The sequence below is a fragment of the Heyndrickxia sp. MSNUG genome (genome assembly GCF_049532715.1).
Lineage (GTDB): Bacteria > Bacillota > Bacilli > Bacillales > Cytobacillaceae > Mesobacillus.
On sequence record NZ_CP150978.1, the window covers coordinates 57,672 to 173,014 of the forward strand.

Genomic DNA, 115,343 nt, shown 5'->3' on the forward strand with positions numbered 1-115,343 from the left:
GAATCAGAAAATATTGAAGAAAGACTGGTGGATGAGTATCTTTCACTTGTACGTCTTTCGAATGTTGATGTTAAAGAACGAAAAATAACCGTGAGTGAAGGAAATTACTTCTTGCGTAAAGAATAACTCTATTAAAAAGGGTCTTTTCGAAAAAAGACCTTTAATAATAAGATGGGGTGACAATATGAATATTGTACAAACTTCAAATGCGCCAGCCGCAATTGGCCCTTATTCCCAAGGTGTTGTAGTGAACAATCTGTTTTTCAGTTCTGGCCAGATTCCATTGACGGCAGAAGGTGTAATGGTTGAAGGGGATATACAGGCCCAGGCACATCAGGTCTTTAAAAATCTGACAGCTGTACTGGAGGCTGCAGGAGCATCCTTGGAGACCGTTGTAAAAGCAACTGTATTTATTAAGAATATGGATGAATTTGCTCAATTGAATGAAGTTTATGGGGAGTATTTCAGTGTTCATAAGCCTGCACGTTCGACAGTAGAGGTAGCAAGACTTCCGAAAGATGCATTAGTAGAGATTGAAGTAATCGCGCTCGTTAAATAACGAGCGTGTTTTTTTTGTTCTTATTTAACGGAATTAACAGGAGGCTGTGTTAACTGAATATTGATATTCATAGCCTGTTGATTGGATTGGAAGGCGCGAAGACTCCTCCGAAAATGCTAACGCATTTCCATCGTGCGTGGGCGGATTCGAGGAAGCTATTCAATGTCCTGCGGGCGCAGCTGGACAGGTGAGACCCCGCAGGAGCGAAGCGACGAGGAGGCTCAGCGCCAGCCCCGCGGAAAGCGAAGCGCCTGGAACGAAAATCAACAGCCTTTTTAACAGAGATGAAAATAAAAGGTCAATAGCCAAAAAAGCCTATTTTATCTTGAAAAAATAGAGTGATAGGGCTTTCAATAAGAAAATGTTCATGAATTTGCCCTATTTTTTAAAAAAAATTTTCTGAATAAAGAAGGAGTTTTGAATTCATTGTGGAATTATTTAACTAGAATTTTATCTATTTGTAAAGGTGGTGAACAGAATGGAAGTAACTGACGTAAGATTACGCCGCGTTAATACAGATGGACGGATGAGAGCAATCGCTTCCATCACGCTTGACAACGAGTTTGTTGTCCATGATATCAGGGTGATTGATGGAAACAACGGCCTATTTGTTGCAATGCCAAGTAAACGTACTCCTGATGGCGAGTTCCGTGATATCGCGCATCCGATCAATTCGGGCACACGCGGAAAAATTCAGGAAGCTGTATTGGCAGAATACCACCGTTTAGGTGAACTAGAAGTTGAATTCGAAGAAGCTGGAGCTTCCTAGAAATAGAACGCAAGACACCAAGAGCCTGCTGCATAAGTAGGGCTCTTTTTTATTTCCCCGCATTTGATCCCCTATAAACCCATTTTTCAGCAGAATGAAACAGTTTTTCAAGAAAAACTGCCCCCGGTATAAATGACAAATAATTGTACTTGCTCTTCTATTCTTGAAATACCCGGCTATTTAAGATATATTCGTAATGGATAAAAAGGTAAAATTGGAGGCCTGCTAATGTCTAATCGTTATGCAATCATCTTAGCGGCCGGTCAGGGTACTAGAATGAAGTCCAAGCTTTACAAAGTACTTCACCCTGTATGCGGCAAGCCAATGGTACAGCATGTTATTGACCAGGTGAAAAGTCTTAATATAAACGAAATCGTGACGATTGTCGGCCACGGTGCTGAAAAGGTAAAAGAACAGCTTGGCCATGACAGCCAATACGCGCTGCAAGCAGAACAGCTTGGAACAGCTCATGCTGTCCTTCAATCTGAAGGCATGCTTGCGGACAAAGAAGGTGTGACGATTGTTGTCTGCGGAGACACACCGCTGATTAAAGCAGAGACAATGGAAGCACTATTCAAGCGTCATGAAGAGACGAAGGCTAAAGCCACGATCCTGACAGCTAGAGCGGAAGATCCAACTGGATATGGCCGCATTGTCAGAAATGGCGATGGTTTTGTTGAAAAAATCGTTGAGCATAAGGACGCGACTGAGCAAGAAAGAAGCATCAATGAAATCAACACAGGTACTTATTGCTTCGATAACAAGTTATTGTTTGAGACGATCCATAAGGTATCAAATGATAATGTCCAGGGAGAATACTATCTTCCGGATGTAATCGAAATTTTGAAGAACCAGGGCGAGATTGTATCTGCTTATGTTACGGACAGCTTTGCTGAAACGCTTGGTGTTAATGACCGTGTTGCGCTCGCTGAAGCTGAAGGTACGATGAAAAAGCGAATCAATGAGTTCCATATGCGCAATGGTGTTTCATTCATTGACCCTGATAACACGTATATCGGCCCGGATGTGGAAATTGGCCGGGATACTGTCATTTATCCTGGGACAACGATTTCAGGTAAAACAGTGATCGGATCCGAATGCCAGCTTGGACCAAATAGTGAAATTAGCGACTGTGAAATTGGAAACAATACAGTTATTCGTCAGTCAGCGGCTTTCAACAGTAAAATTGGTTCAGAGGTCAACATTGGACCATTTGCTCATATCAGACCAGATTCCGATATACATGATGAAGTGAAAATCGGTAATTTTGTTGAGATTAAAAAAGCGGTATTCGGTCGCGGAAGCAAGGCTTCACACTTAAGCTACATTGGAGATGCTGAGGTTGGCGCGGATGTGAACATCGGCTGCGGATCAATTACGGTTAACTATGACGGCAAGAACAAATTCTTGACTAAGATCGAAGACGGCGTCTTCATTGGCTGCAATTCGAATCTTGTTGCACCAGTTACGATTGGAAAAGGCGCTTATGTTGCAGCAGGATCAACAATCACTGAGGATGTTCCAGGTGAAGCACTTGCACTGGCACGAGCGCGTCAAGTCAACAAAGAAGATTATGTAGGGAAAATGAACGTAAAGAAATAAGTCTTGGAGGTCCACAATGTCAAACCAGTATCTAGACCCAAATTTAAAGGTTTTTTCACTTAATTCAAATGTTGAGCTTGCCGAGGAAATCGCAAAGGTAATTGGAGTAGAGTTAGGAAAATGCTCTGTTTCCCAATTCAGCGATGGAGAAATCCAGATTAACATCGAAGAAAGTATCCGTGGCTGTGACGTATATGTCATCCAGTCTACGAGTTCACCTGTAAATGAAAACATCATGGAATTGCTGATCATGATCGATGCGTTGAAACGTGCTTCTGCGAAAACAATCAATATCGTTATGCCTTACTATGGCTATGCACGCCAAGACCGTAAAGCTCGTGCACGTGAACCAATCACTGCTAAGCTTGTAGCAAACCTGCTTGAAACAGCAGGCGCTACACGCGTCATTACGCTGGATCTTCACGCACCACAGATTCAAGGTTTCTTTGATATTCCGATTGACCATTTAATGGGTGTACCTATTCTTGCGGACCACTTCAAGAGCAAGGAATTAAATGGCGATATCGTTATTGTCTCTCCTGACCATGGCGGTGTAACTCGTGCAAGAAAAATGGCGGAAAGACTGAAAGCGCCAATCGCAATCATCGATAAGCGCCGTCCGAAGCCAAATGTCGCAGAAGTTATGAACATCGTTGGTAATATCGAGGGTAAGGTAGCCATCCTGATTGACGATATCATTGATACAGCAGGAACCATTACACTGGCAGCCAATGCATTAGTGGAAAATGGCGCGCAGGAAGTTTATGCATGCTGTACACACCCTGTATTATCAGGACCTGCGATTGAACGAATCCAAAACTCCAAGATAAAAGAACTGGTTGTGACAAATACAATCGCGCTTCCAGAAGAAAAGCGCATTGAAAAAATCTATGAGCTATCTGTTGCACCACTGATTGGCGAAGCGATTATCCGCGTCCATGAAGAGCAGTCAGTAAGCACACTGTTTGATTAATTTTACAGGGACAAAACAGGCTTGCCTTAGGGCAAGCCTAATCCTGTTTTTACTTGAAAGCTTCTGGTAATAGAAAGTTAAACGTTTAGACCTTCCTATTTTGGGGCATTTTTTATATAGACAAAACTTATTGAATAGGAAGGGGACAAAACCATGGGTGCAGTATTGAAAGCAACTGAACGCACAGGTTCTAATGGTTCTAATCTAAGACGTTTACGCCAGGAGGGCAACATTCCGGCAGTCGTGTATGGAAGGAATTCAGAAAGCAAACCGATTTATATAAACAGCATTGAATTTCTTAAGACGATCCGCGAAAATGGGAAAAATGGCGTGATTTCACTTGATGTTGGCGGCAGCCAGCATGATGTCATGCTGACGGATTACCAGCAGGACCATATCAAAAATGAGGTCCTCCATGCTGATTTCCTTACAGTGGATAAGAGTTCGAAGGTAAATGCGAGTGTTAGAATCAATCTCGTCGGGGATGCTGCAGGTGTGAAAGATGGCGGCGTTATGCAGCAGCCTGTGCATGAAGTGAACATTACTTCGACTCCTGGAAGCATTCCTCCATCCATAGATGTCGATGTGACCAAGCTTCAGGTAGGAGAGAACCTCACAATTGCGGATATCAAAACTGGAAATTATGAAATAAACGATGATGAAAACACTGTACTAGTTTCCATCCTTCCTCCGAAACAGGAAGAAGAAATTAATTCTGGAGAAGAACAAGAGCCAGGACAACCTGAAAATGAAGAAGGAAGAGAAACAGAAGCTAGCGAATAATAATACAGTAGGTAATGGACGTAGCCTGAAGAGGTTACGTCTTTTACGGTTGTTAAAATAGAGTCGTCTAACCAAGGCGTAACTGGAGGAGGATGGGAAGTGCTTAATTTGCGTTCTCTTTTTAGGGTGTTACGCTTTGCTGATAAGGGGTGTGAAACAAGAATGAAATTGTTTGTGGGTTTAGGGAATCCAGGGAAACAATATGATAAAACAAGGCATAATATAGGATTTGAAGTGATCGACGAGCTTTCGAAAAGGTGGAACATTCCTTTGGATCAGGCGAAGCACAAAGGGATTTATGGAAAGGGTTTTGCAGGCGGGGAAAAGGTAATCCTTTTAAAGCCACTAACATATATGAACCTTTCTGGAGAATCCATCAGGGCTGTCATGGATTTCTATGACATAGATATGGACGATTTAGTCGTTATTTATGATGATCTTGATATGCCAACGGGCAGGATTCGCTTAAGGCAAAAAGGCAGCGCTGGAGGCCATAATGGAATTAAGTCGACGATTGCCCATACAGGCACGCAGGAATTCAACCGCATCAGAGTGGGCATCAGCCGGCCTCAGAACGGTATGGCGGTGACAGACTGGGTGCTCGGACGTTTTACTAGTGAAGAGCAGGATCAAATGCAAGAGGCGGTCGTCAAATCGGCTGATGCATGTGAAGAATGGATGAAAAAGCCGTTTTTAGAAGTGATGAATACTTTTAACCGTTAGGCTTTTAGTAGGAATTCAAGCTGAATGGCGAATAACAATTATGCGCAACCATCCATTTAGTAATATAATTTATAAAAGGAAGCATACAATAGGCTAAATGCATAAGTTCCTCGCAAAGGGTCAATAATGATAATGACTTAATTTGGGAGGGACGGGCATGGCTATACATTATCAATGCCGCCATTGCGGAACGAATATCGGCTCGCTGGACAGGATGTCTGTCCACAGCGAAAGCCTTGGCTTGCATAAGCTTACCGATGAAGAACGGCAGGAGATGGTTTCTTACGCAGGCAATGGCGACATCCATATAAAATCGATCTGTGAAGATTGTCAGGAAGCGCTGGAACGAAATCCAGACTTCCATCAACATGACTATTTAATTCACTGACAAGCTTTGGATTTCTCATCCAAAGCATTTTTCTGTTTATATATCAGCATTGAAAAACTAGTAATTGCGTTAAATATCGCAACGTTAAAATGTAATTTAAAAGGCTGTTTTCTAAAAGATTGTTGTTTTTTTGGATTGTTATAAAAGCAACAAAGTATACGAAAACAATTTTTTAAAAAGAGAGGGAGAGGTTTGGATGCAGGGGCTAAAAGCTTTATTTAGTCATCAGGATGATGTCCAATCTGTTATTTCCGGAATGGATGCGGGGCTTAGGGAACAGCTTGTCGCCGGTCTGTCCGGTTCGGCAAGGACTGTCTTTTTAGCGGCAATATACGAACAGACAAAACGCCCCGTCCTGGTAGTGACGCATAATCTATTGCAGGCGCAAAAATTATACGATGATCTTGTTAACTTAGTAGGGGAAGATGAAGTCTATCTTTATCCGGCAAATGAATTGATTGCCGCAGAAATCAGTATCTCAAGCCCTGAGCTTAAAGCACAGCGGATAGAGGCTTTGAATCATTGGAGCAAAAAGAAATCAGGTATGGTCATCGTTCCAATGGCAGGCTTAAGAAAAGTATTGCCGCCAAAACAATTATGGTCAAAGTTCCAGATGACGTTCAAACTCGGGGAAGAAATCGACCTCGATGATGTACTCAATCGCTTTGTAAGCATGGGCTACACCAGAGCAGGAATGGTATCAGCACCAGGTGAGTTCAGTGTCAGGGGCGGAATCATTGATATATACCCGCTGACTTCCGCTGACCCAATCAGGATTGAGCTGTTTGATGCGGAGGTTGATTCGATCAGGACGTTTTCTCTCGAAGATCAGCGTTCAAAGGAAAAAATGAAATCGGTTTTAATTGGACCAGCGACAGAAATCCCACTGGAAAATGAACAGCTGGACCGACTCATTACAGGTATAGAAGCTGGCCTTTCAAACAGCCTGAAAAAGCTGAAGGATGATAAGGCTAAGACACTTATGGCACAGAACATCGGCTATGAACTTGAGCAGCTAAGAAATGGGCAGAAACCGGATCAAGTTTTCAAGTACTTATCGGTCGCTTATGAGAAGCCTCAAAGTTTAATAGATTACTTGCCATCAGGCGGCTTTCTGTTTGTGGATGAAATAAGCAGGGTGCAGGAAATGAATGAATCACTGAACAAGGAGGAAGCGGAATGGTACACGAGCCTTCTTGGAGAAGGGCAAATCATCCATGATCTTAAGATTTCACACCATCTTCCTGAACTGCTGAGCAAATCTGCGAATCCGATTGTTTATTTATCCTTGTTTTTAAGGCATGTTCCTAACACAAGCCCGCAAAATATCATTAACATCTCGTGCAAACCTATGCAAAGCTTCCACGGGCAAATGCATGTACTGAAGGCTGAAATTGATCGCTGGCGCAAAGGGAATTATGCGGTGATTTGCCTTGGTCCGGATGATGAGAGAGTCAAAAAGCTTGAGCGGGTGCTCGAGGATTATGAAATAGATGCGGTCAGGTCTAATAGCAAGCAGGAAATACTGCCGGGAAAAGTCCAAATAATCCAGGGCAGCCTGAATACGGGTTTTGAGTTCCCAATCCAGAAGATTGCGTTGATTACGGAAGAGGAACTCTTTAATAAAAAGACGAAAAAAGCTCCAAGGAGACAAAAGCTTTCAAATGCAGAGCGGATTAAAAGCTACTCTGAATTGAAGGTTGGCGACTATGTTGTCCATGTGAACCATGGAATCGGAAAATATTTGGGCATTGAAACGCTCGTAATAAACGGGGTGCATAAGGATTATCTGCATATTCGCTATCATGGAACAGATAAATTGTATGTGCCTGTCGAGCAAATTGATCTTGTACAGAAATATGTAGGATCTGAAGGCAAAGAGCCGAAGATTTACAAGCTGGGCGGCAGCGACTGGAAACGGGTTAAGAGCAAGGTTCAATCGTCTGTCCAGGATATTGCAGACGACCTCATCAAGCTGTATGCGGAACGAGAATCAAGCGTAGGCCATGCATTCTCTCCAGACGGTGAAATGCAGCGTGACTTTGAATCCTCCTTCCCATATCAGGAGACCGAGGATCAAATCCGTTCCATCCATGAAATCAAGCTGGATATGGAACGTGAACGGCCAATGGACCGCCTCCTATGCGGAGATGTCGGCTATGGTAAAACAGAAGTCGCAATCAGGGCGGCCTTCAAGGCAATTGCCGATGGCAAACAAGTAGCATTCCTTGTTCCAACAACGATCCTGGCACAACAGCATTATGAAACCTTAAGAGAAAGATATCAGGATTTCCCGATTAATATTGGCTTGCTGAGCAGGTTCAGGACAAGGAAACAGCAGACAGAAACAATCAAAGGCTTAAAGGCCGGAAGTGTTGATATTGTCGTTGGGACCCATCGATTATTATCGAAGGAAATTACCTACAGGGATCTTGGTCTTTTGATCATCGATGAAGAGCAGCGGTTCGGGGTAACGCATAAAGAGAAGATCAAGCAGCTAAAAACAAATGTAGATGTACTGACCTTGACTGCGACACCAATTCCAAGGACGCTGCATATGTCGATGCTAGGTGTCAGGGATTTATCAGTCATTGAGACACCGCCTGAAAACCGCTTCCCTGTCCAGACGTATGTGATGGAATACAACGGAGGACTTGTACGCGAAGCGATAGAACGTGAGCTTGCGAGGGACGGACAAGTATATTTCCTTTATAACCGGGTTGAGGACATCGAACGGAAAGCTGAAGAAATTTCCATGCTTGTTCCCGATGCAAGAGTTACCTTTGCGCACGGAAGAATGTCGGAAAATGAGCTGGAATCTGTCATGCTTGGATTCCTGGAAGGTGAGTTTGACGTTCTTGTGAGTACAACAATCATCGAAACAGGCGTTGATATTCCGAACGTGAACACACTGCTTGTCTATGATGCCGATAAAATGGGCTTATCCCAGCTATATCAGCTTAGAGGAAGGGTAGGGCGTTCGAACAGGGTCGCTTATGCCTATTTTACCTACCGCAAAGATAAGGTGCTTACTGAAGTTGCCGAAAAACGCCTTCAGGCGATTAAGGAGTTCACTGAGCTTGGGTCAGGTTTCAAAATTGCGATGCGCGACTTGTCGATCCGCGGAGCGGGAAATCTGCTAGGGGCTCAACAGCATGGCTTTATCGACTCAGTCGGTTTTGATTTATATTCGCAAATGCTTAAGGAAGCAATCGAAGAACGGAAGCCGGAGAAGGAGCAAGTGCGCAGGCCTTCCATCGAGATCGATCTTGAGCTGGATGCCTATATCCCTGACAGCTACATTTCTGATGGCCACCAAAAAATCGAAATGTATAAACGTTTCCGCGGAATCGATACTCTGAAGGATATCGAGGAATTAAAAGAAGAAATCATTGACAGGTATGGCGATTACCCTGAAGAGGTCGAAGCTTTGTTCAAGGTTGCCGAACTGAAGGTGTATGCAATAACTGCCGGTGTGGAATCAATAAAACAAGCTAAGCAGGATGTAAATATACTTTTAACAGAAGAAGGAAGCAGCAGGATTGACGGACAGAAAGTCTTTAAGGTCAGCAGCCAATACCGGAATGCTGTAGGGCTCGGAATGGAAGGCAAAAAGCTTAAGATGGTCATCCATACGAAACTCATCAAAAACGATCGCTGGTTTGATATTACTTTTGAAATGGTGAAGGGACTGCACGACTCCCAAAAAGAACAAGAGAACTCAGTATCGTAATCTTAGGGAAAAAACCTTGTAACGAAAATGTAAAACTGGAAAGTGTTTCAAAAAAGTAAGACAAGGGTAATTTTTGTTTATACGCTTTTGTTAGCTGGAAGGTTTATCCGTTTTTGGCATCTTTATCACTTCAGAGAAAATATTTTTAGAAGTGTATAGAACTTTCCATATGAAAGATACTAAGTTCAAACTTGGTAAGGATGATTAATAAAGGTTTAAATTGTCATTACCAAACAAAATAATCATCAGATGAAAGTGAGGCAACGTTGGATGAAAGCAACTGGTATTGTTCGTCGAATCGATGATTTAGGTCGTGTCGTCATTCCTAAAGAAATAAGAAGAACGCTGCGTATTCGTGAAGGAGATCCACTAGAAATTTTCGTGGACCGCGATGGTGAAGTCATCTTAAAGAAATATTCTCCAATCAGCGAGTTAAGCGATTTTGCAAAGGAATATGCAGAAGCGCTATATGACAGCTTAGGCAACCCGGTACTAATCTGCGATCGTGATACTTATATCGCATTGGCCGGAGGTTCAAAGAAAGACTACTTAAACAAAAACATCAGTGAACTTGTCGAAAAGACGATGGAAGACCGCAATTCCACTTTAGTAAACCAGCAAGCAAACATTGCGCTTGTTGAGGGCAATGAAGAACCTGTGTCGTCTTATACAATTGGGCCAATCATTGCGAACGGTGATCCGATCGGAGCCGTTATCATTTTCACTAAAGAGGGCTCACTAGGAGATGTTGAACAAAAAGCAGTTGAAACAGCTGCTGGCTTCCTGGCGAGACAGATGGAATCATAATCTAGATTCTGATATTGAACCGAAATTTTATCATTCCTTAAAGGGCAGCTGCCAAAGCTGCCCCTTTTCTTTTGGTTACATTTAATCTTAATCATACCGCGCAAGGCGCATCATTCACCTTATGTTATAATACTTTTTGATAATGGAATTGGAAGGAGATGGGCGATGAAGCCCGTTACAGATTCAAAAGATTTGGTTAAGGGAGCCATGATTTTGACATTGGCAGCCCTGGTTACAAAGATATTAAGCGCGATATACCGTGTCCCGTTTCAAAATATCGTCGGGGACATCGGTTTTTATATTTATCAGCAAGTCTATCCTTTTTATGGGATTGTCATGGTTTTATCTACATATGGTTTTCCTGTTGTCATTTCCAAGCTGTATACCGAGCAGCAGGCAAAGGGGAACAGCGGCCGGGCTGACAGGATGCTGGCAGTATCGTTTTTATTTTTAGGACTTGTAGGACTGCTGCTTTTTTCATTTTTTTACTTTGGTTCTGACTGGATTGCTGGAAAAATCGGTGATGCTGAGCTCGGTTTGCTGTTTAAGGTTGTATCAGTCCCATTCCTGATTTTCCCGGTTACATCCGTGTTCAGGGGTTATTTCCAGGGCAAGGGAAATATGGTGCCTACCGCTGTTTCTCAGGTATCTGAACAATTGATCCGTGTTGCAACGATCCTGATCCTGTCCGCATTGTTCATACAGCAAGGATACTCCTTATATGTTGCCGGAGCCGGTGCAGTATTCGGTTCGGTTACTGGGGGATTGATTTCGGCTGTTGTGCTGAGTTCCTTTTATCTAAAAAATAGGACAGATCATCCATTTAAACACTATCAGGCAAAGACTCTTTTGGCGGATTCGGCCTGGGTGATAAAAGCTCTGGTTGTACAGGGTTTTGCGATTAGCATTAGTGGCATGCTGTTAATATTGTTCCAGCTTGCAGACTCACTGAATATGTATACCTCCCTGCTGGAAATGGGTTTGGCAGGAGACGAGGCAAAATCGGCTAAAGGCATCTTTGACAGGGGCCAGCCTCTGATTCAGCTTGGTACAGTTGTGGCAACCTCGATGTCCTTGAGCCTTGTTCCGGCGATTTCAGCGGAAAAATTAAGGAATCGCACAGATGTGATCCTGCAGAAAATAAGACTTGCTCTTCAGACCAGTCTGCTTTTCGGGGCTGGTGCGGCCGCGGGGTTGTTCAGTATTATCGTCCCCGTCAACATCATGCTGTTTGAGAATGCTGAGGGCTCAAATGTCCTTGGAGTACTGAGTTTAATGATTCTGTTGGGATCGGTGATTTTAACGATTACCAGCATTCTACAAGGGCTTAATAAAACGATTTTTCCAGCGGTCGTTATTCTGGCTGGCTTTGGATTGAAATACGGCCTGAACATTATTTTTATCCCGAGAACAGGTGTGATGGGAGCTGCTTATGCCACGTTATTGGCCATGCTGATCATCTTGGTTATACTCGTGGCCCGGCTGAGAGCTGAAATGGGCAAACCGGTCCTATCCTTTGCATTTGTGGCAAAAATCCTTTTTTCCTCGGCTGTCATGAGTATTTTCCTTTATTTTTATTTGCAGATAACCGATTTTCTTTATCAATTTGTTGAACCAGACAGACTGGCTGCCATTTTCCAGGGGTTAAGCGCAGTTTTATTGGGGGCACTCGTGTATTTCATTGTTTTAATCAAAACAAAGGCTTTAAATGAAGAGGAATTATTGACCTTGCCGTTTGGCAGCAGGCTGGTTCAGCTATTTTTAAATAAGACAGGAGGCAGCAGGAAATGACAAAAAAGATTTCGATCATAGGGCTTGGCGCTGGTGACTTAGATCAGCTCCCCCTTGGAGTATATAAAAGATTAAAGCAGGAAAAAAACCTCTTTTTGAGGACAAAAGAACACCCGGTAGTGATAGAGCTTGAGCAGGAAGGGTTAGAATTTCAATCTTTTGATTCAGTCTATGAGAAACACGATCATTTTGCAGATGTGTATGAGGAAATTACTGAAGCCTTGCTTGCTGAAGCGGAAAAAGGACCAGTGACCTATGCTGTTCCGGGACATCCCCTGATTGCAGAGCGGACTGTTCAGCTTTTACTAGAAAGAGGGCCTGAAAGAAATACGGAAATCGAGATTGGCGGGGGACAGAGCTTCCTTGATGCCATGTTCCAGGCGCTGGCCATTGATCCGATTGAGGGATTCCAGCTGCTTGACGGTACAGAGCTGTCAAAGGAATCGCTGCTGTTGAATAGCCATACGATTATTGGACAGGTCTATGATTCCTTTGTAGCATCAGAGGTCAAGCTAACCCTCATGGAAAAATTGCCGGATGAATACGAAGTTTATATTGTGACAGCTGCAGGCAGCAAGGACGAAGTGATCAGGAAAGTGCCGTTATATGAAATGGACAGGGAAATGGAGTTGAGCAATTTAACCTCTGTTTATGTACCTCCTGTAGAAGAGGAACAGATTTTATACAAGGATTTTTCAAAGCTTCGTGGAATTATATCAATATTAAGGGGGCCGAACGGCTGTCCTTGGGATAAGAAGCAGACACATCAGTCTCTTAAAAAATATTTGATTGAAGAGGCGTATGAATTGATCGAGGCAATTGATAACGATGATATTGACCATATGATCGAAGAGCTCGGTGATGTGCTGCTGCAGGTCATGCTTCATGCCCAGATTGGCGAAGATGAAGGCTACTTCACCATTGAGGATGTCATTGAAGGTGTATCAGCGAAAATGGTCCGCAGACATCCACACGTTTTTGGCGATAAAACGGCTGAAAATGAAGAAGAAGTCATGAAAAATTGGCAGGAGATCAAGGAGCAGGAAAAGGGCGGTGCGGTAAAGTCTTTGCTTGAGGGTGCAGGCAAGGGTCTTCCAAATCTGCTGAAAGCATATGAGCTGCAAAAGGAAGCGGCCAAGGTAGGTTTTGACTGGGAAACTGTCGCGCCAATCCTTGATAAAGTGAAAGAAGAAATCGAGGAGCTTTCAGAGGAAATCATCCAAAAAGGCCAGCAGGAGGATATCCAGCTGGAATACGGGGATCTGCTGTTTGCGCTTGTCAATTTTGCGAGGCATTATGACATTAATCCGGAAGAGGCTTTATTCAAGGCAAATCAAAAGTTCATACGCCGTTTTGCCTACATCGAGAAAAGAGCCGAAGAAAACGGCAAATCAGTAAACAGCTATTCTCTAGAAGAACTTGATTCTTTTTGGAATGAAGCAAAGAAACAAGGTTTATAAAGGTAAATCGAACCAATAACGAAAAAGGGGTTTAGATACGATGAGGCTGGATAAATTTTTAAAAGTGTCAAGATTGATTAAAAGAAGAACATTGGCGAAGGAAGTGTCTGATCAGGGAAGGATTTCTGTTAATGGTGTTCCTGCCAAGGCGAGCACGAATGTAAAAGCGGGCGATGAGCTGGCAATCCGTTTTGGACAAAAGGTCGTTTCTGTAAAGATTGACCGCATACAGGAAACGTCCCGCAAGGATGAAGCCGCTGAGATGTATACGATGCTGGGCGAAGAAAGAATTCCGGGTGACGACGAAGAGTAAACCATGAATCGCCTGAAGGCTTGTTCTATTATCACTCTCTAAATCATAAACATGTACAAAAGTGCATTATGCGATTGTGAGGGGTAATGATGAGCCAATATTATGAAACAAACCAGACAAAAAGCAATTTGCCAGACCATGATTTAGTCATGAGAGGCAGGCGGACACTGGAGATTACAGGAGTAAAGCAAGTAGAAAGCTTCGATAATGAAGAGTTTTTATTAGAAACTGTAATGGGATTCCTGGCGATTAAAGGCCAGAACCTCCAGATGAAGAACCTGGATGTCGACAAGGGAATTGTATCAATCAAAGGAAAAATCTTTGACCTGGTCTATCTTGATGACCAGCATGGGGAGAAAGCTAAAGGCTTCTTTAGCAAGTTATTCCGATGACGCTGTCTACCCAATTTTTGACGATGCTCGCCATGATTGGGATGGGCAGCTTATTCGGAGCTTCACTTGATACGCATAACCGATTTTTAAAAAGGTCAAAGCGTAAGTCATGGATCGTCTTTATCAATGACATTCTATTTTGGCTATTGCAAGGGTTGTCGATTTTTTATATTTTGTTTTCCGTGAATATGGGGGAATTGCGCTTTTATATCTTCCTTGCTTTACTGTGTGGCTTTGCAGCGTACCAGAGCCTGTTTAAAAAGATCTATCTGAAGGTGCTGGAACGGGCTATTTCCATCACAATCAGTGTTTATGTGTTTTTTGTGAAGGCAATCCGATTGCTGATCATACGGCCTCTGCAGTTTCTGGCCGCAACCGTTTTATCGCTGCTGATCTTGGCGGGAAGAGGCCTTTATGCTCTTGTAAAATGGCTTCTTGCCGTTTTATTATGGGTGTTGAAACTCCTCTGGAAACCGATACAGTTACTTTTCTTACTTTTTTGGAAACTTTTGCCGAAAAAGATTAAAAAAAGCGTCGAGAAGTTATATAATAAATTGGCAGGATTTCTAATCCTAGTAAAGAATTATTCTATAATGCCGATAAAATGGTTGAAGAAATTTAAAAAATAATTGTAAGGAGGACTGCGGGGAATGAGTGTCATCAGGAAACGGAATATATCTAAGATTGAAAACCAGTATGTGCAGCAGCGTGAAATAGCAGGGATTGCGGAAAGCAGGAAGCGAAAGCTGCTATTCAGGCGCCTCGCGGTCTTTGCCCTTTTCGCATCAGTAATCTCTTATTTAATGATCTCGACTTTCATTTCACAGTCTGCCTCACTTGAAAATAAGAAGGCAGAAAAAGAACATCTTGAGAAGAAATTGGCAAGCTTGGAAAAGAAGCAAGAGATCCTTGATGAAGAAATAGTCAAGCTTAATGACGATGAATACATAGCTAAGCTTGCTCGCAAAGAATATTTCTTATCGGAAAAAAATGAAATTATCTTCAACCTTCCTAAAGATAAAAAGGACTCCCAAGATTCGCCTTATTGACACTCTTTTTTTATATTCTGTATAATATATAGTAAGTTTGATTTTTTATATCTTTAAGGAGGCAAAACTTTTTTATGTCAATCGAAGTAGGCAGCAAGCTACAGGGTAAAGTAACAGGTATTACAAATTTCGGGGCGTTTGTGGAACTGCCAGGCGGCTCAACTGGACTCGTCCATATCAGTGAGGTAGCTGACAATTATGTCAAGGACATCAATGACCACCTCAAAGTAGGCGACCAGGTTGAAGTGAAAGTCATCAATGTTGAAAAAGACGGCAAAATTGGTTTATCTATTAAGAAGGCAGTAGACAGGCCAGAAAGACCTGAAAGACCTGCAAGACCAGAAAGATCTGAATCAAGGCCGTACACTCAACGTCCGCGTGGTGGAAGACCAAACGACAATCGGAACGCCCGTCCTGAAAATTTCGAAACAAAAATGGCGAAATTTTTAAAGGACAGTGAAGACCGTCTTTCTACTCTAAAACGTGCAACTGAATCTAAGCGCGGTGGAAGAGGAGCTAGAAGAGGTTAACTTGCTGCTAAGTGAACATATATAAATAGCAGGTAATTGCTATATCAAGACAAGTCTTTCGGGGCTTGTCTTTTTTATTTTTGTAGGCTGTGTGTTAAATAATACTCCTGGTACTCGCGCTCCTTGCTTCCAGTGAAATGGCAAACGTAGAAATTATGAATGATTTTGTAGAGAAAATCCTTAGTACCGTAGAAATTATTAAGATAAACGTAGAGATTGAGCCATTTTTCGTAGAATTAATTCAAATTTCGTAGAGATTATTTTAATTTACGAAATGATCTATCTAATTCGGCAAGAGCTAACTCTACTTTTCGAAGGAGAACAATTTAATTTGCAAAGTGATCATTCAAATTGCGAAAAGATGGGAGAAATTAGACTTTCATACAGTCTGTTTTTACAGATTCAGTATAAATCTCTATTTATTTATAGCAATAGATAACAAAAAAACTCGCTCCCTTATAAAAAGGAACGAGTTTTTTACATTGGATGACCCCTACGGGATTCGAACCCGTGTTACCGCCGTGAAAGGGCGGTGTCTTAACCGCTTGACCAAGGGGCCGAAATTTAATTTGGTTTCTTCAAATGTCCAGCTTCGGCTCCTAGCTCCTCGAGTCGCTTCGGTCCGGCCGATGAAGTCAAAGAACGACTTCACCTGCCGGCCCTCCAGCGCTTGTCGGAGCTAAGCAGTCGCCTACGCTTTTCTTTAGTAGCGGCGGAGGGGATCGAACCCCCGACCTTACGGGTATGAACCGTACGCTCTAGCCAGCTGAGCTACACCGCCATGATTGTGTGTTTTGAGGCACAAGAAATATAATACATAGATATTAAAATAGTGTCAATGGATTTTTAAAAGAAAAGTAGAAAATATTGATAGGAAAATATTAGGGCGATGTGCTTATGGGTGTGGTTATATTAGGCCGTAGGCAGGAGAATAACGAGTTTATTCGAGGAAAAGCATTGTTTACGGGGAAATGAGTCGAACGAAACTTTTATGCTTGTCCTTGTTTTTGACAAACTTCTGTATGGCTCCCTTTTATAATAATTTGCAACGATAAAAAAACGGGGAGTGTATTTAATGCAAAAGGTAGAAAGGAACATGATGGAACCGATCAGTGAAGTTCATCTCGAGGAATCACGATTCAGGTTTGCGAAAGGCATGGCGAAGCTGCAATCCAAAATCGAAAACCTTTTTCTGAAAAAAGGGTATATATTTCTGTTTATTGGATTTTTGCTTGGCAGGGCCTTGATACTTGCACAGTTGACCCCTTTTAGCCTTCCATTTTTTGCTGCCGTTTATTTGATCCGGAAAGATCGTGCGCCAATCGCGTTGTTTGGTCTGGTGGCTGGTGCGGCGACTTTATCACTCGGTGCTGCGGTTTTTACCTTTAGTTCGGTATTCTTATTTTTGCTGATCTACCGATTGACGAAAAAATGGATCCATAATGACCTGAAGGTTTTGCCTTTTTATATATTTTCTACTATTTTGATAGGCAAAATGTTAAAAGCTCTTATTTTATCCGGTCATATTACTATTTATGAAGGAATGATGGCTGGTGTCGAAGCCGGCTTGAGCCTTGTATTAACCTTCATCTTTCTGCAAAGCATTCCATTAATGACAATCAGCAAACGGAAACAATCCCTAAAAACAGAAGAAATTGTTTGTTTGATCATTATGCTGGCCTCCGTCATGACAGGAACAATTGGCTGGACAGTTTATGATATGTCAGTAGAACACGTTATGTCTCGCTATTTAGTCCTGATCTTTTCCTTTGTTGCCGGGGCAACGGTTGGATCAACGGTGGGCGTCGTGACCGGATTGATTTTCAGCCTTGCGAACGTTTCGAGCTTTTACCATATGAGCCTGCTTGCATTCTCAGGATTATTAGGCGGTCTTTTAAAAGAAGGGAAAAAGCCTGGTGTAGCATTGGGATTATTCATTGCAACAATGCTGATTGGCATGTATGGCGAAGGTGGCGGTGCACTTAGCAAAACAGTGATGGAATCGGCTTCGGCTGTCCTCTTGTTTTTACTGACTCCCCAATCTCTTACTTCCAGAATAGCAAAATACATCCCTGGCACGCCCGAGTATTCAGCAGAGCAGCAGCAATACATGAGAAAGATGAGAGATGTAACAGCACAGCGGGTAGTCCAGTTTTCGAATGTATTTGAAGCACTTTCTAAAAGCTTCTCAAACTTGCAGGTACAGGATGAAACGACCGAGACAGACCGCGATATGGATTATTTCTTAAGCAATGTAACGGAAAAAACATGCCAGACCTGCTTTAAGAAAGACCATTGCTGGACAAGGAACTTTAATACAACCTATGACTATATGAGCGAAATTATGCAGGAGATGGACCAAAATTCAGGCGTCGTCCCACAAAAACTTTCCCGTGAATGGGACAAGCATTGTACGCGTTCAAAAAAGGTAATGGAAATCATGCAGCAGCAGCTGACCTATTATCAGGCAAACAGGAAGCTTAAGAAACAGGTACAGGAAAGCAGGAGACTGGTGGCGGATCAATTGTTAGGAGTATCCGAGGTAATGGGGGATTTCGCGAAGGAAATCCAGCGTGAGCGCGAAAACCACTCCAAACAGGAGGAACAGATCCTTGAAGCGCTTCAGGAATTTGGCATCCATATTGAGCATGTTGAAATTTACAGCCTTGAACAGGGGAATGTCGATATCGACATGACGATCCCGTATTGCCAGGGGCACGGCGAGTGCGAAAAACTGATTGCGCCTATGCTGTCAGATATCCTTAAAGAAAATATCGTAGTTAATTCAGAAGAGTGCTCGACTTTTCCAAACGGCTTTTGTCATGTGACATTCCGCTCTGCTAAAGCTTTTACTGTTTTAACAGGAGTGGCACATGCGGCAAAGGATGGCGACCTTGTATCTGGTGACAGCTATTCGACGATCGAGCTTAGCGGCGGAAAATATGCCATCGCGATCAGTGATGGAATGGGCAATGGAGAAAGAGCGCATTCAGAGAGCAGGGATACATTGCTATTATTGCAGCAAATCCTGCAGTCTGGTATTGAGGAGAAGGTAGCGATAAAATCGGTAAATTCGATTTTATCGCTCAGGACGACAGATGAAATCTTTTCAACTCTTGACCTTGTGATGGTCGATCTGCAAAATGCATCAGCGCGGTTCCTGAAGATAGGTTCGACACCAAGCTTCATCAAGCGGGGCGGTAAAATTATGAAAGTCCAGGCCAGCAATCTTCCGATGGGCATCCTGCAGGAGTTTGAAGTGGACGTAGTCGGTGAGCAGCTAAAGGCCGGGGATTTGCTGATCATGATGAGCGATGGCGTCTTTGAAGGGCCGAAGCATGTCGAGAATTATGATTTGTGGATGAAACGGAAAATCAATGAACTCCAGACTGATGACCCTCAGGCGATTGCTGATTTGATCATGGAAGAAGTGATCCGATCCCGCGGAGGTTCGATTGAGGACGACATGACGGTAGTTGTAGCGAAAATCGATCACAATATTCCTAAATGGGCCTCGATACCCGTGTCGAATTATCAAAAAAGAGCATAACTGCTATTTTGAGCATTAACCTGGTCTTTTATGTATATTTCCTTCTCGCCTCGTCGACAATGGTAACAAATTTATCTATGAGAGGAGATTATCATGAAGACAGGTACAATCAGGCAAATATTGCTTATAACTGATGGCTGTTCAAACCAGGGGGAAGATCCAATCGCGATGTCTGCTCTGGCAAAGGAACAGGGGATTACCGTTAATGTGATTGGTGTTATGGAGCAGGATGTGATAGATGACCAGGGCATGAAAGAAATAGAAGGGATCGCCCTCTCCGGCGGTGGTGTAAGCCAAATCGTTTACTCACAGCAGCTTTCGCAGACGGTACAGATGGTAACAAGGAAAGCGATGACCCAGACTCTCCAGGGAGTTGTAAACAAGGAACTTCAGCAAATATTGGGCGGAGGAAGAACGGTCGAAGATCTTCCGCCTGAAAAGCGCGGTGAAGTCATGGAGGTTGTGGATGAATTAGGAGAGACTGTCGAACTCGAAGTGTTGATTCTTGTCGATACGAGTGCGAGCATGAAGCATAAGCTGCCGACAGTAAAAGAAGCCTTGCTGGACCTGAGTTTAAGCCTTAATGCACGTTCGGGAGACAATCGTTTCTCAGTTTTTGTATTTCCCGGGAAAAGAAATGATGTCGAAAAATTGCTGGATTGGACTCCAAAGCTCGAATCCCTTACCAGCATATTTGCCAAACTGACCACTGGAGGAATTACACCAACAGGACCAGCGCTAAATGAAGCACTTTCTTATTTTAATAAAAAAAGATCTTTAAGGAGCCTTCTGTCCCGTGATGATGAATCCTTCTTTGAAGAATCTGTGTAAAGTCATTCCCGGAACGATCATCCAGGGGAAATGGCATCACAATCGATATACGATTATTAAGGAACTTGGTTTTGGAGCAAATGGGATCGTCTATCTAGCAAGGCACAACAATACACAAGTCGCACTTAAAATGAGTGACAACGGCATGTCGATCACATCAGAGGTCAATGTGTTAAAATCTTTTGCCAAGGTCCAGGGATCTGCCCTCGGACCTTCTTTGCTGGATGTAGATGATTGGGAGCGGCCGGGGAAGTTCGTCAGCTTCTATGTAATGGAGTTTATCAAGGGGCCAGATTTCCTTGCGTTCCTGCAGCAGAAGGGATCTGACTGGAAAGAAGTCATGATCCTGCAGCTATTGGCGGACCTGCAGGTTTTGCATGAAAACGGCTGGGTGTTTGGAGACTTGAAGCCAGACAATTTAATAGTTACAGGACCGCCAGCGAGAATTCGCTGTATCGATGTGGGAGGAACGACTTTGCAAGGGCGGTCTATCAAAGAGTTCACCGAATTCTTTGATAGGGGGTATTGGGGGTTAGGAAGCCGGAAAGCAGATCCGTGCTATGACCTTTTCGCCGTGGGGATGATTATGGTCAATACAGCCTACCCAAAAAGGTTTACCAAAACAACCGGCGGACTGAACGAAATCATGGGCAAGGTAAAGCAAAGCCCTGAGCTGAAGAGGTATGAAAATGTAATAGCCAACGCATTGACTGGCAAATACCAATCAGCACGGCAGATGAGGGAAGAAATCTTACAACTCAGGCAGCCGAAAGCGGATTCCAGAAGCAGTCGATATCAGCAAAAGACATCTACAGCAAACCAGGGTCCACAAACAAAAACAAGTACAAAGAAAAGTCATCATACGAACACGAATATTCCTCCTGTGAACGCAACAGCACTTCAGCAAACACGCAAAGGCTATAACAAGAAAAAGAAGAAATCTTCAGCGTTAGAAACACTGACAATTATCATCATTATATCGGTCCTGTATTTTATTTATATTTATAGCCAGATTACATAGATTTTTTGAAACCTTTCACCGTTCTGTACGTAGATAAGGAATAGTTTCCGTTCTTATGCGCTTTAGTTTTTGATAATAAAGGTGTAAAAGTGTTAAGCTGAAAAAGTCAATTAGAAGATTAATGGGTTGCCGGCATGGGTATAGACTTAAACCGGCGATACCTGTAAGGAAGTACTGAGATGATTGAATCGAAGGTTAATGCTTTTCTGGAAAGGCATTGTTTTCAGCTGCATAATAAAGCGATTGCTGTAGGGATTTCCGGTGGACCTGACTCACTCGCCCTGCTTCATTACTTGTGGACGCAGCGCGTGAAATGGTCTTTGGAAATCGTTGCGGTCCATGTAGACCATATGTTCCGAGGGGAAGAATCCTATCAGGATGCCCTGTTTGTAAAGGACTTTTGTGAGGAACATGGAATTTCCTTCGAAATGAAAAGGGTGGATGTTCCTGCGTATATCCAGAAGACAGGAATGAGCTCCCAACAGGCAGCACGCGAATGCCGCTACCAATTTTTCGAGGAAGTGATGGAAAAGCATCATCTGCAATATCTTGCATTGGGACACCATGGCGATGACCAGGTTGAAACAGTGTTGATGAGACTGACACGAGGCAGTTCCGGAAAAGCCCGGGCCGGAATACCTTTTTCGCGTGGATTTGGCAAAAGGCAGATTTTCCGTCCTTTTCTCTGTTTAACGAAAGAGGAGCTTGAAGAGTATTGCAGGATGAATCATCTTGAACCGAGAATAGATCCAAGCAACGCAAAGGAATACTACAGCAGGAACCGCTTCAGAAAAAGTGTTTTGCCATTTTTAAAGGAAGAGAATCCGGCTGTACATGAGCACTTTCAGCGTTTTAGTGAAGAATTGCAGATGGATGAAGAATATCTTGTTGAATTAACAAAGGAAAAATTGAATAAAGTAATGAAGAAAGAGGACAGTGGAATAACAATTGATATTAGTTCATTTGAGCGAATGCCAATGCCTTTACAAAGAAGAGGGATTAAACTAATATTAAATTATCTCTACAAAGATCGACCTGCTTCTCTTTCCGCTATACATATTGAAAAGATTTTTTCAATAATTCGCAATCCCCATCCATCAGGAACTCTTGATTTCCCCAGCGGTTTAAGAATCATACGATCGTATGGAAATTGCCACTTTCAATTGAATCCACCTGAAAGGCATAATTATTGTTTCGAACTATTTGGAACAGATAACGTGATATTGCCGAACGGTGATGTGATTGAGGCTCAATTGCTCAATGATGTTTCGGGTGTAGATGCTTCCATGAATCGTTTTATCATTGACATGGAGCAATCAGGCATTCCGCTGATCATTCGAAACAGGCAGAATGGCGACCGGATGACATTGAAAGGGATGGCGGGTTCAAAGAAGGTTAAGGATATTTTTATCGATTTGAAAATTCCTTTGGCTCAAAGAGATGAGTGGCCGATTGTGACAGATCGCGAAGGCAGGATTCTTTGGCTTCCGGGCCTGAAAAAATCCAGCCACGAAGCATGTGAAAAAGGAAACACGTTATTACTATTAACTTATATAAAGCAATGATATCTTCCAGGGGGCACAATAATCATGAAAAATGATATTGAAAAAGTACTTTTTACAGAAGAAGAACTTCAGGAACAAACGAAAAAGCTGGCGGCTCAGTTAACTGAGGAATACAAAGACCGCTTTCCGCTGGCAATCGGCGTCCTTAAAGGGGCAATGCCTTTTATGGGGGATTTGCTGAAGCGAATCGATGCATATCTTGAAATGGATTTCATGGATGTATCTAGCTACGGCAACTCAACTGTATCATCTGGTGAGGTAAAGATCCTGAAGGATTTGGATACATCAGTTGAAGGAAGAGACATCCTGATCATCGAAGACATCATCGACAGTGGCTTGACGCTAAGTTACCTGGTTGAACTTTTCCGATACCGTAAGGCGAAGACCATCAAGATCGTCACTCTATTGGATAAACCAACAGGAAGAAAAGCGGATATTCAGGCAGATTATGTTGGATTCATCGTCCCTGATGAGTTCGTAGTCGGATATGGCCTTGATTATGCTGAAAAATACCGCAACCTGCCATACATCGGAGTATTGAAGCCGGAAGTCTATACAAAATAAACGGTTACAAGGCTTGCTGAGAAATAGACGTTTTCAAAACAACTAAATATTCTGAATGTCAATTTCTTGTATTAGCAATATTTACTATGATACTATTTAATATAGTTTGTCTACCGTGGGAGGAGGTAAGGGATGAATCGGATCTTCCGTAATACCATCTTTTATTTATTGATATTTTTAGTCATTATTGGGGTAGTAAGTTTCTTTAATGGAAACAACGAACCAACTGAACAAATCACTTACGATAAATTCATACAGCAGTTGGAAGCAGGTAATGTCGATGGGAAGTTATCATTGCAGCCTGAACGCGGTGTGTATGAGGTAAGAGGCCAGCTTAAGGGTCAAAAAGAAGGTCAAGGCTTCATCACGTATGTATGGAACAATCCAGAAACATTAAACCGAATTGAGCAAGCAGCTGCTAACGCTGATGTGGAAATCAAGCCGGCCAAGGAAACAAGTGGATGGGTAACATTCTTTACATCGATTATTCCTTTCATCATTATTTTTATCCTGTTCTTCTTCTTATTGAACCAGGCGCAGGGCGGCGGCAGCCGAGTGATGAATTTCGGAAAAAGCAAAGCCAAGCTTTACAATGAAGAGAAGAAGAAAGTCCGCTTTAAAGATGTTGCGGGTGCAGATGAAGAAAAGCAAGAACTGGTCGAGGTTGTTGAGTTCCTGAAAGACCCTCGTAAGTTCGCTGAACTTGGAGCGCGCATACCAAAAGGTGTTCTTTTGGTCGGACCTCCGGGTACAGGTAAAACATTGCTTGCACGTGCTGTTGCAGGGGAAGCGGGAGTACCATTCTTCTCCATCAGTGGTTCCGACTTTGTTGAAATGTTTGTCGGTGTCGGTGCATCGCGTGTCCGTGATCTATTTGAAACAGCTAAAAAGAATGCTCCATGTATCATATTCATAGATGAAATCGATGCTGTAGGCCGCCAGCGTGGCGCTGGTCTTGGCGGAGGGCACGATGAGCGTGAACAGACGCTCAACCAGCTTCTTGTAGAAATGGACGGTTTCGGTGCAAATGAAGGAATCATCATTGTCGCCGCTACTAACCGCCCTGACATTCTGGATCCGGCATTACTGCGTCCAGGACGTTTTGACCGCCAGATTACAGTTGACCGTCCGGATGTAACCGGCCGTGAAGCTGTCCTGAAGGTACATGCAAGAAACAAGCCGCTTGATGAGTCAGTAAACCTTAAGAGTATTGCTGCAAGAACTCCTGGTTTCTCTGGAGCGGACCTTGAAAATTTATTAAATGAAGCTGCACTTGTTGCAGCCCGCAGAAACAAAAAGAAAATTGACATGCTCGATCTTGACGAAGCGACAGACCGTGTCATTGCCGGTCCTGCAAAGAAGAGCCGTGTCATTTCCAAAAAAGAAAGAAATATTGTTGCTTTCCATGAAGCGGGCCATACAGTGATTGGGGTTGTCCTTGATGAAGCTGAAATGGTACACAAGGTAACGATTGTTCCTCGAGGACAGGCGGGCGGCTACGCTGTCATGCTCCCTAAGGAAGACCGTTACTTTATGACAAAGCCAGAGCTTCTTGATAAAATCACAGGATTACTTGGCGGCCGGGTTGCTGAAGAAATCGTCTTTGGCGAAGTCAGCACTGGTGCACACAATGACTTCCAGCGTGCTACTGGCATCGCACGGAAAATGGTGACTGAATTCGGTATGAGCGACAAGCTTGGACCATTACAGTTTGGCCAGGCACAGGGTCAGGTTTTCCTTGGCCGTGACTTGAATAATGAGCAAAACTATTCTGATGCGATTGCATACGAAATCGATCTTGAAATTCAGAGCATCATTAAAGGATGTTATCAAAGAGCGAAAGACCTTCTTACAGAGCATCGCGACAAACTGGATTTGATTGCGAATACTTTGCTAGAGATTGAAACTCTCGATGCTGATCAAATCAAGAACTTGGTTGACCACGGACGTCTCCCTGACCGCAATGTCAGCATTGCGAAGGATGATATGAAGGTGACAATCAACACGAAAAAAGAGGAAATGCCAGCAATCGAAGAGACTGACAAGAACATTGACTCAGTCCTGGAAGATCCAAAGGCAATCGACGAAGAACGAAAAGAATAGATTTCCTGAAACAGGCGCTCTTTACGGAATGCCTGTTTTTTTATGGAGTAAAGAATTGAACAATTATGAAATGCAGAAGTTTAAGTAATACTTCAAACATAACTGATAATTTTTTAATAGGCTCTGTTATAGCTAAATGTTAATTGTTAAACTCTGTTGATTGTAGTGGAAGGCGCGTAGACTCCTCCGAAAATGCTAACGCATTTCCATCGTGCGTGGGCAGATTCGAGGAAGCTTTTCAGTGTCCAGCGGGCGCAGCTGGTCAGGTGAGACCCCGCAGGAGCGAAGCGACGAGGAGGCTCAGCGCCAGCCCCGCGGAAAGCGAAGCGCCTGGAACGAAAATCAACAGCCTAGTTTTACAGAGCCTTTTAATAAATCAAGATATGTAAAGGCTAAACATTATTTTTAAACCTGTTGTTTGGAGCGGAAATCAACAGTTCAGGTTAACAGGGCCCAAAAACAATGTCAGTTTACTTTATTTAGTTGTTTTTTGTTGATTATGTTATGATATTTTCAGTATGGATTCAGATAAACTATTAATAAGTTGGTGAATAGCTTGATTTTTGTTTTTGATGTCGGAAATACAAATATCGTGTTAGGTGTATATGATCAGGAAGAGTTAAAACACCATTGGAGAATAGAAACGAACCGCCACAGAACAGAAGATGAATTTGGCATGATCGTCAAAAATCTTTTCGACCATGTTCAGCTTTCTTTTTCAGATATAGATGGGATTATCATTTCTTCAGTTGTTCCGCCAATCATGTTCTCACTTGAGAGAATGTGCCAAAAGTACTTCCATATAAAGCCTTTGGTTGTCGGCCCTGGCATAAAAACGGGTCTCGACATAAAATATGAAAACCCGCGTGAAGTGGGAGCTGACCGGATTGTCAATGCTGTTGCCGCCATCCATGAATATGGAAGTCCGCTGATTATTGTTGATTTCGGCACAGCGACAACTTACTGTTACATCAATGAACATAATCAATATATGGGCGGTGCGATTGCTCCTGGAATCGGCATTTCTACAGAGGCACTATATTCGAGAGCCGCAAAGCTGCCGCGAATTGAAATCAGCAGGCCTGACGATGTCATCGGCAAAAACACTGTTTCAGCGATGCAAGCAGGGATTCTCTATGGATATGTTGGTCAGGTAGAGGGAATAGTTAAACGGATGAAAGACAAAAGTGCAGTCCCTCCTAAAGTAGTCGCTACGGGCGGCCTGGCGAACCTGATTGCCCAGGAATCAAATGTAATTGAAATTGTGGATCCATTTTTAACATTAAAGGGACTGCAGCTAATTTATAAACGCAATATGGAAAACCCAAAAACCATTTAAATGAGTATACAGCATGAAGGGGGTAGAAAAATGAACGATTATTTAGTAAAGGCTCTTGCCTTTGACGGGCAAATTAGAGCATATGCAGTGAAAAGCACGGAGACAGTTGGGGAGGCACAGCGCCGCCATTATACATGGCCAGTTGCCTCAGCGGCGCTTGGACGTACGATGACTGCAGGTCTCATGATGGGTGCAATGCTCAAGGGTGATGATAAATTAACCATTAAGATTGCTGGTGGAGGACCTCTGGGACCGATCCTTGTTGATAGTAATGCACGCGGGGAAGTTAGAGGGTATGTAACAAATCCACATGTCCACTTTGATTTGAATGAGCATGGAAAGCTTGATGTAAGAAGAGGTGTCGGCACTGACGGGACCCTCTCGGTTGTAAAAGATATTGGAATGCGTGACTATTTTACTGGTCAGGTGCCTTTGGTTTCCGGTGAGTTAGGAGAGGATTTCACTTATTATTTCGTGACATCCGAACAAGTACCTTCTTCCGTTGGCGTCGGAGTTCTAGTCAATCCTGATAACTCTATTAAAGCGGCTGGCGGGTTTATCATTCAATTGATGCCTGGTACAAGTGATGAGACCATTACGTATATCGAAAACAGATTAAAGGAAATTCCTCCAGTTTCTAAATTGATTGATAAGGGATTATCTCCTGAAGAATTGCTAGAGGAACTATTAGGAAAAGAAAATGTTAAGGTGCTTGAAACATCTCCGGTGTCATTTGAGTGCAACTGTTCTAAAGAGCGTTTCCATAATGCGTTGATCAGTCTCGGATCTGAAGAACTCAGGGACATGATCGAAACAGACGGACAGGCGGAAGCGCACTGCCATTTCTGTAATGAAAAATACTTATATACAAAAGAAGAGTTGGAAGAGATGGAGAAAGAAGCAAAATAAGCAAGTTCTGGGGGAAGAGAATTGGAGAAAAAGCAGCTTTGGTATATCATTGCCGGGTTAGCCATGTTGAACGTTATTACTCTCGTGCTGCTGCTGTTCAAGCCTGCCTTCCTGGAAGGGAATAAAGAGACGGTTGCGGAGATTGGCAATAAAACGATTTCCCGGCAAGAATGGCTTACTGAACTAGAAGAAAGATATGGGGAAGAAACGCTAAGGGATCTTGTGGATCAGGAAGTCGTCCTGCAAATGGCTGATGATTACAAGATTAAGGTCTCTGACAAGGCCATCGAGCGGGAACTGAATATATACAAAGCGATGTACTCTTCAGCAGAAAATGAACCAAAGAGCGAAGAGAAATGGAAACAGCAAATTAAATACAGCCTCTTGCTGGAAGAGCTTTTAACAAAGGATGTAAAAGTATCCGAAGAAGATATGAAGGCATTCTATGAACAAAATAAAAGCCTGTTTGATCTTCCTGCATCCTACCATGTTTCACAAATCGTAGTCGAAACGAAAAAAGAAGCAGATGCGGCTGTGAAGGAATTAAAGGATGGCTCCAGTTTTGATGTGCTTGCAATGGAGCGGTCCGTTGATGAGTTTTCTGCAAACCAGGGCGGCGATATCGGGTTTATCAATGAAGAGGATGAACGAGTTGATCCTCAAGTCGTTGAAGCAGCCAAAACGCTGAAACCGAAAAAGTGGACAGGCCCTGTGAAGCTTGAAAACGGCTACGCAATTGTTTATCTTCACGAGAAGCTTGAAGGGAAAAAATACGACTTCAAGGAAGTGAAGAATCAAATCCGCAGGCAGATGGCACTTGAACAAATGGATATCCCTGTTTCGGCAAGGGCTTTTTGGAATGAAGCGGAAGTCAGCTGGTTTTATGGTGACAGTGAGAAGCAATAAGATGATGGGCACTGGTTTTATAGACCGGTGCTTTTCTTTTAAGATAAGCAAATACAAAAATTCACTTCGGGAAATGTCCAGCTCCAGCGCATTTCTTTAGGAATGGTTTAGAGCAATTTGAAATAGGATAGTTTAAAAAGGATGGGCAGAAGACTGATTTTGTTTTTTGTCGAAGCAAACTGTTTGACATAGGCCTAAAGAGTTGGTAAATTTTAATAAAACCAATTAAAATAGTCGGAATAAAGTAAAAAATAGGGGTGGGTAAAATGGTACGCATTGCAAATTCAATAACAGAGCTTGTCGGCCAGACACCAATTGTGAAATTAAACAGACTTGTTGATGAACAAAGCGCCGATGTTTACTTGAAGTTAGAATATATGAATCCTGGAAGCAGTGTAAAAGACCGTATCGCTCTTGCGATGATTGAAGATGCTGAAGCGAAAGGCTTGCTGAAGCAGGGGGATACAATCATCGAACCTACTAGCGGAAATACAGGAATCGGCCTGGCGATGGTGGCTGCAGCGAAAGGTTATAAAGCGATTCTTGTCATGCCGGAAACGATGAGCATGGAACGCAGGAATTTGCTTCGCGCGTATGGAGCCGAACTTGTATTGACTCCTGGTCCAGAAGGTATGGGCGGTGCGATCCGAAAAGCAGAGGAATTGTCTAAAGAACATGGCTATTACGTTCCGCAGCAATTTGAAAATGCTGCAAATCCTTCCATTCATGAAAGAACAACCGGCCCTGAGATTGCGGAGCAGATGGGTGACCAGCTCGATGCCTTCATATCAGGAATTGGAACAGGCGGAACGATTACCGGTGCAGGAAAAGTTCTTCGTGAAAAATACAAGGACATTAAAATCATCGCGGTTGAGCCTGCTGACTCACCGGTTTTATCAGGTGGAAAACCTGGACCTCATAAAATTCAAGGAATCGGTGCAGGCTTCATTCCAGGTGTCCTTGACACAACTGTTTACGATGAAATCATTAAGGTAGAGAATGAGCAGGCATTTGAATACGCCCGCCGTGCGGCAAAGGAAGAAGGCGTCCTTGGCGGAATATCCTCTGGAGCAGCCATCTATGCAGCTTTAGAAACGGCGAAAAAGCTTGGCAAGGGAAAGAAAGTACTCGCAATCATCCCAAGTAATGGAGAGCGCTACCTGAGCACACCGCTTTATCAATTCGAAGAATAAATTTTTTTAAAAGAGGCAGGCATAAAAGCTTGTCTCTTTTTTATGGAATGATGGGCAAAGCTATAAGTAAAAGTAAATTGTTATTTAATGTAGATTGACTCCATTTAATTATGCGATTTCGTCTAAAAATCCCTTCAATTTTTATCATTAAAAAATGAAAGCGGGCTCTCCATCATGTATGATGGAAAAAGAGAAAAAAGTAGGAGTGAAGAGCTTGCCGCGCTATAGCATTCGATCATTAACAATTCCGTATTCAGCTTCACGTTTTTTTCATCAATATGATTATATTGCAAAGCAATACAAAGAGCATATTATCCTGGAAAGTGGAAGGGGCGGCCGTTATAGCATCTCTGCCTTCGATCCGAAGATTATTTTTTCGGGAAAAAATAATAGATTGACGGTCACAAAGGATGGAGCTTCAGTTGAGTTTGAGGGAAATCCTCTTGAATTAATGAAGAGTCAAATGGAAGAATATCAGGTTCCGAAAATAGATGGACTTCCGGATTTTCAGGGTGGAGCGATTGGCTACCTTAGCTATGACTATGCCCGTTATATTGAAAAATTACCGTCATTGGCCAAGGACGATTCTGGGATTCCTGAAGTGTATTTTCAACTTTTCCATGAGTGGTTCGTGTTTGATCATCAGACTGAGCAGCTGTGGCTGATGGCGCTTGCTGATGCAGGTTTGGAGGAACAGGCAGAGGACAAGCTATCTGAATGGAAGCAGAGATGGGAAGCAGAATGCCCTGCACTAGCAGAAACGGTATATAAGCCTGTTAACGGCAACTTGGAAGTTTCGATGGATGAGGCTGAATTCATAGAGGCGGTTGAGAGGGTCCAGCAGTATATCTCTCAGGGGGATGTCTTCCAGGTGAATCTGTCAGTAAGGCAATCAAAGCCGATTGAAATGGAAGCGATGGAGGTTTACAGGCAGCTGCGCATCCTGAATCCTTCGCCGTATATGGGCTATCTTCATACGCCAGATTTTCAGCTCGTAAGCGGTTCGCCTGAACTTTTAGCAAAAATAAAAGGGTCAGAAGTCAGCACAAGACCGATCGCTGGTACAAGATCAAGAGGCAGGACGGATGAAGAGGATCTTCTGCTTGCCAATGAATTGATCAACCATGAAAAAGAGCGCGCCGAACATGTCATGCTTGTGGACCTTGAGCGGAATGATCTTGGCAGGGTATGCAAGTATGGGACCGTTGAAGTCAATGAATTCATGGCGATTGAAAAGTACTCCCATGTCATGCACATCGTTTCGAATGTGAGAGGAGAACTTGCTGAAGGGGAAGACTGGTTTGGCGTCGTCAATGCGGTATTCCCAGGCGGGACAATTACCGGAGCTCCAAAGGTGCGGACGATGGAAATCATTGAGGAACTTGAGCCGGTTAGACGCGGACCATATACGGGATCGCTTGGCTGGGTCGGTTTTAACGGCAATATGGAATTGAACATCATCATCAGGACGATGCTTGTCAAGGATGGAAAGGCCCATGTCCAGGCGGGGGCTGGTGTCGTAATTGACTCCATCCCAGCAAATGAGTATAAGGAATCCTTAAAGAAAGCCATCGCGCTTTGGAAGGCGAAAGAGCTCGCGGAGGGTGAAGCATGATTTTAATGATCGATAATTATGATTCGTTCACATACAATCTTGTTCAGTATTTAGGTGAGATGGGTGAGGAGCTTAAGGTCATCCGCAATGACCAGACTTCGATTAAAGGAATTGAGGAATTGAATCCTCAGTTTCTGATGATCTCACCGGGGCCGTGCAGCCCTAATGAGGCGGGCATCAGCCTTGAAGCGATTGAAAATTTTGCTGGGAAGACGCCGATTTTCGGTGTATGCCTAGGCCATCAATCGATTGCTCAGGTATTTGGCGGAGATGTTGTCCGTGCGGAAAGGCTTATGCATGGGAAAACTTCCATGGTTCATCATGATGGCAAGACGATTTTTGCTGGACTGGAAAACCCTTTCCCTGCAGCAAGGTACCATTCACTGATTGTAAAAAAAGACAGCCTTCCTGATTGCCTTGAAGTATCGGCATGGACAGAGGAAGGCGAAATCATGGCCATCCGCCATAAAACACTTCCGGTTGAGGGAGTCCAGTTCCATCCTGAGTCCATTTTGACTACATCAGGAAAGCAGCTGCTCAGGAATTTCATCTCGATTTACAAATCAGCGCAAATGGAAGTCAAATTGTAATGTATGTCTATATCAATGGGCAATATGCCAAAAAGGAAGAAGTCGTGATTTCTCCTTTTGATCATGGATTTTTATACGGCCTTGGAGTCTTTGAAACCTTTCGCATCTACAATGGCCATCCGTTTTTACTGGATGACCATCTGAAGCGGCTGAATGCAGGCATGAAGATGCTTAATATCGATGCAGCTTTTAACCGTAAGGAAGTTATTAAGATCATAAATGAGCTTTTAGCCAAAAATGGTTACACCCACGCTTACATCCGTTTTAATGTATCCGCAGGCAATGGGGAAATCGGCTTGCAGACGGAGAGCTATTCTGAGCCAAATATCCTTATGTTTTCAAAACCTCTTCCTCCTCTAAATGGGATGACAGAGAAAAAGGCAGTGATTTTAGAAATAAAACGGAACACCCCCGAGGGCGGGGAGAGACTTAAATCCCATCATTATCTGAACAATGTGCTCGCAAAGCGGGAAATTGGCAGCGCCCCTGATATGGAAGGTATTTTTCTGACGCAAGATGGCTTTTTGTCAGAGGGGATTGTTTCGAATGTATTTTGGTACAACGATGGCATCCTGTTCACTCCGGCCATTGAGACAGGCATTTTAAACGGAATCACCCGCAGGTTCGTCATTGCGCTGGCCCGTGAGGCGGGTCTCACTGTTCGTGAAGGCTTTTACAAACAGGAAGAAGCAGAAAACGCCGAGGAAATGTTTTTAACAAATTCAATCCAGGAAATCGTCCCTGTTACCCGTTTTTTCGGAACGGATTATCCGGGAAGAGAAGGGAACATTGTGAAAATCCTATATAAATACTATGAAGCTCATCGCGAAACGCTTTGGAGCAGAACACAGTTGGGAGGGCCCGCGAATGACTAAAGAACAATCAACCTTGATAAAAGCAGGACGGTATGCTCTGGATTATGCCAATAAGACGTTAATCATGGGAATCCTGAACGTGACTCCGGATTCTTTTTCAGACGGCGGCAAGTATAACCACATAGAAAATGCCGTACAGCACGCAAGGCAGATGATAGAGGATGGAGCGGATCTTTTAGATATCGGCGGGGAATCAACAAGGCCCGGATATGAACGTATTTCAGATGCGGAGGAGATATCGAGAGTAGTGCCTGCGATTGAGGCGATCACACAGGAACTTCACATCCCTATATCAATAGATACGTATAAATCAGAAGTTGCTAAAAAAGCAGTTGATGCTGGAGCAGTCATCATCAATGATATTTGGGGAGCGAAGGCTGACCCGGAAATAGCCGATGTAGCTGCTGAAACTGGCGTGCCAATCATTTTGATGCATAACAGGAACGACCGGGATTATTCGTATTTTATCAGAGATGTTTTGAATGACTTATACGAAAGCATCACGATTGCCAAAAAAGCCGGTGTGAAGGATGAACAAATCATCCTGGATCCCGGAATCGGATTTGCGAAGGACCTGGCAGAAAACCTTGAAATGATGCGCCATCTTGATACGCTCGTTTCACTCGGTTATCCTGTGCTGCTCGGAACTTCAAAAAAATCGATGATCGGCGGAGTGCTCGATCTTCCCGTTTCAGAAAGAATGGAAGGTACAGGAGCAACGGTTTGCTTCGGAATCCAGCAGGGCTGCCAGATCATAAGGATTCACGATGTGAAGGAAATGTCCCGCACGGCCAAAATGATGGATGCTCTAATGGGGAAGGGTGATTTCAATGGATAAGATTCATGTAAACCAAATGGAGTTTTACGGCTACCATGGTGTTTTTCCAGAGGAAACAAAACTGGGCCAGCGTTTTGGCGTTGATTTATCAGTGGAGATGGACCTGTCGAAAGCCGGGGAGAGTGATAATCTTGAGGATTCTGTCAATTATGGCGAGCTCTATCAGGTATGCAAGGGTATTGTTGAAGGTGAACCATATAAATTAGTCGAAGCAGTTGCTGAAAAAATCGCCAGTGCGATTCTTGATCGCTTTTCGGCCGTTGAAGCTTGCCATGTTAAGGTAATCAAACCGGATCCGCCAATTCCTGGCCATTATAAATCAGTTGCAGTTGAAATCACAAGGAGCAGATAAGAGTGGAAAATCAGGCGTATATAGCATTGGGGTCCAATATGGGTGACCGGTATGAATATTTGAAAAAAGCTATTCTCCTCCTTGAAGGCCACGAAGAAATCTCTGTGGTAAATACTTCTTCCATATATGAAACAGATCCGGTAGGCTTCACGGACCAGGATCAATTTTTAAATATGGCTGTCAAAGTTTCTACCAACTTACATCCGTATGAGCTGCTGGATGTATGCTTGAAAATAGAAGAAAAACTTGGCAGGAAAAGGGAAATCCGTTGGGGTCCACGAACATTGGACCTTGACATTTTGCTGTATAATCAAGAAAATATTGAAACAGAGAAGCTTACAATTCCGCACCCTCGGATGGACGAACGCGCGTTTGTAATCCTTCCTTTGATAGAAATGAACCCAACCATCATGCTTCCCACAATGGAGAAGCCTCTGGAAACCTGTTTACAAAGTATACCTGATAAAGAAGGAGTACGAATATGGAAGCAGAAAAATGGGGAAGACGTATTCGCGCTTATCGAAAACTGAAGGGTTTTACGCAAGAAAGCTTCGCAAAAGAGCTGGGGATATCAGTTTCGATCATAGGTGAAATCGAACGAGGCAACAGGATGCCTGATGACAGCTTGATCGGTAAAATAGCGGAATTCCTTGATGTCACTCTAGATGAATTAAGCCCGCAGTAATGTTTATATAAATTATTCAAGGTGATTTAAGGAGAGGTACCATGCTTAAGATTGGTGATATTGAAATGAAGAACCAGGTCGTCCTTGCACCAATGGCTGGCGTCTGCAACTCTGCATTCCGCCTTACAGTCAAAGAATTTGGCGCGGGATTGGTATGTGCCGAAATGGTTAGTGATAAAGGAATCGTTTCAAAAAATGATAGAACATTGGATATGTTATATATAGATGAGCGTGAGAAGCCTCTTAGCCTTCAGATTTTCGGCGGTGAGAAGGATACACTTGTCCAGGCGGCGCAATACGTGGATAAGAATACAAATGCGGATATCATTGATATCAACATGGGCTGTCCTGTTCCGAAAATCACTAAGTGTGACGCAGGCGCTAAATGGCTGCTCGACCCTAACAAGATTTATGAAATGGTATCTGCTGTAGTGGATGCTGTTGAAAAACCAGTTACCGTTAAGATGCGTATGGGCTGGGATGAGGATCACATTTTTGCTATACAAAATGCTCAGGCAGTTGAACGTGCTGGAGGTAAAGCGGTAGCTCTTCACGGACGTACAAGGGTGCAAATGTATGAAGGACATGCAAACTGGGATATCATTCGTGATGTAAAGCAGGCAGTGAATATTCCTGTTATCGGCAACGGTGATGTTCAAACACCTCAGGATGCGAAAAGAATGCTTGATGAAACAGGAGTAGACGGCGTCATGATCGGCCGCGCGGCACTCGGAAATCCATGGATGATTTACCGTACTGTTAAATTCCTGGAAACAGGCGAATTGATGGGTGAGCCAACTGCTCGCGAGAAAATCGATGTAAGCATCCTTCACCTTGACCGCTTGATTGCGTTGAAGAATGAACATATCGCTGTTCGTGAAATGCGCAAGCACGCTGCTTGGTACTTAAAGGGCATTCGCGGCAACGGTACAGTCCGCAACCAGGTCAATGAATGCAGCACGAGAGACGAGCTTGTTGGCGTGCTGACAAACTTCGCTGATGAAGTAGAAGCTGCTAGCGAGGAAAATGCTCACCAGGTTGGATAAAAATTGACATTCCAAACCACATTTCCTATAATACCTTTATTAATGCAACTGCCAGTGGATAAGACTGGCAGTTTTTATTCTATTTAGCACATTTTTTATCATTCCTATGGAAAACTGTAGGGATTTTGAGATTTTTAATGTCTGAATCGGATAGTTTGTGTAAAATAATAAAAGTATCCATTCAAACTTACTTAGGATTACATAATAAATTTATTTATATATTGGAGTGAAAGCGACATGAGTCATGAAGAATTGAATGACCAGCTCAGAGTCAGAAGAGACAAGATGAATTCATTGCGTGAAAAGGGCATGGATCCATTCGGTAAACGTTTCGAGCGCTCGCACCTGACTGACCAGCTGATCAGCGAATTTGGGGAATTAGAAAAAGAAGAAATCGAAGCTAAGAATGTTTCGGTAAAAATAGCTGGACGGATCATGACTAAGCGCGGCAAAGGAAAAGCGGGCTTCGCTCATTTACAGGACCTTACTGGCCAAATCCAGATTTACATTCGCCAGGATGCAGTAGGAGAAGAGCAATACGAGATTTTCGACACAGCTGACCTTGGTGATATCGTCGGCGTGGAGGGAACTCTTTTCAAAACAAAGGTTGGCGAGCTTTCTATTAAAGCTGCAAACTTTATCTTCTTGTCAAAGGCGTTACGTCCGCTTCCAGAAAAATTCCACGGACTTAAGGACGTAGAGCAGCGCTACCGTCAGCGCTACCTTGACCTGATCACAAGCAATGAAAGCAAAACGACTTTCATCAACCGCAGCCGCATCATCCAATCAATGCGCCGTTATTTAGATGGACAAGGCTATCTTGAAGTTGAAACGCCTCTAATGCATTCTATTGCCGGCGGAGCTTCTGCACGTCCATTCGTCACTCACCATAACGCACTGGATATGCAGCTTTACATGCGTATCGCAATCGAACTTCACCTTAAGCGCCTGATTGTGGGCGGCCTTGAAAAGGTTTATGAAATCGGCCGAGTATTCAGGAATGAAGGGATTTCGACAAGACACAATCCTGAATTCACGATGCTTGAGCTATATGAAGCTTACGCTGACTGGCGTGATATCATGTCCCTTACTGAGAACATGGTTGCCCATATCGCACAGGATGTACTAGGAACAACAACAATCCAATATGGCGAATATGAAATTGACCTTAAACCGGAGTGGAAGAGACTTCATATGGTCGATGCAATCAAAGAACATACGGGAGTAGACTTCTGGAATCAGATGAGCACAGAAGAAGCTCGCGCACTAGCGAAAGAACACGGAGTAGAAGTGACTGAACTTATGCTATATGGCCACATTGTAAATGAGTTCTTCGAGCAAAAAGTAGAAGAACACCTGATTCAGCCTACATTCATTTACGGCCATCCAGTAGAAATTTCTCCTTTGGCTAAAAAGAACGACGAAGATCCACGTTTCACTGACCGCTTTGAATTATTCATCGTGGCAAGGGAACATGCGAACGCATTTACTGAGCTGAATGATCCAATTGATCAAAGAGAACGTTTTGAAGCACAGCTAAAAGAAAAAGAACAAGGTAACGATGAGGCTCATGAAATGGATGATGATTTCATCGAAGCATTAGAATATGGAATGCCTCCAACAGGAGGACTTGGAATTGGTATCGACCGTTTGGTCATGCTGTTGACTAATTCTCCTTCTATTAGAGACGTACTGTTATTCCCGTTAATGCGCCACCGTTAATAGATTTTAAAAGGCAAAGCGGCCCTGGCTGCTTTGCCTTTTGTCATTTTGGGGAGGGCGGCTGTCCTGCAATTTAAAAATACAGATAGTCTTTGATCACTAACACATATCTATTTATTACATTAGAGCAGAAGCCAAACAATCAGTGGCGTAAGAAATAGATTAGCTCAAAAACTTGATGATTAAAGTGAACATATTTGAACACATTAATATGAATAATCTTTCTTTTATTTTGTAAATAAAAAACGAAAAAACCTATTGCCATCGGTTTATAAAGATGCTATATTTATATCTGTTGCTACGAGCTACTTAGCCAGCAACAAACAAAACAAAAAAACTTATTGACATCGGGTTTTGAACCTGATAATATATAAGAGTTGCTTCTAACGGAGCGACGAAAAACAAATTGTTCTTTGAAAACTAAACAAACAAGCGTCAACAAACAATATTATAGTGACTTCTATTATATAGATGATCACTAGCCAACGTTTTAAATTATGAGCTAACTCATAACTCTTTTTTGGAGAGTTTGATCCTGGCTCAGGACGAACGCTGGCGGCGTGCCTAATACATGCAAGTCGAGCGGATCTTCATTAGCTTGCTTTTGAAGATCAGCGGCGGACGGGTGAGTAACACGTGGGCAACCTGCCTGTAAGACTGGGATAACTTCGGGAAACCGGAGCTAATACCGGATAATCCTTTTCCTCTCATGAGGAAAAGCTGAAAGACGGTTTTGGCTGTCACTTACAGATGGGCCCGCGGCGCATTAGCTAGTTGGTGAGGTAACGGCTCACCAAGGCGACGATGCGTAGCCGACCTGAGAGGGTGATCGGCCACACTGGGACTGAGACACGGCCCAGACTCCTACGGGAGGCAGCAGTAGGGAATCTTCCGCAATGGACGAAAGTCTGACGGAGCAACGCCGCGTGAGCGATGAAGGCCTTCGGGTCGTAAAGCTCTGTTGTCAGGGAAGAACAAGTATCGGAGTAACTGCCGGTACCTTGACGGTACCTGACCAGAAAGCCACGGCTAACTACGTGCCAGCAGCCGCGGTAATACGTAGGTGGCAAGCGTTGTCCGGAATTATTGGGCGTAAAGCGCGCGCAGGCGGTTCCTTAAGTCTGATGTGAAAGCCCCCGGCTCAACCGGGGAGGGTCATTGGAAACTGGGGAACTTGAGTGCAGAAGAGGAGAGCGGAATTCCACGTGTAGCGGTGAAATGCGTAGAGATGTGGAGGAACACCAGTGGCGAAGGCGGCTCTCTGGTCTGTAACTGACGCTGAGGCGCGAAAGCGTGGGGAGCGAACAGGATTAGATACCCTGGTAGTCCACGCCGTAAACGATGAGTGCTAAGTGTTAGAGGGTTTCCGCCCTTTAGTGCTGCAGCAAACGCATTAAGCACTCCGCCTGGGGAGTACGGCCGCAAGGCTGAAACTCAAAGGAATTGACGGGGGCCCGCACAAGCGGTGGAGCATGTGGTTTAATTCGAAGCAACGCGAAGAACCTTACCAGGTCTTGACATCCTCTGACAACCCTAGAGATAGGGCGTTCCCCTTCGGGGGACAGAGTGACAGGTGGTGCATGGTTGTCGTCAGCTCGTGTCGTGAGATGTTGGGTTAAGTCCCGCAACGAGCGCAACCCTTGATCTTAGTTGCCAGCATTTAGTTGGGCACTCTAAGGTGACTGCCGGTGACAAACCGGAGGAAGGTGGGGATGACGTCAAATCATCATGCCCCTTATGACCTGGGCTACACACGTGCTACAATGGATGGAACAAAGGGCAGCGAAGCCGCGAGGTGAAGCCAATCCCATAAAACCATTCTCAGTTCGGATTGCAGGCTGCAACTCGCCTGCATGAAGCCGGAATCGCTAGTAATCGCGGATCAGCATGCCGCGGTGAATACGTTCCCGGGCCTTGTACACACCGCCCGTCACACCACGAGAGTTTGTAACACCCGAAGTCGGTGGGGTAACCTTTATGGAGCCAGCCGCCTAAGGTGGGACAGATGATTGGGGTGAAGTCGTAACAAGGTAGCCGTATCGGAAGGTGCGGCTGGATCACCTCCTTTCTAAGGATATTGCCTATTGGCAATCGGAACTCAGATCTTCGGATCTGATGAATACGAATCTTAGGATTCGTACAGTTGACCGCTTGTTTGTTTAGTTTTGAGGGAGCAATCTTTACTGTGAGGATCAGACCGTAAGGTAGGATTCGAAACAATTCTCTCAAAGCTTTTTTGTTCCTTGAAAACTAGATAATCGTAAGTAAGAAGAACCAAGAAAAACCGAGTGATCGCCATTTTAGTTTTTCTCTCTATTTAATAGAGAATCAACCACGACAATTTATTGTCAAACGGTTAAGTTAGAAAGGGCGCACGGTGGATGCCTTGGCACTAGGAGCCGATGAAGGACGGGACTAACACCGATATGCTTCGGGGAGCTGTAAGTAAGCTTTGATCCGGAGATTTCCGAATGGGGAAACCCACTGTTCGTAATGGAACAGTATCTTTACCTGAATACATAGGGTGTTGAAGGCAGACCCGGGGAACTGAAACATCTAAGTACCCGGAGGAAGAGAAAGCAAACGCGATTCCCTGAGTAGCGGCGAGCGAAACGGGACATAGCCCAAACCAAGAGGCTTGCCTCTTGGGGTTGTAGGACACTCTACATGGAGTTACAAAGGAACGGGGTAGATGAAGTGGTCTGGAAAGGCCCGTCAGAGAAGGTAAAAACCCTGTAGTTGAAACTTCGTTCCCTCCTGAGTGGATCCTGAGTACGGCGGGACACGAGAAATCCCGTCGGAAGCTGGGAGGACCATCTCCCAAGGCTAAATACTCCCTAGTGACCGATAGTGAACCAGTACCGTGAGGGAAAGGTGAAAAGCACCCCGGAAGGGGAGTGAAATAGATCCTGAAACCGTGTGCCTACAAGTAGTCAGAGCCCGTTAATGGGTGATGGCGTGCCTTTTGTAGAATGAACCGGCGAGTTACGATCCCATGCAAGGTTAAGTTGAGAAGACGGAGCCGCAGCGAAAGCGAGTCTGAATAGGGCGAATGAGTATGTGGTCGTAGACCCGAAACCAGGTGATCTACCCATGTCCAGGGTGAAGGTTGGGTAACACCAACTGGAGGCCCGAACCCACGCACGTTGAAAAGTGCGGGGATGAGGTGTGGGTAGCGGAGAAATTCCAATCGAACTTGGAGATAGCTGGTTCTCTCCGAAATAGCTTTAGGGCTAGCCTCACGTTGTAAGAGTCTTGGAGGTAGAGCACTGTTTGGACTAGGGGCCCTCATCGGGTTACCGAATTCAGACAAACTCCGAATGCCAAAGACTTATCCGTGGGAGTCAGACTGCGAGTGATAAGATCCGTAGTCAAAAGGGAAACAGCCCAGACCACCAGCTAAGGTCCCAAAGTATACGTTAAGTGGAAAAGGATGTGGAGTTGCTTAGACAACCAGGATGTTGGCTTAGAAGCAGCCACCATTTAAAGAGTGCGTAATAGCTCACTGGTCGAGTGACTCTGCGCCGAAAATGTACCGGGGCTAAACGTATCACCGAAGCTGTGGATTGACATCTTTGATGTCAGTGGTAGGAGAGCGTTCTAAGGGCGTTGAAGCTAGACCGTAAGGACTGGTGGAGCGCTTAGAAGTGAGAATGCCGGTATGAGTAGCGAAAGATGGGTGAGAATCCCATCCACCGAATGCCTAAGGTTTCCTGAGGAAGGCTCGTCCTCTCAGGGTTAGTCGGGACCTAAGCCGAGGCCGAAAGGCGTAGGCGATGGACAACAGGTTGATATTCCTGTACCACCTCTTTATCGTTTGAGCAATGGGGGGACGCAGTAGGATAGGGTAAGCGCGCTGTTGGATATGCGCGTCTAAGCAGTAAGGCTGCAAGTGAGGCAAATCCCGCTTGCGTGAAGGCTGAGCTGTGACAGCGAGGGAAATATAGTACCGAAGTTCCTGATTTCACACTGCCAAGAAAAGCCTCTAGCGAGATAAAAGGTGCCCGTACCGCAAACCGACACAGGTAGGCGAGGAGAGAATCCTAAGGTGAGCGAGAGAACTCTCGTTAAGGAACTCGGCAAAATGACCCCGTAACTTCGGGAGAAGGGGTGCTCATTTGGGTGAATAGCCTAGATGAGCCGCAGTGAATAGGCCCAGGCGACTGTTTAGCAAAAACACAGGTCTCTGCGAAGCCGCAAGGCGAAGTATAGGGGCTGACGCCTGCCCGGTGCTGGAAGGTTAAGAGGAGGGGTTAGCGCAAGCGAAGCTCTGAATCGAAGCCCCAGTAAACGGCGGCCGTAACTATAACGGTCCTAAGGTAGCGAAATTCCTTGTCGGGTAAGTTCCGACCCGCACGAAAGGCGTAACGATCTGGGCACTGTCTCAACGAGAGACTCGGTGAAATTATAGTACCTGTGAAGATGCAGGTTACCCGCGACAGGACGGAAAGACCCCGTGGAGCTTTACTGTAGCCTGATATTGAATTTTGGTACAGCTTGTACAGGATAGGTAGGAGCCTGAGAAACCGGAGCGCCAGCTTCGGTGGAGGCGTCGGTGGGATACTACCCTGGCTGTATTGAAATTCTAACCCGCGCCCCTGATCGGGGCGGGAGACAGTGTCAGGTGGGCAGTTTGACTGGGGCGGTCGCCTCCTAAAGAGTAACGGAGGCGCCCAAAGGTTCCCTCAGAATGGTTGGAAATCATTCGCAGAGTGTAAAGGCACAAGGGAGCTTGACTGCGAGACCTACAAGTCGAGCAGGGACGAAAGTCGGGCTTAGTGATCCGGTGGTTCCGCATGGAAGGGCCATCGCTCAACGGATAAAAGCTACCCCGGGGATAACAGGCTTATCTCCCCCAAGAGTCCACATCGACGGGGAGGTTTGGCACCTCGATGTCGGCTCATCGCATCCTGGGGCTGTAGTCGGTCCCAAGGGTTGGGCTGTTCGCCCATTAAAGCGGTACGCGAGCTGGGTTCAGAACGTCGTGAGACAGTTCGGTCCCTATCCGTCGTGGGCGCAGGAAATTTGAGAGGAGCTGTCCTTAGTACGAGAGGACCGGGATGGACGCACCGCTGGTGTACCAGTTGTCTTGCCAAAGGCATCGCTGGGTAGCTATGTGCGGACGGGATAAGTGCTGAAAGCATCTAAGCATGAAGCCCCCCTCAAGATGAGATTTCCCATAGCGCAAGCTAGTAAGAACCCTGAAAGATGATCAGGTTGATAGGTCAGAGGTGGAAGCGCGGTGACGTGTGGAGCTGACTGATACTAATCGTTCGAGGACTTAACCAAAATAGATTACTCGTTCTTCTAAATTCTTCTTACACATTATCTAGTTTTGAGGGAACAAACCTCAAACAAAATAGTCTGGTGGCGATAGCGAGAAGGTCACACCCGTTCCCATACCGAACACGGAAGTTAAGCTTCTCAGCGCCGATGGTAGTTGGGGGTTTCCCCCTGTGAGAGTAGGACGCCGCCGGGCTGTTTGATACAATTTAATGGAGGATTAGCTCAGCTGGGAGAGCATCTGCCTTACAAGCAGAGGGTCGGCGGTTCGATCCCGTCATCCTCCACCATTATATTTTTAAACCATGCCGGTGTAGCTCAATTGGTAGAGCAACTGACTTGTAATCAGTAGGTTGGGGGTTCAAGTCCTCTCGCCGGCACCATCTTTCTAACATCCTTGAATAGGCTTCAGCGGAAAGATGCGAGGAAGACCGGAGGTCTTTTGAGCAGGTCACTGTGCAGCCAGGATAACTTCATGTACGAGCCATTAGCTCAGTCGGTAGAGCATCTGACTTTTAATCAGAGGGTCGAAGGTTCGAGTCCTTCATGGCTCACCATTTCAACTTTATATGCGGGTGTGGCGGAATTGGCAGACGCACCAGACTTAGGATCTGGCGCCGCAAGGCGTGGGGGTTCGACTCCCTTCACCCGCACCATTTTCACTAAAACAATATATATGCGGAAGTAGTTCAGTGGTAGAATACAACCTTGCCAAGGTTGGGGTCGCGGGTTCGAATCCCGTCTTCCGCTCCAAAAGTTTTTAGCCGGGGTGGCGGAACTGGCAGACGCACAGGACTTAAAATCCTGCGGTAGGTGACTACCGTACCGGTTCGATTCCGGTCCTCGGCACCACTTATTCATTAATAAATTATAATGCGCCCGTAGCTCAATTGGATAGAGCGTCTGACTACGGATCAGAAGGTTATGGGTTCGACTCCTTTCGGGCGCGCCATTATATTTTCTCTTTATCGGGGAGTAGCTCAGCTTGGTAGAGCACTTGGTTTGGGACCAAGGGGTCGCAGGTTCGAATCCTGTCTTCCCGACCATTTCTACTAATATTATATGGGGCCTTAGCTCAGCTGGGAGAGCGCCTGCCTTGCACGCAGGAGGTCAGCGGTTCGATCCCGCTAGGCTCCACCATAAAATTCTTATTGACCATATTAAACAATCATGTTAGTATATTAAAGCTGACTTGATGACTTGGTCGGTAACTTGTTCTTTGAAAACTAAACAAACAAGCGTCAACAAACAATATTATAGTGACTTCTATTATATAGATGATCACTAGCCAACGTTTTAAATTATGAGCTAACTCATAACTCTTTTTTGGAGAGTTTGATCCTGGCTCAGGACGAACGCTGGCGGCGTGCCTAATACATGCAAGTCGAGCGGATCTTCATTAGCTTGCTTTTGAAGATCAGCGGCGGACGGGTGAGTAACACGTGGGCAACCTGCCTGTAAGACTGGGATAACTTCGGGAAACCGGAGCTAATACCGGATAATCCTTTTCCTCTCATGAGGAAAAGCTGAAAGACGGTTTTAGCTGTCACTTACAGATGGGCCCGCGGCGCATTAGCTAGTTGGTGAGGTAACGGCTCACCAAGGCGACGATGCGTAGCCGACCTGAGAGGGTGATCGGCCACACTGGGACTGAGACACGGCCCAGACTCCTACGGGAGGCAGCAGTAGGGAATCTTCCGCAATGGACGAAAGTCTGACGGAGCAACGCCGCGTGAGCGATGAAGGCCTTCGGGTCGTAAAGCTCTGTTGTCAGGGAAGAACAAGTATCGGAGTAACTGCCGGTACCTTGACGGTACCTGACCAGAAAGCCACGGCTAACTACGTGCCAGCAGCCGCGGTAATACGTAGGTGGCAAGCGTTGTCCGGAATTATTGGGCGTAAAGCGCGCGCAGGCGGTTCCTTAAGTCTGATGTGAAAGCCCCCGGCTCAACCGGGGAGGGTCATTGGAAACTGGGGAACTTGAGTGCAGAAGAGGAGAGCGGAATTCCACGTGTAGCGGTGAAATGCGTAGAGATGTGGAGGAACACCAGTGGCGAAGGCGGCTCTCTGGTCTGTAACTGACGCTGAGGCGCGAAAGCGTGGGGAGCGAACAGGATTAGATACCCTGGTAGTCCACGCCGTAAACGATGAGTGCTAAGTGTTAGAGGGTTTCCGCCCTTTAGTGCTGCAGCAAACGCATTAAGCACTCCGCCTGGGGAGTACGGCCGCAAGGCTGAAACTCAAAGGAATTGACGGGGGCCCGCACAAGCGGTGGAGCATGTGGTTTAATTCGAAGCAACGCGAAGAACCTTACCAGGTCTTGACATCCTCTGACAACCCTAGAGATAGGGCGTTCCCCTTCGGGGGACAGAGTGACAGGTGGTGCATGGTTGTCGTCAGCTCGTGTCGTGAGATGTTGGGTTAAGTCCCGCAACGAGCGCAACCCTTGATCTTAGTTGCCAGCATTTAGTTGGGCACTCTAAGGTGACTGCCGGTGACAAACCGGAGGAAGGTGGGGATGACGTCAAATCATCATGCCCCTTATGACCTGGGCTACACACGTGCTACAATGGATGGAACAAAGGGCAGCGAAGCCGCGAGGTGAAGCCAATCCCATAAAACCATTCTCAGTTCGGATTGCAGGCTGCAACTCGCCTGCATGAAGCCGGAATCGCTAGTAATCGCGGATCAGCATGCCGCGGTGAATACGTTCCCGGGCCTTGTACACACCGCCCGTCACACCACGAGAGTTTGTAACACCCGAAGTCGGTGGGGTAACCTTTATGGAGCCAGCCGCCTAAGGTGGGACAGATGATTGGGGTGAAGTCGTAACAAGGTAGCCGTATCGGAAGGTGCGGCTGGATCACCTCCTTTCTAAGGATATTGCCTATTGGCAATCGGAACTCAGATCTTCGGATCTGATGAATACGAATCTTAGGATTCGTACAGTTGACCGCTTGTTTGTTTAGTTTTGAGGGAGCAATCTTTACTGTGAGGATCAGACCGTAAGGTAGGATTCGAAACAATTCTCTCAAAGCTTTTTTGTTCCTTGAAAACTAGATAATCGTAAGTAAGAAGAACCAAGAAAAACCGAGTGATCGCCATTTTAGTTTTTCTCTCTATTTAATAGAGAATCAACCACGACAATTTATTGTCAAACGGTTAAGTTAGAAAGGGCGCACGGTGGATGCCTTGGCACTAGGAGCCGATGAAGGACGGGACTAACACCGATATGCTTCGGGGAGCTGTAAGTAAGCTTTGATCCGGAGATTTCCGAATGGGGAAACCCACTGTTCGTAATGGAACAGTATCTTTACCTGAATACATAGGGTATTGAAGGCAGACCCGGGGAACTGAAACATCTAAGTACCCGGAGGAAGAGAAAGCAAACGCGATTCCCTGAGTAGCGGCGAGCGAAACGGGACATAGCCCAAACCAAGAGGCTTGCCTCTTGGGGTTGTAGGACACTCTACATGGAGTTACAAAGGAACGGGGTAGATGAAGTGGTCTGGAAAGGCCCGTCAGAGAAGGTAAAAACCCTGTAGTTGAAACTTCGTTCCCTCCTGAGTGGATCCTGAGTACGGCGGGACACGAGAAATCCCGTCGGAAGCTGGGAGGACCATCTCCCAAGGCTAAATACTCCCTAGTGACCGATAGTGAACCAGTACCGTGAGGGAAAGGTGAAAAGCACCCCGGAAGGGGAGTGAAATAGATCCTGAAACCGTGTGCCTACAAGTAGTCAGAGCCCGTTAATGGGTGATGGCGTGCCTTTTGTAGAATGAACCGGCGAGTTACGATCCCATGCAAGGTTAAGTTGAGAAGACGGAGCCGCAGCGAAAGCGAGTCTGAATAGGGCGAATGAGTATGTGGTCGTAGACCCGAAACCAGGTGATCTACCCATGTCCAGGGTGAAGGTTGGGTAACACCAACTGGAGGCCCGAACCCACGCACGTTGAAAAGTGCGGGGATGAGGTGTGGGTAGCGGAGAAATTCCAATCGAACTTGGAGATAGCTGGTTCTCTCCGAAATAGCTTTAGGGCTAGCCTCACGTTGTAAGAGTCTTGGAGGTAGAGCACTGTTTGGACTAGGGGCCCTCATCGGGTTACCGAATTCAGACAAACTCCGAATGCCAAAGACTTATCCGTGGGAGTCAGACTGCGAGTGATAAGATCCGTAGTCAAAAGGGAAACAGCCCAGACCACCAGCTAAGGTCCCAAAGTATACGTTAAGTGGAAAAGGATGTGGAGTTGCTTAGACAACCAGGATGTTGGCTTAGAAGCAGCCACCATTTAAAGAGTGCGTAATAGCTCACTGGTCGAGTGACTCTGCGCCGAAAATGTACCGGGGCTAAACGTATCACCGAAGCTGTGGATTGACATCTTTGATGTCAGTGGTAGGAGAGCGTTCTAAGGGCGTTGAAGCTAGACCGTAAGGACTGGTGGAGCGCTTAGAAGTGAGAATGCCGGTATGAGTAGCGAAAGATGGGTGAGAATCCCATCCACCGAATGCCTAAGGTTTCCTGAGGAAGGCTCGTCCTCTCAGGGTTAGTCGGGACCTAAGCCGAGGCCGAAAGGCGTAGGCGATGGACAACAGGTTGATATTCCTGTACCACCTCTTTATCGTTTGAGCAATGGGGGGACGCAGTAGGATAGGGTAAGCGCGCTGTTGGATATGCGCGTCTAAGCAGTAAGGCTGCAAGTGAGGCAAATCCCGCTTGCGTGAAGGCTGAGCTGTGACAGCGAGGGAAATATAGTACCGAAGTTCCTGATTTCACACTGCCAAGAAAAGCCTCTAGCGAGATAAAAGGTGCCCGTACCGCAAACCGACACAGGTAGGCGAGGAGAGAATCCTAAGGTGAGCGAGAGAACTCTCGTTAAGGAACTCGGCAAAATGACCCCGTAACTTCGGGAGAAGGGGTGCTCATTTGGGTGAATAGCCTAGATGAGCCGCAGTGAATAGGCCCAGGCGACTGTTTAGCAAAAACACAGGTCTCTGCGAAGCCGCAAGGCGAAGTATAGGGGCTGACGCCTGCCCGGTGCTGGAAGGTTAAGAGGAGGGGTTAGCGCAAGCGAAGCTCTGAATCGAAGCCCCAGTAAACGGCGGCCGTAACTATAACGGTCCTAAGGTAGCGAAATTCCTTGTCGGGTAAGTTCCGACCCGCACGAAAGGCGTAACGATCTGGGCACTGTCTCAACGAGAGACTCGGTGAAATTATAGTACCTGTGAAGATGCAGGTTACCCGCGACAGGACGGAAAGACCCCGTGGAGCTTTACTGTAGCCTGATATTGAATTTTGGTACAGCTTGTACAGGATAGGTAGGAGCCTGAGAAACCGGAGCGCCAGCTTCGGTGGAGGCGTCGGTGGGATACTACCCTGGCTGTATTGAAATTCTAACCCACGCCCCTGATCGGGGCGGGAGACAGTGTCAGGTGGGCAGTTTGACTGGGGCGGTCGCCTCCTAAAGAGTAACGGAGGCGCCCAAAGGTTCCCTCAGAATGGTTGGAAATCATTCGCAGAGTGTAAAGGCACAAGGGAGCTTGACTGCGAGACCTACAAGTCGAGCAGGGACGAAAGTCGGGCTTAGTGATCCGGTGGTTCCGCATGGAAGGGCCATCGCTCAACGGATAAAAGCTACCCCGGGGATAACAGGCTTATCTCCCCCAAGAGTCCACATCGACGGGGAGGTTTGGCACCTCGATGTCGGCTCATCGCATCCTGGGGCTGTAGTCGGTCCCAAGGGTTGGGCTGTTCGCCCATTAAAGCGGTACGCGAGCTGGGTTCAGAACGTCGTGAGACAGTTCGGTCCCTATCCGTCGTGGGCGCAGGAAATTTGAGAGGAGCTGTCCTTAGTACGAGAGGACCGGGATGGACGCACCGCTGGTGTACCAGTTGTCTTGCCAAAGGCATCGCTGGGTAGCTATGTGCGGACGGGATAAGTGCTGAAAGCATCTAAGCATGAAGCCCCCCTCAAGATGAGATTTCCCATAGCGCAAGCTAGTAAGAACCCTGAAAGATGATCAGGTTGATAGGTCAGAGGTGGAAGCGCGGTGACGTGTGGAGCTGACTGATACTAATCGTTCGAGGACTTAACCAAATATAGATTACTCGTTCTTCTAAATTCTTCTTACACATTATCTAGTTTTGAGGGAACAAAACCTCAAACAAAATAGTCTGGTGGCGATAGCGAGAAGGTCACACCCGTTCCCATACCGAACACGGAAGTTAAGCTTCTCAGCGCCGATGGTAGTTGGGGGTTTCCCCCTGTGAGAGTAGGACGCCGCCGGGCAAACGAAAGAACAGCTGTAATGGCTGTTCTTTTTTTGTTTCTTCAGAAGGGTAAAATCAGAAGTTTGTATCCGGTTAATAAAAATATGGTGACGTCTTATTGATATTCTATTGGCCTTCAACAGTCTTATATGGAGAATTGGGAATTAGAATCTGAGTTGCCAAGATTTAATTGGTTTCCCTATTTAACTAACTTAAAAAAACCATTCCCTTATAACTCTTTTATATTTAATCTGTTGTGTTTTAGACCTTTTCCTAATTAAAGCCCTTTTTTATAGTTTGGCTATTTAATTGTGCGTTTTACTACGGTTTAAGAGTCAAAACCCCTTCATTCCATTAGAGAAATAATTCATTTACTAGTTTATAGGGATATATCACTAGTTAGTAGCGATTATCACCAGTTGGAATGCTTTTTTCACCTGTAAAGCCCATTTTACGTATTTATAGCTTAAGACTCTAGAAAAAACTGAAACAGAAGAACCGTCCCCAAAAAACTTCTTCATTCTCCACTGTGACAAGTTTCCACTCTAATTTAAATGGGTATAATAACCAACACCCCCACTTAGTAGGTTTTGGCATACATAAATTTGGCGAAAATAAATACAGATGCATTAATTGCAAGGGTAAAAAATTTTTTGTATAATTAAAGTCAAATATAGTCAAAGTCAGATAGGGGGAGGTTTAGTGAGGAATATATCGGACATCATAGAACATTACCTCAAGCAGGTTTTGGAAATGAGCGACCAGGATATCGTTGAAATCAAGCGTAGCGAAATCGCCGATAAATTTCAATGCGTGCCGTCCCAAATCAATTATGTCATCAATACTAGATTCACGATTGAACGAGGTTACCTTGTTGAAAGTAAGCGGGGCGGAGGCGGATATATCCGTATCATCAAAGTCCAGGTTTATGATCATGCACACTTGATTGATGATTTATTGTCTTTGATTCACACACGGATTTCTCAAAGCAGTGCTGAAGATGTCATTTACCGTTTAGTGGAGGAAGATGTTGTGACGAACCGCGAAGCGAAAATCATGCTGAGCGTTTTAGACAGGTCTGTTCTGTATATTGAACTTCCGCTGCGGGATGAGCTTCGCTCGAGAATGCTAAAGGCAATGTTGATGGCATTGAAATATAAATAATATCAGAACAGAGGTAAAGAGGTGAGGGCATGATCTGCCAAGAGTGTAATCAGAGGCCGGCAACGCTGCACTTCACAAATTTTTTAAACGGCGAAAAAACTGAGCTTCATTTATGTGAACGGTGCGCACAGGAAAAAGGCGAAATGTTTATGATGAACAACGGACCAGCTTTTTCGATCAATAGCCTGCTTGCTGGATTGTTGAATATGCAGCCAGGTTTTACTGAGGAAAAGAAGGAAGCCTTTCAAGCGGAGGAAATCCTTCAATGTCCGCAATGTTCAATGACTTTTCCTCAGTTTGTGAAAGTCGGCAGGTTTGGATGTGCAACTTGCTACGATGCCTTCAGGGATCAGCTGACTCCCATCATTAGAAGGCTCCATAGCGGGAATTACACACATAATGGAAAAATCCCTAAAAGGATCGGCGGGGATATCCATTTAAGGAAAAAAGTTGATGATTTGAAGCAAGCATTGAAAAATCTTATCTCAGATGAAGAATTCGAAAAAGCTGCTGAGACGCGGGACCAGATAAGAGATCTGGAAAGGAAATTAGCAAGGAAGCAAGAGGGAGGGGAGTAGACTTGTCATTAGAGAAGTTTATCAGTCAGGCTGTCAGTTCCTGGATGAGTGATGATGGACCTGATTCTGACATTGTCCTCAGCTCTCGAATACGTTTTGCCAGAAACCTTGATGAATTCAATTTTCCTACGTTGTTTACTAACGGTGAAGCTGAGGCAGTCATTGACGCAATAACGGAACGGGTAAACAATAGCCACATTCCAATCGTTGAGCATTTAGAAATGATAAAGATGGATGAGATCCCACAATTACAAAAAAGAGTACTTGTCGAGAAACATTTAATTAGTCCCCATCTCTCCGAAAACGGCATTCATGGAGCATGTCTTTTATCCGAAAATGAAGAAATCAGCATTATGATCAACGAGGAAGACCATTTAAGGATTCAATGTTTATTCCCTGGATTCCAGCTGACGGAAGCCATGAAGGCTGCAAATGAGATTGATGATTGGCTGGAAGAGCATGTGAATTATGCTTTCGATGAGAAATTTGGTTATTTGACCAGCTGCCCGACTAACGTCGGAACGGGTCTAAGGGCTTCTGTCATGATGCACCTTCCAGGTTTGGTCCTGACGCAGCAAATGAACAGGATTGTGCCGGCGATTAATCAGCTTGGGTTGGTGGTAAGGGGTATATACGGCGAGGGCAGTGAAGCTCTCGGTAATATTTTTCAAATCTCCAATCAAATCACATTAGGAAAATCTGAAGAAGACATCGTAGAAGACTTGAAAAGCGTGGTAAGCCAGATAATATCTCAGGAAAGGTCGTCCCGGGAAGCATTAGCGAAAACTTCTAACATACAATTAGAAGACAGAGTCTTTCGTTCATATGGAATTCTGGCAAACAGCCGGATCATTGAAACGAAGGAAGCTGCCCGATGCCTGTCAGACTTGCGGCTTGGCATTGATATGGGGTATATAAAAAATATATCAAAATCGATTTTAAATGAACTGATGATTTTAACTCAACCAGGGTTTTTACAGCAGTATGCGGGCGGGCCGCTCCGGCCAAACGAAAGGGATATCCGCAGGGCTGCTTTAATAAGAGAACGATTAAAAATGGAAACAAAAGAAGAGTCAGGAGGATGATCTTATGATGTTTGGACGATTTACAGAGAGAGCACAGAAAGTATTGGCACTCGCACAGGAAGAGGCAATCCGCCTTGGACATAACAATATCGGTACAGAACACATCTTACTTGGCCTTGTGCGTGAAGGAGAAGGCATCGCCGCAAAGGCTTTATACGGTTTGGGCCTTGGTGCCGAGAAAATCCAGAAGGAAGTTGAGAACCTGATTGGCCGAGGCCAGGAAACTTCCCAGACCATTCACTATACGCCAAGAGCTAAAAAGGTCATCGAGCTTTCAATGGATGAAGCAAGAAAACTTGGACACTCTTATGTTGGCACAGAGCACATCCTTCTTGGTCTGATCCGTGAAGGAGAAGGTGTTGCTGCCAGAGTGCTGAATAACCTAGGTGTAAGCTTGAATAAAGCACGCCAGCAGGTTCTGCAGTTGTTAGGCAGCAATGAAACATCCGGCCATCAGGGGGGCGGGGCAGCCAATGCCAACACACCGACGCTTGATAGCCTTGCAAGGGACTTAACTGCGATTGCAAGAGAAGGAAGCCTTGACCCTGTTATCGGCCGAAGCAAGGAAATCCAGAGAGTTATCGAGGTGCTTAGCCGCCGGACAAAGAACAACCCTGTATTGATCGGGGAGCCCGGTGTAGGTAAAACAGCGATTGCTGAAGGGTTGGCACAGCAAATCGTGAATAATGAAGTTCCTGAGATTCTTCGCGATAAGCGCGTTATGACTCTTGATATGGGAACTGTTGTAGCGGGAACTAAATACCGCGGTGAATTTGAAGACCGACTGAAAAAGGTGATGGATGAAATCCGCCAGGCGGGCAACATCATTCTGTTCATCGATGAGCTTCATACATTGATTGGTGCTGGTGGAGCAGAAGGTGCGATTGATGCTTCCAATATCCTTAAGCCGTCACTTGCTCGCGGGGAGCTTCAATGCATCGGGGCAACGACGCTGGATGAATACCGTAAATATATTGAAAAAGACGCCGCATTAGAAAGACGTTTCCAGCCTATTACAGTTGATGAACCAACCGCTGAGGAGTCCGTCCAAATTTTAAAAGGGCTGAGAGACCGTTATGAAGCACACCACAGAGTATCGATTACGGATGCGGCGATTGAAGCGGCAGTAAAGCTGTCTGACCGTTATATCTCTGACCGTTTCCTTCCGGATAAAGCAATTGACTTGATTGACGAAGCTGGTTCAAAGGTGCGCCTGCGCTCTTACACTACTCCGCCAAATCTTAAGGAGCTTGAGGTGAAGCTGGAGGAAGTGCGCAAGGAAAAGGATGCTTCTGTACAAAGCCAGGAGTTTGAAAAAGCTGCTTCTTTAAGGGATACAGAACAGCGCCTGCGTGAACAGCTTGAAAATACGAAGAAAACTTGGAAAGAAAAACAGGGTAAGGAAAATAGCGAGGTTACAGTCGAGGATATTGCGAATGTTGTATCCAGCTGGACGAATATCCCTGTTACAAAGCTTGCACAAACTGAAACGGATAAGCTGTTGAACCTTGAAGAAATCCTTCACTCTCGCGTCATCGGTCAGGAGGAAGCAGTTAAGGCTGTTTCTAAAGCTGTAAGACGTGCCCGCGCAGGATTGAAAGACCCTAAACGTCCGATTGGTTCATTTATCTTCCTGGGTCCTACAGGTGTAGGTAAAACGGAATTGGCAAGAGCACTTGCCGAATCGATGTTTGGCGATGAAGATGCAATGATCCGCGTAGATATGTCGGAGTACATGGAGAAGCATTCGACTTCCCGTCTCGTCGGTTCACCTCCGGGATATGTAGGATACGATGAAGGCGGCCAGCTGACTGAAAAGGTTCGGAGAAAACCTTATTCCGTCATCTTGCTTGATGAAATCGAAAAAGCACATCCTGATGTGTTCAATATTTTGCTTCAAGTCCTTGAAGATGGCCGGTTGACTGATTCAAAGGGACGTACAGTCGATTTCCGCAACACGATCATGATCCTGACATCAAATGTCGGTGCTGAAGCGTTAAAGCGCAACAAATACGTTGGCTTCAATATCCAGGATGGAGCACAGGATTACAAGGATATGAAGGGAAAAGTTATGGAAGAGCTGAAAAAGGCGTTCCGTCCGGAATTCCTAAACCGTATCGATGAAATCATTGTCTTCCATGCACTGGAGAAACCGCATCTGAAGGAAATCGTGACATTGATGTCCGACCAGCTAGTGAAGCGTCTGAAGGAGCAGGAGATCACTCTTGATTTGACGGATGCAGCTAAAGAAAAAATTTCGGAAGAGGGCTACGATCCAGAGTATGGTGCTCGTCCATTACGCCGGGCTATCCAGAAACATATTGAGGATCAGCTATCTGAAGAATTGTTAAAGGGTACAGTCCTTACAGGCCAAAATGTCATTATTGATGTGGAAAATGGCGAGTTTGTCGTGAAAACGCCAGAAGGGTCTGCAAAGGCATAAATTGCTTATCAGGTAAAAATAAGGGGTATACGTACATCAACTACGTGTACCCCTTTTTTACTGATTTTTGCGGTAAGGGTTCCGAGAACAACTCGAGGTCAGAAAAAGCAAATGAGTTGTCATCGTAACAAACCTGAGAACAATTTCGTGGGTGAAATGGTCTTTAGATTGACTTACAGGGATGCGATAGAACAATTAATCTGAAGAAAAAGCTCCTGATTTGCACTCATAAGATTCATTAAATCAGTTCGGTTTATAAGTGGGTCATAATCTGCTGAGCATAAATATATAAAGTAGAAAAATTTACATATTTACTTCAGTTCCAATCATTTCTTTTGATGAATGTTTAGCATTAAAATAGAGATAATACTTTTTATTGATAGATGGCGAGGCTAAGAAAATGGCAAAAAGAAAAACAAAATTCATGTGCCAGGAATGCGGCTATGAATCTCCGAAATGGATGGGGAAATGTCCTGGCTGCGGGCAGTGGAATAAGATGGTCGAGGAAGTGGAGAGCACTGGATCCAATCGGAGAGGGGCATTTACGAATGCGGCTGGTTCTTCAGTAGCGGCAAAGGCGACTCCGATTACTTCGATTGAGACTGTCAGCGAGCCGCGTATTACGACGGACTCGAATGAATTGAACAGGGTGCTTGGAGGCGGAGTTGTCAGGGGTTCCCTCGTTTTGATTGGCGGGGATCCGGGAATAGGCAAATCGACGCTATTGCTTCAGGTCTCGTACCAGCTGGCGAAAAAGGATCACTCTGTACTATATATATCTGGTGAAGAATCCATGAGGCAAACGAAGCTGCGGGCTGACCGTCTCGGAGCTACTTCTTCTAATTTACTCGTATATTCAGAGACTAATTTGCATGAAATCAGCCTGACAATTGAAAATACAAAGCCTGATTTTGTAATTGTCGATTCGATCCAGACGATTTTCCATCCTGAAGTGACTTCGGCACCGGGGAGTGTGTCGCAGGTGAGGGAATGTACGGCGGAATTGATGAGAATTGCGAAAACGAAGGGTGTTGCCATTTTTATCGTAGGACATGTCACCAAGGAGGGCTCGATTGCTGGACCTCGATTGCTTGAGCATATGGTGGATACTGTTTTGTATTTTGAGGGTGAAAGACATCATACATACAGAATCTTGCGTGCGGTTAAAAACCGTTTCGGTTCAACGAATGAAATGGGTATATTCGAAATGAAGGAAGCTGGTTTGGAAGAAGTCGCAAACCCATCGGAAATCTTTTTGGAAGAACGGTCCCAGGGTGCTTCGGGCTCTACAGTTGTAGCATCTATGGAAGGGACGCGCCCTGTTTTGGTAGAAATCCAGGCGCTGATCTCTCCTACGAGCTTTGGAAATCCGAGAAGAATGGCCACAGGGATTGACCATAACCGGGTGTCGCTGCTGATGGCTGTACTCGAGAAACGGGTCGGGCTGTTGCTGGCGAACCAGGATGCTTATTTGAAGGTAGCCGGCGGAGTGAAGCTGGATGAACCGGCAATCGATCTTGCTGTCGCTGTCAGCATCGCTTCGAGCTTCAGGGATAAACCAACCCGTGCTTCCGATTGTATTATTGGTGAGGTCGGGCTGACTGGAGAAGTCAGAAGGGTCTCAAGGATTGAGCAGCGTGTCCAGGAAGCTGCTAAGCTTGGTTTTGAAAGAATTATTTTACCGGAAAATAATCTTGGCGGATGGACTCCACCTAAAGGAGTAGAGCTAATCGGCGTTACATCTGTCAGCCATGCGTTAAAAGTCACCTTAGGGGGTTGATGGATTGGAGAATAAAAGCCTCGAAGAAAAGGAATTAGCTGAAATCCTGCAATTTATCGCTCCTGGAACCCCAGTCAGGGATGGCATCGATAATGTACTCCGTGCCAATACGGGCGGGCTGATTGTCTTTGGCTACAATGAAAAAGTCAAAAGCCTTCTGGATGGCGGCTTTGAAATCAATTGCAGGTTCAGCCCGAGTTTTTTATATGAGCTTGCCAAGATGGATGGCGCCATTATCTTGAATGAAACTGGCAGTAAAATCTTGTTCGCAAATGCACAGCTTGCTCCTGATACGAGCGTGCCATCAACGGAGACTGGGATGAGGCACAGGACGGCGGAAAGGGTAGCAAGGCAGACGAAAGCCCTTGTCATTGCGATATCCCAGCGGAGGAATGTCATTACCTTGTATCAGGGGAACCTTCGCTATGCCTTGAAGGAAATCGGGGTTATTTTAACGAAGGCAAACCAGGCAATCCAGACGCTTGAAAAGTACAAGGTTGTTCTTGAGAAAAGCATTACTAATCTTGGGATTCTGGAATTCGAAGATTTGGTTACCTATAATGATTTGCTGCAGGTCATCCATCGATTTGAAATGGTATTAAGAATCAAGACCGAGCTTTTAACTTATTTGAGTGAGCTTGGGATGGAGGGCAGGCTGATTCGTCTGCAGATGCACGAACTTCTATCTGAAATCGAGAAAGAGGCACTGCTAGTCATCAAGGATTATTCTGCAGAAGGCGATGTGAAGGCTGAGGAAGTGCTGGCGCGTTTCCAGGAGCTTTCAAAAACTGGGGTCATCGAAGATACGACGATTTTAAAACTACTTGGCTATCAGGGGTATGTCCATATGGATGAATTTATTTGCCCAAGAGGCTACCGGATGCTGAACAAGATTCCGAGACTGCCGATGATCATCGTCGAAAATTTAATCAAAAGGTTCAATAAGTTCACAAATTTGATTTCGGCCTCGGTCGAGGATTTAGATGACGTTGAAGGAATTGGTGAAGTCAGAGCCCGAAAAATAATAGAAGGCTTTAAGCTGATCAGGGACCAGCTGATGGCAGACCGCCAGATGTAATTAAAGCTATTTGGCGGAACTGCTTTTAAATTGACACCCGTATAGCCCGATGCTACTTTTAAGGAAGAGTTAATGACATTTATTTTTTAGCTCTGTTAAAGCGGAATGTTGATTTATAAACCCTGTTGATTGTAGTGGAAGGCGCGCAGACTCCTGCGGGCTCAGCGCCAGCCCCGCGGAAAGCGAAGCGCCTGGAACGAAAATCAACAGACTTGTTTAACAGAGCAATTTTTTTAAAATAATTAGGCTGATTACGTAACTTTTATGCCGATTAAAACGTATTATCTTTTGGGCCTGCGCTTTGGACGAATTGGGTTCGGTCTTTAAGCAAGGCAATAATGAAGGCTTTGCACGTATTTTATTGCTATTTTAATACTTGTCTGATCACCAAAAACAACAGGCTTGTGAAAACAGCATAATATGAAAATCTTATCCATAAGCAGGGTTTCAAATTTTAGAAGTTGTTTATAATGAGTAAAAGGAGGTGAAAGGATGTTAAGACGTATCATTCAAGCCTGCTTCCTGATCATTGGGGGAACGCTTGGTATATTCTTAATTCCTGATTTATTATCGTTAATGAAAATGGGAGACATGACTCTCATCAATAATCCTTATGTTACAGCTATTTTGGGCGCACTTATTTTTTATCTTCTTACTTTTTGGGCTGTTGACCATGTGACCAATTTTGTGAAGTGGGCTGAAGAATCTCTGCTCAAGGCGCCAATCACTGATGTTATTTTTGGCAGTGTGGGTCTTTTCTTTGGTTTGCTAGTAGCGTTTTTAGTTGGCTTTGCCCTTAATGCAATCCAGGTTCCGATTGTAAATACAGTTGCCCCAACGCTCCTTACTCTTTTATTTGGTTATCTAGGATTCCAGGTGGGATTCAAGAAACGTGATGAGCTGCTTGGTTTATTTTCTAAATCGAAGAAAAAAGGCAATGAAGAAGAAGAGATTGAAAAAGAAGAGCGTGCAAGAGAATGGAAAATTCTTGATACAAGTGTGATTATTGATGGAAGGATTGCTGATATCTGTCAAACTGGTTTTCTTGAAGGTATCATTGTAATCCCGCAATTTGTCCTTGAAGAACTGCAGCATATTGCTGATTCATCCGACGTGCTAAAGCGAAATCGCGGCCGCCGCGGATTGGACATCCTTAACCGTATCCAAAAGGAGCTTAGGATTAAGGTAGAGATCTATGAGGGCGATTTTGATGATATTCAGGAAGTTGACAGCAAGCTTGTGAAACTGGCGAAGCTGACAAACGGTGTTGTAGTAACGAATGATTTCAATTTGAATAAAGTTTGTGAATTGCAGAAGGTTGCGGTGCTGAATATCAATGACCTTGCAAATGCGGTAAAACCCGTGGTCCTTCCAGGGGAAGAAATGAACATCCAGGTAATCAAGGATGGAAAAGAACATAATCAGGGTGTCGCATATCTTGATGACGGCACGATGATTGTTGTCGAGGAAGGCCGCGACTACATCGGGAAGCGAATTGATGTGCTTGTAACGAGTGTGCTGCAGACATCTGCAGGCAGGATGATTTTTGCGAAGCCAAAATTATTGGAAAAAGCATTATAATTTGATTCCTCCATTTATCGTTTGGGGTTTCTCCCAATCGTGACTAAATGGATGAGTCAGCATTTATGGGCAGTTATGTCCCGCTTACCTTTTTCAAGGACTGAAGCTGGGGTCTTAGCTGCCCGTTCATCTGTAAAAAATAGATTGGAGTTTTCGTATGCCTTATCAGGTCATTATCCCGGCAGCGGGGCAGGGCAAGAGAATGGGAGCAGGGAAAAACAAGCTTCTTTTAACACTTGAAGGAGTACCAGTTCTCATCCATACATTAAAGGTGTTTGAAGCTGATCCGGAATGCGCGGGTATCATTCTCCCCATCCATCCGGATGATGAGGCTGAATTTAAGCGTTTATTGAAAGAATACGGGATTCATAAAGTATCCTCACTCGTCATCGGCGGGAAGGAACGGCAGGACAGCGTATATAACGGGCTGAAAGCGCTCGGATCATTTGAGGGTGTTGTGCTTGTGCATGATGCAGCTCGGCCCTTTATAAAAGCAGAAACGATCCATGCCCTAGTGGAAGCAGCCAGCAATGAGGGCGGCGCAATCGTTGCGGTTCCGGTTAAAGATACGATCAAAAAAGCGGTGAACAGCCAGGTAATCGAAACGGTTGAGCGCTCAAGCTTGTGGGCAGTCCAGACCCCGCAGGCTTTTCGCGTTTCCATTTTGCTTAAAGCACATAACAAGGCTGTGAGCGAACAATTTATTGGGACGGATGAATCCAGTCTTGTCGAAAGGCTTCCGCATCAAGTCGCCATCATTGAAGGTGACTATGATAATATTAAGCTGACCACACCTGAGGATTTATATTTTGCTGAAGCCATTTTGCGCAAACGCAAAGATGCAGGAATGAAATAGATTCATTGCAGGATAAACGTGACAAAATAAAGCCTTAAAAGGAGTTAGTTATATGTTTCGTATTGGACAAGGATTCGATGTACACCAGCTGACGGAAGGACGGCCTTTAATTATTGGCGGCATACCCATCCCGTATGAAAAAGGGCTGCTAGGCCACTCTGATGCGGATGTACTTTTACATACAGTGGCAGATGCAGTCCTGGGAGCGATTGGGGAAGGGGATATCGGCAGGCATTTCCCGGATACTGACCCTGAATTCAAGGATGCGGATTCCGCCAAATTGCTTGAGCATGTTTGGGGTATCGTTAAGGAAAAAGGATATGAGCTTGTGAATATCGACTGCACAATCATCGCCCAAAAACCAAAGATGGCGCCGCATATCGAGCCGATGCGCCAAAGGATTGCTGCTCTATTAGAGGGTACTCCTGACCAGGTGAATGTGAAGGCGACAACGACAGAAAAGCTAGGTTTCGCAGGCAGGGAAGAAGGCATAGCCGCCCAGGCTGTTGTTTTACTGAAAAAAGTGTAAAACCAATCATCCGAGCTACTTCCGTTTTTCCCATAGGAAATGATACAATAATGGACAGCAATATTAGAGGAGGATTCACTATGTCATCAGATATTCGAGTGCGTTATGCGCCGAGTCCGACTGGGCATTTACATATCGGGAACGCCCGTACAGCACTTTTTAATTATTTATTTGCACGGAACAGAGGCGGAAAGTTCATCATCCGCATTGAAGATACAGACAAGAAACGCAATATCGAAGGTGGAGAGCAAAGTCAGCTTAAGTACCTCGAGTGGCTTGGCATCGACTGGGATGAAAGCGTCGATGTAGGCGGAGAATACGGTCCATACCGCCAGTCTGAACGTAACCATATTTATGAACAATACAATCAGGAGCTTTTGGAAAAAGGGCTCGCATATAAGTGTTACTGCACAGAGGAAGAGCTGGAGGCTGAACGTGAAGAGCAGGCTGCCCGCAATGAGACTCCTCATTATTCTGGCAAGTGCCGCCATTTGACTCCAGAAGAGCAAGAGCAGTTTGAAAAAGAAGGACGCCAACCGAGTCTTCGATTCAAAGTACCTGCAGGCAAAATCATCGCATTCGAAGATATGGTTAAAGGCCAGGTAAGCTTTGAATCTGATGGAATGGGCGACTTTGTCATCGTCAAGAAAGATGGTACACCTACTTATAACTACGCTGTTGTCCTTGATGACCATTTGATGAAGATCTCTCACGTTCTTCGCGGGGATGACCATATTTCAAACACGCCGAAGCAGCTTGTGATTTATGAAGCTTTTGGCTGGGAACCGCCAGTGTTCGGACATATGACGCTGATTGTCAATGAAAGCCGCAAGAAGCTGAGCAAGCGTGACGAATCGATCATCCAGTTCATTGAGCAGTACGAAGAGCTTGGGTACCTTCCTGAAGCATTATTCAATTTCATCACATTGCTTGGATGGTCTCCTTCAGGTGAAGAGGAAATCTTCTCGAAAGAAGAATTCATTGAGATTTTTGACCCGGCAAGGCTTTCAAAATCACCTGCCTTATTTGATCAGCAAAAGCTTGCGTGGATGAACAACCAGTATATGAAAAAAGCTGATTTGGACCGCGTGGTTGAACTTGCGCTCCCACACTTAGTGAAAGCTGGAAAGGTCAGTGAAAACCGCACTGAGGAAGAGAATGCATGGGTTCGCGGCCTCATTTCCCTGTATCACGATAAAATGAGCTTCGGAGCAGAAATCGTCGAGATGTCGGATTTATTTTTCCGCGATGAGGTAAACTATGATGAGGAAGCAAAAGAAGTCCTTGCTGGTGAGCAGGTTCCAGAGGTTTTGAGAGCGTTTCTTGCAGAGATCGAGAAGCTTGAGGAATTTAAGGCTGATGCAATAAAAGCAGCAGTTAAGGCTGTCCAAAAAGCGACTGGCCAAAAAGGCCAAAAGCTATTCATGCCAGTCAGGGCGGCTGCAACAGGCCAGACTCATGGTCCAGATCTGATGCTTGCAATGGAACTGATCGGAAAAGAAAAAGTGATGGAAAGAGTCACAGAGCTTTTGGGTTAATTGGCTTTTTAGCATTAAGCCTGGGCTAATAACTTTTTTAAGTTCTTTTAGTTAACAGATGAACAAAAATATAATATAGTAAGAGTAATTCCATAAATCTAAAGTGTTGAAGAGGAAAAGTAGAAGAATGACGCTTGTTAGAGAGAACCATCACCGGCTGAAAGTGGTTCAGGCCTCTCATTGTTTGAAATGCGCCTCTGAGTCCCTTTACGAACAGACAGCAGCTGTCATAGTAGTATTGGGCGGGACCCTCCCGTTAACAGGTTAAAGTTGAGGCTGCATATAATGTTGCAGACCTAAACAGAGTGGAACCGCGCATCCAAGCGTCTCTGTCGTTTACGACAGGGGCGCTTTTTATTTTGCTGCTAGTCAGCGGTTGGCAAAACGCTGAGGCCGATTGATTAAAAAGTTCATTTGAAAAGGGGGATTTCACCGTGTTTAAAATGATCAAGGAAGATATAGATGTGGTCTTTGACCAGGATCCTTCAGCCAGAAGCGCTCTCGAAGTGATCCTTACTTATTCCGGATTGCATGCCATTTGGTATCATCGATTGGCACATGCATTCTACAAACGGAAATTTTATTTTATCGCGAGAGTCATTTCGCAATTCAGCCGCTTTTTAACGGGGATTGAGATCCACCCAGGAGCCAAGATTGGCAGGCGTTTCTTCATCGATCACGGGATGGGAGTCGTCATCGGGGAGACATGTGAAATTGGCGATAATGTAACAGTATTCCAGGGAGTTACCCTTGGTGGAACGGGGAAGGAAAAAGGCAAACGACACCCGACAGTAAAAGACAATGCGCTGATCGCGACAGGTGCCAAGGTATTAGGTTCGATCACGATTGGAGAAAATTCTAAGGTGGGGGCAGGATCGGTCGTTCTCAAGGATGTGCCGCCAAACTCAACCGTTGTCGGGATACCTGGCAAAATCGTCATCCAGGATGGCGTCAGGATCAAAAAGGACCTGAATCACCGGGATTTGCCGGATCCTGTATCTGACAGATGCAAGGATATCGAGGAAGAGCTGTCTAGACTGAGAATAGCACTGGAAGAAGCGAAGCAAGGAAGGGGCATGGGAAATGGGTATTAAAATCTATAACACATTAACTAGAAATAAAGACGAGTTTATCCCTCTAGAAGAGGGAAAAGTTAAAATGTATGTTTGCGGACCGACTGTCTATAACTACATTCATATTGGAAATGCCCGTCCGGCTATAGTATTCGATACAGTTCGGCGCTATCTGGAATTCCGTGGCTATGATGTTCGTTTTGTATCAAATTTTACAGATGTGGATGATAAGCTGATCAAGGCTGCAAACGAATTGGGTGAAGACGTTCCGGCAATCGCACAACGTTTCATCAATGCCTATTTTGAAGATGTCCACGCCCTTGGCTGCAAAAAAGCAGATGTTCATCCAAGGGTAACGGAAACGATGGATCTAATCATTGATTTTATAAGTGCATTGGTCGAGAAAGGCTTTGCATATGAATCAGGCGGGGACGTTTATTACCGCACGAAGAAGTTCAATGAGTACGGGAAGCTTTCACACCAGTCGATTGAGGAATTGAAGGTTGGAGCAAGAATCCAGGTTGGGGAAAAGAAGCAGGATGCCCTCGATTTCGTGCTTTGGAAAACAGCGAAGGAAGGAGAAATCTCTTGGGATAGCCCGTGGGGAAAAGGCCGTCCAGGCTGGCACATCGAATGCTCGGCTATGGCGCGGGAATATCTAGGGGATACAATCGATATCCATGCTGGCGGACAGGATTTAGCGTTCCCTCACCACGAAAATGAGATTGCCCAGTCAGAGGCTTTAACTGGCCAAACATTTGCCCGCTATTGGATGCACAATGGCTATATCAATATCGACAATGAAAAAATGTCAAAATCACTTGGCAATTTTGTCACAGTACATGACATCATTAAAAAGCATGATCCACAGGTTTTAAGATTCTTCATGCTTTCTGTGCATTACCGCAATCCGATTAACTACAGCGAAGAGCTGCTCGAAAATACAAAGGCTGCCTTTGAACGCTTGAAAACATCTTACCAGAACTTAAAGCATCGAATGGATGCCAGTGCTAACCTTACCGAGAATAATCAGGAATGGCTTGATAAAATTGCATCGCTCCATGAGCAATTCATCAAGGATATGGATGACGATTTCAATACTGCCAATGGAGTATCGAACCTATTTGAACTTTCCAAGTTATCGAATCTGTATTTGATGGAGAAAAATACTTCTGTAGAAGTAATAAAAGCATTCATGGATGAATTTGAAACACTTTTCGGTGTCCTTGGCCTGTCATTAAAGGACGAAGAATTGCTTGATGAAGAAATTGAAGCGCTGATCGAAAAGCGTACACAGGCCCGAAAAGACAGAGACTTCAAGCTTGCGGATGAGATTCGCGATCAGCTGAAGGAAATGAATATCATCATTGAAGATACTCCGCAAGGCATCAGATGGAAAAGAGGCTAAATGATGCTGCATTATGAACAAAAAGTGGATGAAAAACAATTGAATAGTCTTGCTCTTGCCTATATGGGTGATGCCGTATTTGAACTGTATGTCCGGCATCACCTGCTGCAAAGCGGCAAGGTAAGACCAAACCAGCTGCATAAAGAAGCGACAGCATATGTATCGGCAAAATCACAGGCGAAATTTCTCCATAAGCTGCTTGAGATGGAGGCTTTGTCCGAATCAGAAATAACGATTGTAAAAAGAGGACGCAATGCGAAATCAGGATCTGTCCCAAAAAACACCGATGTCCAAACGTACCGTTACAGCACAGCATTTGAGGCATTGATCGGTTCTCTGTATCTTGCAGGCAATGAGGAACGGATAGAAGAACTGATTACTACGGTATTTGCACTTGCTGAAGAATAGATGGGAGGAACATTCCACATGAGCCAAAAACAGAAACAGAGCCGGAACCCAAGACCGAATAAGAAACAGGAACCGTTCCAGGCCCAAAAACAGGACCGGAACCGCAGCCCGAAAAAAACTCAGGAACAAAATCAGAAGCAAAGCCAGGAACGGGACAAGAAGCCATATCAAAAACAGGACGCATATAAAGGGCAGAGACCAGACAAGGGCAATGGGCAGAGGCATGACCAAAACCCAATCGAAACCCAGGACCCGAACCAGGATTACATTATCGGGAAAAACCCAGTCATTGAAGCGCTGAAATCTGAGCGGGATATTAATAAAATCCTCATCGCTGAGGGTTCCCAGGGCGGACAAATGCAGCAGGTTATCGGGATGGCAAAGGAAGCAAATGTCATGGTCCAATTCGTTCCAAAGAAGAAAATCGACCAGATTGCCAATGGTATTCATCAAGGTGTTATTGCCCAGGTGGCAGCCTATGAATATGCGGAGATCGAGGATTTATTTGCAGCTGCAGAAAAGAAAAATGAGGCGCCGTTCTTTTTGCTTTTAGATGAAATTGAGGATCCTCATAACCTTGGATCAATCATGAGAACTGCGGATGCGTCAGGTGCTCATGGAATTATTATTCCAAAAAGAAGAGCGGTTGGCCTGACTGCAACGGTTGCCAAGGCCTCCACTGGAGCGATCGAGTATATACCGGTTGTGAGAGTGACGAATATGGCAAGGACAATCGATGAATTAAAAGAAAAAGGTGTCTGGATTGCCGGGACAGATGCATCGGCGAAACAAGATTACCGAGATTTGGATGGGACATTGCCTCTTGGCCTCGTGATCGGCAGTGAAGGAAAAGGAATGGGCAGACTCATCCGCGATAAGTGTGATTTCCTGTTAAGTCTTCCTATGGTAGGGCAGGTAACGTCCTTGAACGCATCTGTAGCTGCATCGCTGCTGATGTATGAAGTATACCGTAAACGGCACCCGCTAGGGGAATAGACATGGACATCCTGCTTGTTGACGGCTACAACATTATCGGTGCCTGGCCGGAATTGAACAGCTTGAAGAAGAAAGAGCTTTCTGCCGCCAGGGACCGGCTGGTGGAAATCATGGCTGAGTATCAAGCCTATACAGGCTATCGGGTTATTATTGTGTTCGATGCATATTTTGTTTCAGGAACACAAAAAAAATATCAAAACTACAAGGTTGAAGTCATTTTTACAAAAGAAAGTGAAACGGCTGATGAACGCATAGAAAAATTAGCAATCGCACTCAGCAACCGAAAAACACAAATTCATGTTGCGACCTCGGATTTTACGGAGCAATGGGCGATTTTTGGACAAGGGGCTCTAAGGAAATCAGCAAGGGAGCTGCTGACTGAGACAAACCTGATTGAGAAAAAAATAGAAAAAAGCGTGAAGATCATTCAGGAAAGAAAACCCAGTGCCAAGATACCGCTTACGGAAGAAGTGGCAGAAATTTTTGAAAAATGGCGCAGAGGAGAGCATTGACCTGTTGACGCCTTAAAAAAGCCTGCTGTATAATATTTCTATCTGTATGTGCGGGGCGGGGGGATCAAGATGAGTGCTGACATCGGTAATCGTTTGAATGAAGCCTATATATTGTTAGAGGATGAAGAGATTGTAGAAGCGGTGCACAGAGGAGAAAGTGATGCGCTTGATTATCTGATTCACAAATACAGGAATTTTGTTCGGGCAAAGGCACGTTCCTACTTTTTGATTGGTGCCGACAAAGAGGATATCGTGCAAGAAGGAATGATCGGCTTATATAAGGCGATTCGCGACTTCCGGGAGGACAAGCTGACGTCTTTCAAGGCTTTTGCCGAGCTATGCATTACTCGTCAGATCATTACGGCAATCAAGACTGCCACGAGGCAAAAACATATTCCTTTGAATTCTTATGTTTCGTTGGACAAGCCGATTTACGATGAGGAATCGGACAGGACACTGATGGATGTTTTATCTGGCGCGAAAGTGATGGACCCCGAGGAATTATTTATTAACCAGGAAGAATTTGACCAAATAGAAGTGAAAATGTCGGAGCTGCTGAGTGACCTGGAGAGAAAGGTTCTGGCGCTATATCTGGACGGACAATCCTACCAGGAGATTTCTGAAGAACTTAACAGGCATGTCAAATCAATTGATAACGCTCTCCAGAGAGTAAAACGTAAGCTTGAGAGGTATCTTGAGCTGAGAGAGCTGTCAGTGTAGGCTGAATTGCCAAAAAATAGCCGCAAAACTGACTTTTAATCTCCCAACCACTTATTGACACAATCTAGCAGCCGTGTTACATTTTTAAAGATATAATAGATGGCTGTTCCGTATGGATAGTTCCATAATGCTATCAGTCTGTATAGCACGGTAAGAGCTAGTCAGCAGGTGTCGATATGAATAAAAAAGTGACTCTTGCTTGTGTAGAATGCGGCTCGCGAAATTATTCTACTACGAGCAATAAACAAACGCAAACAGAACGATTGGAGCTGAAAAAGTACTGCAGCAATTGCGGTGCCCATACGGCTCATAAGGAAACTAAATAAGGTTTTCAGATAGATCATCATCATATGGAATTCCGATAAGTTGGAGGTTACAAAATGCAGCGCATCACTAATTTTTTCAGTGAAGTTGGACGTGAAATGAGAAAGGTCAGCTGGCCAAAGCGCAAAGAGCTGACTCGTTATACAATTACGGTTTTGTCTACTGTTGCTTTTGCTGCTCTTTTCTTTGCAGTGTTAGACCTTGGTATTTCTGAATTGATTCGCTTAATTCTTGAATAACCACTAAGCACTCATGGTATAATGGAGAATATAAAACGCAGGACAAGTTAAAAGCCCGGATAACGGGTTTTTTATTTGGTTGAAAAAATCGCATTCAGATTGTCTAGCCTCGGCGCACGGCCGCTGCGCTTTTCTGTTCTGGCTGCAGTGTTTCGTTTAACGATGCGTCTATGCATTTTGAAGTGGGGAGGGACGGACGAATTAGTCCTCGATAATGGAAAAAAACTGGTATGTAGTTCATACTTACTCAGGTTACGAGAATAAGGTAAAGATGAATCTTGAAAAGCGTGTTGAAACAATGGGCATGCAAGATAAGATCTTCCGCGTGATCGTACCTGAAGAAGAAGAGACGGATTTCAAAAATGGCAAAAAGAAAGTAGTTAAACGCAAAACGTTCCCAGGGTATGTTCTGGTCGAATTGGTCATGACTGACGATTCATGGTATGTTGTGCGTAACACGCCGGGCGTGACTGGTTTTGTTGGCTCATCAGGTGCAGGTTCAAAACCTACTGCACTATTGGATGAGGAAGTGGCATTTATCCTTAAGCGCATGGGTGTTGAAGAAAAGAAAATTGACATCAACTTTGAGCTTGGTGAAACTGTCCAGGTCAGCGAAGGGCCGTTCACTAACTTTACTGGCACAATCGAAGAGATCGACAAGGACAAAGCGAAGCTTAAAGTTCTCGTCAATATGTTTGGTCGTGACACCCCAGTAGAACTTGAATTTTCACAGATTCAAAAATTATAATTTGAAATAGCTTGAAATCAAATTCAAAAAGTGTTACTATTTCATAGGTCAGTATGTCTTGGACGATTGACAGATATATGTCAAGTTCTTTATTTTCATATAAAGACTTTTGTTATGAGTGGGAGGGGTAATCCCCTATTACCACATCACGGACTTTAAGGAGGTGTGTCTCGTGGCTAAAAAAGTAATTAAGATGGTTAAATTACAAATCCCTGCTGGTAAAGCCAATCCGGCACCACCAGTTGGACCTGCACTAGGTCAAGCCGGTGTTAATATCATGGGATTCTGTAAGGAGTTCAACGCTCGTACAGCTGATCAAGCTGGATTAATCATTCCTGTTGAAATTACGGTTTTTGAAGACCGTTCATTTACATTTATTACGAAAACTCCTCCTGCTGCAGTTCTTTTGAAAGTAGCAGCTGGAATCCAGTCTGGTTCTGGTGAACCAAACCGTAATAAAGTAGCAACAGTTAAGCGTGATAAGGTACGTGAAATTGCTGAACAGAAAATGCCTGACCTAAACGCAGCAAGCGTTGAAGCAGCAATGCGCATGGTTGAAGGTACTGCTCGCAGCATGGGTATCACGATCGAAGACTAATTCTGCTACAGTAGATTGATGGGGTTGCGAAGCTGATGATGTCACTCGCAACCTTTTATCTGTCCGATATGGCGCTCCTGAAGCGCCTTTGCTTTTTCGTTGTTAGGCTGCTCGCCTTTCATCGTGGGAGGTTATTCCGTTAAAACCACATTCTAGGAGGAAATAAAAATGGCTAAAAAAGGCAAAAAGTATCTAGAAGCTGCTAAGCTTGTAGATCGCTCTCAAGCATATACAATCCAGGAAGCAGTTGAGCTTGCTAAAAAGACAAGCACTGTGAAATTCGATGCGACTGTTGAAGCTGCTTTCCGTTTGGGCGTAGACCCTAAGAAAGCTGACCAGCAAATCCGTGGAGCAGTTGTGCTTCCAAACGGAACTGGTAAAACTCAGCGCGTACTAGTATTCGCTAAAGGCGAAAAAATGAAAGAAGCAGAAGCTGCTGGCGCAGATTATGTTGGCGATGCAGAATACATCAACAAGATCCAGCAAGGCTGGTTCGACTTTGATGTAATCGTTGCTACACCAGACATGATGGGTGAAGTTGGTAAGCTTGGTCGCGTATTGGGACCTAAAGGCTTAATGCCAAACCCTAAGACAGGAACAGTTACTTTCGACGTAACGAAAGCTGTTAACGAAATCAAAGCTGGTAAAGTAGAATACCGCGTTGATAAGTCTGGTAACATCCACGTACCTATCGGAAAAGTTTCTTTCGAAGACCAAAAGCTTGTTGAAAACTTCAACACGATCTTCGAAACTATGATGAAGGTAAAGCCATCTGCAGCTAAAGGAACTTACATGAAGAACGTTACAGTTTCCACTACTATGGGACCTGGCGTGAAAGTAGATCCTTCAACTGTAAAATAATAGTATTTGACAATCTAAGAGGCATTCACTTATAATGTTTCTTGTTGTGATAATAAAATAACATTTGTACCGCAGACAGCAGGGGCTCTTAGCTTAATAACCTGCCGAGGTCATACGATAGAGCAACATCCTTTGCTATTGTATACTTCCTCCGTGTCTGTCTTGATGCGGAGGTTTTTATTTGATCGGTATGAATGACAAATCTACAGGAGGTGTAATGATGAGCAAAGTAATTGAAGTGAAAAAGCAAATCGTTGACGAGATTGCTGGCAAACTTAAAGAAAGCAAATCAACAGTAGTTGTTGATTACCGCGGACTTACAGTTTCTGAAGTTACTGAACTTCGTAAGCAACTTCGTGAAGCTGGCGTTGAATTCAAAGTTTACAAAAACTCTATGACACGCCGTGCTGCTGAAGCTGCTGAACTTGCTGACCTAAACACATCTTTAACAGGTCCTAACGCAATTGCGTTCAGTACTGAAGATGTAATAGCACCAGCTAAGATTCTTAGCGAATTCGCTAAGAAGCATGACGCTCTTGAAATCAAGGCGGGCGTGGTTGAAGGCAACATCGTTACAGTAGAAGAAATCAAGGCACTTGCAGACCTACCGTCTCGCGAAGGTCTACTTTCTATGCTACTCAGCGTACTTCAAGCACCAATTCGCAATCTTGCTCTTGCTGCAAAAGCAGTTGCGGATCAGAAAGAAGAACAAGGCGCGTAAGTTAATATTTACGGTTTAACAATAAAAAAAACTAACCAATATCAAGGAGGAAACAAATCATGACTAAAGAACAAATCATTGAAGCAGTTAAAAGTATGACTGTTTTAGAGCTTAACGACCTAGTAAAAGCAATCGAAGAAGAATTCGGCGTAACTGCTGCTGCTCCAGTAGCAATGATGGGCGGAGCTGGTGCTGCTGCTGTTGAAGAAAAAACTGAGTTTGACGTAATTCTTGCATCTGCTGGCGACCAGAAGATCAAGGTTATCAAAGTTGTTCGTGAAATCACTGGTCTTGGTCTTAAAGAAGCGAAGGAAGTTGTTGACAACGCTCCTAAAGCTCTTAAAGAAGGCGTTTCTAAAGAAGAAGCTGAAGAAATCAAAGCTAAACTTGAAGAAGTTGGAGCTAACGTCGAAGTTAAGTAATCAACTTTCATTAAAAGCTCGCTGCTACAGCGGGCTTTTTTTACTTTAAAGTATATAAAGGGCCAATGTGAAAACTTTACAGACTTGTTAGTTGTGAGTTTTCCTCTGCAACTTTTGCTTTTTGCAATTAAATACTTTATAATACCGCAGTAGCAATGCAATCCGCGATCGCATTCTTCAATTGATCCCCGTGGAGGTGAAAGATTTTGACTGAACATTATTACTCCCGCAAACCCAGTACAGACAGCAATCCTGTGAAATGGCAAAGTGAATTAAAAGGAAACACCTTCCGTTTTAAGACGGACAGCGGCGTTTTTTCTAAAAAAGAAGTCGACTTTGGTTCCCAGTTATTAATAGAAACTTTTGAGCTGAATGCAGATGCTGGTTTCATTCTGGATGTTGGCTGCGGGTATGGACCAATCGGTCTTTCGGTTGCGAAGGCGTATCCCGATGCAATGGTTCACATGGTGGATGTAAATGAAAGAGCGATTACGCTTGCTAAGGAAAATGCGGCGGAAAATAAAGTAGATAATGTGAAAATCTATGAAAGTGACCGCCTGTTTGGAGTGAAAGAGAAAGGCTTCAATGCAATCCTTACGAATCCCCCGATCCGTGCAGGAAAAAAAGTTGTTCATGATATTTTTGAACAAAGCTTCCTTCATTTAGGTGAGGGCGGCGAGCTTTGGGTGGTTATCCAAAAGAAGCAGGGCGCACCATCCGCGATGGAAAAAATGAAAGAATTATTTGGTGAAGTTGAAGTAGAGGCAAAAAGTAAAGGTTACTTTATTCTCAAATCTGTAAAATGTTGACGCGAGAAAACCGCTATGTTAATATTATAAAATGCCAATATATTAGTTTCCTTTCGTCTGCTAATTTCATCGAAAAGTTGTATAATTTTGGGCATTAAGGGAAAACTAACAAAATAATTGTTCGTTGCAGGAAATGTGGTTTTTAGGTGAAAACCCTTTTTCTTTTTGTCTTTCGAAATGAAGGCAACTTCATGGACAAGACAGGGATAGATGAATAATAACGCTTGATTTGAGGGGTGAATCAGTTGACAGGTCAACTAGTTCAGTATGGACGACACCGCCAACGTAGAAGTTATGCTCGCATCAGTGAAGTTTTGGAATTGCCGAATTTAATTGAAATTCAAACCTCTTCCTATCAGTGGTTTCTTGATGAGGGCCTCCGGGAAATGTTCCAGGACATTTCACCGATTGAAGACTTTACTGGTAACTTATCGCTAGAGTTTATCGATTACAGTCTTGGCGAACCGAAATATCCAGTGGAAGAATCTAAAGAAAGAGACGTCACTTACTCCGCTCCATTAAGAGTAAAGGTCCGCCTTGTTAATAAAGAAACGGGTGAAGTCAAGGACCAGGATGTCTTCATGGGCGATTTCCCGCTTATGACAGAAACTGGAACGTTTGTTATCAATGGTGCTGAAAGGGTTATCGTTTCCCAGCTAGTGCGTTCACCGAGCGTATACTACAGCGGGAAGCTGGATAAGAACGGAAAAAAGGGATTCTCCGCAACCGTTATTCCAAACCGCGGCGCTTGGCTTGAATATGAAACAGACGCCAAGGATGTTGTATATGTAAGGATAGATCGTACGAGGAAGCTCCCTGTTACGGTTCTTTTGCGTGCATTAGGGTTCGGTTCTGATCAAGAAATCATTGATTTGATCGGTGATAACGAATATATCCGAAACACACTAGAAAAAGACAATACGGAAAGCACGGAAAAAGCGCTTCTGGAAATCTATGAGCGTCTGCGTCCTGGCGAACCGCCTACAGTTGATAATGCAAAGAGCCTTCTGGTATCAAGATTCTTTGATCCAAAGCGCTATGACCTTGCAAATGTAGGGCGTTATAAAATTAATAAAAAGCTTCATATTAAAAACCGTCTATTCGGGCAAAAGCTTGCTGAAACATTAGCAGATCCTGAGACAGGAGAAATCATTGCTGAAAAAGGTGTCACTTTGGACCGCCGTACTTTAGATAAGATTATCCCTGCTTTGGAGAAGAATGTTGGCTTCAAGAATTTCAGCCCATATGGCGGCGTGGTTGAAGAGGAAGTAACTCTGCAATCCATTAAGATTTATTCACCAAATGATGAAGGTGAGAAAGAGATCAGTGTACTTGGGAACGCATATGTTCCTGAACCGATCAAAAACATCACGCCTGCTGACATCATTGCTTCCATCAGCTATTTCTTTAACTTGCTGCATGGGGTTGGTGATACGGATGATATCGACCACCTAGGTAACAGACGCCTTCGTTCTGTAGGTGAATTGCTTCAGAATCAATTCAGGATTGGTCTATCCCGTATGGAGCGTGTAGTCCGTGAAAGAATGTCCATCCAGGACACTAACACAATTACACCGCAGCAATTAATCAATATCCGCCCGGTTATCGCGTCCATTAAAGAGTTTTTTGGAAGCTCTCAGCTTTCACAGTTCATGGACCAGACGAACCCGCTGGCTGAATTAACACATAAAAGGCGTCTTTCTGCATTGGGACCTGGTGGTCTTACACGTGAACGTGCTGGATTCGAAGTGCGTGACGTTCACTACTCCCACTATGGCCGTATGTGCCCGATTGAAACGCCGGAAGGTCCGAACATCGGTTTGATCAACTCACTTTCCAGCTTTGCGAAGGTTAACCGCTTTGGTTTCATTGAGACTCCATACCGCCGTGTTGATCCTGAAACAGGAAAAGTGACAACTCACTTTGATTACTTAACAGCTGATGAAGAAGACAACTATGTTGTTGCACAGGCGAATGCGCGCCTAGCTGAAGACGGCTCTTTCATTGATGAAGAAGTTATTGCCCGTTTCCGTGGTGAAAACACTGTCGTCAAACGTGACCGCGTCGATTACATGGACGTATCACCGAAGCAGGTTGTATCCGCAGCGACTGCATGTATTCCATTCTTGGAAAACGATGACTCCAACCGTGCGCTAATGGGTGCGAACATGCAACGTCAGGCTGTTCCGTTAATGCAGCCGGAAGCACCAATCGTAGGTACGGGAATGGAGCACGTGAATGCAAAGGATTCCGGTGCTGCAGTAATCTGTAAGCATGAAGGAATTGTAGAACACGTTGAAGCGCGTCAAGTATGGGTTCGCCGTGTGACAGAAGTAGACGGTCAAGAAGTTAAGGGTGACCTTGATAAATACCGTATGCTTAAGTTCATCCGTTCCAACCAGGGTACTTGTTATAACCAGCGCCCAATCGTAAGCCTTGGTGACCGTGTAGTGAAGGGAGAAATCCTTGCTGACGGACCATCAATGGAAAAAGGTGAACTGGCACTTGGACGTAATGTTCTTGTCGGATTCATGACATGGAATGGCTATAACTATGAGGATGCCATCATCATGAGTGAGCGCCTTGTTAAAGACGATGTCTATACATCGATCCATATAGAAGAATATGAATCAGAGTCCCGTGATACAAAGCTTGGACCTGAAGAAATCACACGTGATATTCCAAATGTCGGGGAAGATGCTTTAAGAAATCTTGACGAGCGTGGAATCATCCGTGTCGGTGCCGAAGTAAAAGACGGAGACCTTCTTGTTGGTAAGGTAACACCTAAAGGGGTTACTGAATTGACAGCTGAAGAACGACTTCTTCACGCGATCTTCGGTGAAAAAGCAAGGGAAGTACGTGATACTTCATTGCGCGTTCCACACGGCGGCGGCGGGATTGTCCTTGACGTCAAAGTGTTCAACCGCGAAGATGGCGATGAACTACCTCCAGGCGTAAACCAGCTAGTGCGTGCTTACATCGTTCAGAAGCGTAAGATTTCTGAAGGTGATAAGATGGCTGGACGTCACGGTAATAAAGGGGTTATCTCGAAAATCCTTCCAGAAGAAGATATGCCTTATCTTCCGGATGGTACACCAGTCGATATCATGCTTAACCCACTAGGGGTACCATCACGTATGAATATCGGTCAGGTGCTTGAACTCCACCTTGGTATGGCTGCTCGCTACCTGGGAATCCATGTTGCTTCTCCTGTATTTGACGGTGCCCGTGAGGAAGACGTATGGGCGACGATTCAGGAAGCTGGCATGGCTCGTGATGCGAAAACGATCCTTTACGATGGACGTACAGGAGAGCCTTTCGATAACCGTGTATCTGTCGGTGTCATGTACATGATCAAGCTTGCTCACATGGTAGACGATAAGCTTCATGCTCGTTCTACTGGACCATACTCACTTGTTACGCAGCAGCCACTTGGTGGTAAAGCCCAGTTCGGCGGTCAGCGTTTCGGAGAGATGGAGGTATGGGCGCTTGAAGCATATGGCGCTGCTTACACATTGCAGGAAATTCTAACAGTCAAATCCGATGATGTTGTCGGACGTGTTAAAACATACGAGGCAATTGTAAAAGGTGAAAACGTACCTGAACCAGGCGTTCCTGAGTCATTCAAGGTATTGATGAAAGAACTTCAAAGTCTTGGTATGGACGTTAAGATCCTGTCAGGCGATGAAAAAGAGATCGAAATGCGCGACTTCGATGAAGACGAAGAACTGCAGCATGCTGAAACATTGACAATTGCTCCAGAACCAGAAGAAATGGATTCTGAAAAAGTAGGAATGAAAGAATAGGTCCATCTAATTGGCACACGTGTACAAACAGTTGAATAACAGTATTGTCCACGTGTGTTCCTTTTTGGATGGCCATAAGGGTAAAACCCTAGATTAAAAGGGAGGTAGGCCCCTTGCTAGATGTTAATAATTTTGAGTACATGAAAATTGGCCTCGCTTCGCCAGACAAGATCCGTTCATGGTCTTTCGGTGAGGTTAAGAAGCCAGAAACAATCAACTACCGTACTTTAAAGCCCGAAAAAGATGGCTTATTCTGTGAGCGTATCTTCGGACCAACAAAAGACTGGGAATGTCATTGTGGGAAGTACAAGAGAGTTCGCTATAAAGGTGTAGTCTGTGACCGATGCGGTGTTGAAGTAACACGTGCTAAAGTCCGTCGTGAAAGAATGGGTCACATCGAGCTTGCTGCTCCTGTTTCTCACATTTGGTATTTCAAAGGTATTCCAAGCCGCATGGGACTTGTTCTTGACATGTCTCCTCGTGCACTTGAAGAAGTTATTTACTTTGCATCATACGTAGTAACGGAAACTGGCGACACTGCTCTTGAAAAGAAGCAGCTGTTATCAGAGAAAGAATTCCGTGCCTACCGTGAAAAATACGGCAACAAATTCCAGGCATCCATGGGTGCTGAAGCAATCAAAAAGCTTCTTTCAGATATCGACCTTGATAAAGAGGCTGATATGTTAAAAGAAGAATTAAGAACTGCTCAAGGTCAGCGTCGTACTCGTGCGATCAAGCGCCTTGAAGTAGTAGAAGCATTCCGCGGATCAGGAAACGAGCCATCTTGGATGATCCTTGATGTCCTTCCTGTTATCCCGCCAGAGCTTCGTCCGATGGTGCAGTTAGATGGAGGACGTTTCGCGACATCCGACCTGAATGACCTATACCGTCGTGTGATCAACCGTAACAACCGTTTAAAGCGTCTTCTTGACCTTGGTGCTCCTAGCATCATCGTACAGAATGAAAAGCGCATGCTTCAGGAAGCTGTTGACGCACTGATTGATAATGGCCGCCGAGGCCGTCCGGTAACAGGACCAGGTAACCGTCCTTTGAAATCACTTTCGCATATGCTTAAGGGTAAGCAAGGTCGTTTCCGTCAAAACCTTCTTGGTAAGCGTGTTGACTACTCTGGCCGTTCCGTTATCGTTGTAGGTCCAAACCTTCAAATGTACCAGTGTGGACTTCCTAAGGAAATGGCTCTTGAATTGTTCAAGCCTTTCGTTATGAAAGAATTAGTACAAAAAGGTCTAGCACATAACATTAAGTCTGCTAAACGTAAAATTGAGCGCGTAAGCCCAGAGGTTTGGGATGTTCTTGAAGATGTAATCAGAGAGCACCCAGTACTGCTTAACCGTGCCCCAACTCTTCACCGATTGGGAATCCAGGCGTTTGAGCCGACGTTAGTAGAAGGACGCGCAATCCGCCTTCACCCGCTCGTATGTACAGCTTATAACGCTGACTTTGACGGTGACCAGATGGCTGTTCACGTTCCGCTATCCGCTGAAGCTCAAGCAGAAGCACGTTTACTGATGCTTGCTGCCCAGAACATTCTTAACCCTAAAGACGGAAAGCCAGTTGTTACTCCATCTCAGGACATGGTTTTAGGTAACTACTACCTGACATTGGAAAGAGAAGGCGCCGTTGGGGAAGGTATGGTCTTCAAGGATACGAATGAAGCATTGATTGCATACCAAAATGGCTATGTTCATCTTCATACACGTGTTGCAGTTGCCGCAGCATCTCTTGGCAACCAGACATTCACTGAAGAGCAAAATGGCCAGCTCTTGATTACGACTGTTGGTAAGCTGATTTTCAACGAAATCCTTCCAGCATCGTTCCCTTATATCAATGAGCCTTCAAAGCAAAATCTTGAGGAGGAAACTCCTGAGAAATATTTTGTTGAAAAAGGCGCAGATATTAAGGAAGTTATCAAAGGTATGCCATTGGTAGATCCTTTCAAGAAGAAGATTCTTGGAAATATCATTGCTGAAGTTTTCAAACGCTTCAAAATCACAGAAACATCAAAAATGCTTGACCGTATGAAGGGGCTTGGCTTCCAATACTCCACTAAAGCGGGTATTACGGTTGGTGTGGCTGATATCGTGGTTCTTAAAGAAAAGCAAGAGATTATCGCTGATGGACAAACAAAAGTTGATAATGTTCTAAAACAGTTCAGACGCGGTTTAATTACCGAGGATGAACGTTATGACCGAGTAATTTCAATATGGAGTGCGGCTAAGGATGTAATCCAGGCCAAACTGATGAAATCACTTGATAACTCAAACCCAATCTTCATGATGAGTGACTCTGGAGCCCGTGGTAACGCGTCCAACTTCACTCAGCTTGCTGGTATGCGTGGTCTGATGGCCAACCCGGCTGGACGAATTATTGAATTGCCGATCAAATCAAGTTTCCGTGAAGGTTTAACTGTATTGGAATACTTTATTTCCACTCACGGTGCTCGTAAAGGTCTTGCGGATACAGCGCTTAAGACGGCTGACTCAGGTTACCTGACTCGCCGACTTGTAGACGTTGCCCAGGACGTGATCGTCCGCGAAGACGATTGCGGAACAGACAGAGGCTTGTTCATCAAGTCCCTTAAAGATGGCACTGAAGTAATTGAACCTCTAGATGAGCGTTTAATTGGCCGTTATGCAAGAAAGGCAATCAAGCATCCTGAAACGAAGGCTGTTATTGTTCCAGAGAACGGCTTGATTACTGAAGATCTGGCTGTTGAAGTTGTTGAAGCTGGAATCGAAGAAGTGTGGATTCGTTCTGCGTTCACATGTAATACTCGCCACGGCGTATGTAAGAAATGTTATGGACGCAACCTAGCTACTGGCCAGGAAGTCGAAGTGGGCGAAGCAGTCGGTATCATCGCTGCCCAGTCTATTGGAGAACCTGGTACACAGCTTACGATGCGTACATTCCATACGGGCGGTGTTGCAGGAGACGATATTACACAGGGTCTTCCGCGTATCCAGGAATTGTTTGAAGCTCGTAATCCTAAAGGGCAAGCAATTATCACTGAACTTGAAGGTGTCGTAGTTGGCATCAACGAGGGCAAAGACCGCCAGCAGGAAATTGTTGTCCAGGGTGAAATCGAAAGCCGTACTTACACAGCTCCATATACTGCACGTTTGAAAGTTGCTGTAAATGACCATGTAGCACGCGGACAAGAGCTTACAGAAGGTTCGATCGATCCTAAGGAACTCTTAAGAGTCAAAGATGTTCAATCCGTGCAGGAATATCTATTGAAGGAAGTACAAAAGGTATACCGTATGCAGGGTGTTGAAATCGGCGATAAGCACGTTGAAGTAATGGTTCGCCAGATGATGCGCAAGGTAAGGGTAATCGATGCAGGTGAAACAGATGTATTGCCAGGAACATTGCTTGAAATCCATCAGTTCACTGATGCAAACCGAAAAGCGCTTCTTGATGGAAAATTGCCGGCAACAGGACGTCCGGTGCTGCTTGGTATCACGAAAGCATCACTTGAGACTGATTCATTCTTGTCTGCAGCTTCCTTCCAGGAGACAACAAGAGTACTTACCGATGCTGCGATCAAAGGCAAGCGCGATGAGCTTCTTGGCTTGAAGGAAAATGTTATCATCGGTAAATTGGTTCCAGCGGGAACAGGTATGCAGCGCTATAGAAGAGCTGAACCGATCGTAATGGAAGAAGAGAATGCCGAAGATGCAATTTCTGTAGAGTAAATTTATTCATGCGCGGTGCTTTCTATTAAGATAGGAAGTACCGCGTTTTTAAAGTGAAATGAATAAAGAATGATTGTTATGTTAAAAAAGTTTACGAATGATGTTGACATCATTCGATACGAATGTTATTATTTCAAAGGTGCTCCTATTTACCTGTCACTTTGGAGGATATTATGTCTTATGATAAAGTAGCGCAGGCTAATAAGATAATAGTAGGATCAAAGCAAACAGTTAAGGCTCTAAAGGCAGGCGAAGTAATGGAACTGGTAATTGCAAAGGATGCAGACGCGAAAGTGACGGCAGAACTATTGCGTACAGCCAGGGAAATGAAAACCGCCATCACCTATGTTGAATCTATGAAGAAATTAGGTAAGGCATGCGGTATTGCAGTTAGTGCTGCGGCTGTAGCGATAACCAAGTAAAAACTGTTTTTGTAGGAAGGCCTGCAAGAACTTTGTTTTTTGTTTTAAAATGAACCACCTGGATGTGTGGGCTTACAAAAAAAGTGAAGGGAGGAAAAAATCATGCCTACAATTAACCAATTAGTGCGCAAGCCACGTAGCTCAAAAGAGGAGAAGTCAAAATCTCCTGCGCTTAACAAAGGTTATAACAGCTTCAAAAAAGCACAAACAAACGTTTCATCTCCACAAAAGCGTGGTGTATGTACTCGTGTTGGTACAATGACTCCGAAGAAACCAAACTCAGCGTTGCGTAAATACGCTCGTGTACGTTTGACTAACGGAATCGAGGTAACAGCTTATATCCCTGGTATCGGGCACAACCTTCAAGAGCACAGTGTTGTTCTTATCCGCGGAGGACGTGTAAAGGACTTACCGGGTGTGCGTTATCACATCGTTCGTGGTGCTCTTGATACTGCTGGTGTAAACAACCGTATGCAGGGCCGTTCAAAGTACGGTACTAAGAGACCGAAAGCAGCAAAGAAATAATAAAACAAACTAATTAGCCTTTTTGAAAGGAGGAAATAAACATGCCACGTAAAGGTCCTGTTGCAAAGAGAGACGTATTGCCGGATCCGATTTACAACTCAAAGCTTATCACTCGTTTAATCAATAAAATGATGATCGACGGTAAGAGAGGTAAATCACAAAAGATCCTTTATTCAGCTTTTGATATCATTCGTGAGCGTTCAGGCAAAGAGCCAATGGAAGTATTCGAAGCAGCTCTTAAGAACATCATGCCTGTTCTAGAAGTAAAAGCACGCCGTGTAGGTGGAGCTAACTATCAAGTACCAATCGAGGTGCGTTCAGACCGCCGTACAACACTTGGTCTTCGCTGGTTGGTAAACTATTCACGTCTTCGTGGAGAAAAAACAATGGAAGAGCGTCTTGCTAACGAAATTCTTGACGCATCCAATAACGCTGGTGCTTCAGTTAAGAAGCGCGAAGATACACACAAAATGGCGGAAGCAAACAAAGCATTCGCTCACTATCGTTGGTAATCTTACCTTCGTTCTAAAAACATTTATACTAGGAAGGAGAAAGACCAAATGGCAAGAGAGTTCTCCTTAGAAAAAACTCGTAATATTGGAATCATGGCTCACATCGATGCTGGTAAAACAACAACTACTGAGCGTGTTCTATATTATACAGGCCGTATTCATAAAATCGGTGAAACTCACGAAGGTGCTTCTCAAATGGACTGGATGGAGCAGGAACAAGAGCGTGGAATCACGATCACTTCTGCTGCAACAACAGCTTCTTGGAAAGAACACCGAGTTAACATCATTGACACGCCAGGACACGTAGACTTCACAGTTGAAGTTGAACGTTCACTTCGTGTACTTGATGGAGCAGTAGCAGTACTTGATGCACAGTCAGGTGTTGAGCCGCAAACAGAAACAGTTTGGCGTCAAGCTACAACTTACGGAGTACCACGCGTAGTATTCGTTAACAAAATGGATAAGCTAGGTGCGGACTTCTTATATTCTGTTAAAACTCTTCATGACCGTCTTCAAGCTAACGCACACCCAATTCAGCTGCCAATCGGCGCTGAAGATGAGTTCGAAGCGATCATCGACTTAGTCGAAATGAAAGCTATCTTCTACGGTAATGACCTTGGTACTGAAATTACTGAAGGTGAAATTCCAGAAGAATACAGAGCGCAAGCTGAAGAATACCGTGAAAAGCTAGTTGAAGCGGTAGCTGAGCTTGATGAAGAATTAATGGAAAAATACCTTGGCGGAGAAGAGCTTACAATCGCAGAGATCAAAGCTGCTATCCGTAAAGGTACTACAAATGTTGAATTCTACCCAGTTATCTGTGGTTCAGCATTTAAAAACAAAGGTGTTCAGCTAATGCTTGACGCAGTTATCGACTACCTTCCATCTCCATTAGATGTACCTGCAATCAAAGGTACTCTTCCGGATTCAGAGGAAGAGGTTGAGCGTCATTCAAGTGACGAAGAGCCGTTCTCTGCTCTTGCGTTCAAAGTTATGACTGACCCTTATGTTGGTAAGTTAACGTTCTTCCGCGTTTACTCTGGTACTTTAGAGTCTGGTTCTTATGTACAGAACTCAACTAAAGGAAAGCGTGAGCGTATCGGACGTATCCTTCAGATGCACGCAAACAGCCGTCAGGAAATCTCTAAGGTTTTCGCGGGTGATATCGCTGCAGCTGTAGGTTTAAAGGATACTACTACAGGTGACACTCTATGTGATGAAAAGAGCCTTGTTATTCTTGAATCCATGCAGTTCCCTGAGCCAGTAATCCAGTTATCTGTTGAGCCTAAGTCAAAAGCTGACCAGGACAAGATGACTACTGCATTACAAAAGCTTCAAGAAGAGGATCCAACATTCCGCGCTCACACTGACCAGGAAACTGGCCAAGTTATCATCGCTGGAATGGGAGAACTTCACCTTGACATCATCGTTGACCGTATGCGTCGTGAATTTAAAGTGGAAGCAAACGTAGGTGCACCTCAGGTTGCATACCGTGAAACTTTCCGCGAATCAGCTTCTGTTGAAGGTAAATTCGCTCGTCAGTCAGGTGGACGTGGTCAGTTCGGACACGTTTGGATTGAATTCTCTCCAAACGAAGAAGGAAAAGGTTTTGAATTCGTGAACGGCATCGTTGGTGGGGTAGTTCCTCGTGAATACATCCCTGCTGTACAAGCTGGTCTTGAAGACTCACTTGATCGCGGAGTTCTTGCAGGATACCCACTAGTTGACATCAAAGCAAGACTGTTTGACGGTTCTTACCATGATGTTGACTCCTCTGAAATGGCGTTTAAAATCGCTGCTTCAATGGCACTTAAGAATGCTGCTTCTAAATGTAAGCCAGTAATCCTTGAGCCTGTCATGAGGGTTGAAGTTGTTATTCCTGAAGAATACCTTGGAGATATCATGGGCCAAGTAACTGCTCGTCGTGGACGTGTAGAAGGTATGGATGCTCGTGGTAACGCACAGGTAGTTCGTGCGATGATCCCTCTATCTGAAATGTTTGGTTACGCTACTGCGCTGCGTTCTAGCACGCAAGGCCGCGGTGTATTCTCAATGCACTTCGACCACTATGAAGAAGTACCAAAATCAATTTCAGAAGAAATCATCAAAAAAAATAAAGGTGAATAATTGATTTTCGCCTTTTAATCGAGTATAACTACTAATGTAAGCATACCGCTGTGGAATAGGTGTACCTGTTCCGCAGCAATTTAAAATATACTTAATTTTCATATATTAAAGGAGGATTTTTCTAATGGGAAAAGCTAAATTCGATCGTTCGAAGCCACACGTTAACATTGGTACAATTGGTCACGTTGACCATGGTAAAACAACTCTAACAGCTGCTATCACTTCTGTTCTTGCAAAAGCTGGCGGTGCTGAAGCAAAAGGTTATGACCAAATCGACGCTGCTCCAGAAGAGCGCGAGCGCGGAATCACAATCTCTACTGCACACGTTGAGTACGAAACTGCTACTCGTCACTATGCACACGTTGACTGCCCAGGACACGCTGACTATGTTAAGAACATGATCACTGGTGCTGCACAAATGGACGGCGGAATCCTAGTTGTATCTGCAACTGATGGCCCAATGCCACAAACTCGTGAGCACATCCTTCTTTCTCGTCAGGTAGGCGTACCTTTCCTTGTTGTATTCATGAACAAGTGTGATATGGTTGATGACGAAGAACTACTTGAATTAGTAGAAATGGAAGTTCGTGACCTTCTTTCTGAATATGAATTCCCTGGCGATGACATCCCAGTAATCAAAGGTTCTGCTCTTAAAGCTCTTGAAGGTGAAGCTGCTTGGGAAGAGAAGATCGTTGAACTAATGAACGCTGTTGATGAGTACATCCCAACTCCAACACGTGACACTGACAAGCCATTCATGATGCCTGTTGAGGATGTATTCTCAATCACAGGACGTGGAACAGTTGCTACTGGCCGTGTTGAGCGTGGACAAGTTCGCGTTGGTGACGTAATCGAAATCGTTGGTTTCACTGAAGAGCCAAAATCTACAACTGTAACAGGCGTAGAAATGTTCCGTAAGCTTCTTGATTATGCTGAAGCTGGCGACAACATCGGTGCACTTCTTCGTGGTGTAGCACGTGAAGAAATCGAGCGTGGACAGGTATTGGCTAAGCCAAAATCAATCACTCCACACACAAAGTTCAAAGCGGAAGTTTATGTTCTTTCTAAAGAAGAAGGTGGACGTCATACTCCATTCTTCACTAACTACCGTCCACAATTCTATTTCCGTACTTCTGATATTACAGGTATCTGTAATCTTCCTGAAGGCGTAGAAATGGTTATGCCTGGCGACAACATCGAAATGACTGTTGAACTAATCGCTCCTGTAGCTATCGAAGAAGGAACTAAGTTCTCTATTCGTGAAGGCGGCCGTACTGTAGGCGCTGGCGTAGTTGCGACTATCCAAGAGTAATTTTAATAAAGATTAAGCAGCTGGATGACGATCCGGCTGCTTTTTTATTTGTAATTTTTCTCGAGTGAAAAAATTCAATATAAGATTGCTATACTTATTATATATATAAAAACTCCCTCTATAATGAATAACCAAATATTGTTTTCAATCGACATCAATTTCTAAATTTCATTCAGCCCTATTATCTCCCACTAATTCCAGCTTAATGCTCTGTACATAAATCGTGTTTCTTCTATATAATGTTCTTTGTGTTTATTTTCCTTAAATAATTATTGAACGACTTTTCTATATAATGCTTTCTGTCCAGCTGTTGTTAAGATCCCGGTTGATCTATGAACCAATGATGGAATGGAAACCGGCAGAGAAGGTTGCATGCCTGTTTCTTATCCCTCAACTCAGATAAAATCCGTGCTAAATAAAACAGGAATAATTTGCACTGGTTTTAAATAGTTAGAAATCTTCATCACGACTTGTAAAATTCCTAAATGCCCGCTATAATAGTAAAAGTGTGTTAAACATAATGAAATTGCGGAAATAATGTTGCGTTTGAGTTATGTTTTATGTATAATAGACAATGTTGGTCTTTGACTGCGATGATGCGAAAGGTTGCTGACACACCCGGCCGCTTTGCCATGGCGAGTGTGTGGGAAATTTTCGCTGAGAATGTCTATTTTAAAAATAGGCGAAAAGGAGGGAAAGTAATGGCAAAACAAAAAATTCGTATCCGTTTAAAAGCTTATGATCACAGAATTCTTGATACATCTGCAGAAAAAATTGTTGAAACAGCAAAGCGTTCTGGTGCGGCGGTGTCTGGTCCAATCCCACTACCTACTGAAAAGACGATTTACACAATTCTTCGTGCGGTGCACAAGTACAAAGATTCTCGTGAGCAGTTTGAAATGCGTACGCATAAGCGTCTGATTGACATCATCAATCCGACTCCGCAAACGGTCGACTCATTAATGCGTTTAGACCTGCCATCAGGTGTAGATATCGAAATCAAACTTTAATAATAAATATTAAAACATACAGGAGGTGTGACTGAAATGACCAAAGGAATCTTAGGAAGAAAGATTGGTATGACTCAAGTATTTGCTGAGAACGGCGACCTTATCCCGGTAACAGTAGTAGAAGCTGCTCCGAACGTAGTGCTTCAAGTGAAATCTGTTGAGACAGATGGTTACGAAGCAGTACAGCTTGGCTTTGAAGACAAGCGCGAAAAGCTTTCAAACAAACCAGAAAAAGGCCACGTTTCAAAAGCGAACACTGCTCCTAAGCGCTTCGTGAAAGAAATCAACGGAGTTAACTTAGCAGAGTATGAAGTTGGTCAAGAAGTCAAAGTTGATATTTTCGCAGAAGGCGAAATGGTAGATGTTACAGGAATCTCTAAGGGTAAAGGTTTCCAAGGTGTAATCAAGCGCCACGGACAATCTCGCGGACCAATGGCTCACGGTTCTCGTTACCACCGCCGCCCTGGTTCAATGGGTCCTGTTGCTCCAAACCGTGTATTCAAAGGTAAACTATTGCCTGGACGCATGGGTGGAGAGCAGATCACTGTTCAAAACCTGCAAATCGTTAAAGTTGACGCAGAACGTAACCTTCTATTAATCAAAGGAAACGTTCCTGGTGCTAGAAAAGCCCTTCTAAAAATTAAAGGTGCTGTAAAAGCTAAGTAATTTTTACAGGAAAGGAGGAAACAAGAATGCCGAAAGTAGCATTATTTAACCAAACTGGTTCACAAGTTGGCGAAATCGAACTAAACGAATCAGTATTTGGTATTGAGCCTAACAACCACGTAATGTTCGAAGCAGTTGTAATGCAGAGAGCTTCATTACGTCAAGGTACTCATAAAACTAAAATTCGTTCTGAAGTAGCGGGCGGCGGACGTAAGCCTTGGAAACAAAAAGGTACAGGTCGTGCTCGTCAGGGATCAATCAGATCTCCACAATGGCGCGGAGGCGGTACTGTATTCGGACCAGTTCCACGCAGCTACAGCTATAAATTGCCTAAAAAGGTTCGTCGTTTAGCGATTAAATCTGCTCTATCATCTAAAGTACAAGCTGAAAACATCCTGGTACTTGAGAGCCTAGCATTTGATGCTCCAAAGACAAAGGAATTCACAAGCGTACTAAAAGGTCTTTCAGTTAACACTAAAGCCTTGATCGTAACAGCAGGTTTAGACGAGAACGTTGCACTTTCAGCTCGTAACATTCCTGGAGTAACTGTTGTTGCTGCTGATGGAATCAACGTGTTGGACGTTTTAAACCATGATAAGCTGATCATGACAAAAGCAGCTGTTGAAAAAGTAGAGGAGGTGCTTGCATAATGGATGCACGCGATATCATTAAGCGCCCCGTTATTACAGAACGTTCTTCAGATCTTATGACTGAGAAGAAGTACACTTTCGAAGTTGATACAAGAGCGAACAAGACACAAGTTAAAGACGCGATCGAAACTATTTTCGGCGTTAAAGTTGAAAAAGTTAACATCATGAACTACAAAGGTAAGTTTAAGCGTATGGGCAAGTTCGGCGGTTACACTAACAAACGCCGTAAAGCAATCGTAAAACTTACACAAGACAGCAAAGAAATCGAATTCTTCGAAGTATAAAACTTGAATAGAAGAGGAGGGAAACGAAATGGCGATTAAAAAGTACAAACCTACCTCCAACGGTCGTCGTAATATGACAGCATCTGATTTTGCTGAGATTACAACTGACAAGCCGGAGAAATCCTTGCTTGCTCCGTTGCACAGAAAAGGCGGTCGTAACAACCAAGGTAAGTTAACTGTTCGTCATCAAGGTGGCGGCCACAAGCGTCAATACAGGATCATCGACTTTAAACGTACAAAAGATGGCATTCCTGGACGCGTTGCCACAATTGAGTATGATCCAAACCGTTCTGCAAACATTGCATTAATTAACTACGTAGATGGTGAAAAGAGATATATCCTAGCTCCTAAAAACCTAGAAGTAGGTATGGAAGTTATGTCTGGCCCAACAGCTGACATTAAAGTAGGTAACGCTCTTCCACTAACTAACATCCCAGTTGGTACTGTAGTACACAACATCGAATTGAAGCCTGGTAAAGGCGGACAATTAGTTCGTTCTGCAGGAACTTCAGCACAGGTTCTTGGTAAAGAAGGCAAATATGTATTAGTTCGTTTAAACTCTGGCGAAGTACGTATGATCCTTTCTGAGTGCCGTGCAACTGTTGGTCAAGTTGGTAACGAACAACACGAATTGATCAACATCGGTAAAGCAGGTCGTTCACGCTGGTTAGGCAAGCGCCCAACAGTTCGTGGATCTGTAATGAACCCTAACGATCACCCACACGGTGGTGGTGAAGGACGTTCACCAATCGGACGTAAATCACCAATGTCACCATGGGGCAAGCCGACTCTTGGTTACAAGACTCGCAAGAAGAAAAACAAATCCGACAAGTTTATCGTACGTCGTCGTAAAAAATAACGGGATTGAGCTACGGTTCGCGGGAACCGTAGGGCAATCACGAAGGGAGGTTCAATCATGGGTCGCAGCTTAAAAAAAGGACCTTTTGTTGATGAGCACTTAATCACAAAGATCGAAAAGTTAAATGAAACTGAAGGCAAGAAAGTTGTAAAAACTTGGTCTCGCCGTTCTACGATCTTCCCACAATTCATCGGACACACTATTGCTGTCTACGATGGTCGCAAACATGTACCTGTTTATGTCACTGAAGACATGGTAGGCCACAAGCTTGGAGAATTCGCTCCAACTCGTACTTACAAAGGTCATGGTAATGACGATAAGAAAACAAGACGTTAATGAGAGGAGGGCATCCAAATGCAAGCTAAAGCTGTTGCAAGAACAGTTCGTATTGCTCCTCGTAAAGCTCGCTTAGTTTTAGATTTAATTCGAGGAAAGCAAGTTGGTGAAGCGGTAGCTATTTTAAACCTTACCCCAAAAGCAGCTTCTCCAATCGTAGATAAAGTGTTGAAATCTGCATTAGCGAACGCAGAACACAACTATGAAATGGATGTTAATAACCTTGTCGTGTCCGAAGCGTATGCAAATGAAGGACCAACGTTAAAACGTTTCCGTCCACGTGCTATGGGCCGTGCAAGTGCAATTAACAAACGTACTAGCCATATTACTATCGTTTTATCAGAAAAGAAGGAGGGATAATCAGTGGGTCAAAAAGTAAATCCAGTCGGTTTGCGTGTCGGGATCATCCGTGATTGGGAATCTAAGTGGTACGCAGGCAAAGACTACGCTGATCTTTTACACGAAGACCTTAAGGTTCGTGAGTACATCACAAAGCGTTTACGCGATGCTTCTCTTTCTAAAGTAGAGATCGAACGTGCTGCAAACCGTTTAAATGTAACTGTCCACACTGCTAAGCCAGGAATGGTTATCGGTAAGGGCGGTACTGAGGTTGAAGCTCTTCGTAAAGCGTTAAACCAACTTACTGGCAAACGTGTTCATATAAACATTCTTGAAATCAAAAAAGCTGATATCGATGCAAAATTGGTTGCTGAAAACATCGCGCGCCAATTAGAAAACCGTGTATCTTTCCGTCGTGCTCAAAAGCAAGTTATCCAACGTGCTATGCGTGCAGGCGCTAAAGGTATCAAGACAATGGTATCCGGCCGTCTTGGCGGAGCAGATATCGCTCGTTCTGAACATTACAGCGAAGGAACAGTTCCACTTCATACTCTTCGTGCTGATATCGATTACGCTACTGCTGAAGCAGATACAACTTACGGAAAACTTGGCGTAAAAGTATGGATTTACCGTGGAGAGGTCCTTCCTACAAAGAAGAAATCTGAGGAAGGAGGCAAATAATATGTTATTGCCTAAACGCGTTAAATATCGTCGTGAGCACCGCGGAAAAATGCGCGGAAAAGCGAAAGGCGGCGCAGAAGTAACATTTGGTGAATTTGGCCTTCAAGCTTTAGAAGCTTCTTGGATCACAAACCGTCAAATCGAATCTGCTCGTATCGCGATGACTCGTTACATGAAACGTGGAGGAAAAGTTTGGATCAAAATTTTCCCTCACAAGCCATATACTGCAAAGCCTCTTGAAGTCCGAATGGGTTCAGGTAAAGGTTCACCTGAAGGCTGGGTAGCAGTTGTTAAACCAGGCAAAATAATGTTCGAAATCGCTGGCGTTTCTGAAGAAGTCGCACGCGAAGCATTACGCCTTGCTGCACACAAACTTCCTATCAAGTGCAAGTTTGTTAAACGAGAAGAAATTGGTGGTGAATCTAATGAAAGCTAATGACATTCGTGACCTTACCACTGCTGAAATTGAACAAAAAGTTAAATCTTTAAAAGAAGAGCTTTTCAACCTGCGCTTTCAATTAGCGACTGGACAACTTGAAAATACAGCTCGCATTCGTGAAGTACGCAAAGCGATTGCTCGCATGAAAACTGTAATTCGTGAACGAGAGATCGGCGTTAACAGATAATTGAGAGGAGGTTCTCACAATGAGTGAACGCAACCAACGCAAAGTTTATACTGGACGCGTAGTATCTGATAAGATGGACAAAACTGTCACTGTTCTTGTAGAGACTTACAAAAAGCATCCTTTATACGGCAAGCGTGTTAAATACTCTAAGAAATTCAAAGCTCATGATGAGCAAAATGAGGCAAAAATCGGCGACGTAGTACGTATCATGGAAACTCGTCCGCTATCTGCCACAAAACGTTTCCGCCTTGTAGAAGTGGTGGAAAAAGCTGTTATTATCTAATTGTTCGGATTAAGGTTTATTCCGAAGGGAGGTTACTCGCATGATCCAACAGGAAACACGTTTAAAAGTTGCTGATAATTCAGGTGCTCGTGAAGTATTAACTATTAAAGTTCTAGGCGGTTCTGGCCGTAAGACTGCTAATATTGGTGATATTATCGTCTGCACAGTGAAACAAGCAACACCAGGTGGCGTTGTTAAAAAAGGTGACGTTGTTAAAGCAGTAATTGTTCGTACAAAGACTGGTATGCGCCGTACAGACGGTTCATACATCAAATTTGACGAGAATGCTTGTGTAATCATCCGTGATGATAAAGGTCCTCGTGGAACTCGTATCTTTGGACCGGTTGCACGTGAGCTTCGTGACAACAACTTCATGAAAATCGTTTCATTAGCACCAGAAGTACTATAATCTATTTCAAATGCCTTTAAGGAGGTGCACACAGATGCATGTAAAAAAAGGTGACAAAGTAATGGTCATCTCTGGTAAGGACAAAGGCAAAACAGGGATCATCCTTGAAGCTTTTCCTAAGCAAAGCCGAGTTCTTGTTGAAGGAATCAACATCGTGAAAAAGCACGCTAAGCCTTCACAAGTGAATCCACAAGGTGGAATCTTAAACCAGGAAGCACCAATCCATGTATCAAACGTAATGCCTATCGATGCGAAGTCTGGAAAGCCAACCCGAGTTGGTTACACAGTTGAAAACGGCAAGAAGGTACGCGTTGCTAAAAAATCCGGTGAAGTTCTAGATAAATAGTCTATTGAAGAAGGGAGGTACAATCGATGAACCGCCTAAAAGAAAAGTTCAACAATGAAATTACTCCTGCTCTTATGAGCAAATTCAACTACCAATCAATTATGGAAGTACCAAAGCTTGAAAAGATCGTAATCAACATGGGTGTTGGTGAAGCTGTTGCCAACGCGAAAGCTCTTGATGTTGCAGTTGAAGAATTAGCAACGATCACAGGCCAAAAGCCAGTCGTGACTCGCGCTAAGAAATCAATCGCTGGTTTCCGCCTTCGTGAAGGTATGCCAATCGGCGCGAAAGTAACTCTTCGCGGAGAGCGCATGTACGAATTCATCGACAAGTTAATTTCAGTTTCTTTACCACGTGTACGTGACTTCCGCGGTATTTCTAAGAAGTCTTTCGACGGACGCGGTAACTACACACTTGGTGTTAAAGAACAATTGATCTTCCCTGAGATTGATTACGATAAAGTAAATAAAGTTCGTGGCATGGACATTGTTATTGTAACGACTGCTAACACTGATGAAGAAGCTCGTGAACTATTAACACAATTCGGAATGCCATTTCAAAAGTAATCTCTAATAAGAGGGAGGCGAAAACGTGGCTAAGAAATCAATGATTGCGAAACAAAAACGCACGCCTAAATATAAAGTACAAGAGTACACTCGCTGTGAGCGCTGCGGCCGTCCGCACTCTGTATACCGCAAATTTAAGCTTTGCCGTATTTGTTTCCGTGAATTAGCATACAAAGGACAAATTCCTGGTGTGAAAAAAGCTAGCTGGTAAAACTGAAAGCTCTGGAAGGAGGTAAATTAAATGGTCATGACAGATCCGATTGCAGATTTGCTTACTCGTATTCGTAATGCGAATATGGTACGTCACGAAAAATTAGAAGTACCTGCTTCTAACATGAAAAAAGAAATCGCTGAGATCCTTAAGCGTGAAGGTTTCGTACGTGATGTTGAATATATCGAAGATAACAAACAAGGTATCATCCGTATCTTCTTGAAGTACGGTGCAAACAACGAGCGTGTTATTACTGGTCTTAAGAGAATCAGTAAGCCAGGTCTTCGCGTTTATGCAAAATCAAACGAAGTACCTAAGGTACTTAACGGTTTAGGTATTGCTCTTGTTTCAACTTCAAACGGCGTTTTAACTGACAAAGAAGCTCGCGCAAAGCAAGTAGGCGGAGAAGTTTTAGCATACGTTTGGTAATAGATTTTCTGAATGAATGGAGGTGCAACAAATGTCACGCGTAGGTAAAAAACCAATTGAAATTCCAGCTGGTGTAACTGTTACTCTTGATAACAACAACGTAACTGTTAAAGGACCAAAAGGTGAATTGTCTCGTACTTTTCACGCTGATATCGAAATTAAGGTTGAAGATAACGTAATCAACATCTCTCGTCCATCTGACGCAAAAGAACATCGTGCATTGCACGGAACGACTCGCGCGGTCCTTGCGAACATGGTTGAAGGTGTATCTAAAGGATTTGAAAGAACTCTTGAGCTAGTAGGTGTCGGTTACCGTGCTTCTAAGCAAGGCAACAAGCTTGTACTTAGCGTAGGTTATTCTCATCCAGTAGAAATCGAGCCAGAAACTGGCATCGAGATCGAAGTTCCTGCAAACACAAAGGTAATTGTAAAAGGAACTGATAAAGAGCGTGTTGGCGCATTAGCTGCTAACATCCGTGACGTACGTCCGCCAGAGCCTTACAAAGGTAAAGGTATTCGTTATGAAGGCGAATTTGTACGCCGTAAAGAAGGTAAAACAGGTAAGTAAGGCCGCATAGGTTAACGAAAGGAGTGACGTAAATGATTACGAAGGCTGATAAAAACGCTACTCGCCGTAAAAGACATGGTCGTGTACGTGCGAAACTTAGCGGAACTGAAGCTCGTCCTCGTCTAAATGTGTTCCGTTCAAACAAGCACATTTACGCTCAATTAATTGACGATGTAAAGGGAGTAACTTTAGCAAGTGCTTCTACTTTAGATAAAGAAGTTAATGTTGAAGGCAAAAACCTTGAAGCAGCAAAGATGATCGGTGCTCTTATCGCTCAACGCGCTGTTGAAAAAGGTTACAAATCAGTAGTATTTGACCGTGGCGGATACCTCTATCATGGCCGCATCCAGGCACTAGCTGATGCTGCTCGTGAAAACGGCTTAGAATTTTAATAGAAAAAGGAGGGACACAAAAGATGCGTCGTATTGATCCAAACAAACTTGAACTTGAAGAACGCGTAGTTACGGTTAACCGTGTTGCGAAAGTTGTTAAAGGTGGACGCCGTTTCCGTTTTACTGCTCTTGTAGTAGTAGGAGATAAAAACGGTCATGTCGGCATGGGTACTGGTAAAGCTCAAGAAGTACCTGAAGCGATTCGCAAAGCTATCGAAGATGCGAAGAAGAACCTAATCCAAATACCTATGGTTGGTACTACAATTCCACACCAGGTTATCGGACACTTTGGTGCTGGTGAAATCCTTCTAAAACCTGCTTCTGAAGGTACAGGAGTTATCGCTGGTGGACCAGTTCGTGCGGTTCTAGAATTAGCGGGGGTTGCTGACATCCTTTCTAAATCACTTGGAACTAACACACCAATCAACATGGTACGTGCAACTCTTGACGGCTTAAAGCAACTTAAGCGTGCAGAAGACGTAGCAAAGTTACGCGGTAAATCTGTGGAAGAACTGTTAGGATAAGGAGGGAAATCAAATGGCTAACAAATTGGAAATTACCCTCACTCGCAGCTTGATCGGCCGTCCGCAAGATCAGCGCGAAACAGTTAAGGCTCTTGGTCTACGTAAAATGAACCAAACAGTTGAGCAAGCTGATAATGCTGCAATCCGCGGCATGATCAACAAAGTTTCTCATCTTGTTACAGTAAACGAAAAATAATTTTATTCTTCTTTAAAATAAGGAGGTGCCAACATGAAACTTCATGAATTAAAGCCTGCAGAAGGTTCTCGTAAAGAACGTAAACGTCTAGGACGTGGTATCGGTTCTGGCCAAGGTAAAACTGCTGGTAAGGGTCATAAAGGTCAAAACGCACGTTCTGGCGGCGGTGTTCGCCTTGGTTTTGAAGGTGGTCAAACTCCTTTATTCCGACGCTTGCCAAAACGCGGTTTCACAAACATCAACCGCAAAGAATATGCAGTCGTTAACCTTGATGCTCTAAACGTATTCGAAGATGGAACTGAAGTGACTCCAGAACTTTTAATCGAAACAGGTCTTGTTAAGAAAGAATTAGCAGGTGTGAAAATACTTGCTAAAGGAAGCTTAGACAAGAAGCTAACTGTTAAAGCTCATAAGTTCTCCTCTACAGCCAAAGAAGCTATCGAAGCTGCTGGCGGTCAAACTGAGGTGATTTAATGTTCCAGACAATCTCCAATTTTATGCGCGTGGGTGAAATTAGAAATAAAATCTTCTTCACCCTTTTAATGTTGATTGTATTTCGTCTCGGCTCATTTATTCCTGTTCCGAACGTAAATGCAGATATTTTAAGAGCACAAGATGACATGAGTGTTTTCGGAGTGCTTAATACATTTGGCGGCGGTGCGCTGAAGAATTTCTCCATTTTCGCAATGGGAATCATGCCTTACATCACTGCTTCCATCATCATTCAACTATTACAGATGGATGTTGTGCCTAAGTTTACTGAATGGTCAAAACAAGGAGAAGTCGGACGACGTAAATTAGCTCAGTTTACCCGCTATTTTACGATCGTTCTTGGTTTTATCCAGGCACTCGGTATGTCTTATGGCTTTAATAATATGGCTGGCGGATTATTAATCCAAAGCTCAGGTATCGGAACTTACTTGCTGATTGCTACGGTCTTGACTGCCGGAACTGCATTCTTAATGTGGTTAGGTGAACAGATTACGGCAAAGGGAGTAGGCAATGGTATCTCAATCATTATCTTTGCAGGTATTGCTGCTGGAATTCCGACTATGGCAAACCAGATATATGCTCAGCAATTTGAAGATGCAGGTGAGGCACTATTCCTACGAATCGTTACTGTCCTGTTAATTCTTATCGCTGTTATCGCTATTATCGTTGGTGTTATTTTCATTCAGCAGGCAACACGTAAAATACCTATTCAGTACGCTAAACGTATGAGTGCAGGAAATAATTCGGTTGGCGGCCAGAACACTCACCTTCCTTTGAAAGTGAATGCAGCTGGTGTTATCCCGGTTATCTTCGCAATCTCGTTTGTCGTTACACCTCCGACAATCGCTCAATTCTTCGGCACCAATGATGTGACACTCTGGATCCAGAAGACGTTTGATTATACTCAGCCGATCGGTATGGTCGTGTATGTAGCATTAATCGTGGCGTTCACGTATTTCTATGCGTTCATCCAGGTGAATCCTGAACAGGTTGCTGAAAACTTGAAGAAGCAAGGTGGATATGTTCCAGGCATCCGTCCTGGCAAAAACACACAGGATTATTTGACTAAGGTTTTGTATCGCTTGACATTGGTCGGCGCAATCTTCCTTGCGGTTATCTCTGTGCTGCCAGTATTTTTTATTAAATTTGCTGGTCTGCCTCAATCGGTACAGATTGGCGGAACAAGTTTGCTGATTGTTGTCGGCGTTGCGCTTGAAACAATGAAGCAGCTTGAAGCTCAGCTTGTAAAACGCCACTATAAAGGCTTTATTAAATAGGATTTAGGGGACTTTGTTCCCTGAATCTTTAAATAGAGACTGAGGGGGGAAATCTTGTGAATTTGGTTCTGATGGGGCTTCCGGGTGCCGGTAAGGGCACGCAAGCCGATAAAATTGTTGTGAAATACAACATCCCTCATATCTCAACAGGAGATATGTTCCGTGCAGCCATCAAAGGAGAAACGGAACTTGGATTAAAAGCAAAGTCGTTTATGGACAAGGGAGAGTTAGTTCCTGATGAAGTAACAATCGGGATCGTCCGTGAGCGCTTAAGCAAGGATGACTGTGGCAAGGGATTCCTTTTAGATGGATTTCCGCGCACTGTTGCCCAGGCTGAAGCTCTGGACACTATGCTTACTGATCTTGGCAAGAAAATTGATTTTGTCATCAACATTGATGTAAATCAGAGTATCTTGATGGAGCGTTTAACAGGACGAAGGATTTGCAAAAACTGTGGAGCTACTTACCACCTCGTGTTCAATCCACCTTCTCAGGAAGGCGTATGCGATCGTTGTGGCGGAGAACTTTATCAGCGTGCTGATGATAATGCCGAAACAGTTCAAAATCGTCTGGATGTCAACATCCAGCAAACAAAGCCTCTGTTAAATTTCTATGAAGATAAAGGTTACTTACGCAATATCAACGGTCAGCAGGATATTGATAAAGTGTTTGCTGATATCGAAGATTTGCTTGGGGGCTTAAATTAATGATCATTTGTAAAACCCCTCGTGAAATAGAAATTATGCGAGAAGCAGGTCGCATTGTAGCGTTAACTCACCAGGAGTTGAAGAAGCATGTTGCTCCTGGCATTACAACTAAAGAATTGGATGCCATTGCCGAAGATTTTATCCTCAAACAAGGTGCTATTCCTTCTTTTAAAGGTTATAATGGTTTTCGCGGCAGCATCTGTGCATCTGTCAATAACGAACTAGTTCACGGGATTCCTGGCGAACGGGTTCTTAAAGAAGGCGACATCATCAGTATCGATATCGGTGCGAAGTACAACGGATACCACGGGGACTCTGCTTGGACTTATCCGGTAGGCAAGATTGATGAGGAAGCTCAGCGTCTATTAGACGTGACGGAAGAGTCTTTGTTCAGGGGCTTGAAAGAAGCCAAGCCAGGAGAACGTCTTTCGAACATCTCCCATGCTATTCAAACGTATGTGGAATCTGAAGGTTTTTCTATTGTTCGCGAGTATGTCGGCCATGGAATTGGGCAAGAATTGCATGAGGACCCGCAAATTCCTCATTATGGCCCTCCTAACAAGGGTCCAAGGCTGAAGCCTGGAATGGTTCTATGTATAGAACCAATGGTGAATGCAGGAAGCCGCTATGTTAAAACGTTAGCCGATGATTGGACTGTCGTAACGGTTGACGGTAAAGTGTGTGCTCACTTTGAGCATACAATCGCGATCACTGAAACTGGTTTTGAAATTTTAACGAAAGCCTGATTGAAAGTGTTCGGACGCCTGATTCTGTTTTTAGTCTTAAAATAGGCCAAAATGTAATTTCTATGCGGACGGGATGCCAGCTTTATGTTATAATCATAAGGTTGAATATTTTTCTCAGCGATTTTCTCAATTGTTTTGCTTTATAGACCGTGTCAAATGGAAAGCTAAGCTTCGCCAATGCGGGGCATAAGATTTAAATACGTATTTGATTTAAGAAGGGAGACCAGTTTATGGCGAAAGATGATGTAATTGAAATTGAAGGCACAGTAACTGAAACTTTGCCTAATGCAATGTTTAAGGTAGAATTAGAGAATGGTCATACAGTGTTGGCTCATGTTTCCGGCAAAATCAGAATGCACTTCATTCGGATCCTGCCTGGAGATAAAGTAACAGTAGAGCTTTCTCCATATGATTTGACTCGCGGAAGAATTACTTACCGCTTTAAATAAACCGTGACTCCGTACTATCAAGGAGGTTAGAGTAATGAAAGTGAGACCATCTGTTAAGCCAATCTGTGAAAAGTGTAAAGTTATCCGCAGAAAAGGCAAAGTAATGGTGATCTGTGAAAACCCTAAACATAAACAAAAACAAGGTTAATAATAAAGGAGGTGCGCATCTAGATGGCACGTATTGCTGGTGTAGATATTCCACGTGAAAAGCGTGTAGTTATTTCTTTAACATACATTTTCGGAATTGGCAGACCAACTGCTGAGAAAGTTCTTGCTGAAGCTGGTGTTTCTGAAGACACTCGTGTTCGCGATCTTACTGAAGAAGAACTTAACAAGATCCGTGATATTATCGACAAGTTAAAGGTTGAAGGTGACCTTCGCCGTGAAGTTTCACTAAACATCAAGCGTCTAATGGAGATCGGTTCATACCGTGGGTTGCGTCATCGTCGTGGATTGCCTGTACGCGGACAAAACACGAAGAACAACGCACGTACTCGTAAAGGTCCTCGTAAGACTGTAGCTAACAAGAAAAAATAATCCGTAAAGGAGGGTAACATTTAAATGGCTCGTAAAACTAATACACGCAAACGCCGCGTCAAAAAGAATATTGAAAGTGGAGTTGCGCATATTCGTTCAACTTTCAACAATACAATCGTAACAATTACAGACGTACATGGTAATGCATTATCATGGTCTAGTGCAGGTGCGCTTGGTTTCAAGGGTTCACGTAAATCCACTCCATTCGCAGCACAAATGGCAGCAGAAACTGCAGCTAAAACTTCTATGGAACATGGTTTGAAAACTTTAGAGGTAACTGTTAAAGGACCAGGTGCTGGCCGTGAAGCAGCTATCCGTGCTTTACAAGCAGCAGGTCTTGAAGTTACAGCGATCAAAGATGTAACTCCAGTTCCACATAACGGCTGCCGCCCGCCAAAACGTCGCCGTGTTTAATTTTTCTGTATAGAATTTGTAGTCCTGTCTATAATGGGATATGATACAAATATTTTCTAGTATACAGAAATCATTAATCCAGTTGTTGTGCACAGACGGGAACGTATACATGGGGGACTTTCGGTGTGGTGAATAACCAGCCGGGGTTTCGACGTTTTGAAGGAGGGTATATTTGATGATCGAAATAGAAAAACCAAAAATCGAAACGGTTGAGATCAGCGATGATGCCAAGTACGGCAAGTTTGTCGTAGAACCGCTTGAGCGTGGATATGGTACAACTTTGGGTAACTCCTTACGTCGTATCCTATTATCCTCACTCCCAGGTGCAGCTGTTACATCGATTCAAATCGATGGAGTACTTCATGAGTTCTCAACAATTGAAGGCGTCGTAGAAGATGTTACATCAATCATTTTAAACGTTAAGAAATTAGCATTGAAAATCTACTCTGACGAAGAGAAGACACTCGAAATCGATTTACAGGGAGAAGGTCCTGTTACTGCAGCTGGTATCACGCATGACAGTGATGTTGAAATCCTTAATCCGGATCTTCACATCGCGACTCTTTCTAGCAAAGGATCATTGCGTATGCGTTTGACTGCCCGCAGAGGCCGTGGTTATACTCCTGCTGATCAAAACAAGCGGGAAGACCAGCCGATCGGAGTTATTCCAATCGACTCAATCTACACACCGGTTTCACGTGTATCTTATCAGGTAGAAAACACTCGCGTAGGGCAAATGACGAATTATGACAAGCTGGTCTTTGACGTATGGACAGATGGCAGCACAGGTCCTAAGGAAGCTATTGCACTCGGTGCTAAAATCCTGACTGAGCATTTGAATATTTTTGTCGGTCTGACTGATGAAGCTCAAAATGCTGAAATCATGGTTGAGAAAGAAGAAGATCAAAAAGAAAAAGTTCTGGAGATGACTATCGAAGAACTAGACCTTTCTGTTCGTTCATATAACTGCTTGAAGCGTGCTGGAATCAACACTGTCCAAGAGCTTGCTCATAAGACAGAAGAAGATATGATGAAGGTTCGTAACCTAGGCAGAAAATCATTAGAAGAAGTAAAAGCAAAACTAGAAGAGCTAGGCTTAGGCTTACGTAAAGATGACTAGTTAATTGCAGATTAACTAGGCATTTTGCTGTCAGACTGAAAATGCCAGCTTATGACTTCAACAAAGGAGGGAAACACTCATGGGATACAGAAAGTTAGGACGCACAAGTGCCCAGCGTAAAGCAATGCTACGTGACTTAACAACAGACTTGATTATCAATGAGCGTATTGAAACGACTGAAACACGTGCGAAAGAGCTTCGTTCAGTTGTTGAAAAAATGATTACTCTTGGAAAGCGCGGAGACCTTCATGCTCGCCGTCAAGCATCTGCTTGGGTTCGTCACGAAGTTGCAAACGCTGAAACAAACCAAGATGCAGTTCAAAAATTATTCGCTGACATCGCGCCACGCTATGCTGAGCGCCAAGGTGGATACACTCGTATTATGAAACTTGGACCTCGCCGCGGTGACGGTGCGCCAATGGTAATTATCGAGTTAGTTTAATATCTTTAAACACTCGGGCAAGGGCGATGGACAGTTTATACAAACTTGTTTCATCCCCTTTTTTTCTTACAATCAGGGCCTGCCTCTGACGGTAAATGAATTGAAAAAAGCAGCACAAGCCAAAACGAGCGTTATGATGAGCAGGCTTTAAAAGAGGGATTGCTCACTGTCCATTAGGCCAGGAACGCCAGGATATATTTTTACGTCCTGCTGCGGGGATCTGATGCCAGATTCACTCGCGGAGCTTTTCCTGCCTGTCTCGTCTAGCTCATGCACTTCTTCCCAGTCCTTTAAGGACCCGGTAATTCGCGGAACGTTTCCGCCCGGGAAGAGGTGCAGGCTTTTTTTATATCCAAAAATGTTCAAATCATAATGAAGCAATGAAATTAGAGAAGAGCTAGTTAAGAAGAGTTGAGAGGAGGACGGAGATGAAAAAGCTCCTTGTTAGCATCCAAGATGTATCTTTTAGCTATGATGGACAAAATGCTCCTGCCTTAAATAATATCAGCTTTGATATTTTTGAAGGTGAATGGCTGGCCATAGTGGGACATAATGGTTCAGGCAAGTCAACCCTTGCCAAATTGTTAAACGGACTGCAATTTCCGCAGGAAGGGTCAATATCCGTATGCGGTATTACTCTATCGGAGGACACAGTCTGGGATGTACGAAAAAATGTCGGAATGGTTTTTCAAAATCCTGATAACCAGTTCGTTGGAACAACTGTTCAGGATGATGTGGCTTTTGGTCTGGAAAATCACGGCGTGCCAAGAGAATTAATGGTAGAGCGCGTCCAAAATTCACTTGAAAAAGTCAAAATGGGAACCTTTCTAAATCAAGAGCCGCACCATCTGTCCGGCGGCCAAAAGCAGCGTGTAGCCATTGCAGGTGTACTTGCCCTGCAGCCTGCCATCATCATCCTTGATGAGGCTACCTCGATGCTTGACCCTCGAGGCCGTGCAGAGGTCATTGAAACAGTTCGTGAATTAAAAAGCCGGGAAAATATCACGGTCATTTCGATTACACATGATCTTGAGGAAGCAGCCAAAGCTGACAGAATCCTCGTCATGAATAAAGGAAAGCTATATCGTGAAGGAACCCCCGAAGAGATTTTTCAGATGGATGAAGAACTTATTAAACTTGGTCTGGATATTCCTTTTCCCGTGAAAATGAGTAAAATTATGCGGGATAAAGGGATTGGCCTATCAAAATCATATTTAACAGAAGAAGAGCTGGTGACAGAATTATGGACATCTCACTCAAAAATGTAGAATATCGTTACCAGGCTAATACTCCCTTCGAACGTCTTGCCGTTTCTGATGTATCCATCGATATTCCTTCAGGAACGTATTTAGCCATCATCGGCCATACTGGTTCAGGCAAGTCTACGGTGCTGCAGCATCTGAATGCTCTCTTGAAGCCGACAAAAGGTTCTGTAGTGATTGGCAGCAGGGAGATCAAGGCGAATCGTAAAGAAAAGAATTTAAAGGGTGTCCGTGAAAAGGTGGGAATTGTCTTTCAGTTTCCAGAACACCAGTTATTCGAAGAAACAGTGGAAAAGGATATTTGCTTCGGACCGATGAACTTTGGTGTCTCAGAGAACGAAGCAAAGGAACGTGCAAGGGCAGCCATCCAATTGGTCGGTCTGTCTGAAGATATCCTTGAAAAATCCCCGTTCGACCTATCAGGGGGCCAAATGCGCCGCGTTGCGATTGCCGGAGTATTGGCGATGGAACCAGAGGTTATCGTATTGGACGAGCCGACCGCTGGACTTGATCCCAGGGGCCGAAAAGAAATAATGGACTTATTTTATTCACTTCATAAAAAGAAAAACCTTTCGACGATCCTGGTTACACACAGCATGGAAGATGCTGCGCGTTATGCCGATAAAATTGTTGTCATGCATCAGGGGAAGGTATTTACAAAAGGGACACCTGAAGAGATTTTTTCAAATCCGCAAGCACTGATAGATTTAGGATTGGATGTTCCTGAGGTAGTCGGTCTGCAGTTAAGGATTGAAAAAGCCTTTCAGACTAAATTCAGCCGGATTAGTCTTTCTGAGGACGAGCTAGCCGAGATGGTAGCGGGATTTTTGGAAGGGGGCAGCCGGAAATGATGGAGAATATGATCTTTGGCCGCTATGTGCCAGGAGAGTCCGTTTTGCATCGGATGGATCCCCGTTCGAAGCTGATCATTGTATTTCTTTTTGTCTGTGTTGTTTTCATTGCAAATAATGCATGGACATATGGCGTTTTAGCAATTTATACACTTTTAATGGTAGGTATGTCAAAAATACCAGTGCGATTCCTATACGGAGGGTTAAAACCCATTTTGCTGCTGGTAGTCTTCACATTCCTGCTGCACATTTTCATGACAAAGGGTGGAGAGCTCGTCTTAGATTTAGGCTGGCTGAAAATCTACGAAGATGGAATCAGACAAGGGATTTTTATATCTTTGCGCTTTTTCCTGCTGATTCTGATCACTTCACTTTTGACCCTGACAACGACACCGATCGAAATAACAGATGGCCTGGAAACTTTGCTTAATCCTTTGAAAAAGGTGAACTTCCCTGTTCATGAGCTTGCTTTGATGATGTCCATTTCATTGCGGTTCATTCCCACGCTTATGCAGGAAACAGACAAAATCATGAAGGCCCAGACGGCAAGGGGCGTAGAGTATAACAGCGGCCCGGTCAAAGAGAGAATCAAAGCAATCGTTCCGTTATTGATTCCGCTGTTCATCAGCTCATTCAAGCGGGCTGAGGAGCTTGCTGTTGCCATGGAGGCAAGAGGCTACAAAGGCGGGGAAGGCCGGACAAAGTATCGTCAGCTGAAATGGGGATCTGCAGATACAAGCATGATTCTATTTCTGGCGCTCGTTACGATTCTATTGATTGTTTTAAGAGGGTAGGGTATTAAAATGCCGCGATTAAAATGTACAGTATCATACGATGGCACGATGTTTTCCGGCTACCAGGTCCAGCCTGGCAAAAGGACGGTCCAGGGAGAAATTGAAAAGGCACTTGAGAAGCTTAATAAGGGTACACGTATCAGGATAAGCGCATCGGGCCGTACAGACGCAGGAGTGCATGCGCGGGGGCAGGTTGTCCATTTTGATACAATGCTCGAAATTGAGCCTGCCAGGTGGCAGATTGCGCTAAATTCCTTGCTGCCTTCTGATATTGCCATTAATAGTGTTGAATTGGCAGCGCCTGACTTCCATGCGCGCTTTAACGCGGTCGGAAAAGAATATCGATACTTTATGCTGCTATCCAAACATCGAGATCCGTTCCACAGGAACTTTGCGTACCAGTTTCCTTTTAGCCTTGATTTAGAGGCGATGAGGGAAGCTAGCAAACATTTGCTCGGGACTCATGACTTTACTAGTTTTTGCTCTGCTAAAACAGAAGTCGAGGACAGGGTACGGACAGTGAAGGAAATCGATTTTTTCGAAGAGAACGGCCAGTTTGTCTTCAGGTTTGTCGGGAACGGTTTTCTTTACAACATGGTAAGGATTCTCGTAGGTACACTTTTGGAGATCGGCACAGGCATGAGAGCAGCAGATTCGATTCCTGAGCTTCTTGAAAAAAAAGACCGCACATTGGCGGGCAAGACAGCACCTGGGCACGGACTCTATCTATGGAAGGTTTTCTATGAAGACGATTCATTAGAAAATAGGAAATAAATTTGAAAAAACCATTATGACAACTATTCCTGGTGTTGACAATCTCGCAACCACAGGTTAATATATCATATGTATGTATTTTAAACCCACGATCAGCCCCGGAAGAGCTTTATCGTGTTTGAAAATATACCACAAATGAAATTGATTTTTTTTGACTATTTAGGAGGGAAACTCATGCGTACAACGTTTATGGCAAATGCCAACAATATCGAGCGTAAATGGTACGTAGTTGACGCTGCAGGCAAGACTCTAGGTCGCCTTTCAACTGAAGTTGCAGCTATTCTACGTGGTAAACATAAACCAACTTTCACACCACATGTTGACACTGGTGATCACGTAATCATCATCAACGCTTCTCAGATCGAACTTACTGGTAAGAAACTTACTGACAAAATCTACTACCGCCACACAATGCACCCAGGTGGATTGAAGCAAAGAACAGCTCTTGAAATGCGTACGAACTACGCTGAAAAGATGCTTGAACTTGCAATCAAAGGTATGCTTCCAAAGAACTCTCTTGGACGCCAAATGTTTAGAAAGCTTCATGTATATGCTGGTAACGAGCATCCACATCAAGCACAACAACCTGAAGTTTACGAACTTCGCGGATAATTAATAAGGAGGTAATTGACTTGGCACAGGTTCAATATATCGGTACTGGTCGTCGTAAGAGCTCCGTTGCACGAGTTCGTTTAGTACCAGGCACTGGAAAAATTACAATCAACGATCGTGAAATTGAAAACTATATCCCATTCGCAGCATTACGTGAAGTAGTTAAGCAGCCACTTGTTGCTACTGAAACTGTAGGAAGCTACGATATCCTTGTAAACGTAAATGGCGGTGGATACACTGGTCAAGCTGGCGCAATCCGCCACGGTATCGCTCGTGCGTTACTTCAAGCTGACCCAGAATTCCGTCCAACACTTAAGCGTGCAGGACTATTAACTCGTGACGCTCGTATGAAAGAACGTAAGAAATACGGTCTTAAAGGCGCTCGTCGTGCACCTCAGTTCTCAAAGCGTTAATTTTTGGCGCTTCAAAGGCTCTCAACCTATTTGGTTGGGGGTCTTTTTTATTGTTAAAAATGATTTTTGACCACATTATGACCACGAAAGAATTTTTCACCCTGTTATACCTCCAAGTACCTTTGAGTTTCTTGCAATTATTGTTATGCTGCGTGCTTCAATCCTGAGAAGATTTACATTTGAAGTTAGAGCCTTATACAAAAGGTTGTGAAAAACTCTATTCAGAGAAATATCCTATTATACGATATTTATAGGCTTTATTTTCCAAAAAAATAACCTTTTATAATACAAGTTGCGATATAATTTATTAATCGGATTGAGGAAGGAGGTATGAAAGTGGACCAAGCAACAAAAACTCAAATCCAAAAAGTCTTTACTGATTTGGAGAAAATTTTAGATGGATTAAAAGATTCGAGCGGCAACGATGATTCTGTAGAAGCATTGGGTTATGCTGAATGGATGTTACAGAAAGCCCAATTACGTTACATAGACAAAAATAAAATTCATACATTCCCATTACTTTATAAACGTATATATTGGGCATTTATGGGGTTAAATGTTGGACGTGAAGAGGACAAGCACAGGCCGGTAGTTATTGTCAAAGTCGAAAAAAAATCACCTATATGCTATGTAGTACCTTTGACAAGTCAAAGATTGGGTGATGGATACTGGTATCATGTTGATCTTGACGGTTTTGATAACACTGCATTAGTCGAACATTTTAGAACTATTTCGAAAGACAGAATTGATAAACCAATGTTTAAGGGTGGAAAAATTGCCGAAGTATCTACTGAAAACATGAAGGAGATACACAAGGAAATCCGTAGGATGTTTGCTTCTCCTCCGGCTGAAAGGAAATAAAAAACGCCGAAAAACGCTAAAAAAGTGAGAAAAGAGCATAAAAGGGTGTATTTTTATTAAAAAATAGCTGATTTCTGCATTTTTTTTAGAGTTGCAAGTTTGACATTGTCTCCAACTAGGGTATAATTAGGGTACATTATTAGTTCGCACCATGGTGCGTTGTAGTTATTATGCGATCCGGAGGCAGTCCTAACAATAGCGATATTGTTTATGGCTGCCTTTCGTCTTTAAAAGAAAAATTATTCATCGTTTTCTCTATTTTGCATATACTATAAGTACATTATGCGATGCAAGGCTTTGCCTTGGAAGGTATTATGGTTAGACCTCACTTTTTAGTGAGGTCTTTTACTTTGAAATGACCACCTTTTAACGACGAAACATAAAGACCAAATTTTCGTTTTCTTATTAAAGTCAAGAAAAGCCTGTTAATACGGGTTTTAATGAAGCTCAATAGACTTATCTTATTTAAATAAAACCTGATTTCGTTGTCATTTCTATTAGAGTAGTGGTTGACTTCCGAGCCAGGATACTCGCTTGCAGCGGAAGAATTAAGCCTAACTGCCGGTTTTTTCATCAACAAATTCTTTTAGAGGCGGGCGGTGATCCAGCTCGGCACTACTGGCGCCGGTGGGGTCAATTTATTGAATCATTTGAACTAGTCTAGTCACACACCTGTCCCGCTGCTCCCGCAGGACATCGAATAGCTTCCTTAAATCTGCCCATGTAAGAAGGAAAGGCGATAGCATTTTCGGCGGAGTCTCGCAACTTTCGTTCCAGTCAACTTCCTCTTCAAAGGTTTGTTGAAAAATTCATTTCAAAAACCACAATATTTTAGAAAAGAGCCCAAATAAAAGACAGAGATAAACCACGAAACATGGATTATCCCTCCCTCTATATTTCTAGTCCTTATATCCCAGCATGGAATCCATATGGCTGGCAATCATTGCGATGATGGTAGGCGCTTCTTCTTTTGTGAAGATAAAATTGGTCTCATCCTTTATCATATCGTCATCTTCTGTCCATAAGCGGTTGATCCGGCGAAGTACTCCGTCGCCTGTTTCCTGTACCACCCCGAACTGGTATGTCACTTCGACCTCATCCTCCCTGTGGAATGCAGTCACCTCAGGAGTTTCCCATTCCACATCGATTTCCTCAAAGATATCATCATCATCTGCGATTTCTGTGATGTAGAATTCGTCCGCATCATCCAGTTCTTCTAAATCGGCATCATCATAGACATCCATATATTCTGTTTCATCCTCATGGGTGGCGTAAAAGACATCTACATCTTCGTCGGCATCATTAATGTAGTCATGAAACCCTTCATGAACCGCATCGACTATATCGTCTATATCAGAAAATATGACCCGGGCAGGCTGCTCCAGTTCATCATCAATCTTTTCGGTATAGAATTCTTCGTTGTGCGGATCAAAGAATAGGGAGTAAAAATACTCTCGTTCACCATCCTCGTAGTCAACAAAAAACTCGATTCTTGGATGCTTGGATCCCCGCTCCACAGCCATCTGGCCATCTTGCTCATATTTTTCACATATAGATTCAAGATGATCCTGCAATTCCCCAACTACACGGTCAAACCACTCCATTGACATAGCAATCCATCCCTTCATTAGTATTCTGAATTAGTTTGCCCTTTGGGGTAAAATTCCTTAGTGACAGAAGGAGGTAATAACAGGTAATGAGCACGGCAAAGGATAAACTTAGTGGCGGCATTTCCCGGAGTGAAGGAAACCAGGGTAAAGCACCAAGCAAAAAAACCGCCTGAATCCAGGCGGTTTTCTGCTACATACCGAGCATTTTTTCAGCCTCCCATGGAAAATCAATAAACGGATTTCGATTTCCTGCAGCTCTTGAATGGCGGCGTTCCTGTGCTTTTCGTATAGTGCCACAGGATTTTCTTGATGCCATTTAAGCAAAAGCTCCAAATCCGTTAGATCCTCGAGTGAGATCAATCCCTTATATCGAAGCGTAAAATAAAACACCGCTCTTGCTGAAATGCCCTTGCCATATTCGGGTTCAAAGCCTCCATTCTCCGCCATGCCGCAGCCTGTTCTAATTCCGTTAGCAGCCAGCTCAGGAGTATATGACTGATAATCATGATATGGAAAGTTGTTTCTCATGCTGTTACAGGCCGGTTCACACGCGAACAGATGGTGCAAATCTACATGCTCGCAGTTATAAATCATTCTCCCGTTCGAAAAAAATTCATCTTCCTGAAAAGCTTTTAACTGCCTTAAATCCTCCTCAATGGTTTTTAGCGGATTAAGATTCAGTCCGGAGTATAAACTTTTTAGCTGAAGATTCTCCTGCAGGTCCACCCATGGATACACATATTGATGGGGTGAATACCTTAAAGGATTAGTATGGGAATTCACTAAAAGAATATTCATCTCATCCGCCAGATTAAGCTGTTCAAAGTGGATATTGCTGTAATACTCCTCTCGCGTTTTTTGATCCAGCGCACAATCATAGTACACTTTGTTATTGATGCTTTCTATATGAGTGTCCTTCGCCGATATCCATTCCTCTAAAATGGTTTTGAGCTTAATCATAGTGCATTAGCGACCATGGTTTTGAAGTTCTGGTCGAAAATGCCGGCTAAATGATCTGGAACAGTCAAGTAAACCTGGCCGTTTCCTTCGAGTTTTGGTGAATTCCCGAGTGGAACAGTCCGTCTGATTAATTGGGCATATAACTCCGGTTCGGTAAGAGGCCGTTCAAATTGCTGATTTGCATATGTTTTAATCAGTGCAAGCGCACCAGAAACATGCGGAGCTGACATGGAGGTCCCGCTCAATTTTGCATATTTTCCGTTCAGATAAGTTGAAAGTATACCTTCTCCAGGTGCGACAACATCTATTTGATTATGTGAGTTTGTAAAATCGGAAGAACCTCGTTCAAGGTTAATCGCGCCAACGCTGACCACCTCGTTATAGCAGCCTGGGTAGGCAAACTCATTGGTAGCGTCGTCCCCATCCCCTTCATTACCTGCAGCGCAAACGACCAGAATATTCTTTTCAACAGCGGCTTGAATGGCTTCATGTAGTTCAGGAACATCTGCCGGACCGCCCAGTGACATCGAGATAATATCGGCTTGTTGTTCAATAGCATAATGAATCCCTTTAATGATCCATTCATATTTGCCGGAGCCCGCTTTGTTCAAGACTTTTACGATCAATAATCCAGCCTCAGGTGCCACACCAATGACGCCAGCATGGTTTTCAGTTGCAGCAATCGTACCCGATACATGTGTGCCGTGCCCGTTATAATCATAAAAAATATCAGGGTTGCTTCGATCATCATCGGTAAAATTGCGTCCGCCAATGATACGGTCTTTCAAGTCAGGGTGGGTAATGTCGCAGCCAGTGTCCAGTACTGCAACCTTAATGCCTTTCCCTTTAGTCTTATTCCAAATTTGCGGTGCCTGAATTAACTCGACACCCTTTGGAACTTCATTGATTTCTTCATTTTCCTCAATTAATTTGTAAGGAATAACGCGAACATATTGCTCCATTTCTTTCCCTCCTCAGAGATAAAATTGAAGCGAGTTCTGGTTGTAACTTATATTCTAACAATTCAGAATATTAATGAACAGTATCATTAGTAGGGTTATTTAATCGTTCCTCTTTTACAAATAGATCCGAATCTGGGCTTTTTATCCTAATTGCTATATTTGATTTAAACTTTTTTTATACAGTAAACGACTGAGAAAACTGGAAAAGGAAACGTCCCTGATTATTGCATTACACCTGAGGGACGGTTGAACACTATTTCCTAAGGGGTGAGAATATATTGAACGTCGTAACGACTTTTGTAGATAAGAGAAGAGAAAAACAAATTAAATATGAACGCTCCATGCTTCGTGAATTATCAATTAACATCCTGCAGAACAGGGTGAAACAATATTTTGGTTCATCAAGGCTGACTTCCAATCTTGTGATGAATTCAGGAATAGAAGAAGCCTGCTACGACGTCGCGATTGAAGCGTACCTGCTTGGTGCGAAATTCAGCCGGTTTGGTTATTTTGGCGAATCGGTTGAATCCGTTAAGTACCGCTGTGATAAAGAGGAGCGGCACCTGATTGATACCTTGTATAACTTTTTCCTATTCTGGGGGAAGGGTGAAGAAGGTACAGGATCGGAGGAGCTATATTATTTATGCGAGCAGTATGTCGACGGCTGGTGGCGGGAGGGTTTTATGAAAGGTGAAAAGAAATATAAACTGAGGCTGCATTAGAGAAATGACTAAAGTTCTAAACCATTGCCCTGTCCCATATAGTGTATTAACAGGGACTAGCTGGGAAGGATGGTTTAGAAATGCTGAAAAAATTCAAAATGATCTTATTTGCAGCCGGCCTGGCCGTGCTGTTCCTTATATTGCAGTACGATTTTGCTGAAAATGATTCCTGGGAATCATGGAATCTTCCCTTATCCGGAAAAATCATCTACCTTGATCCTGGCCATGGCGGCGTTGATCCAGGAGCGGGGGAAGAGGAAGCATTTGAAAAAGATATTGCTTTAAATGTGGCTCTCAAATTGCGGGATTACCTTCAACAGCAGGGAGCACTCGTCATTATGACTCGGGAAACAGATGTCGATCTTGCTGATAAAGGCCTAAAGGGATACAGCAAAAGAAAGGTCCAGGATTTAAAAAGGCGTTTGGATTTGATTAATGAATCAGAGGCAGATTTTTTTGCCACCATCCATTTGAATGCAATCCCTTCGCCGAGATGGAAGGGAGCCCAAACATTTTACTCTACCCATTTTAAAGAAAACAAAAGGGCGGCGAAATTGATCCAGGATGAATTGCGCCGGAACCTGGAAAATACAGACCGTAAAGCCAAGCCAGCAAATGAAATCTATCTGTTAAAACATACAAATAAACCAGGGGTGTTAGTAGAAATTGGTTTCCTGTCCAATCCTGAAGAAGAAGCGAACCTCAGACAAGAGGCTTACCAGGAAAAGGTAGCGGCCTCCATTTATGAAGGAATGCTTCGCTATTTTACTGATGAACAAAAATTCTGGAAAAATTAAAGAAGGGTCATGGATCCTTCTTTTTTATGTAGGGTGATTATATTACATTTAATCAGGCAAGAATAATCTTTCAGAAATGTGTGATAGGTTTAACACTTAGTAATTATTCTAATGTGTTATACTGTCATTGAAATGAAAATTTACAGAGGAGGGTGTCATTATGTTATCTGAAGCTAAGGTACGTGAACTTTTAAAAGACCTTAAGGAACCATTTTTACATAAAACACTCGAAGAAATAAATGCGATCGAAGAAATTAAGATCAAAGAAGAGAAGAACCATGTAAGCGTGAAAATTGGGATTGCTAAAACGGGTACAGCAGAACAGCTGCAGCTCCAGACGCAAATCGTTAACCTTTTAAAAGAAGCAGGGGTTGAAACAGTTGGATTAAGATTCACTGAACTTCCTGCCGAGATCCTTTCGAAATTCCAGACGGCGGCACCTGAAGAGGAAGGCTTGCTTTCGCCAAATAGCAAAACGACGTTCATTGCTATCGCCAGCGGTAAAGGCGGAGTCGGCAAGTCGACTGTATCGGTGAACCTAGCAGTTTCACTTGCACGCCTTGGCAAAAAAGTTGGACTGGTCGACGCTGATATTTACGGCTTCAGTGTTCCTGACATGATGGGCATCACGAAGCGTCCGGTTGTAAGAGGAGAAAGGATTATCCCAGTTGAAAGACATGGAGTAAAAGTAATCTCTATGGGATTCTTTGTTGAAGACAATGCACCGATTATCTGGCGCGGGCCAATGCTCGGAAAAATGCTGAACAGCTTCTTCAATGAGGTTGAATGGGGAGAGCTTGATTACCTGCTGCTTGACTTGCCGCCAGGTACAGGAGATGTAGCTTTAGATGTCCATACTATGCTGCCGACATGTAAAGAAATAATTGTTACGACACCGCATCCGACAGCAGCATTCGTTGCGGCAAGAGCAGGGGCTATGGCATTAAGAACTGAACATGAAATCCTTGGCGTTATTGAAAATATGTCTTACTTTGAAAGCAAGCTGACTGAGGAAAAAGAGTATGTCTTCGGTCAAGGCGGCGGGGAAAAATTAGCTGATGAGCTGAATACTAAGCTTTTAGGCAAGCTTCCATTAGGCCAGCCAACCTGGAACGAGGAAGATTTCGCTCCATCAATCTACCAGGAAGATGATCAGATTGGCGCGCTTTATACGAACATCGCACAAGAAGTCATTCATATGCTCGACAAGTAATGACTGTTGTTTCCTAAAAATGGAGTAAACAGGAAAAAGCCTCTCCCGTACAACATAAAGGGAGAGGCTTTTTAATTTTTGTTGTTATAGTGAAGTTCACTGATGAATTACTGTCCTCCAGAAGATCCACCGCCTGAATCACCAGATCCTCCTCCGCCAGCGCCGCCACCATCTCCGCCGCCTTCAGGTTTCTGAGTTGGGAGTTCCTCAGCTGCTTTTACAATCAGGGCCTGCAGTTTAGCCTTGAAAAGGGGGCTCTCAAAGGTTTCAGACATGACTTTTTGTAAGTGTTCACGATACTCTTTGCTTTTTAAAAGAGTAGTCAATTCTTTTTCCAGTTCCGGATCCTTCATGACCTCAATCATCATGCCTTTATATTCAGGATCCTTCATCAGGTTTTTCAACAGTTTTTCATTTTCTTTCTTCATGCTTTTTGCGACACTTTCGGCGAATTTTGGATCCTCAAGGGACTTCTTCCAAAATTCCATCCCTTTTTCAGATGTTAATGTTTTTTCGATTGTATCGGTTACGACCGGCTGGTCCATTATTAATTTTTGTTTCATGCCATCGTCGCCCATCACTTCCTGGATCGCTTTTTTGCCATCATCAGTTTTAAGGATGTCGACGACCATCTTCTTTGTTTCTTCGTAATCAACTTGTCCCCCGCCTGACTCTGTTGGAGCACAGCCGGCAGCCAAAAGTAAAAAGGCGGCGGGGATTAAAAACTTCATTATCTTCTCCATGTTCATTCCCCTTTCACATAGAAAGCCCTAATCTTATAATGAGTTATAAGGCAAAATGTTATACACCAAGCGAGCACCTAGATTTTTCATACATGCATTGGTACAATCAAGGAGTGCAGTAATTTTTTTTATGGGGGAAAAAATTGTGACAAGCCGTAATTGGGTTCATTTATTTTTCACTACCCTTGTTGTAGGAGCTGTGACAACAGGCGTGGTTGGTTTTATTGTCCGCTGGGATGAGTTCCAGCAGTTATTAAGTGATTTTAGCATGATGGAGCTCCTTTCAATTTTATTATGGCTAATGGGTGTAGGACTTATATTTAGCATTCTTAGCCAAATGGGATTCTTTGCTTATCTGACCGTCCATCGCTTTGGACTTGGCGTTTTTAAATCTCTTTGGAATGCGGTTCAGGTTATTCTGATTGCCTTTGTATTATTTGATCTTGTTTATTTTCGTTTTAATTCATTTGCTGAAAAAGGGGAAAGCATCCTGCCATACTTGGGACTTGCAGTCATTGTTTTGATTGCAGGTCTTGTTACAGCGTTTATAAAAGCAAAACAAACGAACAAAGATGCATTTATCCCAGCATTATTTTTCATGGTGGTTGTAACCGTGATAGAATGGGTTCCGGTCTTGCAGGTTAACGAACATAGCTGGCTATACCTTATGCTCTTCCCGTTGTTAATTTGTAACGCCTATCAGCTGCTGGTTCTTCACAAATTAAATCAAAAATCGATTGAGGAGCGCAAAGCCCTTGATAGGAACGTGAAAGCGAATAAAAAAGCACAAAAAAAACCGTCCAATGCTTAATTGGACGGTTCAGACTGTAGCCAAGGCCGATGGAAATCGAGTCTGGCTACAGTCTTTTTTCTGGATTGGAATGTAAAATGGGTCTGTTGATTTCCGTTTCGGGCGCTTCGCTTTCCGCGGGGCTGGCAGTGAGCCCGCAGGACACTAAAGAGCTTCCTCGAAGGGGCCCACGCCCGATGGAAATGCATTAGCATTTTCTCGGAGGAGTCTGCGTGCCTTCCACTCCAATCAACAGGGTTTATTAACTGGTTCTTGAACCGAATCTTTGTCGACAAACGGACCATTTAATGCCAAATAAGAAGGTTATTTTATTTCAGCTGATTTAGAGTCTCCGTTTGCGATCATTTCAGAAACGGTGACCATTTTTAAGTTTTTCCCACGAATATCCTTTAACACAAGCGGAAGTGCATCAGCTGTTTGTTTGGCAGAATCCGATGCGTGCATTAAAAGAATCTCACCTTTTTTTGCTTTAGCAGCATTTTCAGCTATAACGGCAGTTCCCGGGTTAGTCCAGTCCTTCGTATCGAGACTCCAATGGACTACTGTGTAACCAAGACGCTCCGCGATTTTTAAAGTGCGCTGGTCGAAATGACCTGTAGGAGCCCTCAGTAATTCAATGTTTTTTACATTGAGTTTCTTGAATGCTTCCTGGGCCTTCATTATGTCGCGCCTGATTTTATCATCCTCCAGCTCGGTATAATCTTTGTATTCATAACCAAGCATCCCAATTTCATATCCCTCTTTTACCATTCTGCTAACCAGGTCAGGGTGCCTTTCAGCCCAGGATCCAGATAAAAAGAAGGTTACAGCAGTTGCCTTTTCTTTCTTTAAGATGTCCAGAATGGGTTCAGCCTTTTCATCCCCCCAGCCAATGTTAAAGGTTAAGGCTAAATCCTTTTCGCCTCTATAAATAGCTTTCGGTTCATCTTTTGCAGAGAAAGCAGGGATTTGAATCATATTTTCCATGTAAAAGAACCATGCTGTGAAAAAAGCAGCAATCATGATGACTAAAACCTGTTTAATCGATTTGGCATTTAATACAAAAAAGAAATTCATTTTCTCACCACCTCGTCCAATGCACTCCTTGTCTAATTTTTATTCTTATTTTTGAAAGATATGATAATAAAAAATAAGATTATAAAAATCCCCAAAAAAGATAACACTACAATCACTATGAGAAAATGAACAGGAGTGTATGTATGCTTGGTGTTCTGATCAATGAAAAAGAATTAAAAGAACTTGAATACTTAATCAAAAGAGAAATGGACGAAATCCTTTTCGATTTAAAGGATGATCGGATTGACCATGTTGTGAAAAGATCAATGAAAGAAAGATACCAAATCCTGTTTTCACTCTTTAAAAGAATAGCTTCTCCTAAGGAATGTCTTAAATATATGCCAGCGAAGAAAAGTATGTATAAAGGCTAATTACATATCTTTAAAAGCTTTTTAATATTTTTTTAGAAATACGGTTGACGCAAATGAGTTATCTTGATATATTAATAAACGTCGCTGCTGAGCTAATCAAAAAAACGATTAAACAGCGGTGGAAATAATAAAAAATGTGATTGACATCAAGTTGAACACATGATATATTATGAAAGTCGCTTCTGGGCGGCAGAATAATAAAATTGCTCTTTGAAAACTAAACAAACAAGCGTCAACAAACAATATTATAGTGACTTCTATTATATAGATGATCACTAGCCAACGTTTTAAATTATGAGCTAACTCATAACTCTTTTTTGGAGAGTTTGATCCTGGCTCAGGACGAACGCTGGCGGCGTGCCTAATACATGCAAGTCGAGCGGATCTTCATTAGCTTGCTTTTGGAGATCAGCGGCGGACGGGTGAGTAACACGTGGGCAACCTGCCTGTAAGACTGGGATAACTTCGGGAAACCGGAGCTAATACCGGATAACCCTTTTCCTCTCATGAGGAAAAGCTGAAAGACGGTTTCGGCTGTCACTTACAGATGGGCCCGCGGCGCATTAGCTAGTTGGTGAGGTAACGGCTCACCAAGGCGACGATGCGTAGCCGACCTGAGAGGGTGATCGGCCACACTGGGACTGAGACACGGCCCAGACTCCTACGGGAGGCAGCAGTAGGGAATCTTCCGCAATGGACGAAAGTCTGACGGAGCAACGCCGCGTGAACGATGAAGGCCTTCGGGTCGTAAAGTTCTGTTGTCAGGGAAGAACAAGTACCGGAGTAACTGCCGGTACCTTGACGGTACCTGACCAGAAAGCCACGGCTAACTACGTGCCAGCAGCCGCGGTAATACGTAGGTGGCAAGCGTTGTCCGGAATTATTGGGCGTAAAGCGCGCGCAGGCGGTTCCTTAAGTCTGATGTGAAAGCCCCCGGCTCAACCGGGGAGGGTC

At 44.0% G+C, this 115,343-nt stretch carries 114 protein-coding genes, 11 tRNA genes, 7 rRNA genes and 1 other annotated feature (2 of these 133 cut by a window edge); of the genes, 125 read left to right on the forward strand and 7 right to left on the reverse strand.

The features are described 5' to 3' along the window. From purR to AABM38_RS00375, 17 genes are all read left to right on the forward strand, one after another. Positions 1-126, forward strand: partial view of a pur operon repressor gene (purR, locus tag AABM38_RS00295; RefSeq protein ID WP_423408676.1) — the 3' end only. The gene continues 699 nt to the left of window position 1, outside the view; only the last 126 of its 825 coding nucleotides appear in the window; its start codon lies off the left edge, out of view; the stop codon is at positions 124-126. A 58-nt stretch (positions 127-184) separates the two neighbouring features. Further along, complete coding sequence (locus tag AABM38_RS00300; protein ID WP_335378593.1) at positions 185-559, forward strand: RidA family protein; 375 nt, start codon at positions 185-187, stop codon at positions 557-559. Positions 560-1,037: 478 nt separating this feature from the next. Further along, positions 1,038-1,328 (forward strand): septation regulator SpoVG, encoded by a 291-nt coding sequence (gene spoVG / locus AABM38_RS00305; RefSeq protein ID WP_003347151.1) that lies wholly within the window; start codon positions 1,038-1,040, stop codon positions 1,326-1,328. Between the two features lie 228 nt (positions 1,329-1,556). Then, entirely contained in the window at positions 1,557-2,930 is a 1,374-nt protein-coding gene (glmU, locus tag AABM38_RS00310) for a bifunctional UDP-N-acetylglucosamine diphosphorylase/glucosamine-1-phosphate N-acetyltransferase GlmU (protein ID WP_423408677.1), read from the forward strand. 16 nt (positions 2,931-2,946) lie between these two features. Next, positions 2,947-3,903, forward strand: a complete 957-nt coding sequence (locus tag AABM38_RS00315) for a ribose-phosphate diphosphokinase (RefSeq protein ID WP_335432594.1) — start codon at positions 2,947-2,949, stop codon at positions 3,901-3,903. A 153-nt stretch (positions 3,904-4,056) separates the two neighbouring features. Continuing rightward, positions 4,057-4,686, forward strand: coding sequence for a 50S ribosomal protein L25/general stress protein Ctc (locus AABM38_RS00320; RefSeq protein WP_423408678.1), 630 nt, complete (start codon positions 4,057-4,059; stop codon positions 4,684-4,686). A gap of 162 nt (positions 4,687-4,848) precedes the next feature. Beyond that, entirely contained in the window at positions 4,849-5,409 is a 561-nt protein-coding gene (gene pth / locus AABM38_RS00325; RefSeq protein WP_423408679.1) for an aminoacyl-tRNA hydrolase, read from the forward strand. Between the two features lie 157 nt (positions 5,410-5,566). Beyond that, the gene (locus tag AABM38_RS00330) at positions 5,567-5,797 is read left to right on the forward strand and encodes an anti-sigma-F factor Fin family protein (protein ID WP_335378588.1); all 231 of its coding nucleotides are present in this window, start codon (positions 5,567-5,569) and stop codon (positions 5,795-5,797) included. Between the two features lie 196 nt (positions 5,798-5,993). After that, a complete protein-coding gene (gene mfd / locus AABM38_RS00335; protein ID WP_423408680.1) occupies positions 5,994-9,530 on the forward strand; it encodes a transcription-repair coupling factor in 3,537 nt (1,178 codons plus the stop codon). A gap of 270 nt (positions 9,531-9,800) precedes the next feature. Next, the gene (spoVT, locus tag AABM38_RS00340; RefSeq protein WP_207503236.1) at positions 9,801-10,337 is read left to right on the forward strand and encodes a stage V sporulation protein T; all 537 of its coding nucleotides are present in this window, start codon (positions 9,801-9,803) and stop codon (positions 10,335-10,337) included. Between the two features lie 165 nt (positions 10,338-10,502). Continuing rightward, a complete protein-coding gene (locus tag AABM38_RS00345; RefSeq protein ID WP_423408681.1) occupies positions 10,503-12,128 on the forward strand; it encodes a putative polysaccharide biosynthesis protein in 1,626 nt (541 codons plus the stop codon). Next, positions 12,125-13,588, forward strand: coding sequence for a nucleoside triphosphate pyrophosphohydrolase (mazG, locus tag AABM38_RS00350; protein WP_423408682.1), 1,464 nt, complete (start codon positions 12,125-12,127; stop codon positions 13,586-13,588). Before AABM38_RS00345 ends, mazG begins: the two co-directional genes overlap by 4 nt. 40 nt (positions 13,589-13,628) lie before the next feature. Further along, entirely contained in the window at positions 13,629-13,901 is a 273-nt protein-coding gene (locus AABM38_RS00355) for an RNA-binding S4 domain-containing protein (RefSeq protein WP_423408683.1), read from the forward strand. Between the two features lie 89 nt (positions 13,902-13,990). After that, positions 13,991-14,293 carry a sporulation protein YabP gene (gene yabP / locus AABM38_RS00360; protein WP_214710346.1) on the forward strand — a complete coding sequence of 101 codons (303 nt, stop codon included), beginning with the start codon at positions 13,991-13,993 and terminating at the stop codon, positions 14,291-14,293. Next, positions 14,290-14,922, forward strand: a complete 633-nt coding sequence (gene yabQ, locus AABM38_RS00365; RefSeq protein WP_423408684.1) for a spore cortex biosynthesis protein YabQ — start codon at positions 14,290-14,292, stop codon at positions 14,920-14,922. Before yabP ends, yabQ begins: the two co-directional genes overlap by 4 nt. Before the next feature lie 21 nt (positions 14,923-14,943). Next, the gene (locus tag AABM38_RS00370) at positions 14,944-15,342 is read left to right on the forward strand and encodes an FtsB family cell division protein (RefSeq protein ID WP_423408685.1); all 399 of its coding nucleotides are present in this window, start codon (positions 14,944-14,946) and stop codon (positions 15,340-15,342) included. Between the two features lie 74 nt (positions 15,343-15,416). Next, positions 15,417-15,872: a S1 domain-containing RNA-binding protein gene (locus AABM38_RS00375; RefSeq protein WP_207503229.1), complete on the forward strand. Its 456-nt coding sequence runs from the start codon at positions 15,417-15,419 to the stop codon at positions 15,870-15,872. Positions 15,873-16,359: 487 nt separating this feature from the next. Here the strand turns inward: AABM38_RS00375 and AABM38_RS00380 are convergent. Together AABM38_RS00380 and AABM38_RS00385 are read right to left on the reverse strand one after the other, a co-directional pair. Further along, positions 16,360-16,431, reverse strand: a tRNA-Glu gene (locus AABM38_RS00380). A 148-nt stretch (positions 16,432-16,579) separates the two neighbouring features. Further along, a tRNA-Met gene (locus AABM38_RS00385) sits at positions 16,580-16,653 on the reverse strand. Positions 16,654-16,947: 294 nt separating this feature from the next. Between AABM38_RS00385 and spoIIE the strand changes: the two genes are divergently transcribed. The 102 genes from spoIIE to AABM38_RS00895 all read left to right on the forward strand — a co-directional run bounded on the left by spoIIE (position 16,948) and on the right by AABM38_RS00895 (position 105,144). Continuing rightward, positions 16,948-19,422: a stage II sporulation protein E gene (spoIIE, locus tag AABM38_RS00390; protein ID WP_423408686.1), complete on the forward strand. Its 2,475-nt coding sequence runs from the start codon at positions 16,948-16,950 to the stop codon at positions 19,420-19,422. 93 nt (positions 19,423-19,515) lie between these two features. Next, positions 19,516-20,253 (forward strand): VWA domain-containing protein, encoded by a 738-nt coding sequence (locus tag AABM38_RS00395; RefSeq protein ID WP_423408687.1) that lies wholly within the window; start codon positions 19,516-19,518, stop codon positions 20,251-20,253. Further along, positions 20,222-21,274, forward strand: coding sequence for a serine/threonine protein kinase (locus tag AABM38_RS00400; protein WP_423410616.1), 1,053 nt, complete (start codon positions 20,222-20,224; stop codon positions 21,272-21,274). The genes AABM38_RS00395 and AABM38_RS00400 overlap by 32 nt, the downstream gene beginning before the upstream one ends. Positions 21,275-21,453: 179 nt before the next feature. Beyond that, positions 21,454-22,839 (forward strand): tRNA lysidine(34) synthetase TilS, encoded by a 1,386-nt coding sequence (gene tilS / locus AABM38_RS00405; RefSeq protein ID WP_423408688.1) that lies wholly within the window; start codon positions 21,454-21,456, stop codon positions 22,837-22,839. 24 nt (positions 22,840-22,863) lie between these two features. Beyond that, a complete protein-coding gene (hpt, locus tag AABM38_RS00410; protein WP_423408689.1) occupies positions 22,864-23,403 on the forward strand; it encodes a hypoxanthine phosphoribosyltransferase in 540 nt (179 codons plus the stop codon). 132 nt (positions 23,404-23,535) lie between these two features. Continuing rightward, complete coding sequence (ftsH, locus tag AABM38_RS00415; RefSeq protein ID WP_423408690.1) at positions 23,536-25,506, forward strand: ATP-dependent zinc metalloprotease FtsH; 1,971 nt, start codon at positions 23,536-23,538, stop codon at positions 25,504-25,506. 556 nt (positions 25,507-26,062) lie between these two features. Continuing rightward, on the forward strand, positions 26,063-26,845 hold the full coding sequence (locus AABM38_RS00420; protein WP_423408691.1) for a type III pantothenate kinase: 783 nt from the start codon (positions 26,063-26,065) through the stop codon (positions 26,843-26,845). 30 nt (positions 26,846-26,875) lie between these two features. Then, positions 26,876-27,754, forward strand: coding sequence for an Hsp33 family molecular chaperone HslO (gene hslO / locus AABM38_RS00425; RefSeq protein ID WP_423408692.1), 879 nt, complete (start codon positions 26,876-26,878; stop codon positions 27,752-27,754). Positions 27,755-27,775: 21 nt separating this feature from the next. Further along, entirely contained in the window at positions 27,776-28,660 is an 885-nt protein-coding gene (locus AABM38_RS00430; RefSeq protein ID WP_423408693.1) for a peptidyl-prolyl cis-trans isomerase, read from the forward strand. 266 nt (positions 28,661-28,926) lie between these two features. Continuing rightward, positions 28,927-29,853 (forward strand): cysteine synthase A, encoded by a 927-nt coding sequence (gene cysK / locus AABM38_RS00435; protein WP_423408694.1) that lies wholly within the window; start codon positions 28,927-28,929, stop codon positions 29,851-29,853. A 181-nt stretch (positions 29,854-30,034) separates the two neighbouring features. Then, positions 30,035-31,468 (forward strand): aminodeoxychorismate synthase, component I, encoded by a 1,434-nt coding sequence (gene pabB / locus AABM38_RS00440; RefSeq protein ID WP_423410617.1) that lies wholly within the window; start codon positions 30,035-30,037, stop codon positions 31,466-31,468. After that, positions 31,465-32,058, forward strand: coding sequence for an aminodeoxychorismate/anthranilate synthase component II (pabA, locus tag AABM38_RS00445; RefSeq protein WP_423408695.1), 594 nt, complete (start codon positions 31,465-31,467; stop codon positions 32,056-32,058). Before pabB ends, pabA begins: the two co-directional genes overlap by 4 nt. Beyond that, on the forward strand, positions 32,058-32,933 hold the full coding sequence (gene pabC / locus AABM38_RS00450) for an aminodeoxychorismate lyase (RefSeq protein WP_423408696.1): 876 nt from the start codon (positions 32,058-32,060) through the stop codon (positions 32,931-32,933). Before pabA ends, pabC begins: the two co-directional genes overlap by 1 nt. Beyond that, positions 32,926-33,771 (forward strand): dihydropteroate synthase, encoded by an 846-nt coding sequence (gene folP / locus AABM38_RS00455; RefSeq protein WP_423408697.1) that lies wholly within the window; start codon positions 32,926-32,928, stop codon positions 33,769-33,771. The genes pabC and folP overlap by 8 nt, the downstream gene beginning before the upstream one ends. Further along, on the forward strand, positions 33,764-34,123 hold the full coding sequence (gene folB, locus AABM38_RS00460; protein ID WP_423408698.1) for a dihydroneopterin aldolase: 360 nt from the start codon (positions 33,764-33,766) through the stop codon (positions 34,121-34,123). The genes folP and folB overlap by 8 nt, the downstream gene beginning before the upstream one ends. Positions 34,124-34,125: 2 nt before the next feature. Next, positions 34,126-34,653: a 2-amino-4-hydroxy-6-hydroxymethyldihydropteridine diphosphokinase gene (gene folK / locus AABM38_RS00465; protein ID WP_423408699.1), complete on the forward strand. Its 528-nt coding sequence runs from the start codon at positions 34,126-34,128 to the stop codon at positions 34,651-34,653. Continuing rightward, positions 34,605-34,808 (forward strand): helix-turn-helix transcriptional regulator, encoded by a 204-nt coding sequence (locus tag AABM38_RS00470; protein WP_335378568.1) that lies wholly within the window; start codon positions 34,605-34,607, stop codon positions 34,806-34,808. Before folK ends, AABM38_RS00470 begins: the two co-directional genes overlap by 49 nt. A gap of 41 nt (positions 34,809-34,849) precedes the next feature. Then, positions 34,850-35,854, forward strand: coding sequence for a tRNA dihydrouridine synthase DusB (dusB, locus tag AABM38_RS00475; protein ID WP_423408700.1), 1,005 nt, complete (start codon positions 34,850-34,852; stop codon positions 35,852-35,854). Between the two features lie 237 nt (positions 35,855-36,091). After that, positions 36,092-37,576, forward strand: coding sequence for a lysine--tRNA ligase (gene lysS / locus AABM38_RS00480; protein WP_423408701.1), 1,485 nt, complete (start codon positions 36,092-36,094; stop codon positions 37,574-37,576). A gap of 517 nt (positions 37,577-38,093) precedes the next feature. Continuing rightward, positions 38,094-39,644: ribosomal RNA gene (locus tag AABM38_RS00485) — 16S ribosomal RNA — on the forward strand. Positions 39,645-39,930: 286 nt separating this feature from the next. Continuing rightward, a 23S ribosomal RNA gene (locus AABM38_RS00490) occupies positions 39,931-42,865 on the forward strand. A 74-nt stretch (positions 42,866-42,939) separates the two neighbouring features. Then, positions 42,940-43,055 (forward strand): 5S ribosomal RNA (rrf, locus tag AABM38_RS00495). Between the two features lie 18 nt (positions 43,056-43,073). Further along, a tRNA-Val gene (locus AABM38_RS00500) sits at positions 43,074-43,149 on the forward strand. Positions 43,150-43,166: 17 nt separating this feature from the next. Continuing rightward, a tRNA-Thr gene (locus tag AABM38_RS00505) sits at positions 43,167-43,242 on the forward strand. Between the two features lie 98 nt (positions 43,243-43,340). Continuing rightward, positions 43,341-43,416: transfer RNA gene (locus AABM38_RS00510), tRNA-Lys, on the forward strand. A 14-nt stretch (positions 43,417-43,430) separates the two neighbouring features. Further along, positions 43,431-43,515, forward strand: a tRNA-Leu gene (locus tag AABM38_RS00515). Positions 43,516-43,537: 22 nt separating this feature from the next. Then, positions 43,538-43,612, forward strand: a tRNA-Gly gene (locus tag AABM38_RS00520). 10 nt (positions 43,613-43,622) lie between these two features. Then, positions 43,623-43,711 (forward strand) — tRNA-Leu (locus tag AABM38_RS00525). Between the two features lie 23 nt (positions 43,712-43,734). Further along, positions 43,735-43,811 (forward strand) — tRNA-Arg (locus AABM38_RS00530). Positions 43,812-43,828: 17 nt separating this feature from the next. Continuing rightward, positions 43,829-43,905: transfer RNA gene (locus AABM38_RS00535), tRNA-Pro, on the forward strand. An 18-nt stretch (positions 43,906-43,923) separates the two neighbouring features. After that, positions 43,924-43,999 (forward strand) — tRNA-Ala (locus tag AABM38_RS00540). A gap of 183 nt (positions 44,000-44,182) precedes the next feature. Continuing rightward, positions 44,183-45,733: ribosomal RNA gene (locus AABM38_RS00545) — 16S ribosomal RNA — on the forward strand. 286 nt (positions 45,734-46,019) lie between these two features. Then, positions 46,020-48,954 (forward strand): 23S ribosomal RNA (locus tag AABM38_RS00550). A gap of 76 nt (positions 48,955-49,030) precedes the next feature. Next, a 5S ribosomal RNA gene (gene rrf, locus AABM38_RS00555) occupies positions 49,031-49,146 on the forward strand. Together the 16S, 23S and 5S rRNA genes with 9 tRNA genes alongside form the textbook arrangement of a ribosomal RNA operon. A 683-nt stretch (positions 49,147-49,829) precedes the next feature. After that, complete coding sequence (locus AABM38_RS00560) at positions 49,830-50,291, forward strand: CtsR family transcriptional regulator (RefSeq protein WP_423408702.1); 462 nt, start codon at positions 49,830-49,832, stop codon at positions 50,289-50,291. Positions 50,292-50,320: 29 nt separating this feature from the next. Continuing rightward, positions 50,321-50,869, forward strand: coding sequence for a UvrB/UvrC motif-containing protein (locus tag AABM38_RS00565; protein WP_423408703.1), 549 nt, complete (start codon positions 50,321-50,323; stop codon positions 50,867-50,869). Positions 50,870-50,871: 2 nt separating this feature from the next. Further along, complete coding sequence (locus tag AABM38_RS00570; RefSeq protein ID WP_423408704.1) at positions 50,872-51,954, forward strand: protein arginine kinase; 1,083 nt, start codon at positions 50,872-50,874, stop codon at positions 51,952-51,954. 4 nt (positions 51,955-51,958) lie between these two features. Beyond that, complete coding sequence (gene clpC / locus AABM38_RS00575) at positions 51,959-54,397, forward strand: ATP-dependent protease ATP-binding subunit ClpC (RefSeq protein ID WP_335376702.1); 2,439 nt, start codon at positions 51,959-51,961, stop codon at positions 54,395-54,397. A gap of 400 nt (positions 54,398-54,797) precedes the next feature. Beyond that, complete coding sequence (radA, locus tag AABM38_RS00580; RefSeq protein WP_423408705.1) at positions 54,798-56,177, forward strand: DNA repair protein RadA; 1,380 nt, start codon at positions 54,798-54,800, stop codon at positions 56,175-56,177. 4 nt (positions 56,178-56,181) lie between these two features. Beyond that, the gene (disA, locus tag AABM38_RS00585) at positions 56,182-57,255 is read left to right on the forward strand and encodes a DNA integrity scanning diadenylate cyclase DisA (RefSeq protein ID WP_423408706.1); all 1,074 of its coding nucleotides are present in this window, start codon (positions 56,182-56,184) and stop codon (positions 57,253-57,255) included. A gap of 492 nt (positions 57,256-57,747) precedes the next feature. Beyond that, a complete protein-coding gene (locus tag AABM38_RS00590) occupies positions 57,748-58,836 on the forward strand; it encodes a PIN/TRAM domain-containing protein (RefSeq protein ID WP_423408707.1) in 1,089 nt (362 codons plus the stop codon). 157 nt (positions 58,837-58,993) lie between these two features. After that, positions 58,994-59,692 (forward strand): 2-C-methyl-D-erythritol 4-phosphate cytidylyltransferase, encoded by a 699-nt coding sequence (gene ispD, locus AABM38_RS00595; RefSeq protein WP_423408708.1) that lies wholly within the window; start codon positions 58,994-58,996, stop codon positions 59,690-59,692. 52 nt (positions 59,693-59,744) lie between these two features. Then, positions 59,745-60,221 (forward strand): 2-C-methyl-D-erythritol 2,4-cyclodiphosphate synthase, encoded by a 477-nt coding sequence (ispF, locus tag AABM38_RS00600; RefSeq protein WP_423408709.1) that lies wholly within the window; start codon positions 59,745-59,747, stop codon positions 60,219-60,221. Positions 60,222-60,301: 80 nt separating this feature from the next. Further along, positions 60,302-61,759 (forward strand): glutamate--tRNA ligase, encoded by a 1,458-nt coding sequence (gene gltX, locus AABM38_RS00605; protein ID WP_423408710.1) that lies wholly within the window; start codon positions 60,302-60,304, stop codon positions 61,757-61,759. 434 nt (positions 61,760-62,193) lie between these two features. Next, entirely contained in the window at positions 62,194-62,853 is a 660-nt protein-coding gene (gene cysE / locus AABM38_RS00610) for a serine O-acetyltransferase (protein WP_423408711.1), read from the forward strand. Continuing rightward, positions 62,843-64,240, forward strand: coding sequence for a cysteine--tRNA ligase (gene cysS, locus AABM38_RS00615; protein WP_423408712.1), 1,398 nt, complete (start codon positions 62,843-62,845; stop codon positions 64,238-64,240). Before cysE ends, cysS begins: the two co-directional genes overlap by 11 nt. Before the next feature lie 3 nt (positions 64,241-64,243). Continuing rightward, positions 64,244-64,648, forward strand: coding sequence for a Mini-ribonuclease 3 (locus AABM38_RS00620; RefSeq protein ID WP_423410618.1), 405 nt, complete (start codon positions 64,244-64,246; stop codon positions 64,646-64,648). 237 nt (positions 64,649-64,885) lie between these two features. Next, complete coding sequence (rlmB, locus tag AABM38_RS00625; protein ID WP_423410619.1) at positions 64,886-65,644, forward strand: 23S rRNA (guanosine(2251)-2'-O)-methyltransferase RlmB; 759 nt, start codon at positions 64,886-64,888, stop codon at positions 65,642-65,644. 2 nt (positions 65,645-65,646) lie between these two features. Next, a complete protein-coding gene (locus AABM38_RS00630) occupies positions 65,647-66,156 on the forward strand; it encodes an NYN domain-containing protein (RefSeq protein ID WP_423408713.1) in 510 nt (169 codons plus the stop codon). Between the two features lie 69 nt (positions 66,157-66,225). Continuing rightward, the gene (gene sigH / locus AABM38_RS00635) at positions 66,226-66,876 is read left to right on the forward strand and encodes an RNA polymerase sporulation sigma factor SigH (RefSeq protein ID WP_207503093.1); all 651 of its coding nucleotides are present in this window, start codon (positions 66,226-66,228) and stop codon (positions 66,874-66,876) included. A 176-nt stretch (positions 66,877-67,052) separates the two neighbouring features. Continuing rightward, the gene (gene rpmG / locus AABM38_RS00640) at positions 67,053-67,202 is read left to right on the forward strand and encodes a 50S ribosomal protein L33 (protein ID WP_423408714.1); all 150 of its coding nucleotides are present in this window, start codon (positions 67,053-67,055) and stop codon (positions 67,200-67,202) included. Between the two features lie 54 nt (positions 67,203-67,256). Then, positions 67,257-67,439 (forward strand): preprotein translocase subunit SecE, encoded by a 183-nt coding sequence (secE, locus tag AABM38_RS00645; protein ID WP_207503091.1) that lies wholly within the window; start codon positions 67,257-67,259, stop codon positions 67,437-67,439. A 214-nt stretch (positions 67,440-67,653) separates the two neighbouring features. Further along, positions 67,654-68,187 (forward strand): transcription termination/antitermination protein NusG, encoded by a 534-nt coding sequence (gene nusG, locus AABM38_RS00650; protein WP_423408715.1) that lies wholly within the window; start codon positions 67,654-67,656, stop codon positions 68,185-68,187. A gap of 172 nt (positions 68,188-68,359) precedes the next feature. Next, positions 68,360-68,785 (forward strand): 50S ribosomal protein L11, encoded by a 426-nt coding sequence (rplK, locus tag AABM38_RS00655; RefSeq protein WP_023626445.1) that lies wholly within the window; start codon positions 68,360-68,362, stop codon positions 68,783-68,785. A gap of 168 nt (positions 68,786-68,953) precedes the next feature. After that, positions 68,954-69,646, forward strand: a complete 693-nt coding sequence (rplA, locus tag AABM38_RS00660; RefSeq protein WP_207503090.1) for a 50S ribosomal protein L1 — start codon at positions 68,954-68,956, stop codon at positions 69,644-69,646. Between the two features lie 51 nt (positions 69,647-69,697). Continuing rightward, positions 69,698-69,835: a sequence feature (ribosomal protein L10 leader region), on the forward strand. A 31-nt stretch (positions 69,836-69,866) separates the two neighbouring features. Next, positions 69,867-70,367: a 50S ribosomal protein L10 gene (gene rplJ / locus AABM38_RS00665; protein ID WP_335376707.1), complete on the forward strand. Its 501-nt coding sequence runs from the start codon at positions 69,867-69,869 to the stop codon at positions 70,365-70,367. Between the two features lie 59 nt (positions 70,368-70,426). Next, positions 70,427-70,789 carry a 50S ribosomal protein L7/L12 gene (gene rplL, locus AABM38_RS00670; protein ID WP_335376691.1) on the forward strand — a complete coding sequence of 121 codons (363 nt, stop codon included), beginning with the start codon at positions 70,427-70,429 and terminating at the stop codon, positions 70,787-70,789. A gap of 206 nt (positions 70,790-70,995) precedes the next feature. After that, positions 70,996-71,598, forward strand: coding sequence for a class I SAM-dependent methyltransferase (locus AABM38_RS00675; protein WP_423408716.1), 603 nt, complete (start codon positions 70,996-70,998; stop codon positions 71,596-71,598). A gap of 236 nt (positions 71,599-71,834) precedes the next feature. Next, entirely contained in the window at positions 71,835-75,404 is a 3,570-nt protein-coding gene (rpoB, locus tag AABM38_RS00680; RefSeq protein ID WP_423408717.1) for a DNA-directed RNA polymerase subunit beta, read from the forward strand. Between the two features lie 113 nt (positions 75,405-75,517). Then, the gene (gene rpoC, locus AABM38_RS00685) at positions 75,518-79,120 is read left to right on the forward strand and encodes a DNA-directed RNA polymerase subunit beta' (RefSeq protein ID WP_423408718.1); all 3,603 of its coding nucleotides are present in this window, start codon (positions 75,518-75,520) and stop codon (positions 79,118-79,120) included. A gap of 173 nt (positions 79,121-79,293) precedes the next feature. Then, on the forward strand, positions 79,294-79,542 hold the full coding sequence (locus AABM38_RS00690; protein ID WP_423408719.1) for a 50S ribosomal protein L7ae-like protein: 249 nt from the start codon (positions 79,294-79,296) through the stop codon (positions 79,540-79,542). Between the two features lie 102 nt (positions 79,543-79,644). Next, on the forward strand, positions 79,645-80,067 hold the full coding sequence (rpsL, locus tag AABM38_RS00695) for a 30S ribosomal protein S12 (protein ID WP_023626436.1): 423 nt from the start codon (positions 79,645-79,647) through the stop codon (positions 80,065-80,067). Positions 80,068-80,108: 41 nt separating this feature from the next. Further along, complete coding sequence (gene rpsG / locus AABM38_RS00700) at positions 80,109-80,579, forward strand: 30S ribosomal protein S7 (protein WP_335376686.1); 471 nt, start codon at positions 80,109-80,111, stop codon at positions 80,577-80,579. 48 nt (positions 80,580-80,627) lie between these two features. Continuing rightward, positions 80,628-82,706 (forward strand): elongation factor G, encoded by a 2,079-nt coding sequence (gene fusA / locus AABM38_RS00705; protein ID WP_423408720.1) that lies wholly within the window; start codon positions 80,628-80,630, stop codon positions 82,704-82,706. 124 nt (positions 82,707-82,830) lie between these two features. Continuing rightward, positions 82,831-84,018 carry an elongation factor Tu gene (gene tuf / locus AABM38_RS00710; RefSeq protein WP_335376684.1) on the forward strand — a complete coding sequence of 396 codons (1,188 nt, stop codon included), beginning with the start codon at positions 82,831-82,833 and terminating at the stop codon, positions 84,016-84,018. 701 nt (positions 84,019-84,719) lie between these two features. After that, positions 84,720-85,028, forward strand: a complete 309-nt coding sequence (gene rpsJ, locus AABM38_RS00715) for a 30S ribosomal protein S10 (RefSeq protein WP_207503082.1) — start codon at positions 84,720-84,722, stop codon at positions 85,026-85,028. A gap of 36 nt (positions 85,029-85,064) precedes the next feature. Then, a complete protein-coding gene (gene rplC / locus AABM38_RS00720) occupies positions 85,065-85,694 on the forward strand; it encodes a 50S ribosomal protein L3 (RefSeq protein WP_335376683.1) in 630 nt (209 codons plus the stop codon). A 26-nt stretch (positions 85,695-85,720) separates the two neighbouring features. Further along, positions 85,721-86,344, forward strand: coding sequence for a 50S ribosomal protein L4 (rplD, locus tag AABM38_RS00725; RefSeq protein ID WP_423408721.1), 624 nt, complete (start codon positions 85,721-85,723; stop codon positions 86,342-86,344). Beyond that, positions 86,344-86,628, forward strand: coding sequence for a 50S ribosomal protein L23 (gene rplW, locus AABM38_RS00730; RefSeq protein ID WP_125482137.1), 285 nt, complete (start codon positions 86,344-86,346; stop codon positions 86,626-86,628). The genes rplD and rplW overlap by 1 nt, the downstream gene beginning before the upstream one ends. Positions 86,629-86,656: 28 nt before the next feature. Next, on the forward strand, positions 86,657-87,487 hold the full coding sequence (gene rplB, locus AABM38_RS00735) for a 50S ribosomal protein L2 (protein ID WP_207503079.1): 831 nt from the start codon (positions 86,657-86,659) through the stop codon (positions 87,485-87,487). Positions 87,488-87,544: 57 nt separating this feature from the next. Continuing rightward, positions 87,545-87,823 (forward strand): 30S ribosomal protein S19, encoded by a 279-nt coding sequence (rpsS, locus tag AABM38_RS00740; RefSeq protein ID WP_044393904.1) that lies wholly within the window; start codon positions 87,545-87,547, stop codon positions 87,821-87,823. A gap of 18 nt (positions 87,824-87,841) precedes the next feature. Then, the gene (rplV, locus tag AABM38_RS00745; RefSeq protein ID WP_023626425.1) at positions 87,842-88,183 is read left to right on the forward strand and encodes a 50S ribosomal protein L22; all 342 of its coding nucleotides are present in this window, start codon (positions 87,842-87,844) and stop codon (positions 88,181-88,183) included. A 3-nt stretch (positions 88,184-88,186) separates the two neighbouring features. Next, on the forward strand, positions 88,187-88,843 hold the full coding sequence (rpsC, locus tag AABM38_RS00750) for a 30S ribosomal protein S3 (RefSeq protein WP_207503078.1): 657 nt from the start codon (positions 88,187-88,189) through the stop codon (positions 88,841-88,843). Between the two features lies 1 nt (position 88,844). Next, the gene (rplP, locus tag AABM38_RS00755; RefSeq protein WP_207503077.1) at positions 88,845-89,279 is read left to right on the forward strand and encodes a 50S ribosomal protein L16; all 435 of its coding nucleotides are present in this window, start codon (positions 88,845-88,847) and stop codon (positions 89,277-89,279) included. After that, a complete protein-coding gene (rpmC, locus tag AABM38_RS00760) occupies positions 89,269-89,469 on the forward strand; it encodes a 50S ribosomal protein L29 (protein WP_023626422.1) in 201 nt (66 codons plus the stop codon). The genes rplP and rpmC overlap by 11 nt, the downstream gene beginning before the upstream one ends. A 19-nt stretch (positions 89,470-89,488) precedes the next feature. Next, entirely contained in the window at positions 89,489-89,752 is a 264-nt protein-coding gene (rpsQ, locus tag AABM38_RS00765; RefSeq protein ID WP_023626421.1) for a 30S ribosomal protein S17, read from the forward strand. A gap of 40 nt (positions 89,753-89,792) precedes the next feature. Beyond that, complete coding sequence (gene rplN, locus AABM38_RS00770; RefSeq protein WP_207503076.1) at positions 89,793-90,161, forward strand: 50S ribosomal protein L14; 369 nt, start codon at positions 89,793-89,795, stop codon at positions 90,159-90,161. A gap of 34 nt (positions 90,162-90,195) precedes the next feature. Continuing rightward, positions 90,196-90,507 (forward strand): 50S ribosomal protein L24, encoded by a 312-nt coding sequence (rplX, locus tag AABM38_RS00775; protein WP_335433249.1) that lies wholly within the window; start codon positions 90,196-90,198, stop codon positions 90,505-90,507. Positions 90,508-90,533: 26 nt separating this feature from the next. After that, positions 90,534-91,073 (forward strand): 50S ribosomal protein L5, encoded by a 540-nt coding sequence (rplE, locus tag AABM38_RS00780; protein WP_335376681.1) that lies wholly within the window; start codon positions 90,534-90,536, stop codon positions 91,071-91,073. Positions 91,074-91,098: 25 nt separating this feature from the next. Beyond that, entirely contained in the window at positions 91,099-91,284 is a 186-nt protein-coding gene (rpsN, locus tag AABM38_RS00785; RefSeq protein WP_009499044.1) for a 30S ribosomal protein S14, read from the forward strand. 30 nt (positions 91,285-91,314) lie between these two features. Then, positions 91,315-91,713 carry a 30S ribosomal protein S8 gene (gene rpsH, locus AABM38_RS00790; RefSeq protein WP_079504257.1) on the forward strand — a complete coding sequence of 133 codons (399 nt, stop codon included), beginning with the start codon at positions 91,315-91,317 and terminating at the stop codon, positions 91,711-91,713. A 31-nt stretch (positions 91,714-91,744) separates the two neighbouring features. Beyond that, on the forward strand, positions 91,745-92,281 hold the full coding sequence (gene rplF / locus AABM38_RS00795) for a 50S ribosomal protein L6 (protein ID WP_335433245.1): 537 nt from the start codon (positions 91,745-91,747) through the stop codon (positions 92,279-92,281). 32 nt (positions 92,282-92,313) lie between these two features. Continuing rightward, positions 92,314-92,673 (forward strand): 50S ribosomal protein L18, encoded by a 360-nt coding sequence (gene rplR, locus AABM38_RS00800; protein WP_423408722.1) that lies wholly within the window; start codon positions 92,314-92,316, stop codon positions 92,671-92,673. 23 nt (positions 92,674-92,696) lie between these two features. After that, positions 92,697-93,197 (forward strand): 30S ribosomal protein S5, encoded by a 501-nt coding sequence (gene rpsE, locus AABM38_RS00805; RefSeq protein WP_423408723.1) that lies wholly within the window; start codon positions 92,697-92,699, stop codon positions 93,195-93,197. Positions 93,198-93,210: 13 nt separating this feature from the next. Next, positions 93,211-93,393, forward strand: a complete 183-nt coding sequence (rpmD, locus tag AABM38_RS00810; RefSeq protein WP_335376677.1) for a 50S ribosomal protein L30 — start codon at positions 93,211-93,213, stop codon at positions 93,391-93,393. 33 nt (positions 93,394-93,426) lie between these two features. After that, entirely contained in the window at positions 93,427-93,867 is a 441-nt protein-coding gene (gene rplO / locus AABM38_RS00815; protein ID WP_423408724.1) for a 50S ribosomal protein L15, read from the forward strand. Further along, positions 93,867-95,162 carry a preprotein translocase subunit SecY gene (gene secY / locus AABM38_RS00820; RefSeq protein ID WP_423408725.1) on the forward strand — a complete coding sequence of 432 codons (1,296 nt, stop codon included), beginning with the start codon at positions 93,867-93,869 and terminating at the stop codon, positions 95,160-95,162. Before rplO ends, secY begins: the two co-directional genes overlap by 1 nt. Positions 95,163-95,218: 56 nt before the next feature. After that, on the forward strand, positions 95,219-95,869 hold the full coding sequence (locus tag AABM38_RS00825) for an adenylate kinase (RefSeq protein WP_423408726.1): 651 nt from the start codon (positions 95,219-95,221) through the stop codon (positions 95,867-95,869). After that, the gene (gene map, locus AABM38_RS00830) at positions 95,869-96,615 is read left to right on the forward strand and encodes a type I methionyl aminopeptidase (RefSeq protein ID WP_423408727.1); all 747 of its coding nucleotides are present in this window, start codon (positions 95,869-95,871) and stop codon (positions 96,613-96,615) included. The genes AABM38_RS00825 and map overlap by 1 nt, the downstream gene beginning before the upstream one ends. Before the next feature lie 230 nt (positions 96,616-96,845). Next, on the forward strand, positions 96,846-97,064 hold the full coding sequence (gene infA / locus AABM38_RS00835) for a translation initiation factor IF-1 (protein WP_075980338.1): 219 nt from the start codon (positions 96,846-96,848) through the stop codon (positions 97,062-97,064). 34 nt (positions 97,065-97,098) lie between these two features. Then, positions 97,099-97,212 (forward strand): 50S ribosomal protein L36, encoded by a 114-nt coding sequence (gene rpmJ / locus AABM38_RS00840; RefSeq protein WP_003156543.1) that lies wholly within the window; start codon positions 97,099-97,101, stop codon positions 97,210-97,212. 23 nt (positions 97,213-97,235) lie between these two features. Next, on the forward strand, positions 97,236-97,601 hold the full coding sequence (gene rpsM, locus AABM38_RS00845) for a 30S ribosomal protein S13 (RefSeq protein ID WP_207503065.1): 366 nt from the start codon (positions 97,236-97,238) through the stop codon (positions 97,599-97,601). A gap of 24 nt (positions 97,602-97,625) precedes the next feature. After that, complete coding sequence (rpsK, locus tag AABM38_RS00850) at positions 97,626-98,015, forward strand: 30S ribosomal protein S11 (RefSeq protein ID WP_023626407.1); 390 nt, start codon at positions 97,626-97,628, stop codon at positions 98,013-98,015. Between the two features lie 175 nt (positions 98,016-98,190). Next, positions 98,191-99,135: a DNA-directed RNA polymerase subunit alpha gene (locus tag AABM38_RS00855; protein ID WP_207503064.1), complete on the forward strand. Its 945-nt coding sequence runs from the start codon at positions 98,191-98,193 to the stop codon at positions 99,133-99,135. Positions 99,136-99,214: 79 nt separating this feature from the next. Beyond that, positions 99,215-99,577 carry a 50S ribosomal protein L17 gene (gene rplQ / locus AABM38_RS00860; protein ID WP_144481247.1) on the forward strand — a complete coding sequence of 121 codons (363 nt, stop codon included), beginning with the start codon at positions 99,215-99,217 and terminating at the stop codon, positions 99,575-99,577. Positions 99,578-100,005: 428 nt separating this feature from the next. Next, positions 100,006-100,845: an energy-coupling factor ABC transporter ATP-binding protein gene (locus AABM38_RS00865; protein ID WP_423408728.1), complete on the forward strand. Its 840-nt coding sequence runs from the start codon at positions 100,006-100,008 to the stop codon at positions 100,843-100,845. After that, on the forward strand, positions 100,821-101,690 hold the full coding sequence (locus tag AABM38_RS00870) for an energy-coupling factor ABC transporter ATP-binding protein (RefSeq protein ID WP_423408729.1): 870 nt from the start codon (positions 100,821-100,823) through the stop codon (positions 101,688-101,690). The genes AABM38_RS00865 and AABM38_RS00870 overlap by 25 nt, the downstream gene beginning before the upstream one ends. Continuing rightward, a complete protein-coding gene (locus tag AABM38_RS00875; protein ID WP_423408730.1) occupies positions 101,687-102,484 on the forward strand; it encodes an energy-coupling factor transporter transmembrane component T family protein in 798 nt (265 codons plus the stop codon). Before AABM38_RS00870 ends, AABM38_RS00875 begins: the two co-directional genes overlap by 4 nt. A gap of 9 nt (positions 102,485-102,493) precedes the next feature. Next, positions 102,494-103,258 (forward strand): tRNA pseudouridine(38-40) synthase TruA, encoded by a 765-nt coding sequence (gene truA, locus AABM38_RS00880; protein WP_423408731.1) that lies wholly within the window; start codon positions 102,494-102,496, stop codon positions 103,256-103,258. 174 nt (positions 103,259-103,432) lie between these two features. Further along, positions 103,433-103,870: a 50S ribosomal protein L13 gene (rplM, locus tag AABM38_RS00885; protein ID WP_251487446.1), complete on the forward strand. Its 438-nt coding sequence runs from the start codon at positions 103,433-103,435 to the stop codon at positions 103,868-103,870. A gap of 20 nt (positions 103,871-103,890) precedes the next feature. Then, positions 103,891-104,283, forward strand: a complete 393-nt coding sequence (gene rpsI, locus AABM38_RS00890) for a 30S ribosomal protein S9 (protein WP_125482115.1) — start codon at positions 103,891-103,893, stop codon at positions 104,281-104,283. 336 nt (positions 104,284-104,619) lie between these two features. Then, positions 104,620-105,144, forward strand: a complete 525-nt coding sequence (locus AABM38_RS00895; protein ID WP_423408732.1) for a type II toxin-antitoxin system PemK/MazF family toxin — start codon at positions 104,620-104,622, stop codon at positions 105,142-105,144. 899 nt (positions 105,145-106,043) lie between these two features. Here AABM38_RS00895 and AABM38_RS00900 read toward each other — a convergent pair. The 3 genes from AABM38_RS00900 to AABM38_RS00910 form a co-directional block, all read right to left on the reverse strand. Further along, positions 106,044-106,754 (reverse strand): hypothetical protein, encoded by a 711-nt coding sequence (locus AABM38_RS00900; RefSeq protein ID WP_423408733.1) that lies wholly within the window; start codon positions 106,752-106,754, stop codon positions 106,044-106,046. Between the two features lie 108 nt (positions 106,755-106,862). Then, entirely contained in the window at positions 106,863-107,714 is an 852-nt protein-coding gene (locus AABM38_RS00905; protein ID WP_423408734.1) for an endonuclease, read from the reverse strand. After that, complete coding sequence (locus AABM38_RS00910; RefSeq protein ID WP_423408735.1) at positions 107,711-108,676, reverse strand: S8 family peptidase; 966 nt, start codon at positions 108,674-108,676, stop codon at positions 107,711-107,713. Before AABM38_RS00910 ends, AABM38_RS00905 begins: the two co-directional genes overlap by 4 nt. 278 nt (positions 108,677-108,954) lie before the next feature. Here AABM38_RS00910 and AABM38_RS00915 point away from each other — a divergent pair, with 278 nt between their 5' ends. The 3 genes from AABM38_RS00915 to AABM38_RS00925 all read left to right on the forward strand — a co-directional run bounded on the left by AABM38_RS00915 (position 108,955) and on the right by AABM38_RS00925 (position 111,408). Next, a complete protein-coding gene (locus AABM38_RS00915; RefSeq protein ID WP_335376663.1) occupies positions 108,955-109,398 on the forward strand; it encodes a YbaK family protein in 444 nt (147 codons plus the stop codon). A gap of 80 nt (positions 109,399-109,478) precedes the next feature. Then, positions 109,479-110,195 (forward strand): N-acetylmuramoyl-L-alanine amidase CwlD, encoded by a 717-nt coding sequence (cwlD, locus tag AABM38_RS00920; RefSeq protein WP_423408736.1) that lies wholly within the window; start codon positions 109,479-109,481, stop codon positions 110,193-110,195. Between the two features lie 160 nt (positions 110,196-110,355). Further along, positions 110,356-111,408 carry a P-loop NTPase gene (locus tag AABM38_RS00925; protein WP_423408737.1) on the forward strand — a complete coding sequence of 351 codons (1,053 nt, stop codon included), beginning with the start codon at positions 110,356-110,358 and terminating at the stop codon, positions 111,406-111,408. Positions 111,409-111,515: 107 nt separating this feature from the next. Here the strand turns inward: AABM38_RS00925 and gerD are convergent, their stop codons facing one another. Further along, on the reverse strand, positions 111,516-112,151 hold the full coding sequence (gerD, locus tag AABM38_RS00930) for a spore germination lipoprotein GerD (protein WP_423408738.1): 636 nt from the start codon (positions 112,149-112,151) through the stop codon (positions 111,516-111,518). A gap of 145 nt (positions 112,152-112,296) precedes the next feature. On the opposite strand from gerD, the gene AABM38_RS00935 reads away from it, so the two are divergent. Then, entirely contained in the window at positions 112,297-112,962 is a 666-nt protein-coding gene (locus AABM38_RS00935; protein ID WP_423408739.1) for a KinB-signaling pathway activation protein, read from the forward strand. A 303-nt stretch (positions 112,963-113,265) separates the two neighbouring features. Here the strand turns inward: AABM38_RS00935 and pdaB are convergent, their stop codons facing one another. After that, a complete protein-coding gene (gene pdaB / locus AABM38_RS00940; RefSeq protein ID WP_423408740.1) occupies positions 113,266-114,018 on the reverse strand; it encodes a polysaccharide deacetylase family sporulation protein PdaB in 753 nt (250 codons plus the stop codon). Positions 114,019-114,161: 143 nt separating this feature from the next. On the opposite strand from pdaB, the gene AABM38_RS00945 reads away from it, so the two are divergent. Beyond that, entirely contained in the window at positions 114,162-114,389 is a 228-nt protein-coding gene (locus AABM38_RS00945; RefSeq protein WP_335376657.1) for a hypothetical protein, read from the forward strand. A gap of 314 nt (positions 114,390-114,703) precedes the next feature. Then, a 16S ribosomal RNA gene (locus AABM38_RS00950) occupies positions 114,704-115,343 on the forward strand (it continues 910 nt past the right edge of the window).

Bases quoted from the DNA above. Each gene is read 5' to 3' on its own strand.
- AABM38_RS00300 (WP_335378593.1), top strand. From the start codon at position 185: ATGAATATTGTACAAACTTCAAATGCGCCAGCCGCAATTGGCCCTTAT.
- spoVG (WP_003347151.1), top strand. From the start codon at position 1,038: ATGGAAGTAACTGACGTAAGATTACGCCGCGTTAATACAGATGGACGG.
- glmU (WP_423408677.1), top strand. From the start codon at position 1,557: ATGTCTAATCGTTATGCAATCATCTTAGCGGCCGGTCAGGGTACTAGA.
- AABM38_RS00315 (WP_335432594.1), top strand. From the start codon at position 2,947: ATGTCAAACCAGTATCTAGACCCAAATTTAAAGGTTTTTTCACTTAAT.
- AABM38_RS00320 (WP_423408678.1), top strand. From the start codon at position 4,057: ATGGGTGCAGTATTGAAAGCAACTGAACGCACAGGTTCTAATGGTTCT.
- pth (WP_423408679.1), top strand. From the start codon at position 4,849: ATGAAATTGTTTGTGGGTTTAGGGAATCCAGGGAAACAATATGATAAA.
- AABM38_RS00330 (WP_335378588.1), top strand. From the start codon at position 5,567: ATGGCTATACATTATCAATGCCGCCATTGCGGAACGAATATCGGCTCG.
- mfd (WP_423408680.1), top strand. From the start codon at position 5,994: ATGCAGGGGCTAAAAGCTTTATTTAGTCATCAGGATGATGTCCAATCT.
- spoVT (WP_207503236.1), top strand. From the start codon at position 9,801: ATGAAAGCAACTGGTATTGTTCGTCGAATCGATGATTTAGGTCGTGTC.
- AABM38_RS00345 (WP_423408681.1), top strand. From the start codon at position 10,503: ATGAAGCCCGTTACAGATTCAAAAGATTTGGTTAAGGGAGCCATGATT.
- mazG (WP_423408682.1), top strand. From the start codon at position 12,125: ATGACAAAAAAGATTTCGATCATAGGGCTTGGCGCTGGTGACTTAGAT.
- AABM38_RS00355 (WP_423408683.1), top strand. From the start codon at position 13,629: ATGAGGCTGGATAAATTTTTAAAAGTGTCAAGATTGATTAAAAGAAGA.
- yabP (WP_214710346.1), top strand. From the start codon at position 13,991: ATGAGCCAATATTATGAAACAAACCAGACAAAAAGCAATTTGCCAGAC.
- yabQ (WP_423408684.1), top strand. From the start codon at position 14,290: ATGACGCTGTCTACCCAATTTTTGACGATGCTCGCCATGATTGGGATG.
- AABM38_RS00370 (WP_423408685.1), top strand. From the start codon at position 14,944: ATGAGTGTCATCAGGAAACGGAATATATCTAAGATTGAAAACCAGTAT.
- AABM38_RS00375 (WP_207503229.1), top strand. From the start codon at position 15,417: ATGTCAATCGAAGTAGGCAGCAAGCTACAGGGTAAAGTAACAGGTATT.
- spoIIE (WP_423408686.1), top strand. From the start codon at position 16,948: ATGCAAAAGGTAGAAAGGAACATGATGGAACCGATCAGTGAAGTTCAT.
- AABM38_RS00395 (WP_423408687.1), top strand. From the start codon at position 19,516: ATGAAGACAGGTACAATCAGGCAAATATTGCTTATAACTGATGGCTGT.
- AABM38_RS00400 (WP_423410616.1), top strand. From the start codon at position 20,222: ATGATGAATCCTTCTTTGAAGAATCTGTGTAAAGTCATTCCCGGAACG.
- tilS (WP_423408688.1), top strand. From the start codon at position 21,454: ATGATTGAATCGAAGGTTAATGCTTTTCTGGAAAGGCATTGTTTTCAG.
- hpt (WP_423408689.1), top strand. From the start codon at position 22,864: ATGAAAAATGATATTGAAAAAGTACTTTTTACAGAAGAAGAACTTCAG.
- ftsH (WP_423408690.1), top strand. From the start codon at position 23,536: ATGAATCGGATCTTCCGTAATACCATCTTTTATTTATTGATATTTTTA.
- hslO (WP_423408692.1), top strand. From the start codon at position 26,876: ATGAACGATTATTTAGTAAAGGCTCTTGCCTTTGACGGGCAAATTAGA.
- cysK (WP_423408694.1), top strand. From the start codon at position 28,927: ATGGTACGCATTGCAAATTCAATAACAGAGCTTGTCGGCCAGACACCA.
- pabB (WP_423410617.1), top strand. From the start codon at position 30,035: ATGGAAAAAGAGAAAAAAGTAGGAGTGAAGAGCTTGCCGCGCTATAGC.
- pabA (WP_423408695.1), top strand. From the start codon at position 31,465: ATGATTTTAATGATCGATAATTATGATTCGTTCACATACAATCTTGTT.
- pabC (WP_423408696.1), top strand. From the start codon at position 32,058: ATGTATGTCTATATCAATGGGCAATATGCCAAAAAGGAAGAAGTCGTG.
- folP (WP_423408697.1), top strand. From the start codon at position 32,926: ATGACTAAAGAACAATCAACCTTGATAAAAGCAGGACGGTATGCTCTG.
- folB (WP_423408698.1), top strand. From the start codon at position 33,764: ATGGATAAGATTCATGTAAACCAAATGGAGTTTTACGGCTACCATGGT.
- AABM38_RS00470 (WP_335378568.1), top strand. From the start codon at position 34,605: ATGGAAGCAGAAAAATGGGGAAGACGTATTCGCGCTTATCGAAAACTG.
- dusB (WP_423408700.1), top strand. From the start codon at position 34,850: ATGCTTAAGATTGGTGATATTGAAATGAAGAACCAGGTCGTCCTTGCA.
- lysS (WP_423408701.1), top strand. From the start codon at position 36,092: ATGAGTCATGAAGAATTGAATGACCAGCTCAGAGTCAGAAGAGACAAG.
- AABM38_RS00565 (WP_423408703.1), top strand. From the start codon at position 50,321: ATGATCTGCCAAGAGTGTAATCAGAGGCCGGCAACGCTGCACTTCACA.
- clpC (WP_335376702.1), top strand. From the start codon at position 51,959: ATGATGTTTGGACGATTTACAGAGAGAGCACAGAAAGTATTGGCACTC.
- radA (WP_423408705.1), top strand. From the start codon at position 54,798: ATGGCAAAAAGAAAAACAAAATTCATGTGCCAGGAATGCGGCTATGAA.
- AABM38_RS00590 (WP_423408707.1), top strand. From the start codon at position 57,748: ATGTTAAGACGTATCATTCAAGCCTGCTTCCTGATCATTGGGGGAACG.
- ispD (WP_423408708.1), top strand. From the start codon at position 58,994: ATGCCTTATCAGGTCATTATCCCGGCAGCGGGGCAGGGCAAGAGAATG.
- ispF (WP_423408709.1), top strand. From the start codon at position 59,745: ATGTTTCGTATTGGACAAGGATTCGATGTACACCAGCTGACGGAAGGA.
- gltX (WP_423408710.1), top strand. From the start codon at position 60,302: ATGTCATCAGATATTCGAGTGCGTTATGCGCCGAGTCCGACTGGGCAT.
- cysS (WP_423408712.1), top strand. From the start codon at position 62,843: ATGGGTATTAAAATCTATAACACATTAACTAGAAATAAAGACGAGTTT.
- AABM38_RS00620 (WP_423410618.1), top strand. From the start codon at position 64,244: ATGCTGCATTATGAACAAAAAGTGGATGAAAAACAATTGAATAGTCTT.
- AABM38_RS00630 (WP_423408713.1), top strand. From the start codon at position 65,647: ATGGACATCCTGCTTGTTGACGGCTACAACATTATCGGTGCCTGGCCG.
- sigH (WP_207503093.1), top strand. From the start codon at position 66,226: ATGAGTGCTGACATCGGTAATCGTTTGAATGAAGCCTATATATTGTTA.
- rpmG (WP_423408714.1), top strand. From the start codon at position 67,053: ATGAATAAAAAAGTGACTCTTGCTTGTGTAGAATGCGGCTCGCGAAAT.
- secE (WP_207503091.1), top strand. From the start codon at position 67,257: ATGCAGCGCATCACTAATTTTTTCAGTGAAGTTGGACGTGAAATGAGA.
- nusG (WP_423408715.1), top strand. From the start codon at position 67,654: ATGGAAAAAAACTGGTATGTAGTTCATACTTACTCAGGTTACGAGAAT.
- rplA (WP_207503090.1), top strand. From the start codon at position 68,954: ATGGCTAAAAAAGGCAAAAAGTATCTAGAAGCTGCTAAGCTTGTAGAT.
- rplJ (WP_335376707.1), top strand. From the start codon at position 69,867: ATGAGCAAAGTAATTGAAGTGAAAAAGCAAATCGTTGACGAGATTGCT.
- rplL (WP_335376691.1), top strand. From the start codon at position 70,427: ATGACTAAAGAACAAATCATTGAAGCAGTTAAAAGTATGACTGTTTTA.
- AABM38_RS00690 (WP_423408719.1), top strand. From the start codon at position 79,294: ATGTCTTATGATAAAGTAGCGCAGGCTAATAAGATAATAGTAGGATCA.
- rpsL (WP_023626436.1), top strand. From the start codon at position 79,645: ATGCCTACAATTAACCAATTAGTGCGCAAGCCACGTAGCTCAAAAGAG.
- rpsG (WP_335376686.1), top strand. From the start codon at position 80,109: ATGCCACGTAAAGGTCCTGTTGCAAAGAGAGACGTATTGCCGGATCCG.
- fusA (WP_423408720.1), top strand. From the start codon at position 80,628: ATGGCAAGAGAGTTCTCCTTAGAAAAAACTCGTAATATTGGAATCATG.
- tuf (WP_335376684.1), top strand. From the start codon at position 82,831: ATGGGAAAAGCTAAATTCGATCGTTCGAAGCCACACGTTAACATTGGT.
- rpsJ (WP_207503082.1), top strand. From the start codon at position 84,720: ATGGCAAAACAAAAAATTCGTATCCGTTTAAAAGCTTATGATCACAGA.
- rplC (WP_335376683.1), top strand. From the start codon at position 85,065: ATGACCAAAGGAATCTTAGGAAGAAAGATTGGTATGACTCAAGTATTT.
- rplD (WP_423408721.1), top strand. From the start codon at position 85,721: ATGCCGAAAGTAGCATTATTTAACCAAACTGGTTCACAAGTTGGCGAA.
- rplW (WP_125482137.1), top strand. From the start codon at position 86,344: ATGGATGCACGCGATATCATTAAGCGCCCCGTTATTACAGAACGTTCT.
- rplB (WP_207503079.1), top strand. From the start codon at position 86,657: ATGGCGATTAAAAAGTACAAACCTACCTCCAACGGTCGTCGTAATATG.
- rpsS (WP_044393904.1), top strand. From the start codon at position 87,545: ATGGGTCGCAGCTTAAAAAAAGGACCTTTTGTTGATGAGCACTTAATC.
- rplV (WP_023626425.1), top strand. From the start codon at position 87,842: ATGCAAGCTAAAGCTGTTGCAAGAACAGTTCGTATTGCTCCTCGTAAA.
- rplP (WP_207503077.1), top strand. From the start codon at position 88,845: ATGTTATTGCCTAAACGCGTTAAATATCGTCGTGAGCACCGCGGAAAA.
- rpmC (WP_023626422.1), top strand. From the start codon at position 89,269: ATGAAAGCTAATGACATTCGTGACCTTACCACTGCTGAAATTGAACAA.
- rpsQ (WP_023626421.1), top strand. From the start codon at position 89,489: ATGAGTGAACGCAACCAACGCAAAGTTTATACTGGACGCGTAGTATCT.
- rplN (WP_207503076.1), top strand. From the start codon at position 89,793: ATGATCCAACAGGAAACACGTTTAAAAGTTGCTGATAATTCAGGTGCT.
- rplX (WP_335433249.1), top strand. From the start codon at position 90,196: ATGCATGTAAAAAAAGGTGACAAAGTAATGGTCATCTCTGGTAAGGAC.
- rplE (WP_335376681.1), top strand. From the start codon at position 90,534: ATGAACCGCCTAAAAGAAAAGTTCAACAATGAAATTACTCCTGCTCTT.
- rpsH (WP_079504257.1), top strand. From the start codon at position 91,315: ATGGTCATGACAGATCCGATTGCAGATTTGCTTACTCGTATTCGTAAT.
- rplF (WP_335433245.1), top strand. From the start codon at position 91,745: ATGTCACGCGTAGGTAAAAAACCAATTGAAATTCCAGCTGGTGTAACT.
- rplR (WP_423408722.1), top strand. From the start codon at position 92,314: ATGATTACGAAGGCTGATAAAAACGCTACTCGCCGTAAAAGACATGGT.
- rpsE (WP_423408723.1), top strand. From the start codon at position 92,697: ATGCGTCGTATTGATCCAAACAAACTTGAACTTGAAGAACGCGTAGTT.
- rpmD (WP_335376677.1), top strand. From the start codon at position 93,211: ATGGCTAACAAATTGGAAATTACCCTCACTCGCAGCTTGATCGGCCGT.
- rplO (WP_423408724.1), top strand. From the start codon at position 93,427: ATGAAACTTCATGAATTAAAGCCTGCAGAAGGTTCTCGTAAAGAACGT.
- secY (WP_423408725.1), top strand. From the start codon at position 93,867: ATGTTCCAGACAATCTCCAATTTTATGCGCGTGGGTGAAATTAGAAAT.
- map (WP_423408727.1), top strand. From the start codon at position 95,869: ATGATCATTTGTAAAACCCCTCGTGAAATAGAAATTATGCGAGAAGCA.
- infA (WP_075980338.1), top strand. From the start codon at position 96,846: ATGGCGAAAGATGATGTAATTGAAATTGAAGGCACAGTAACTGAAACT.
- rpmJ (WP_003156543.1), top strand. From the start codon at position 97,099: ATGAAAGTGAGACCATCTGTTAAGCCAATCTGTGAAAAGTGTAAAGTT.
- rpsM (WP_207503065.1), top strand. From the start codon at position 97,236: ATGGCACGTATTGCTGGTGTAGATATTCCACGTGAAAAGCGTGTAGTT.
- rpsK (WP_023626407.1), top strand. From the start codon at position 97,626: ATGGCTCGTAAAACTAATACACGCAAACGCCGCGTCAAAAAGAATATT.
- AABM38_RS00855 (WP_207503064.1), top strand. From the start codon at position 98,191: ATGATCGAAATAGAAAAACCAAAAATCGAAACGGTTGAGATCAGCGAT.
- rplQ (WP_144481247.1), top strand. From the start codon at position 99,215: ATGGGATACAGAAAGTTAGGACGCACAAGTGCCCAGCGTAAAGCAATG.
- AABM38_RS00865 (WP_423408728.1), top strand. From the start codon at position 100,006: ATGAAAAAGCTCCTTGTTAGCATCCAAGATGTATCTTTTAGCTATGAT.
- AABM38_RS00870 (WP_423408729.1), top strand. From the start codon at position 100,821: ATGGACATCTCACTCAAAAATGTAGAATATCGTTACCAGGCTAATACT.
- AABM38_RS00875 (WP_423408730.1), top strand. From the start codon at position 101,687: ATGATGGAGAATATGATCTTTGGCCGCTATGTGCCAGGAGAGTCCGTT.
- truA (WP_423408731.1), top strand. From the start codon at position 102,494: ATGCCGCGATTAAAATGTACAGTATCATACGATGGCACGATGTTTTCC.
- rplM (WP_251487446.1), top strand. From the start codon at position 103,433: ATGCGTACAACGTTTATGGCAAATGCCAACAATATCGAGCGTAAATGG.
- AABM38_RS00900 (WP_423408733.1), bottom strand. From the start codon at position 106,754: ATGTCAATGGAGTGGTTTGACCGTGTAGTTGGGGAATTGCAGGATCAT.
- AABM38_RS00905 (WP_423408734.1), bottom strand. From the start codon at position 107,714: ATGATTAAGCTCAAAACCATTTTAGAGGAATGGATATCGGCGAAGGAC.
- AABM38_RS00910 (WP_423408735.1), bottom strand. From the start codon at position 108,676: ATGGAGCAATATGTTCGCGTTATTCCTTACAAATTAATTGAGGAAAAT.
- cwlD (WP_423408736.1), top strand. From the start codon at position 109,479: ATGCTGAAAAAATTCAAAATGATCTTATTTGCAGCCGGCCTGGCCGTG.
- AABM38_RS00925 (WP_423408737.1), top strand. From the start codon at position 110,356: ATGTTATCTGAAGCTAAGGTACGTGAACTTTTAAAAGACCTTAAGGAA.
- gerD (WP_423408738.1), bottom strand. From the start codon at position 112,151: ATGGAGAAGATAATGAAGTTTTTAATCCCCGCCGCCTTTTTACTTTTG.
- pdaB (WP_423408740.1), bottom strand. From the start codon at position 114,018: ATGAATTTCTTTTTTGTATTAAATGCCAAATCGATTAAACAGGTTTTA.
- AABM38_RS00945 (WP_335376657.1), top strand. From the start codon at position 114,162: ATGCTTGGTGTTCTGATCAATGAAAAAGAATTAAAAGAACTTGAATAC.